This window comes from Candidatus Thiodiazotropha sp. CDECU1, assembly GCF_963455295.1.
Classification (GTDB): Bacteria; Pseudomonadota; Gammaproteobacteria; order Chromatiales; family Chromatiaceae; genus Thiodiazotropha.
This window is the reverse complement of sequence record NZ_OY734020.1, coordinates 2,190,008-2,305,350: the sequence shown is the minus strand read 5'-3', so window position 1 is coordinate 2,305,350 and position 115,343 is coordinate 2,190,008. Positions and strand designations below refer to the sequence as shown.

The following is a 115,343-nucleotide window of genomic DNA, read 5'->3' as shown; positions in this document are numbered from 1 at the left end:
CGACCTTGCGCAAATCCCTGGCCTTGTAGACCACCCCCATGCCACCCCGTCCCAGCATCTGTTCAAGGACAAAGCGGTTTTTCAGTACTGAGCCGATGCCTACTACGCTGGAGGTTGAATTTGCCAGCTCTTCAGAGACGGCGGTCAATGCTTCAGTGACACTCTTTCCTGGATCGGTAATAGGTGTTGTTGGGCCGGTATGATTTTGGTTGCCCGTGCTGCCGGTCGTGGCGATGCGTGTCGCTTCATCGTCAGGTGCGGGATGATCGTCATCATGTGTAGCCACTAACCTTGAATCCTCTCTAGAAATCACATAAAGGGCTATTAGTCGCAAATGATAAGGCATTGGGCATGTCGATCATAGCCTTTGTAAGATTTGGGAATACAAAGTGATTGGATTACAAGTTATATATCGGCTGTATCTTCATTTTGAACAATATGAAAGAATTCCTGAAAATGTACAATGATTCATCGTGTATCAGCATCCACGATCGGTAGGTATTATGCCATTACCCGACTATAACGGCGGCAGTATTGTCAATCTGATGGCTTCCTTGCAGAGGGCGATGGGTGGTGACCGCCACAGCTACCCACCGCTCGATCTCCTGGTATCCACGCCACTCGGGTCCTACCGTAAAATCCTACTCTGGGTGGTGGACGGTCTGGGAGCCAACTATCTTCGAGCTCATCCTGAAGCCGAGACGTTGAATGCGCATCTCAAGGGTGCGATAACCTCTGTTTTCCCCCCGACTACCGCTAGTGCCGTGACCACCTTTCTCACCGGCGACGCACCGCAGCAGCATGGCCTCACCGGCTGGCATATCTACTTCAGAGAGTTGGGCGCCATATTGGCTGTACTGCCTGGCTGGCCAAGATATGGTGGCGTCACCCTGGGACAGGCGGGCATCGACACCCAGGCCTTGCATGGGCACACCCCATTCAGCGATAAAATCGCTTATGACTCAGTCATGGTGTCTCCGGCCTATATCGCCGATTCGGACTTTAATCGGGCCCATCTCGGCAGGGCGCGCCTGGTCAAACACAAAAACCTGCCGGATCTCACCAGCCAGATTGCAGATCTGCTCCGCCATGGGGATGAACGCTATCTCTATGCCTACTGGTCAGAGCTGGACAGCATCGGTCACAAGTCGGGCATCTGGAGCGATGAGGCCAAGCGCCATCTGCTGGAGATCGATCAGGCTTTCAGTAGTCTATTGGCGCAATGTCGAGGCACAGACAGCCTGATCATCATCTGCGCAGACCATGGCCAGATCGATACCCAACCCAGTGACAGGATTTCACTCGACGACCACCCGCAATTACTGGAAATGCTCAGCCTGCCATTGTGTGGTGAACCGCGTGCAGCCTATTGTTACCTTCGACCTGGTTGCGAGAATGCCTTTGATGACTATGTAAAAAGCGAGTTGGACGGAAAAGCGATCGCTTATCGATCTAAAGAGTTGATAGAACAGAATTGGTTTGGTTTGGGGTCACCGAATCGCCAATTGTCATGGCGCATTGGTGACCGTCTGCTGTTGATGCAGGCGAATTACGTGATCAAGGATTGGCTAGCTCAGGAGAAGCGATACAAATTGGTTGGTGTACATGGAGGATGCAGCAGTAATGAACTTCATGTTCCATTAATCATTTCAGAAATGTGATTAGCATAGACCAGACTACACTCGAAGTGAGCTTCTGGATACAGATATTAATTAAACCTTCACTCATATCCTTATGGGTGAAGAATTAACTAAGTGAACTATTAAAATAGACAGACGTTATATGCCTTGCCATTAACAATTACGAAGCATGACCCTTTTGCTTCGATTATTGTGTGGACATTGACTATTGCTTTAACAGGTAAGGGTTCCTCTGGGAGGTTTAAAACTTTAGGTTCAACAGCTTTTCCATTCTTGTCTAGTACTTCAAGTTCGCCAGTCTTAGCGTTAAACTGAATAGAATACACAAACCTGTCTTTTGATGTTGAACAAGGGTCTTTGCAAGGTTTTGTGGGCATTTCGGCGCAGGCAGAAAATGTCGTTGCAATAAAAACAACCAGGGTATGAGTTATAATTTTACTCAAATGCTTCATTTCGATGCTCCTCTTAGGGGAAGTTACTAAGTACAAATTAACGGAAAGATATGGATATCTGCCCAAAAAAAGTACGCTCTGGGCTTAGTGATGAAGGTGACGCAGATGTTTCTACAGCCAGGCTGTCATAGCTGTTTCTATCTTCATAATCGAATTCTTCATCAAACATATTTTTGACACCTAACGAAATAAGTCCATATTTGTCAGGCAAACGATATGAAAGAAGCAGATCTGTTAACCAGAATTCGTCCTCTGCCTCTTGAGGAGGTTCCGCAAAGGTGCTTCCCTGGAAGTCCCCTTTCTGGTCGATGTAGGTTGTCGTTAGTCCGAAAATAAAACCTGATGGATGATAATAATTAATAGCGATCGGTAAACGATGAGTCTCTAACTCAAGCACGCCATCTGGCGATAGGCCGCTATATTCAACCGCACTGATATTTGTTGCGGAGTCCAATTTACTGAAATCATATTCGAAACTAAGGCTTACATATTTTTGAGGTGACCAATTGAGCCAGGCATTAGCACTGGATTCATCAAATTCAACATCGAACATGGAAGAATTGAATGTGCTTAAGTCAATTAAATCAAATGGAGTTTCACCTCTACGATGCAATCCTCGAATGCCAGCAGTTAGGGTCGGCATGAAATCGTGGGTCAAGCCCAATCCGTAATTCCAAGTGTCTGTCTGACGGAATTCATCATGAATCTGATTGAATCCTGCTATATGAGTCGGCTCCAGTGTTTGATAATACGATGCCGCTATAGAACTTGAACTTGATCTGAATATAGCAGCATGTAGTTTAGACTTTTCAGTGAGCGACCATTGAGCTCCCAATTTAGGAAGAATAATAGTTTCCTTTTCTGAAAATATCTCACTCGTGTTCCGTACAGCAGCAATAGCAGCAGTAACATGAATTATTTGAGAGGGCTGATAAAAATAATAACCGTAGAGTCGCGACTGTTTCTCTGTGATATTATTTTGCAATGTGCAATCTGGATAAGGTAGCAGACAAGGGAGCGGAGAGAAATCAAACGTGCTTGTGCTGCTTAGTTTGTCTTGATTAAAGTTTACACCACTAATGAATCGATGTGATCCGGCATTATGCAGGAATTGTAGATCATAGATATTTAGCTTCGCATCGCTATTTCGGCTAACGGTTTCAGTTGGTGAGGATGTTAGAACCGCACCTTCTATATCCGTTTTTTTACTTGAGAATAGAATTTGGGTGTTGCTAGAAAATGCATGACTTAAACCTATCCTGTAATTCGTAACATCAATTTCGGCGCGCAAGCTTTCATCATTTAACAAATCGGGCAGCAATCTCTGAGCCACATCACCTTTAATTACTTCGTCCTGGTTTATTTCAACCTGGATTGAGGTAGCATCAGATAGAGCATATTGGCCAAATAGATTGTAAATATCCTGTTCATAATCTGCATTCGGCCGGAAGCCATCAGTCTCTGTATGATATTGCCCTATGCTGAAAGCAAAGCGATCATGCAAGCCAGCAAGAATAGCATCGTTACCCCAAGTTCCTTCCTCAGCAACGGATCCATCAAATTGAAAAGCCAAGCCGTTTCGTGTAAAGAGCGGGTTGTATTCATTGTATGACAGTTCTCCGGGCCCATTTCCATCGAGCAAACCCAAGTTTGAGTTGCTCATCTGTGGCTGCAATGGGTCGAGATTGAGGGGCTGAGTCATTTTCGACTGCAGCAATTCACTCTGTCTGGCAGCATCAAGGTTGGTAAGGCCTGAGTAACTGTCCGCCAGCAATCGATGGGCGGAGTGGTTGCTTGGATCCTGTGCAAGTGCTTCGGTTGCCTGATAGCGTGCTTGTTGTTCGAAATCCAGATCATTATAAATTCTACCCAGCGCCACATTACGTGCGGCCTCATCTTTGTCCAATAGTTGCCTAGACCGGTAGACACCCCGATTATTATTCAGGTCAATTGCACGCTTTTGTGCCAGTAGTGCCCCGACCGGATCATTGTCAGATTGGAGCAGTATCGAGTCATAGAACCAAGCAGTCGGATCATTCGGGTCAAGTGACTTGGCCATGTCAAACTGTTCATAGGCTAGACAGTTACACTTTTCTTCAGAATAGGCTTTGCCTAAATAACTGCGCAGCAAGGCATTGCTTGGATTGAGAAGTACAGCCGTTTCAATCTCTTCACGACCCATACTAAGAGCGCCTTGGCGAATTTTTAATAAGCCCAATCCCAGTCGAGGTAGTGGTGATGCGGAATCAAGTGTTATAGCCTCATCAAAGGCTTTTCTGGCAACTGTCAAGTCGACATCCCGTAGTGAAGAAAAACCTAAAACCGTATGTGCAAGCGATAACTTGGGATCTGTTGCGACTGCCTTGGTGGCGACTTCACGAGCACTACTGGCATCATTTGTCATTAACAGAACTTCTGCAAGACGCGCCTGAGTCAATGCGCTCTGCGGCGCCAGTTCTGCAGCCTTCTTGCTATTGGCCAGTGCGGCGGGAATGTCGAACATGGCCTGATCGACATAGGATTGCGCCATATAGGCGGCAGCTGACTGACTATCCTCTTGAATAGCCTGTTTTGCCAGTTCTGCCGCCTCAGTCAGTCGGTTTTGCACTATCGCCTTGACCGCATCCCGGGCCAGGGTATCGGCTTTACCGGGGACTTCAGGAAGAGGAGGGTAGTAGAGCGCCCAGGCAACCGCATCGAAGGGTCTTGCGATTTCGATCCGAACCGGTTGTTGATCGGCTGCTGCACGGCCGGCCTGATTTGCGCTCAATTCGATTGAACCGGCCTCGTTCCTGGCCACCACCACGCCTTCCAGGACGATCACGTCGGTAGCTTCGTCCTCGATGCGGACGACAAATTCCGTACCCTCGATGGAGGCGTTTACATAGGGGGTTTTGACTTCGAGACTCTCTGGTGTGCGGCTGATGAAGTGTACCGCACCGCGCAGCAGGTCCAGCAATGAGTGCGATGTCTTCTCGATCTGAGAGAATGTCAACGAAGAGTCGGCATCGAGACGCAGCAGGGTATCGTTAGTCAAGCGAACCGCTGCTTTACCGTCGCGGTGTGTTCTAAGGGCATCCCCTTTGCAGAACTGATCGTCGAGTACCGCTTGTTGCCATTCGTTTTGACCGGCACTTTTCTTCTCAACACTCCCTTGCTGGGAGACCAATTGAGCGACATGCTCGCATTCCGCTGAAAAGGATTGGTGCGAAAAGGCCAAGCTGAAAACAAGAAAAGAGTATCTCGCAAGCATTGTAATGCGTTTGCAATGCTGCATATCGGTCCCCTGCTATGATTTTTATATATCCAGCAATTGGCTTGTATAGAGCTACCTATTCAGCCAATTAATTTTCTACATGATATGAGGTATATAGTAACGAAAATTTATAAATATGCGAATTTATTTCATATTTGCCAAACCTGTTGGCCCGGTTTTTTAAAGTAGATTATTTCTTAAGTGTATTAACTCTTTCTCCCGCCACAGGATTGATCCCCTAGAATCCATAAAAAAGCCAACAAACCAATATGTTATGAGGCTCATACCGTCGGAATATTTTACGCCTGCTGCTATTAATTACATTAAAATTTGACGGTAAATATTTAATATAACGATGTTAAGATAGTTCTGGCCTGAGTTATGCATTTATTTAATAAAAACATCCTGTTACGGCAAAAGGTGAAAGAAAAGCCGACATTGCTGCTTCATTGAGCTTGAGCAACAAGCCAGTTTTTCATTAACGATAACAATGCAAACCACGACCCTTCAGTCCGATCTGAATGACCGCTATCTACTCAAGGTACTGCTCTTACTGCTCAGTATTTCATGTGCGAGCCATATCATGGCTGGTGAGGACGTGAGTCAAAAATCACTGGAAGAGGATCTCCTGCACTGGCTCTCTCTGTATCGACCCGCCGAGACAGTTGAGATCTCAGAAGAGATTGCGTGTCTGGCACAAAATATCTATTTTGAAGCACGCAGTGAATCAGAGCAGGGACAACTTGCGGTAGGTCATGTTGTCATGAACAGGGTTGCCCACAAACGCTATCCGGATTCAGTCTGCGCTGTGGTCAAGCAGGGGGGAGAGAGAAGGCGCCATCGCTGCCAATTTTCCTGGTGGTGCGATGGACGTTCAGATCAGCCCATGAACCAAAAGGCCTGGCAGCAATCACTGCAACTGGCCAGAACAATCCTTGCGGGCGATACCAAGGACCCAACAGACGGCGCACTCTGGTACCATGCGGATTATGTCAATCCGGAGTGGAGCTCGATACTGGTGTTAGGCAAAAAAATCGGACAGCATCTTTTCTACTTGAGCAAGAAACAACCTGTGTTTGCCTTGAATACATCATCTGGATCGTAATTCGTCATTGCCCAATTGCAGATGCTGTCCGGTTTATCAGTCGGGCATCGGGACTTCTATCAGCTTTCCGGTATTACAGTTATAAATATATCCATAGATCGGTATCTCTTCGGGTACCAAAGGGTGATTGCGTATCCTGAGCACATCCTCGACCACGCTTTTTGCGTTATCCGATATTGTCAGCCAATTGATGAATTTGCCTTCGATTGAACCGCTGCCATCAGCGGAATCCTGCCAACCACTGGCGTCAATGGTGGCTGTCTTGAGGCTGCTTGCAAGCAAGTCACCCATAATTTCATTGGTGAATGTCAACATGCCGCAATCTGTGTGATGGATAACAAACCACTCTTTAGTGCCAAGTAATTTATACGATATGACAAGAGAGCGGATGGCATCGTCACTTGCCCTTCCTCCAGCATTGCGTATCACATGGGCGTCACCTTCAGAGAGGCCGGCAAACTTTGCCGGGTCAAGCCTTGCATCCATACAGGTCAGGACCGCAAAACGACGACCCGGTGGCATGGGAAGCTCGGATTTGTCACCAAAATCTTTTGCATAGGCTGCATTTGCAGTTAAGACTTCATTTCGTACTTTGCTCATCGTTCATCCCCCAAATGCGATTATAATTAATAACCATCATCAACGTTTGACAAACATATCGCACTACTTTTTATCTATATTTTATAGGGTAATTCGACAATAACAAGTTACCCCGCAAGAAGCGGAAATGGTGGATTGGTATTACCAACAGTAAACATCCTCACTATACTCCTGGATGTTTATTCCATCTGAAACAGTTGAGTATCCGGGTGAAAGGTATACCAGGCAAACCAGAACGCGGTTATTGTCGGTATCGTCGTGCCTTCAGAGTCCTGCGCAGTGGCTGTTTCATGATCGATATCGTATTCGATTTCAATTATTTGACCACCCACACTGTCATTTATCCTGCCTGATGTTTTGGCCAATTCGGCAAATGGATAGGCCTTGCTGACACCACCGATATTCACACCCAGTACCCGTTCCTTGGGATGGTAACCCTGTGCGGCGAACTCCACAGGGAAATAGATCGCGCGATTTTTCTCGTAGTCACCATATGGCGATCGTCGGTAGTTGCGCGAATATCCAGTATCTTCGGATAAAACCTGCGTACGTGGATAACGCTCTACCCAGTCTGACCAGCTGGTGTGGCGCAAGGCAATTGGCTGTAGCCGATTGCCTTTGAATTTACCGCTGATGGCCTGCATTTTGATCTGTGACCACAACGACTCTGTATCCCGGTCATATAACAACATATCGCTGTTATAGAGCAATCCCGAGACACCGAAGCTGAGTTGTTTATCGTTCTGTTCTGCCTTGAATGCTATACCCGTGCCACAGAGCGGGCAGAAGGTAATAGCGATGGACTGACTGCCAAAACGATCGTTGACAATCTCGTGCCAATTCATAATGGCGATGGGATAGGCTTTGATATGTCCATTGTAAGAGAGACCGAGCACACGATCCTCAGGCACCAGGAAATCGACCTTGTCGGCCGGTATGAATTTGGGTTTGTCAATGGAGGGTATTCCATCTTTGGGAGGGCCGCCAGGCAATATATTCTCGTTTGGCACCAAGGCATCGGTGACATCAAAACCGCCTTTATAACTCTTTGCAACGGCCTGCCCCAGGGACAGTCCGATGCTGAAGAAGAGTACGATAAAAACCCTGTAAAATTTCATGATTATTTATACTTGTGACATCATTCGCCTATCAGATCCATGTCTACCTTGGGTTGCAGGGTTTTTTAGGCCCGCATGTCAGGCATGTCTGTTCATTTGCGGCCTCACGATTGTGCTATCCAAGCCAACCCCATGAAATTGCTCACTGCTACCTGTGTGAGCAGATGATTCACAATAGGGTATACGCAGCCGGTCAGGATTTGGATTCATATAGAATGATTGCCGGACAAAGAGTCGTTTCATTCATCAGGCATTAAGCTACCATTCAGGGTTAGGCCGCTAAGGTGCATATTGTAAGGATACATCTGTGGGTTAATTGACACTTTCCACATTCTCACGTGTCAATATTTGGCTATATTATTAAGCAAGTAAGTTTTCTTTCAATCAGGAACTGAGAGGTTTGCATTTTGCTTGAGTCACAGTCTGCATATACAGTGCGAGTCAAAAACAATATATGCTACTGCGGTTGGCGGTCTTTTCTGATTGTTTTCCTGGTACTGGTTGTCAGTACACTGTTCACGGGTTGTGCCACAGTATCGAAGCCGGCAGCAAGCAAAGCTGAAAACACCAGCGTCCACAAGCAAAACATTTCAATCAAAACCGCTCACCCGGTCATCGAAATAGCAGAAAGGCTAAAAGGCAAACCCTACCGCTATGGAGGCGTTACGCCAAAAGGCTTTGATTGCAGTGGTCTTGTCCATTACGCCTATGGAAAAGCGGGACTGTCTATCCCAAGAACGACGCGGGACCAATATCGAGCATCTCAGCGACTGCCGATCGAGCATGCGAGACCCGGCGATCTACTTTTCTTCAAAATAAATTCACGTAAGTTGTCACATGTGGGTCTCTATACTGGAAACGGGCGATTCATCCATGCCTCGACAACAAAGAAACGTGTTGCTGAAGCCTCTCTTGACGACCCCTATTGGCGCAAACGATTGATAGGGGCAGGTCGGGTTCATTGATCATTGTCTTCCTTGAAATAACAAAACCCTATATTATTAGCGGATATTTATCTCAACAGGACATGTGCTCTAATCCTACGGAAGTTAACCATGCATAACCAATCGATAATCTACATATTGCTCTTTCTTGTCACCGGTTCATTTGCGTATGCCGGAGAAGCGGATGTGGTTGATGTGGAGGTGAGAAAACGTGGACCGAACCTGTATGACATTTCCGTCACGGTCCAGCATCAGGATGCCGGCTGGGATCACTATGCAAATCGATGGGAAGTATTGGATGAGAAGGGTGCAGTGATAGGCACAAGAACCTTGCATCATCCCCACGTAAACGAGCAACCATTTACCCGCGTCCTGCCTGGTCTTACAATTCCAGCAGATATAAAAACAGTCACTATTCGCTCACACGACTCTGTTCATGAATATGGCGGTAAGACCATCACAGTGGGATTGCCATTGCAATGATTTCAGTATTGGGAAAATGATAGTCGCATCAGGAATAAGCATGGCGGTTCAAGCTCGGTTGGACGGATAAATGAGAAAGTTAGTCAAGTTGTTGAACAAGCCTATTGGTGGCAAGCTCAAAGAGATTCTACACGCCTCTTCATGGTTTCATTCGATTATCAATCCTTCATGAACAACCTCAACGGTCTCTATGGCTATTTCACTTGAGTTGGCATTTAAGTCGCCAGTTGTGTAATTGGAAACCCAGGCATTACGCAGTTTCCAGGTAAATACCGTATCGTTGTCCTCATTCAGCAACTCTATGGTGATGTTACGCTGACCGCTACGGCCTGAGTTGGCACTCTGGGTGATCCATTCAAACAGGTCGAGGGAACCGATCAAGCCGCGTTTTAAGGTTACTGGTGCATATTTAGTCAATCCAGGAATCTTGACTGGGGTGTTGCTGCGGTTGTTACCGGCCCGGTACTCAATCACCTGAACCTCCATGGAGAGGCCGCTGACCTCACTGAATCCAGCCTGGACAGCATGAGGGTCACTGCCCTCAATTGAGACCAGGAAATTGAAGGCACCATAGGGTGTTTCAGATTGTATGGCCATGAAGTTCTCCTCTAAGTGAGATCGGATTTGTTTAACCAGCTTAAAGAGCGGTAGCAAAGGGTCATGGTTTCATAGGCTATATCTGGATTCATGGCATCGAAATCCGGACCCTGCCAGGTGTGTATCCAACAGTCGAAGAGGCGCCAACAATTGACTGTGGCATCGGTGTGTTGGTCGAACTGGATAATCGTCAATGTACGCAGATCCACTATGCGTTCCAGGTTGGCACTATGCCAGTCATAGAAAAAATGGTCATGATCAAGCGCCCGTCGCAGCTCAGCACGGTGGGTTTGGAATTTATGGGATAAAAGTCCGAACAGGCTCCTCATGGAAGAGGAGCAGACCCCGTTTTTCAAGGAAGAACCCATGCCTGCGATACGTACGAATGCAACGTCCCGTCGGGAACAATCGGGTCTGGGGCTGTCTATGTTTACCGTGAATCGGTTGTTCAGCAGCGGTAACATTTGATCGGACATTAGTTGTGCCAATACTCCCTATTGGTAGCCAAAGGTGGCGGAATTAAGTTCCTGTTCAAACAAGGCTAGCAGCTGTTCATGTGATGTCAATCGGTCGCGGTGTTCCTATATCTTTCCTGTTCATGGACCAGATAATCTTCTATCATGGAGTGTGCGAGGGAGCGCGCCTTATTCTAGATTCTCTTCAAATCACGAGCCATTCTCAGAGCTGTATGTCCACGCATGATACTCGATATCCCTACCATGTATTTCGTCAGTGTAATTACCAACGTGGCGATGACCATGGCGGTAATGATCGTTGCCCTGCGTCAATTCATTCCTGGTCTGTCACAGCTTGCCTGGGGCCTGGTCGCCAATAGCGGCTATTATCTGGTGGTGGGTGCGCGGGGCAAGATTCCGGATCTGCTGGCCATTGGCTTGGGCAACACCCTCGGTGCGTTGGCATTGGCCCTGATTCTACAGGCGGTGCTTAACTGGCGTCGCGCCCGCATGGCGCCCATTCTCTATTTCACGCCGGTTGTCCTGATGCTGGTAGTCAGCCTGATATTAGTTGAAGATCGTGAATCAAGGCTCATACTCGCTTCATTTATATTATGCTATCAAATTGCCTTGATTCTATGGGCGTTACACCGGCCTGGCAACAAGATTGTGGGACGAGGCCGCATGATCATGGCGATCACACTCATGGTGGGGATGGCTAGCATGGCCTATCGGGGCATGGCGCTATGGTTCGGCTGGCATGAGGTTACCCCCTTCCAGTCCAGGGATTCCTTGAATACCCTTTTCTACATGATTAACTACCTGGGCATGATCTTCCTGGCCTTTGGATTTGTCTTGGGCTCGGTAGAGCAGAGTGCGGAGGTTAATCGTCGTATCGCCAGGGAGGACCCTCTGACCGGACTGGCCAACCGTCGAGCTCTCTTCGAGGCCATGGACAGGTTATTTGCCATCGCCGGGGCTTCAGGGCAACCGTTAAGTTTAATGATCATCGATGTCGATCACTTCAAACAGGTCAACGACCGTTTCGGACACCAGGTGGGCGATGCCGTATTGCAACAAGTGGCAGAGACAATCAAGCAGCGCCTCCGTGGCAATGACATTGTAGGGCGGATTGGCGGCGAGGAGTTTCTGGCGGTGCTGCCTGATACACCACCCAATGGCGCGATGCGTGTAGCAGAGGAGTTGCGTCAAACCCTGGCGGCAAAGCCTGTGGTTAAGGAAGGACATGAGATCGAAGTGACCATAAGCATCGGCCTGTATTGCTCAGAGCGTTTGACGTCCACGGAGACGACGGATGCAATGATAGCTACAGCCGATGAAGCACTCTATAGGGCCAAGACCAAAGGCCGCAACAGGATTGAACTTGCTGAAGTATCGACGGGCGCATAGGCTTGAGGTCAGCCTGAACAGCAGATCATCGCTATTTTCTAAATATAAGCAGTATGAATCCACCTTTCTCAGTATAGTTATGTTCGGGATGGGTAAACTGTCGATCGTGACGGGCTGTGTGATAGAGCGATAAGTCGGCTGTGACCTTTTTCAGGAGAGGGAACGAAGCAGATAAAGTCCATTTCTCTTCTGCGCGTTTATTATTAAAAGGACCATACCCACCAACTATGGCTGCATATGTTGGATGGGCAATGGCTGCATTGGCTGTGTGGATGGACTTTGAATGCTCTAGCCGTGCAGTCCAAGCATTTCTCTTGATCCCTATGGCAATCGTAGTCGCGTCCTTGTTTTCGGTAAGCTGCTCTGTTGCGGGCAGGTAGGGGCGGCTGCCTTCACCCTCATGGCGCACAATGTAGAAATCGAGTTCAAAGCCCTTGGCTCGGCCCGCAAGTTGTAGCCCTTTCAATCCGGAATTTCCCGACAGAGGGTTGAAAGATCCCCGGTAGGAACCGTTGCCAATGATTGGCGCGAATAGAGTCAATCCATCTGCCTCAGGCATGAGGTTCATGCCAATGGCTAAATCGGTATAGCCATAACGGAACCTGTTTGTTGGAAAAAGCGGAGTTGTATAGACATTATCTTTATTGCCCCTGAGATGTTTGGCATGGATATACAGTTTTCCATATGTGCTTGATAAGTTGAATGTGTTTTTAGTCGCATCGATCAGGCTGTCATAGTTTCCGACAGAAGTCTGGTGCATGAGAGTGTAGTCATGGATCTCACGTTCCCACTCCAGTTTCGCATCGAAAACTTCACTCTCATAGTCAAGCAGCGCACCAGCGCCCTCAATACTTATATCTTTCCCACCCGGCTTGTCGTCTGTATTACCCTGATAGTCACGAAATCCGATTCCCGCCTTAAATGTGCCTTCAACAGCGTTCCACTTGGCACCATAACGACACTCTAGATCGTGTGCATAGAAGCTATTCCATTCCGCATTACGCACATCGGATATCCCAACAATGTTATTGAATGAGTCAATTCTCGTCTTTCCGGCAAGCGCGCCAGGGTCACAGCGGAAGAGCCCAGCCGGTGTTATCAGCGATACAGAGACAGCATATGTGTTTAGGTGATAGTCGATATCATGCCGTGACTTTAAGAGCACTCCAAGCGTCGAATCATCATTGGCTAGTGAGTGGTTTGTAGAGAGGAAAGAGAGAAGGAGGGCGATTAAAACAATATTATTTTTTATCATGACATGCATTACACATTGATCGTGTGATTCTTTATTGGTATCGACTGGGAGTGAATTTTATTGAATACAAGGGAGCTTAGGGATCTACAATTGTTTTACCCAGATGGTTCACCGCCAAATAGCTCTATTCCGGGGAGATCAAGTAACACGAAGAGAGATATAAATACTAATAATAACAACAATATATAAAGCTTTATTAATTAATAATCTATTTTAGATTGACTGGCTTTCAACCAATCCGGGTAAATAACTTCGACCCACTATGCAATCTTCAAAACATCAAATCTTGGACATGATTTAGAATAACAAGTGGCTATTCCTGGCATAGGATCGACATGGCTGTGTAGGCAGCTTAACCTGGGGATGTTGAACAAGTTAAAAAGGATGCTAATTGAGGTCTATGTAAACATTTTGCACTTTTTGCGGACAAGGATTTTCCGGTTCCAATCCGAATATCGATTCCAAGTGGGCGAGGGATCTTAGTAAATTCTCGTCCAGTACTTGAATCTCATTGCTTTTCGTATTGATTATATTTTTTGTTGCAAGATTCTGCAGGATTCTAGAAAAAGTTTCCGGTTTCATGGAGAGTCGCGCTGCAAGCACGCCCTTGGCTGCCGGCAGGGTGAAATGGTCCTGTCCTACATCGTCCATTCGCCGTAACAACATGGCGCACAATCTTGTCGTTGCGCTCTGCAGGGTCAGATCGTCAATCTCTTTGATAAGACTACGCAAGCGTTGACTCATCGTGCCCATTATTCTGAAACAAACGTCGATCGATTGACTCAGGATCTGCAAGAAGCGCTGATTGTCAAATGAGATGACCTTTGCGGGACCCAATGCTTCAGCACTCACGGGATAGATTGGATGCTCCATAAACATGAGCGCTTCAGCAAATGTATTGCCAGGCTGAATGATGTCGATGATCTTTTGATCACCATTGGATGAAACACGAAACAGCTTTATTTGTCCGCCAATCACCAGAAAAAACCGGTTCGCCTCATCACCAGTCTCAAAAAGCGACTCCCCATCCTTAAAGGTGCCTGTATGGCTGCTCTCCATCACCTGCCTGACATGATCGTCGTTCAGTGCGGAGAAAAGATGGGCCATGCGAATGTCAATGTTCATCACTAGAAATCCGTGTTGGAGGGTATTCGGCGGCCGTCCCTATTATGTTTGCCAGCAGATGAGGCAATGTCAATTACCTAAAAAGTGTTATATCCAACCGGCAATTACCTCATTTAATAGGTGTAATCATAGAGTATGACTGAAAATCGTTTTTGTTGTTTGACAAAGATCAAAGCAAAAAAAATATTACTTAGTGCGGCATATGCAAAACCCCATTTGACACATGTCAAGGTAGTAAAGGATGTCTGATTTCTAATAACCAAAACCAAATCAAGACAGGCTTGGGAGGCGAGTGATGGCACAGGCGTTCACAAAAGAGATGTCACGCAACATCTTTTACGGCGGTACGGCGTTTTTCTTTCTGTTGTTTCTGGCGTTGACCTTTGACACCCATCTGGCGTTGCCGGAGCGGGACAATCGCGCGGCACTGGACCCGACCACGGAGCGGGGCCGGTTGATTGCCATGGGCAAGCAGGTGTGGGAGGAGAACGACTGCATCGGCTGTCACACCCTGCTCGGCGAGGGGGCCTATTTCGCCCCGGAGCTGGGCAATGTCTATCAGCGTTACGGACAGAGCAAGGAGGCGCTCATGGCCTTCATCAAGGGACGGCCGAAGGATGGCATCCCGGGGCGTCGCAGCATGCCGCAGTTCAATCTGACCGATGAGGAGCTGAAGGCGATCGCGGAGTTTCTGCAATACAGCTCCGAGATCGACACGGCGGACTGGCCGCCGAACATTCAGGGTTAATGGCGCGGATAGAGTAACGACAAGCTGAGGAGAAGACGATGACGTTCAAATACCAATCCCAGGCAGTGGCGATGCCTTACTTTATTGCCGCCATTGGCCTGTTTGTGGCGCAGATCCTGTTTGGCCTGATCATTGGGCTGCAGTATGTCTGGGGCGATTTTCTGTTTCCCGAGATCCCCTTCAACGTAGCGCGCATGGTCCACACCAATACCCTGATCGTGTGGTTGCTGATGGGTTTCATGGGGGCCGCCTACTACCTGGTGCCGGAGGAGTCGGAGACCGAGCTGCACATGCCCTGGCTGGCGATCCTGACCTTCTGGGTGTTTTTGGTGGCCGCCGCCCTGACCGTGGCCGGTTACCTGCTGGTGCCCTATGCGACCCTGGCGGAGATCACCGGTAACGATCTGTTACCGACCATGGGGCGTGAGTTCCTGGAACAGCCGACGATCACCAAGCTGGGGATCGTGGTGGTGGCGCTGGCGTTTCTGTTCAACATCGGCATGACCATTCTCAAGGGGCGCAAGACGGTGGTGAGTCTGGTGCTGCTGATGGGCCTGGTGGGCCTGGCGGTGTTCTTTCTCTTTTCCTTCTTCAATCCGGTCAACCTGGTGCATGACAAGTTCTGGTGGTGGTGGACCGTGCATCTGTGGGTGGAGGGCGTATGGGAGCTGATCCTGGGCGCGATCCTCGCCTTCGTATTGATCAAGGTCACCGGTGTGGACCGTGAGATCATCGAGAAGTGGCTCTACATCATCATCGCCATGACCCTGATCACCGGCATCATCGGTACCGGGCATCACTACTACTGGATCGGCACCCCGGAGTATTGGCAGTGGTGGGGCTCGGTCTTCTCCGCCCTGGAGCCGATTCCCTTCTTCATGATGACGGTATTCGCCTTCAACATGGTGAACAAGCGCCGGCGCAACCACCCCAACAAGGCGGCCACTTTATGGGCCCTGGGCACCGCGGTGATGGCGTTTCTCGGCGCGGGCGTATGGGGCTTCCTGCACACCCTGGCGCCGGTCAACTACTACACCCACGGCACCCAGATCACCGCGGCCCACGGCCACATGGCCTTCTACGGCGCCTATGTGATGATCAACCTGGCGATCATCAGCTACGCGGTGCCGATCCTGCGGGGCAGGGAGGCCAACAGCGACAAGGCCCAGGTGGTGGAGATGTGGGCATTTTGGCTGATGACGGTCTCCATCGTCTTCATCACCCTGTTCCTCACCGGCGCGGGCATCCTGCAGGTCTACCTGCAGCGCTTCAGCGACACCCCGCTGTCGTTCCTGGTGGTGCAGGACAAGATCGCCCTGTTCTATTGGCTGCGCTTCTTTGCCGGTGTGATCTTCCTCGGCGGCCTGGTGGTCTACATCTGGAGCTTCTTCATTCCGGGTGAGAAGACCGCGGCGGAGATGCCGGCGATGGAGCCCCAGGGTGAACAGCGCGGTGCGGTGGAGGCTGCAGCCGGCTGACCGACTACGACCAACTGAAGCAACCCCCTGACCGGACGGTGAGATCACATCAAACCGTTCGGTTTTTTTGTGCGCCAAGAGAAAGCGGGGGGCTTTGGATGTTGTGATTGATTTTCAAAAAGCAATTAACTGACGCCCCAATATTAGAGATTTTCTGACAATTACCGGTCAACGTTTTTCTTGACGATTTGAGAGTTCTTGACTTGTATGAATAGCATGTGATCCACACTTTTCAGTGTTATTACCTGCTATCGACAATCAATGGCCTATTTCTTCAAAATTCTCTTGCTGGCTGTCTTGGTCGTCCCGGTAAGTATCTGGGCATGTTTGACTGCTCTCTTCAACTTGAAACGTGCTGCGGGTGTTTCCACCTGGTTTAACGCTTTTGCATTGCGCACACTTGGTGTGAAAATTGAAATTGAGGACGAGAACGGACCTGACTTCAAATACAAAAACTGCGTCTTAACCCTACTCAATCAAACCAGTCTTTTAGATGGCGCAGTTGGACTATTGTCTCTACCTCGTCCATTGATAGGCATCTCGAATATTGAGTTTGCTCTGCTGCCGTTTTATGGATGGATGATCATGATACATAGCTTTGTAATCATCCGTCAGTGGCCCAGCCAAGCCATTCGAACCGTGAAGCGAATGGAGTCATATCTATCCAAAGGCGGCAACGTTTATATTTCAATTGAAGGGAGACGTTCCGCCGATCGTCAGATTCTGCCTTACAAAAAGGGTCCGGTAGTGATGGCGTTGAATACTCAGGGCCATATCGTACCGGTTTTCTACGAAAAGGTCTGGGATGCGATGCCTTATGGCTCTCTTCGGGTTCGACCTACCCGAGTCAAGGTGCATCTTATGAAAGCAATCAACATGAAAGGCCGGAGATATGATGAACGAGACATGATCGTAACCGAATTGGAAACCCTTGCTCGAAAAATGAATGATCCGAAAATGTTATCGCCTATAGAATAAAGGGAGCAATTAACGGGCGTGCCTGTTTTTCCTTGCGCTAGAACTCAACCTCAACAGACCACTTCAACGTCGTGTCAGGCGTATTGTCATTCAAACCAACCAAAAACCCCACACCAATCGAGACGGACGAATCGTCATCGGACGCACCGCCTCCGAAGCCTCCGGTGTAATAGAACACAGGCCCCAGCCGATGCTGATTGTGATCCCCGAACAACTCTGCCTCCTCACCCGCATTACCGGTATCACCAATCCGGTCCACCGTCCCATAGGCCTCCAGGGCTAGCTGCCAATCCTGGTTCAGGACACGGCCGAATTGGGTCGCATAGGCGAAGTCGACCTTCTCGTCCCGTGGCCGGTCGCCACCCAGGTGTTTCACCAGATAGAGATTGATGATGCTCCACCATTTCTCCCTCTCGATCTGGAAGAGTGGCCCGAAAACCAATACGCTAGCCTCTTCATCCTCCAGCGGCTTTTCATATTCGGCCACCAGACCGAATCCCCAATCGTTCTCTTCGATGGGGTCAAGCACCCAGATGATCTCCGCCCCGATTTCAGACAATTCCATGTCATTGAATTCATCCGCCTGGCCCGGGTTCTCCGGGTCATCCAAACGTTCTTTCTCGTATTCGATGCCGATACGGGATTTAAACCGGTGGGTAATGCCGAATTCCAGTTCGAGGGCGTGGCGCTGCTTCGCTACACTGTTGTCGTCGTACTCGATCTCCCCATCCACATTTCTCAGATCGCGTTTCGGGTTGCCGGACATATGCGCATTCTGGGATTGGAATTCAATCTCTCCGGGTGTGGCATTAAGATTCTTGACTTCGAACTGGCCAATCGCGGGCCCGGAAACAGCGGCTGACCCGGTAAACAGCACACCTGTAACAACAGAGACAACCCAGACCAGGCCTTCCCAATCAAATTTCCACCGCGTTGAGCAAGCGTGATATGAGTTTCCTAGCATCTGTTTACCCCAGAATGGTGGCGCAGCCGCGCGCTGTGTATAGGAAGAATACGTAAAAACCGGGTCAGAGAACAATTCTTCCTGATATTAGAGTTAATTGTTCTATGGCCCACTTTATTACTACCGTCACCCCGGTTATTACTACCATCATCCCGGTTATTACTACCGTCATCCCGGTTATTACTACCGTCACCCCGGTTATTACTACCGTCACCCCGGTTATTACTACCGTCATCCCGGTTATTACTACCATCATCCCGGTTATTACTACCGTCACCTCGGTTATTACTACCGTCATCCCGGCGCAGGCCGGGATCCAGAATGTTTGATGGTGACGGTATTCCTGGATTCCGGCCTGCGCCGGAATGACGAAAATCATGTTAAGTAAGCATCATTCCACTCTGACCCACTTCAATCAGATTTAAGATTCCACACGAGCCAAAACATCCGCCAGCATTTTACGCTGGTCCTCGTCGGTCATCGGATAAGTCTCCAGCCACCTGTTTCCCTCGAACCCTGGCTCGATGATTCGAATCTCTTCGATCTCCCAATCCGCCGTGTCGGTATCCTGCTGTGCCACCGCTGTTGCCAGCAGGTAGATATGCGTTTCAAGATTGGTCGGATTGCGTGCCAGGGATTCGTTCAGGTTGATCAGTGCCTGCTCGTATTTGCCCATGAAGTAGTAGGCCCGTCCTAGAATCAGATAGTAGAGGTATCCGGCATTCTGGTTGAGACGAAGGGCGCTACGCAGCTGGCCGATAGTGAAATCGGGTCTGCCAAGGTAGGTGTTTATGCCACCCATGAGGGCATAGGCATCGGCATAGGAATGATCGACCTCCAACGCCCGCTGCAAATGCGCCAGCGCCTCTTCGTGCTGTTTGAATTGCGCCGTGACATAGCCAAGGACCCAATAGACCTCGGCGATCTCCGGATCGATCTGCGCACCGGTCTGCGCCATCTCCTGGGCCTGCCGCAACGCCTTCTCTCCGTCATCGGTCCAATGATTGCGGAAATCGGCCGCATAGCTCAAGGCCAGACCGGCAAAGGCGCGGGCAAAGTTCGGATCATGTTGGATGGCCTGGCGGTACCAGTGGCGCGCCGTGGTGTTCGCCTCGCGTTCACGCAGCAACAAGTCAGCCTGGCCGCGCAAGAAATTCTCGTAAGCCAGCAGGTTCGGTGTATAACGACTGGCCAGGCGCTCCAGGTTCGCGGCAGGGACTTCGAGAGTGAGTTGATCCACCACATCGCGGCTGATCGAATGCTGAACCTGGAAGATATCATCCAGTGCGCGTTCATAGCGCCGCGACCACAACTGCCGTTGAGACGCCGTTTCCACCAAACGTATATGTACGCTGATAAGCTCACCGACCTGCTGCACGTTGCCGTAGACCTGGTAGCGGGCCGCAACCGGCACCGCCTTGCTGATTGACGGGTTGATGACTGTCAGTTCAGGCAGGCCGGAGAGGTCCGTGATCAGATCGGCGCGCATCCCCCTGGCGAAGCGCCGCTCGCGCTCGTTCTCGGAAATTGCCTCGAACGGCATGATCGTCAGGGTCGCGCCTTCGGCGACGGTGACCTCGACCGGGCCTCTGTAGGCCGGTGACGGGTCGTCGATAAACAGGTATCCGAGCATGGATGCAGCCAGAACGATAGCCAATATCGCCATCCCCGGCACCAGGTAGCGGTTTGTCCCCGGCAGACCCTGCCTGGGTTGCTCGTTCAGGGTGTCAGCGGAACCGGTCCCTGTCTGCACATCCGCCAGCAGACAGTAGCCCCGTTTGGGTATCGTCTTGATGTAACGCGGATCGCGGGAACTGTCGCCCAAGGCCTTGCGCAACTTGATGATCACCTGGGTGAGTGCGTCATCGCTCACTACCACGTCTTTCCACACAGAGTCGAGCAGTTCCTGGCGAGTCACCGGTACGCCGGCGCGCTCAACCAGGAGCATCAACGCCAATGCCGCCTTGGGTTCCAGGTGGATGACCGAATTGCCGTCCCGAAGACGATTGAGCTCCGGATGAAACCACCATGAGCCGATGCGTATGGGTGCCTTCGGGCCACCGTTCAGTTCTGGCATTGGGCCGATCCCGATCCGAATTCAAGCCGACTCACGATGGTTTTGGTTGGCATAAGCCTATATTTTCGCTCGTGTTTTATTTTCTTAGGAAAAACTTAGTGCTTTCTGCAGGTTTTTTGTCGTCCGTGCTACGACGATTACAGCACAGGCCGGCGGGCTTCACCAATGGCCATTCAACATCAATCTTAATGAGGATTCAGATATGCCTAAATTCATGATTGAACGCGAGATCCCCGGTGTTGGCGATATGAGCCACGAAGAGCGTCAAGGCGGCGCCCGCATGTCCAACGAGGTCATCGACAAGCTGGGCGAACAGATTCAATGGGTTCACAGCTATCTTACACAAAATAAGTTCTATTGCGTCTATATCGCGCCAAATGCCGACATCATACTGCAACATGCAGAACTGAGCGGTTTTCCGGCGGATCGGGTGGAAGAGGTCAAAGGACTGCTGGATGCCACGACGGCGCAATAGTGCGTCTCAATCCATTGTTGGAGCGTTTCCATGAAAAAAGTAGCTGTCGTGCAAAAATCACCCGTCGTATTGAATCGCGATGCCACCATTGCCCTTGCTGTCGAACTGCTAGACCAGGCAGCTTCGCAGGGTGCCGAGATGATCGTCTTCACCGAGGCTTTTATTCCCGGATACCCTGCCTGGATCTGGCGACTGCGCCCCGGCAGCGACTGGGGCACCAACGAAGCGCTGCATAAGCGCCTGCTCGAGAATGCCGTCGATCTGGAAAGCGATCAGCTCGATCCTCTCTATCAAGCGGCGCGGAAACATCATGTGACTGTGGTGTGCGGCATGCACGAACGTGACCACCGTTCCAGTCGCGCAACCCTCTACAACACCGTGGTGGTGATCGGCCCGGACGGCAGTCTGATGAACCGGCACCGCAAGCTCATGCCCACTAATCCGGAGCGCATGGTCTGGGGTGCGGGTGATGCCTCGGGTCTACGCGTAATCAATACACCGGTCGGTCGTATCGGCACCCTGATCTGCTGGGAAAACTACATGCCGCTGAGCCGATACGCATTGTATGCCCAGGGCATAGATATCTACATCGCTCCAACCTACGACAGCGGTGACGACTGGCTCAGCAGCATGCGGCACATTGCCCGTGAAGCCGGCTGCTGGGTTATCAACAGCGGCAATTTATTGCATGCCACTGACATGCCGGACGACCTCGATGATGGTACCACCCTCTATCCCGATGCCGATGAGTGGGTCAACAGCGGCGACTCGGCGATCATTGCGCCCGGCGGAGAACTGGTCGCCGGTCCACTTCGCAACGAGGAGGGTATTCTATATGCAGAAATCGACACCGAACGTGCGGCCATGGCGCGTAGAACGCTGGACATTGTCGGTCACTATTCACGTCCGGATATCTTCACATTGCAGGTCGATACAAACGCCTATGCCCCGATCAGTTTCACGGAGCCGGAGCACCCGGAAACAAGCGCGGAAGCACCACAATGATGACCTGGTACTGTCGACTGCTGCTGGGCATGACGCTGTGCAGTAGCGTACTGGCGCACCCACCCACATCGCTACCGGAAAACGGGGAGCTTGTGGCTAGAAAAATCTCTGAGCACATCTACGTTGTACATGGCCCTCAGGCATTTCCGAATCCCCAAACCGCCGGCTTTATGAATAACCCCGGTTTCATCCTGACCCGCGACGGTGTGGTGGTGGTTGACCCGGGCAGCAGCGTGCAGATCGGACGCAGGCTGCTGCAAAGCATTCGCAAGATAACCGGTAAACCGGTTGTCGCCGTGTTCAACACCCATGTGCACGGGGATCACTGGCTCGGCAATCAGGCGATACGCGAATCCTATCCGCAGGCGCGCATCTATGCGCATCAACGCATGCTTGAACAGGTCGAAGCAGGGACCGGCGAGGAGTGGATAGCCTTGTTCAGCCGGTTAACTGCAGGCGCTACCGACGGGACCAGGGTTATCGGACCCGACATTGGCCTGCAGGGCGGGGAAGTGATCCCTATCGGTGAACTCTCATTCCGTATCCACCACACCGGCAAGGCACACAGCGATAATGACATCATGATTGAGCTACCGGCTGACAGCGCATTGTTCACTGGCGACATCGTGACCAACAAACGCATTCAATCGGCGAGGCCCGGAGACAGCGATATCTTCGGTCAGATCCATGCCGTCGAGTTTGCCCTCAAGACGAACAGCCGCTGGTACCTTCCGGGACACGGGCAGAGTGGCGGGCGTGAAATCGCCGAGCGGCAACTGCAGTTTCTGCAAAGCCTGCTGAATGCGGTGCAGCGCTACTACGATCAGGGCATGAGCGATTACGAAATGGTCGAGCCGATCAAAAAAGAGCTGAGCGCTTACAGCGACTGGTACAACTTCGATGAACTGGGGCGGGTTATCGCCCATGTCTTCCTGAGGGTAGAGGAAAAGTCGTTCGAATAATGCCGGCGAGGGTTACAACTCTACGACTCATCACTGGCATGGGTGTTACATCCGGCGGTCAGTGGCCATGCATGCCTGGAACAATTCGTATTCCCAACAGTCCCACTTCTACGCAACCAGACATGAATGAATCACATGATAAGACTACGCGCCCTGGGTTTTCTATTTATCCTGATGACAGGGCAAGTGTATGCGGTGGAGGGGCAGGCGGCCCCGGAGTGGCGTATATCCGAGTGGCTCAATGGTGATGGCACCACAGTGGAGGCACTGCGGGGTAAGGTTGTGGTGGTGGACTTCTTCCAGCTCTGGTGTCCGGGGTGCAACAGCTTTTCTGTGCCCCTGATGGCCGACTGGGAGAAAAAATATACCGATCAGGTCGCAGCCGGGAATATCGTTTTCCTGAGCATCCACACTGTCTTCGAAGGGCATGATTACCAGAATCCCGAGCGTTTGCGCGACTATGTGAAGAAAAAGGGCATCACCCATCCCGTGGGGATCGATCTTCACCTTCCCGGTGAAGAGATTCCGCAGACCATGCGCCGCTACCGCACACGGGGTACACCAGAGATGGCCATCATCGACCGCAACGGTATTGTGCGGTTCCAGAGATTTGGTGGCTTTGATCCAGAGATCGGCGAACGTCTAATCGACAGATTGCTGAGAGAATCCACAAAATAGACTGCTTTCGGCCAGTAGCGGACATAGTCATCGATGAGGTAACTACGACGGTAATAAGAAAAGCTGACATAGTCATTTCACAAGCGACATGCGCAGTGCACTTTAAATAACGAGGACGAATGGTAGACCTCAAGAACTCTGCCTGGCAGGCATCAACATTGAGAATCGATCCAATGGTGGTCATGTGCTTGCAGGTGACTTCCGCTAGAGAATCCGTATAGCATCTATCCAGTTCAGAATCGCAGAGCCCACGTGACGATTTTGGCAGCCTATCATTTCCAAGTGTCGTTCGACTTCAGATCCAGATAACCGCTTGATTTCCTGTTTGTTCTAGGCCTTAATTAGGGCATGGATAATCTTTACTCTGCACATATGCGTCTACTTAAGTATCTAGTATCTATAGACATTTCTATTAGTTATAGAACAATCATGAAATGAGGTCAGGGACGATGGTGGGAAAACCGTTCATATTTACTCTCCTTATCAAAGCCTCGTGCAGCCTGCCCAGATTAACCAGAATGTTTCTCATGCTAGGCCGATTCGTTCAATCACATGATAGGCCACAACTGCACTATTAGTAATAGTGAAGAAGCGGTCTAAGGTAATGTTAGATTTATGAAGAACAATATCGGTATCGCATTACTACTTCTGTTTGCCTTATCTGGCTGCGGTTCCGATCATTCACTTAAGTTAGGGTATGAGGGTACAAGTTATGACGATCCAAAAATTAATGAGGCAGTAAAAAATAAACTAAAAAGAAGATCAATTGAATACTATACATATGTTGATGATGGGCGAGAGATTATTGCTTACCGAACAGAAGATAAAGATAAAGTGAAATCCATTATGAATGAGGTCACAGGCGGCCCTCCAAATGGGCACACAGGGCTTTGTTTTGAAACTCAGACAATAGCAATAAAACAGCAGCAACTGCTTAAAAAAAATCAAATCTCAAGCATAATCCGTGAAAGTTACGCAATGTATTGTGTTTATTGGGCAAAAGAAGACAGTGATAAGGTGGCGGAGATTGATCAACGCTTCAAAGAAATACGTGCCCACCAAAAAGAGATGGGCAATGAAATCTAACCAGGCCTTCCAGCGGACTGGAGTTGATCCCCTTTAGTGGACACACATCTCCCCCATAAACGGGGAGCGTCCAATGAGAAGAAGGCAAATACTGTGATTCGCCTATTTAGGATTAAAAAAACTTTTAATGTTGAGGATACCGAATCAAGTTTAGTACTAGTTCCAGCTCTTCCGTTGCCAGATAAGGTTAACAAACCAATTCGAGGAACAATTATTATTAAAACGAAGGGCGGAGTTCAAAAGGAGGTGGTTGCTGATATTTCACTGAGTTATTTTGAGAATGAGAACGGAGACTTGTATCCAAACTATGTGGTTACAATCCCTCATGGTAAAAGCAGTGAAGTACCAATTGGCAGTGAGGTGTGGATTGGTGAACAGTTTGATAACCGTCTTAAATCAAATGTCTAAATGAATAACGAGACAAGGGGTCTCGTTAATAAAGCTGTTAGGTTTCAATAAAACATGCAGAGAAGCGAACTTCGGCTTATAAAACATGCCTTGGAGTACATTCCAAAGGATGAGTTCTTGTCAATCCCTCTCGGTTTGCGCGGCATATATGTTTTGTACCAAAAAGTAGGCAAAAAGAACGCTGAATCACATCACTATAATTTTGTATACATAGGTATGGCATCCAATAACATAAGAGGTCGCATTAGAAAACACAGGGAGCACAAAGGAGATCTTTGGTCACATTTTTCAATATTTGAAGTATGGGACAACATAAGCGATGAAGAGATAGCAGAATTAGAAGGTTTATTTCGGCATCTATACAAATTCGACAGTAAAGCTAATGCCCTTAATCAACAAAAAGGCTATGCAAAGTTAGCAAGGGTTAAAAAGCAAACGGAAAAAGAATGGTATCAATAAAAAACCTAACCAGGCATTCAAATCCGTTAACTATCGTTCACTTGGACGCGACTAGTCAGCACGCAACTTAAACCACATTATGTTCAGGAAGAAAGAAGTGCATATCACCATACTAAGACACGGCAAACCAGATTTTGAGTGGCAAAGAACTGTAAAAGGGTCTGAATTCAGAAGTCTTGAGCATGCGTATGATACTGCTGGCATTGTTGGAAATCCTCCTGAAGAATCACTTGATTTAGTTAATCAACACAAGTGTATAGTGTGCAGCGATTTGCCGCGCTCTCTTCAATCCGCCAAAGCTCTGGGCGCCGATTCAATACACTTTTCGTCCGCAGCATTCAGAGAGATGAATCTGCCATATTTTGACAACGTACAAATCAAATTACCGCTCAACTATTGGGTACTCCTGCTCCGCAGCTTATGGTTTTTGGGGTTTTCCAAAAATACCGAGTCAATTTCAATAGCTAAAACCCGCGCTAAAAAGGCTTCTGAAAAGCTCATCGAATTAGCAAACGAACATCATAGCGTTCTTTTTGTTGGTCACGGTTTTCTGAATCATTTTGTGGCCAAAGAGCTACGAGGAAACAACTGGTTAGGCCCGCGAAGTCCTGGTAAAAAATATTGGGATTACGGAACTTATGAGTATATTTGAACATATTAGGCATAGCGAGACGGGGGCTCGTTAAATCATATGCGATATCTATTTCTCCTGTTACTGGCGACTGCTTTTTCCTCTCAGACCCATGCGTCCGACATACTGCAACAGAATGATCTTTCCCAACTGGCAGCCCGGGCAAAACAGGAAAGGCTGCCCATTCTACTTATTGTCTCTCAACACCATTGTCCTTTCTGTGTGCGCTTGAAGAAGGAGATTATCCACCCCATGCGGATCAGTGGCGATTACGAAGACAAGGTTGTCATCACGGAGATCCTCCTTGACTCAGCTGAAAATATCCGCGACTTTAAAGGCGCTTCGGTGTCGCCTGGTGCATTTGCGGACTCTTATAGGGTCTGGGTGACGCCAACGCTGCTATTTCTGGATCATACGGGCAGGGAGATTCACAAACGGATGCTGGGTGTGAACACCATTGAGATGTACAGCTATTACCTGGATGCGTCTTTGGCGGCTTCACTAAGAGCCGTGCACACGGGTGATCGAGGCTATGTCCTTACGAATGATGATATCTCAGGCGATGCGCCAGGTTATGATCAACTATACTGAAAAATAGGCCCGCATACTGTTCCGCAACATCCGATTGGCATCTTTAAGTTCCATATCGATCGATTGCTGAAAGAACCCACAAATAATGGCCGTTGATCAGGAATTTGAGAAATATTAGGCTGGAAATGGATAAAGAGACAGGGGCGCTCGTTAATAACAATGAATACGGCGCATTGGAGTCAGGAAAATGATTGAAGAATTATTTGGGGCGATAGATAAAAAAAATGCTAACGCATTTGCAGAGCATTTGACGGATGACTGCATTTTTCGATTCGGAAACCAAAAGCCAGTTGTTGGGAAGGCCAAAGTGGAAGAATATGTAGCGGTATTCTTCGAATCGATTCTTGGAGTTGAACATAAAATCGAAGACGTATGGAGTGCTGATGGGGCGATTGTTTGTCATGGCCTTGTTACATATACGCGTCGGAGTGGAAGCGAGTTAAGTGTTCCCTTTGCCAATGTGTTCAAGATGGCGGGGCGAAGTATCCATGAATACCTGATATTTGCCGACACTTCAGATCTGTATGAGGAATGAATGCAGGATGTCGTGCACTTAAGATGAGCGTTAACAACCTTCATCGATCGTAACTGATTCATACAATTGCTGGACGTAGCATGTGTATATTCGCGGAGTCACTATGAAAGTACGTACGATAGTATTGCTGATTGCAACACACGGTCTTGTTGGCTTAGCAGGGTTCGGTGCTGGAATCTACGCACTGCCCATTCTTACTGCTCCACCTGCCCCCAGTACATCCGAGATAAAGGCAATGTCCACCAATGCCAGCTATACAGCGGAATTCAAGAGAGATCTTGAAGGCAGCGACGTACTGCATTGGGGAGAAGGTACGGTCTCAGTGGGCCCCAAATCCATCACGCTGATGGGAAAGCTTGCGCCTGGCCCGGATTACAAGCTGTATCTTTCACCGGAATTCGTTGAGACCGAATCAGACTTCAATCGCCTGAAGGCCAATATGGTTCGTGTGGGAGACGTCAAGACATTCGAGAATTTCATTGTAAACCTTCCACCAACTATCGACCCGGAGAACTTCAATAGCGTTATCGTCTGGTGCGAGTCATTCGGCCAATTCATAACATCCGCAAAGTACCGATAATGGATACAGCCTTTGCATGCAATCAGTCCAAGCCGACCCCTGCTTTGTAAGCTTCTATACTCAATTTATTGGATGACCGATGGAGGACGCAATGGGTAAAAAACAGGTTTTTCTCTATCCGGGTAACCAAATCGATGTTGAATGGGACCAAAGACTCTGCATTCACATCGGTGAATGCGGATATTCGGAAGGGGAGCTTTTTGTCGCAGGAAGAGATCCCTGGTGTCAACCCGACCTTTCATCCCCCAAAGAAACTATGGAAATCGTGGAGCGGTGCCCAAGTGGCGCACTGGTTTACAAAAACAAAGATGGCCGGATAACCGAAACCGCAGCGTCAGACAACACCGTAACCGTTGTTTATCAGGGCCCCTATTTTTTGAAGGGTGATCTGGCAATAGAGCAATCACCAAGCGATATGCCTGGCACTGAATTCCGGGCTGCATTATGCCGCTGTGGTTTGTCAAAAAACAAGCCGTTTTGTGACAATAGTCATGATGGTCAATTTAAAGACTATGGTGCGGTAGGGGAGACCGGCGAGCCCTTGAAGGAAACCGGTGGAAAATTAAAAGTTACCCCATTAAAAGATGGTCCGCTAATGTTGTCGGGCAATGTCACAATCAAAGCCGGCAGCGGCCGTGCAGCCTGGCAGGGTGATAAAGTGGCCCTGTGTCGTTGTGGTGCTTCTAAAAACAAGCCGTTTTGTGATGGCACGCATAACAGTGTGGATTTTAAAGCTGATTAGGGAAGGTCTGATTAATCCGTCATTCCTGCGAATGCCGGAATCTATGCGCTTGATTTTCCTGGATCCCGGCATGCGCCGGGATGACGGAAAGAGGAATCATCAGAAGTTTCTTAGTTAAAAGGCGTTATGTGTCTTTATTCTTCTGCGAATGAAACGACTCAATTAAACAAAATTTCAATAAATAATCACTAATATGAAGGAGATATACTATGCTTAAAGCACTTGTATTTCATACAGTTGATGATGTAGACCATTGGTTAAATTCACCTAAACGAGAGGAGATATTTAAGGGCGTTTTAGAAGACATTGAGACATTTGTATGTGTCGAAGATCCCAATAAGGTAGGTTTAACCGCTAATATTCTCGACATGGAAAAATTTAATGAACTTATGGCAAGCGAAGAAGGTGCTGCAGCCATGAAGCATGATGGTGTGCATGCAGACACCGTGCAGCTCTTTCTTAAATCTTAGCTGTACATAACTAATGATAACGAGACAGATGGTCTTGTTAAAAAACTGTTAAATTTCTGTGAGTCTCAGCTGATAAAGAGATATTTGATCGAGAATCGGTGGAATATTTCGTTTGCGGCTATCCTCAATCAGTACGACTATTGCAATGTGGTAAGCCGGGCAATAAGTTCCGGAAAGAGATAGACCACCACAATCATCCCCGGAATAACATAAAAATAGACCCGCATACTGTTCCGCAGCAACCGATTGGCATCTTTAAGTTCCATAAAGTGATCGACAATCATGCGCCCCTTGTAGGCCACGGTGAAGGTGATCACCAGGATCAACACCAACCCCTGATCAGGTGACTCGGCAATCGCAGCGCTGAGCAGGGTCAATCCCATCAACACCAGCCAAATGAAATCAACGGATTTAGGGTTGAACACCTTTCGTCTCCAATCAACGTAGAACATAGAGCAGGGGGAATATGACAATCCACGCCAGATCGATCATATGCCAGTAGACGGCAACGGCCTCCAGGCCGCTGTGGTTATGCTGGGTGATACCACCCATCCTGATTCCCATAATAGCCCATAATATTGCGCCGCTCCCCCAACCGACATGGAGCAGATGGTTGAAGGTGGTGTAGTAGTAGACGGTAAAGAAGATATCCGTATCGGTCGCCAGCCCCCGTTCACTGTTCCAATGATACTCGTAGAACTTGATGATCAGGTAGAGCACTCCCATGGCGACGGCCGACCAGAGCCAGCGCTGGCACATATCGACCTGGCCGATCCTGATCGATTTGATCGCCTTGATGACGAAATAGCTGCTGGAGAGCAGCACCAGGGTATTCAAGACGCCTGCGGTGGTATTCAGCTGCAGGGGTCCTGCGGCGAAAAACTCGGGATTGTGGACCTTGGCCAGGAAATAGACGATGAACATCAATGCGAACTCGGTCATTTCCGAGAGAATCCCTACCCAGATAGCCATATTGCCGGGTATATGGTGTTTTACCGGTATGACTGCCTGTGCTGTGGGAGCTATGGGATCAGGCATGAGAGGATTGATATCGGAAACGGAATCCGCTTGGACCTTTGGATAGTGTGATGGCTCATTGTCCGTCCGTCCGGCGATAGCGCTTTGACAAGGATCAAATGACTGTTTCTCTACTGAATTAAAGCCCAGCCAAACCCCATACACAGCTTGATATTCATCAAGGTGAAGAATCGCTCCTGTTTTAGCATGGGACAGGTGAATTTTTTATAGGAGCACTGAGGCAGGTGCAGGCCCAGGCAACAATCGAATCGAATCGGTATCCCCCGGGAGATTTGGCGATCTGGGTCTTCATACTGGCTGAACTGGCTGCATTTGCCGCGTTTTTCGCGGCCTATGCTTTTACCCGTATGCAAAATGTGGAAATGTTCAACCACTACCAGGGCACCCTGGACAGCGATGCGGCTCTGATCAACACATTCGCCTTGATCACCAGCAGCTATTTCGTTGTCAGGGCGGTGGCTTCCATTCGTGAAGATGACAGTAGCGGGTGTGTACGTTGGCTGTTGGCGGCATTGGTCATGGGGGTACTCTTCCTGATGGTGAAGGGGCATGAGTATGTCCACCATATCGATGCGGGTATCAGGCTGAGTACAAACACTTTCTATATGTTCTATCTGTCACTGACCTTTTTTCATTTCATGCATGTCATCATGGGCATGGTGATCCTTGCCGCTGTGGCGGTGAAGGCCAACAGGGGAGGGTACAGCGACAGGGAACATACAGGGGTTGAAACAGGCGCTTCTTATTGGCACATGGTCGACCTGGTCTGGCTGATCCTGTTTCCCCTGGTCTACATCATGAGATGAACGGCAATGATTAGACGCACAGTTTTTGGTATCCGTGCCTGTACCTGGGTGTGGCTGATCATGATGTGTATGACACTGGCAACCTACCTGATTGGTCGATATGGCCTGGGTGGGCTGGGTGTTTCGCTGACAGTATTGGCTTTTGCCCTGATAAAGGGGCAGATGGTGGGTGACTACTTTATGGGTCTGAAACAGATCAAGGGCTTCTGGCGCTGGCCGATCAGTCTTTGGTTGTTTCTGCCCGGTGGTTTGATCGGTGTCGCCTTTACTCTTGTCGGATGAGGAAATATCGATGGAAAAACCTGTAGTAGTGACCACTCGGAATATTGACCCGTCACTCCCGTTCTATAAGCCCCAGGCACAGGAGATCGAACTCTTCGAGTATGCCTATAAACATCAGTTGCCATTGCTGATCAAGGGCCCGACCGGTTGTGGCAAAACCCGCTTTATCAACTATATGGCTGCCAAACTCAACCGGCCTGTCTACACGGTGGCCTGTCACGATGATCTGAGTGCGGCGGACCTGGTTGGGCGGCATCTGATCGGGGAGGGCGGCACCTACTGGTCGGATGGCCCGCTGACCCGGGCTGTCAGGGAGGGCGCCATCTGCTACCTGGATGAGGTGGTCGAGGCGAGAAAGGACACCACCGTGGTGCTCCATCCGCTGACCGACGACCGGCGTATCCTGCCCCTGGAACGGACCGGGGAGATCCTCAAGGCGCCGCCGGATTTCATGCTGGTTGTCTCCTATAACCCCGGCTATCAGAACCTGCTGAAAGGCATGAAGCCGAGCACCAAGCAGCGTTTCGTGGCACTCCGGTTCGAGTTTCCGTCACCGGAGCTGGAACATGAAATCCTAATCGGCGAGACCGGCATCGAGAGTGACATGGCCCGGCAACTGGTACGTTTGGCAAATGCCATGCGGGCCCTCAAGGATCACGACCTGGAGGAGGCGGCCTCTACCAGACTGCTGGTATACGCGGCCACGTTGATACTGGGCGGGTACGAGCCTGTCGAGGCCTGCCGTGCCGCCCTGGTGGAACCGTTGACTGATGACCTGGAAACCGCGGCAGCCTTGATGGAGGTCGTCTATGCCACAATCGGGCAGTGACAATTTTCCCCAGGATCCACCGGGCACAGGCATGGCTGTCACCGCGGAATCTCTCTATCTGGCAAATTTGCTGCTGATACCGGGTATCGCGTTTGTCATACTGATGGTCATCTATTTCAAGCAGTCAAAATCCTTACCACCACTCGCACGATCACACCTTGAACAAACCGTCTCAGCCTCTCTCTGGGCGGGGGTGCTGTTGGTGATTGTCAATCTGGTTATTCTACTGCTTGGCGGTTATGACGGCGCCTATACCTGGATGGTGGTCATCATCTACTTCACGGTCTGCCACTCCAGCCTGATTCTCATCGGCATGCTGGGCCTCGCCAAGGCGATGGCGGGTAAATGTTTCCGTTACCCACTTATCGGCCGGGTATTGCCCGAGGCGTGCCGGGGTATGGCCTGATGATCATCAACCCGATCGAGTCACCCGGAGGCTAGGCGATGGAAGAGAGGATCGGCGAACTCTGGCACCGACTGATCACCCGCCTGGCTCAGGACCGTTATCCGCAGGCTGCGGCGCGTCTGACCGATCTCAACCATACCCTGGGTATTCTGTTTCGCGCCTTTGGCGGTGACGGCGGACTGCGGGTCGAAGCTGCCGGGGCCACCGAACACCATGCCAGACGGGGCATGTTGCAGCGTGTGGCGGGCAGTGCAACACGGATAGAGCTGGCCTGGCGTGACGAACATGCCTTGCGCTTGCCGGAAGTCATCGATCTCTTTCCCCAGCACTCGTTGAACCGGGATCTCTATTTCTGGCTGGCGGCATTGGCCGCCTGTGATCAGGGTGAAAGAGGCCCCTGGTTGCTGAAGAACCAGCAGTTGACGAAGCGGGCGCTGGAAAGATATCCGGGCATGGTGGCGCGATATGAACGCTTGCAGGCCGCGCACCTGACTCAACGTCCGGATCCGGAAAAAATGCGGGAGGATGAAGCGGCACAGGAGCAGGCCATCAGGGGCGCACTCATCAACCCTGGCAGCATGCCGCATCTGCCGCCAGCCGGCCGCGCGCCCTGGCCGGTACCATTGTGGTTGCATCCGTCTCCCCCCGGATGGGTTCAGGGGGGTGATGCCGGTGATCAGGAGAATGGGTCTGCCGGTGAATCGAAGGCACTGGACGATGGGCGCAGTCGTCGTGGAGAGCGCAGGGAGATGCCCGAAGCGGATGGGGGATTGATCACCATCCGTATGGAGAACATTCTTAGCTGGGGAGAGTTTGCCAAGGTCGACAGAGGGGCCGAGGAGAATGATGATCTGGACGAGGCCATGCAAGCGGCGGAGCAGATGGAACAATTCAGCGTAACCCGGGATGGGAAGTCTGTCGCATCGAAGTTGAGGTTCGATCTCGATCTACCGTCCGAGGCCTGTGACGATGAGATCGTAGCACAAGGCATGCTGCTGCCGGAGTGGGACTGGAAACGCCAGGTCATGCAGGAGGATCACTGCCGTATCATGACCCTGCAGGCTCAGGATGCCCCGCCCAGCGAACTGCCGCCACACCTGAAAAAGACCGCCAAGCAGTTACGCGCCCAATTCCAACAGTTGATGCCTGCGCGCAGCTGGCAGCATGGCCAGGCGGATGGCAGCGAAATCGACCTGGAGGCCTATCTGCGCTTCTCCGCGGAACGGCAAAGTGGCCACCTCGCCGCCGCCGACAATCTCTATCGGGACCTCAGGACAGGCGCCAGGGATCTGAGTTGTCTGCTGCTGGCCGATCTCTCCCTGTCCACCGACAGTTGGATAGACAATCACCATCGTGTAATCGATGTCATTCGTGACAGCCTGTATCTGTTTGCCGAATCCCTTTCGGCCACGGGGGACAGCTTTGGCTTGTATGGGTTTTCATCGAGAAAGCGGGATCCTGTCCGGGTCCATCAGATCAAGGCCTTTAATGAACCCTATTCAGCCAAATCCCGCGGAAAGATCGACGCCATCAAGCCCGGTTACTACACCCGCATGGGTGCGGCAATCAGGTACGCTCATCAACTGCTCGACCAGCAACCGGCCCAACGGCGACTGCTGTTACTGCTCAGCGACGGAAAACCCAACGATCTGGACAAGTATGAAGGGCGTTATGGCGTGGAAGACACCAGGCAGGCCGTCAGAGAAGCGCGCAGATCCGGTATCCAGCCCTTTTGCGTCACTATCGATGAAAAAGGCAACGACTATCTGCCTTACCTGTTCGGTAGCGGTGGCTATGTGGTCATTCACAAGCCTCAGGAGCTGCCCCACAAGTTACCGATGCTTTATGCCCGCCTGACTCGCGAGTGAACCGCCACGGCTGCTGAACACTAGCTGATCTCAATGCCCAGGGAAAATAACCGACAATTCTAATATTCTGATTTATCTGTATTGATGCATGTCAAGGAGGGTGTCACCCACACGCAGAGAATAGATGGCAGTAGCGAGGTATAAACACCATGAAAACGATCAATGATTCTATGGTACTGGATCACCGTCGCTGTGATGAACTTTTTATAGAGATGGAACAGGCCATTCTGCAACATAAATGGCCGGAAGCAAATCGTCTCTGTCAGGAATTCACTGCATCAATGGAACACCATTTCAAGATAGAGGAGGAGCTGCTCTTTCCGGCCCTTGAGGCGGCAAGCCCCCAGGCGAGTGGCCCCGTCAATATGATGATGCTGGAACATGATCAAATGCGGCATCTGATGTCACAGCTGACGTCATCCCTCGACAATATGACAAATACATTGTCCGCGGGCTATATCGACACCTTGCTCGTCACCATGCAACAGCACAACATGAAGGAAGAGAATATCCTCTACCCCCTGGCGGATAGTGCGGTCCCGGATATCGCCAAGAATATTGCGAAGGCGTTTGCGGAGTCTTCCTAGTGGAGTTGCGGCTTGATGTTCGAGAGTTGGAACCGCCCGTACCCCTGGAACGCATACTGGAAGCCCTGGAAGAGCTGCCAGCGGATGACTGGCTTAGAGTGGTGCACAGCCGCGAACCCTATCCGCTCTACAGTATGCTACGGGAAATGGATTTCACATGGCGCACAAAATGGCAGAGCAACATCTGCGTTATTTTGATCTGGCATGTCGGCAGTCCGCCTCCCGATAGCATCGGAAAGGAGTTGTGAAGACCAGCGGGCTGTCTCTCGATCAGGCCCCGCCTATTATCATACCTTTCAAATATTTCCTCACGGCTTCACTATTCACCATTGCCGCAGGGTTGGTCCTGGCCATACAGGCCGAGGCAGTGTTCGTTTCCCGCTGGAGTCCTCTGGCTTTAGGTATAACCCATTTAATGACGGTTGGTTTTCTTGCCCAGGTCATGACCGGCGCCATGATTCAACTGTTGCCCGTATTGGCAGGCTCTCCCATACCGGCGGTTGTGACAGTAAGCAGAATCATCCATCTGTCACTCCTTGCTGGCGCCACCTTGATGGCGCTGGGTTTCCTGCTGTCCCATGGCTATATACTTGGCACAGGCGCGGGGCTTGCGTTGTTCGCTATCTCTTTTTTCCTGCTAACTTTGTTTTTTTCATTGACCAGATCTGGAAAAAGGCAGGCCAGTTCAATCCCCATCGGCCTCGGTTGGGCGGCAATCCTTCCCACGGTGGCAATAGGCATCTACATGGTGCTGGGATTGTCGGGAATGGTTGAGATTGACCATATGCCTCAGCTCACTACCATTCATCTCTCCTGGGGCCTTTTGGGTTGGGTGGGTATAGTATTATTTGCAACGGTCTTCCAGCTTCTTCCCATCTTCTATATAACCAAAGAGTTACCGGGCAAATTCAGGGATTACTCCTTCGCGGCCATTGTTATTCTCTTGTCCCTGTTTACCCTGTCACACTACATCGACAATCAACTGCTTGAATTCAGTCTGCCGATGATCCTGGGGTTGTTTCTCCTGCTGAGCCTCACACTGTTTCAGACCATTCGCACACGCAGGCGAAAAATTGTCGATATGACCTTGGTTTTTCTCTATACAGGATTGGTCTGTTTAGGGCTTACGGTCATCGTTTGGATGTTTGGCGGCAATGATCTATTGATCGGGGTACTGCTACTTGGCGGCGTTTGCATGACCATCCCGATCGGGATCATCTACAAAGTGATACCATTTTTATGTTGGTTTCACCTGCAGAGCTTGCTGGTGAAGCAGGGAAAGCTGTCGTCCCGACTGCCATCGATGAAACACTATATCGATGACGAAGATACTAAACGCCATTACATCTTGCATCTGGCGGCAATCTCTCTGCTGGTCGCGGCCACCCTGATGCCCGCCACCCTTGCAAGACCTTCAGGCATTGCCTTAAGCCTCTCGTCCCTCTATTTTTTTAAGAACCTGCTGGCCGCGCTGTTGAGATTCAACAAACAGCAACAGGCGATACTGGAAGAATGATGGTATATGGCTTTACAATAAAACGGATGGTGAGTGGCGTGCGCATACAACTGTTGATGGTCATCGTGCTCTTTCCAATCCTGGCATATGGCCAGGAGCCTAAGCCCCTGGCGGAGGGTGACTGCATGCGACCTGGACCCTATCGTGACTATCGTCATTGCGATTTCAATGGCAGGAATCTTTCATCAGTCAACCTTGAGGGCAGCCTGTTGAGCGGTGTCAATTTTCAGAATGCCAAGTTGCTGGATTGCAATCTCAAGCATGCGATCCTGATCGATGCCGATCTCAAATGGGCCATGCTCTCCGGTTGCAGGGCGTCCTCAGCGGATTTTACCAATGCCGACCTATTCCATACCAACCTGGACGACACCAGGATCGACAATACCAATTTTACCAAGGCCTATCTTTTTGGCGCCAGTATGAACGGGGTCACGGGGGACAGGGCCAGCTTCTCAGATGCGAATCTCAAGGATATCTCGATGGAGGAGAGCCGACTGACAAACTCCAATTTTGATCACGCGTTCATGATGCGGGCGGTACTCATAGACAGCGACCTGAGTGGCTCGAGTTTCCGCCAAGTGGTATTGACCGGGGCCGCCCTGGAATACGCCAACTTCACCCAAGCAGACCTGTCAGGGGCTCTACTGAACGGCACCACGTTGACCGAGACCAAGTTTCGGGGCGCCAGACTCACCGGATCCCGCTTTGTCAATGCGCGTATGCAATCACCCGATTTCACCGATGTCATCGATCCGCCAAAGGATCTGGTTCCTGAATAAGTCTGTCGAAACGGACTCTCTCCAACACACTCGCGGCCGGGCTTGATCTTCATCAATCTGTAATAGCTCAGGATAAGTTTTAATGGTCACAGACACCAAGCGGGCTCAGCTTCACAAAAGATGACCCGGTGACTGCTTCCCGAATCAACCAGGTTCTGGATACAAGATCGGTTGCTTGACATAAAGGCATGAATATTAAAGTTAATAAATACATATTGTTGCTTTCGGCCGGCCTTTCCCTGATGCTCTTCAAGGCCACGGACGCGGCGGCACAGAGCAGTGAACAGCTTGCCGCCATCACTGCGCTGGGTTCGCTCAATGGCATAGCGCTGCATTGTAACGCGCTGGGAGAAACCCAGCGGATCAAGCGTGAGTTGGTGGCGACGCTTCCGAAACGACGTCAGCTGGGCGAGCTGTTCGATTATGAAACCAACAGATCATTCATGGCGTTTATCGAGAAAAACGACACCTGTCCCTCACCGCAATTATTGGCACAACAAGTTGACGAGGCCCTCGGCAGATTGCAATCCCTCTATCCTGCAAGATGAAACATCGTCGCTCAAAGCAACTGTTTTATTTCGCATTTCTGGTCATCGGTCTATTCGCCGTACCGGCATCCCATGGCAAGGACTCGTTGCGTGTCATGGTCAGCGTAAAACCGCTGCATTCTATCCTGGCCGGACTTATGCAAGGTGCGGAAACACCGGAACTCATAATCGATGATCAGCTCCCATACTCATTCACGCCCAGCAAGGGCCAACAGGCGTCGATGGGTAACGCAGACATCATCTTTTGGGTAGGCGCCGAACTCGAGCCGCTGCTTGCCGATACTATTAAAGGCCTGCCACCCCAGGTGAAGGTTATCGAATTGCTATCCCATCAGGGCATGAAGATACTTCCGGCAAGGGGGTATCCAAACAATCGTGATCCTTTTTTCTGGCTGGACAATCGCAATCTTCTCATCATTATCAACGATATTGCGCATCTTCTTCAGGAATCCGATCCACTGCGCACCCATCTCTATGAACGAAACAGACGCGCTATGCTTTCACGCCTGTCGCGTATTGATCGAGAATATGAGTATGGCTACCGTGGAATGAAGGCCGGTTTAGGCGTTCAGTACTTCGATACGCTGCAATATTTCGAACAGGCCTATGCCTTGAAGATCATCGACCATGTGGCCGGTGCGCCGGATAAAGAGATCGCTACAGTTGAGCTACTCAAGGTCCGGGAAAAGATTGCCAATGGCGAGGTGAGCTGCCTGTTGTCGGAAAAGGGCTTTCCCGCAAAACACAAAGAGCTGCTGACCGTCGAGAGCAGGGTCAATCATGGCCAACTGAACAGCCTGGGATTTGGCATGGAGCCGGGCCCCCAGCTCTATTTTGATCTCATGGATCACAATACCAAGGTGATTAAAAACTGTCTTACTACTGCTGCCCAGGCTGCAGTCCCCCCTGCGGCGCAGACCAGGCCGTCAAGCGCTCCAGTCCCTCAGGGTATTGGCAGAGGACAGTTTCTTCTGACCGATCATCTGGGCCGGCTGGTTACCAATGAGAGCATGAAGGGGAAGTATCAGATTCTCTATTTTGGCTATACCTACTGCCCCGATATCTGCCCGACCTCGCTGCAGATCATGTTTCAAGCCCTGGATCTCCTGGGCGAAAGGTCGCAGCTCTTTCAACCCTATTTCATCACCATAGATCCACATCGGGACAGTGTGGCCGTGATGCGGAACTATGTCGAATATTACGATAAGCGTCTGATCGGTCTTACCGGATCGCCCAAGATGATCGAACGCATGGCCGAACTGTTCAAGGCGCGCTATGAAAAGGTTGTGGAAGAGGGTGCGGATCCCTCCATGTATCTGATGGACCACACCGCCAGCCTCTATATCCTTGATCCGGAAGGTAAGTTTCTCACTAAACTGGCGCACGGTATCGAACCGGCGGACGTTGCCAGAGAGTTACTCAATCTCACTTCTCAATAAAAAGAATTCAACACAGTTTTTTTATTACCGAATGCGCCTATATCGTCTACCCATAAGTGAGTAGTCCACGCATCTATAAGCCATAAATAAGGCTATGAAATGTACAATTTGACCTAAATCAATGTGTCAAATGACACAATTATCAATGATTCCCCAGTACATCATCGCTGCATCAAACAACTATCTTACTTACATAACGGGGACGGGGAACGATGAACATAAGTTTGAAACGTATAACCGCACTGACCCTAGGATTGGGTATCGGCCTGGGTGTTGGCTCCAATGCATGGTCTCAGTCATCACTTGAGGAGGTCATGAAGGAGCGTGGTTTAACCCAAAAGGATCTGTTGGCTGCCGCCAAAACCTATACGCCGACAGGTGGCCGCGATGAGTATCTTGCCTTCAGCTCGGGTGGCCAGAGCGGGCAGGTGATAGTCTACGGTATTCCCTCCATGAGGATCCTGAAGTACATCGGCGTCTTCACCCCGGAACCCTGGCAGGGCTACGGTTTCGACGATGAGTCGAAAGCCGTGCTGGCCCAAGGCCGTATCAACGGCAAAGACATCACCTTCGGCGATACCCATCATCCGGCCTTTTCAGAGACAAAGGGTGAGTACAACGGCCGCTATCTCTTCATCAACGACAAGGCCAACCCGCGTCTGGCGGTGATCGACCTGCACGACTTCGAGACCAAGCAGATCGTGGTCAATCCCTTCATGAAATCGGAGCATGGCGGCGCCTTCGTTACCCCCAATACGGAATATGTCATGGAAGCGTCTCAGTACGCGGCCCCCTTCGCGGATGAATTCGTGCCCCTCGAGGAGTTCAACGAAAAGTATCGCGGAGCGGTGACCTACTGGAAGTTCGACGACAAGATAGGCCGTCTCGATCCGGAAAAATCCTTTACCTTCGAACTGCCTCCCTATAGTCAGGACCTTTCCGATGCCGGTAAGGGACCCTCCATGGGTTGGGGTTTCACCAACTCTTTCTGTTCCGAGCGTTATGTGGGTGGTATCGAGCGCGGACGCCCCCCCTTCGAGGCGGGCTGTTCCCAGAAAGATACCGACTTCCTGCATGTCACCAACTGGAAGAAGGCCGCCGAGCTGGTTGCCGCGGGGAAGGTCAAGAAGTCCAAGGGCGCGTATATGATTCCCATGGAGCAGGCGGTCAAAGAGGGACTGCTCTACCTGATTCCTGAACCGAAGAGCCCGCACGGTGTCGACGTAAGCCCCGACGGCACCCATATCATCGTTTCGGGTAAATTGGACAGCCATGCCTGGGTCTACAGTTGGGAGAAGATCCAGCAGGCCATCAAGAACAAGAAATTCGAAGGCAAGGACCCCTACGGTATCCCGATCATCGCCATGAAGGATGCGTTGCATACCCAGGTGCAGGTGGGTTTGGGTCCGCTGCATACCCAGTATGACGCAAAGAAGTGCGTGGTCTACACCTCCATCTATGTGGACTCCATGGTGACCAAGTGGGACTATTGTGAAGGCAAGGTGCTGGATCAACTGCACATTCACTACAACATCGGTCATCTGGTGGCGATGGAGGGTGACTCCGTATCACCCGACGGCAAGTATCTTGTCTCTCTGAACAAGTTGGCCATCGACCGCTTCAATCCCGTGGGCCCACTGCATCCGCAGAACCATCAGCTGATCGATATCAGCGGCGACAAGATGCAACTGCTGTACGACATGCCCCTGCCTCTGGGCGAACCTCACTATGTGGTGGCGATCAAGGCCGACAAGCTGAAACCCGTGGTGCGCTACAAGTCGGGCTGGGACAGCCGCTCCGACAAGAGGTCGCCCTACAAGACCCGGGCAGGACGCGAGAAGGTGGTTAAGGATGAGAATGGTGTGGTGCACGTCTATGGCACCGTGATCCGTTCCCATATCACGCCCGAGATCATCGAGGTGGAAGAGGGTGACACAGTCTCGATCCATCTGACCAACCTGGAACGTGCAGAAGACGAAACCCATGGTTTTGCCCTCTACAACGAGAACGTGAACCTCTCCATCGAACCCGGCAAGACCGTATCAGCCACCTTCACGGCGGACAAGGCCGGTGTCTTTCCCTACTACTGCACCGAGTTCTGCTCGGCACTCCATCTGGAGATGCAGGGCTACCTGCTGGTCAAGCCGAAGGGTTATGTGGCAAAGAAGACAACCATGGACGAAGGTACCAAGTACACCCAGGCCGATTACGAAAAGCAGGTCAAGACCAACGTGGACACCCAGGCGGTTATCGACTCTGTGGTCGGTTTCATCACCAGCCACAACTACAAGGACTTTCCTGAAGTCGTAGCACTGGTTGAAGATGCCACTGACCAGCTGGGTTTCGCGGAAGAGGCGAAGAAAAAGTCTGAGACGTTCGCCGGCAAGGGCGACTATCAGAACGCAACCCTCTGGGCTGGCCAATGGTGGCAGTATCAGGTCAAAACGGCTGATCTGGGACTTCGCGCCAAGACCTTCCTGGAAGAACATGGAGCGAAAAAGGTCAAATAGTCTATAGGCTTCGTTTGGTAGGAATAGAAAGGGGCCTCAAGGCCCCTTTCTCTATTAAGCTGGGCAAATCACGTGAATTTACCAAGGTTTTTCCAGCGCGTAATTTAACCTGGCTCAAACCATCCAAACGTTGAATGAGATAGAGTCAGACCATCGGTTAATGATGGTCAATTGTGAATCAAGGTGATCGATATGCTGAAAAAAGTGAACATTGCGTTGTCATCGGTTGTGCTGCTGGTTGCGACCGGTATCGGTACTCAGGCGCAGGCTGCTGATGGCGCCGAACTCTACAAGACCAAGACCTGTTGGTCCTGCCATGGCAAAGATGCCAAGACACCGATCATGCCCATCTATCCGAAGCTGGCCGGACAAAATGCGGACTACGCATTCAACCAGATGAAAGACATTAAATCCGGCGCCCGGAGTAATGGCCAGACCGCTGCCATGAAAGGTGTCATGGGACTGGTTAACGAAGAAGAGATGCGCGCCATCGCCGACTGGCTGAGCACCCAGGAATAGAGATGAAGGGTGAAATGTTGCAGTTGATGTACATCAAAGTGCACGGATTTCGCCTATGAAAGACTGCAGTATCACTCCTGTGCAAGCATTGGCTTCAAGGGGGATTCTAATGGAACACCTGACGCGGTGGCGAAACCCAATTAGCCCTAATGCAAGATGACGGGGCTGGAGAAATGATGATGAAAGTAAAACCGATGCTAAAAACCCTGAGCGTAGCTATAAGTGCTGTTATGTGCGGCACTGTTCTGGCGGGTTGGAATGAAGCCGGCGGCGAACAGGATGAAGCAATGTTGCTCGCGCCTGACAGAGAACGGGGCATTGCCGTCTATGAAGTCTGTTCCGCCTGTCATCTGTTGGAAGGCTGGGGGCTTGATGATGGAACCTTTCCTCAGTTGGCCGGACAACATCGCAATGTACTGATCAAGCAGCTGTCTGATATTCGCGCGCAAAACCGGGACAACCCGACCATGTATCCGTTTGCCCTCGATGACCAGATCCTGGCCGCATCGGGATATAAGGAGGGTGAGATCAAACCGGCACAACTGGTTGCGGACGTGACTGCCTATATCGCCGAACTGCCAATGAACCCGGACAACGGCAAGGGTACCTGGAATGCACTTTTTCCGGAATTCGAACAAGGTAAGAAGCTATACGCCGACAACTGTGTACAGTGCCATGGTGAAAACGGCGAGGGTGATGGCGAAAAGTTTTATCCCAAGATTCATGGCCAGCACTATGCCTATATGTTGCGGCAGTTTGAGTGGATCCGCGACGGTAAACGGCGCAATGCGAACCCGGACATGGTGGAGCAGATCAAAAACTTCTCTGACAAGGATATGCAGATGGTAATCAACTATGTATCCCGGCTCCCCGTGCCCAAGGATAAACTCGCACCATCCAAGGACTGGCAGAACCCGGACTACGATTGATCCTTTGCTATAGACCGTGACCTGCTGAACCGTCACCCATAATAGTCCCACCCATTGGATGCTGAGTCGCTGTTGGAGAAAACGCTATGCAGTCTAAGCAAACGCTTCAAATAACCGCACTCACCCTGATCGGGTTGGGGCTACTCGTGGTGATTTTCTATACGCCCATCTGGTGGGTTTCGTTGACAGCGCCCAACTACCCGCCTGAGTCGTTTCCGGATGGCGTACGCATCCACTTCCACATGAACGGGGTTTTCAACGGCTGCAAAAAGCAGGAGAAAGCGGAGATCGCCGAGGAGGAGGCCCTCGATTGCGTACATGAGATGGATACCATCAACCACTATGTGGGAATGTATCCCATCGCCGCCGGCGGTCCGGTGGAGCGGGGATTCGGCCAGTTCCTGATGGCTTTTCTGGCTGTCATGCTGCTCGGCTTTCTGTTCATCTCCCCGAAACAACGCATGATCGTTTTAAGTGTTGGTTTCGTGGGCATCGCCGCCTGGATGACTTTGACCCTCTATGGTGAGAATGGCTTCAAGCTGCAAAACACTGGCTATGTCAGCGCACTCGTTACCTCATTGGATCAGGAGGCGTCCGGCGAAACGAGCGAACCCGAAATCGTCATTGGTGGCGTGGCCGGCATTCTCAAGGATTCCCTGGAGGAGTCGGGCGTCGAGGTAATCCTGCCTTCACAGGTGGAGGCGGCCAAGCGGGCCGCGCAGGGTTCAACGAGCACAGAAAAATCCCACCTGATTGAGCAACTCAAACTGACCTATGATATCGACCAGGTGAAATCGGATAGCTTGCAACCCTGGGATGGAAGCGCCTTCCAGGTCATGTCCTGGCACTATGCGAAAAGTCTGGGTCGCTATTTCAATAATCCGCAAGAGATCGTGCCGATGGTGAAGAACCTGGAGCTGGCGATTCATGTTGTATTTTACGCCATCCTCGGAGCCATGGCGTTAGTGGTTTTCGGTTCGCGCAAAAACGGCGGGGTGCTCTACTGGCTGTTGATACTGGTCCCTGTCGCTCTACCACTGTTCTTCATCATAGACTATTCGGCTTGGCTCTGGTGGTACGGCCACACCCTGAACGATATGGGTGCGTTTTCGGTCAAACCCTTCATGCCGACGGTATTCGGCGACGGTAAGGTGGCGCAGTTCACCACCCACTCCTATCCCTATATCGGCTTTGGCCTGATGGTTTTGACCTCTTTTATCCTGGCGCTGGCTGCGCTGTTTCGATTCAAACAACTGAATAAATGAATTTTGATTGTTGAATTATGAATTTTGAATCAATGTGTTCACTGCGTTCACATCTATCGAATAGATTGTGTGCGCACGCACACTCAACAATTCAGAATTCAAAATCAATAATTCAAAATTCCTGTCTGTTAATGCTGTCACTAATCTCGTTGCAGGGATTCGCAGAGACGCCGGCCCATCCCTCGTTTCAGGCCCTGGTGGATGCAACCGAGTCCGATGGCACCTTGGTCCCACCCCCGGGGACCTATGCGGGTCCGGTCACCATCACTACCCCGATCACTATTGACGGGCAGGGAAGTGTCACAATCGACGCGGGAGGTACGGGCTCGGTAATCACCCTGAAGACCAACGGCGCCACGTTGAAAAATCTTCGCTTGACCAACTCGGGCGAATCCCATAACACCATCGATTCCGGTGTGCAGGTGCGGGGGGATTTCAATGTCATCAAAGACAATGTCATCGATGACGCCCTGTTCGGCGTAGACCTGCAACAGTCGAAAAACAATATCGTCAGAGGTAATCGTATCTCTTCAAAGCCACTGGAACTGGGCGTGCGCGGGGACGCCATTCGGCTTTGGTACAGCTTCAACAACAAGATCACCGACAATATCATCCGCAACTCGAGGGATACGGTGGTCTGGTATTCCCGTGACAACCTGATCGCGCGCAACGATGCGCGTGGCGGGCGATACTCGCTCCATTTCATGTATGCCCAATACAACGAGGTGGTGGATAACCACTACGAAAATAACTCTGTCGGCATATTCATTATGTACAGCGACGGGGTGCATCTTAAAAACAACTACATTGCCCATGCCACAGGCGCCACCGGTATGGGCATAGGTTTCAAGGAGACCTCTGATGTGGTGGTGAGCGGGAACCGGATACTCTACTGCGCGACCGGTCTCTATCTCGATGTCTCTCCCTTTCAACCGGACACCATCAACCGAATCGAGAACAATCTGATCGCCTATAGCGGCATTGGGGTGCTGTTTCTCAACGACTGGACCGGCAATCATCTGACCGGTAACAGCTTCAAAGGCAATATCACCCAGGTGGCTGTATCGGGTGGTGGCAAGACCGCCAATCGCAACCTGTGGCAGGCGAACTATTGGGATGACTACGAAGGCTTTGACATCGACCGGGATCAGGTGGGTGACAAACCCTATGAGTTGTTCAGTTATGCCGACCGGATCTGGATGGATGTGCCGTCGGCGCAATTTTTCAAAGGGTCCCCGGTACTGGAAGTAATGGATTTTCTCGAACGCCTCGCACCCTTCACCCAACCCAACATGCTGGTGCGGGACGAGCAACCCCGTATGAGTACCGCCGCCTCCACCCTGACAATGGAAACCCTGGTCCCGATGGCGGCGGGGGATGCCGATTCAATCGATGAATCCGAATCGCCATCTGAACAGGCTGAGCAGGCCTTCGATGCCTATAAAGCACTGCGCGAATCTCTGGGACGCTAAGAGGTCGTCATAAAGATGAGCAAAAGAAAAGCGGTGACGAAAAAAACCAAACGGCCTCTGACGCCCAAGCGTCGGGAACAGAGCCGCCGTGAGTTTTTGCGCGCCACGGTCTTGACCGCCGGGGTGGTCGGTGTCTCCCTATTGGGATTCGTACCGGTTATCCAGGGAAAGGCGATGCGCCTGCGTCCCCCGGGGGCCTTGAAGACCCCGCAGGACGAGCAGGAGTTCTTCGCCGCCTGTATCAAGTGCGGCCAGTGTGTTCAGGTATGTCCGGTGGAGGCAATCAAACTGGCTGATCTGCCCGACGGTTTCGGCATCGGGCTGCCTTACATCGACGCCAGGGCTCAGGCCTGCGACTTCTCCTGTGACGGCCTGCAGTGTGTCCTGGCCTGTCCCACCGGCGCCCTGACCCACGACCTGGACTATCCGGCGGATACCCGCATGGGATTCGCCAGGCTGGCGCGCCCCAAGGCTTGCCTGGCCATGCTGGGAAAGGGCTTCAAGGGCCAGGCGAGGGGACCCGATTATGCAGGACTCCTGCGTTACGAGGAGGTCGACCGTTGGAATCCCATCCTTGTGGCAGAGTATCCCTACGATCTGGAGATCTGCGATCTCTGCGTGCGGCAATGTCCCATCGAAATCCGTATCACCCAGTGCGAGACCGCCGCGGCGGACAAGTCGCAGCAAGTGGCGAGGGTGGCGCAAAAGGTGGGCAACGAGTGTCCGCCCAAACACGCCATTGCCCTGGAACCCGTGGATCAGGGGGACGGTATCAAACGCATGCGGCCGACGGTTTTGGAGGGGTGTGTCGGCTGCGGGGTTTGCGAAATGATCTGTCCGGTGGAGAGTGCCGCCATCGTGGTCGACCTGGACAAAAACGCCGATACGCTGACGGAGGGTTGAGATGGACTATATCAAAGACTCCCTGTTACAGGTTTTCGGTTACAAGCGTCCCAGGCCCGGCAAGGATCAGCAAAGTCCGGAGGTGAGGGCGATCTACGAAAGTAAGCGGGGGGCGCTCTCGAAGGCGGACCTGGAGGCGCTGCGGGATGAGCACAAGGGCCCCTTTTTCTCCAAGTGGAAGAAGCGCCGCTGGATCACCCTGATTCTGGTCAACCTGCTTTTTGTCGCGTCGTTCTACTTCGACGTTCAACTGGTGGAGGGATCGCTCACCGGCGCACGGGTCATCGGCTTCCATTTCGCCGACCTCAATGCCGCGCTGCAGGTCGCCCTGGCCTACAAACATATCGTGCTCAATCTGGTGATCGGCATGGTCACTGTACTGGTTATGTGGATAGTGTTGGGCGGACGTACCTTCTGCGCCTGGGTCTGTCCCTACCATCTGTTGTCCGAGTGGGCCGAATATCTTCATCTTTGGCTTGCCGATAAGAAGATCATCAAGGATCACAGCTTCAGCCGCAAGGTGCGCACTGTTTTCTATGTCATTTTCGCTCTGTTGGCGCTGCTCACCGGCTACACGGTTTTCGAAACCATCTCGCCCACCGGCATCCTCAGCCGGGCGTTGATCTACGGGCCGGGCATCGCACTGATCTGGGTGGGGGTGTTGCTTCTGTTCGAGGTCTTCTACTCCCGTCGTGCCTGGTGCCGCTATGTCTGTCCCATCGGTGTGACCTATGGCATGGTGGGGGTGTTCTCGCCGATCAGGGTCAAGTACAACGCCGAGGCCTGTCACCATGAGGGCGATTGCCGCAAGATCTGTATGGTGCCCCATGTCCTGGACCTGACAATCCGTGGTGGCGCGGCCGATGTGAACCAGGATGTGACATCCGATTGCACCCGCTGTGGCATGTGCGTGGATATCTGTCCCACGGATTCATTGACCTTCGAGGTCAAAGGGCTGAGTAATATGCTCAAATAGATGCCGACAAGATTCAGATACAAGCTATGATCCAATTTGAAAACATCGTCAAAAGATTCCGGCGGCAGCGGGTACTCAAGGGCATCGATCTCACTATCGAGCGCGGTCACCGGGTTGCCCTGGTCGGTTCCAACGGCGCGGGAAAGACCACGCTGATACGCTGCCTGCTAGGTGAATACATCTGCGAGGGCAGGGTGTTGGTGGATGGCATGAATCCCCGCCAGTACCGACGCGAAGTGTTGTCAAAGGTAGGCTTCGTACCGCAACTGCCGCCACCACTGCATATGCCGGTGGGGCAGCTGATCCGCTTCTCCGCCACCCTTTGCGATAGCGATCCTTCGCGCATGATCAGCGTCGCGGGACAACTTGGCTTCGACGCGGAACGTTTTCACAATCACGCCTTCGTAAAACTCTCCGGCGGCCAGAAACAGAAGCTGCTGATCGCCATCGCCCTCGGCAGAGAGAGCGAGCTGCTGGTGATGGATGAGCCCGCCGCCAACCTCGATCCGGAAGCGAGACATATCTTCTTCGAACTCCTAGCCGAGAAGAAGCAGCGGGCGGCAATGCTGATATCGAGTCATCGTCTGGATGAGGTGGCGACGCTGGTGAATCGGGTGATCGAGATGGACCAGGGAGAGATCGTTTTGGATGACCGGGTGGCCGATCTTGTGGAACTCTCATCACGACTCTACTGCAGAATCCAGTTGCTGCAAGCCGAAGCGGCATTTGCCAAGGCCATCACCGAATGGGGCTTCAGGGACCTGGAGGCGGGGCTGCTGTGGGAAGGCACCATAGCCGGACCCGATCGCCTGCGTTTTCTCAGCCTGCTCTCCCGTTATGCCGCGCTGTTCTCGAATATAGAGATCTCCGAAGCGGAAGGGCAAGCAAGCACTACAAGGCGAGGACGCACCATCAATGTGGTCTGACTCCATCTATCGCTATTTGGTGCCGGTCGGTATGTTGCTGCTGTCAGGCTGCTCGGGTGACGGGGGTACCGGTCCTCTCAGCATCAAATGGGACAGGGATAGCTGTGAGCGCTGTCGTATGGTGTTGAGCGATCGTTACCATGCGGCACAAATCCGCTACTTTCCCCCTGACAAACAACGCTCGGTGGTGGCGCGTTTCGATGACATCGGCTGCGCCGTTTTGTGGTTGGCGGACAAGCCCTGGCAACAGGACCCCAGGACCCGGATATGGGTCACCGATCACGATACCGGGGTGTGGATCGACGCTACCCGCGCGACCTATGTGAGGGGGCATCACACACCCATGGATTATGGTTTGGGGGCACAGGAGGAGACGACACCCGGTGGTCTCAACTTCACTCAGGCGCAGAAGTATATCCGTCTGGTGGATCAGCGCCACCAGGCACATACCGCCCATCTGCTGGAGCGTCTCAAAGAACAGCAACAACGCAGAGAGGTTGACAACGTGCAGGATGCCAACACAGGAGTCAAGCAACCATGAAATATCTCTGGCTCGCGGCCTACACCGATATCATCGAATCCCTGCGCGCCCGCTGGTTCGCGGTTTATGCCATGGTATTCGGCGGACTGGTGGTGATCCTGTTCGCCTTTGGCCTGGCCGAGTCGCGCATCATGGGTTTTACCGGGCTTTCACGCTTGTTGATCACCTATATACAACTCTCCATGGCCATGCTGCCCATCTTCGTCCTGATCACCACCGTGAGATCGGTGGCCGGCGACCGGGAGGCGGGTGTCTTCGAGTATCTGCTTTCATTGCCGATCACGCTTGGCGCCTGGTTCTGGGGGCGGGTGTTCGGACGCTTTTTCGTCGTCTTTCTGCCGGTCTTTCTCGCCATGGTCGGCGCCACCGCCTGGGGAATGGTCAAGGGAGTCGAGGTGCCCTGGCATCTGCTGATCTACTACAGCGGCCTGTTGATGGCCCTGGCCTGGTGCTTTCTAGGGATCGGCATGCTGATCTCAACCCTGACACGCAGTACCGATGTGGCCCAGGGCGCAGCCTTTGTGGTCTGGCTGACCCTGTTGCTGTTCCTCGATCTGATCCTGCTGGGGATATTGATCCAGGAGCATCTGCCACCGGAGACAGCGGTAGCGATCGCACTCACCAACCCGATGCAGGTTTTTCGTACCGCCACCATGATGCTGTTCGATCCCCAGCTGGTGCTCCTGGGGCCGACCGCCTACGTGATACTCGATAATTTCGGTCAGGGCGGTTACATCACCTATGCGATACTCTATCCGATTGCACTGGGTACGGCCTGCGCCGGTCTGGGATTTGCGATGTTTAAACGCAGCGATCTGCCATAGGCCTCACCCATGCAAACAACAGATAAAACCCTCAAGATATTATGGGCGTCATTGGGATCGTTGCTGCTGCTTGTGTCTGCTGTGGCACTGTTCAAGGCTTGGCCGATACTCTTTCCCGATGTAGTGGTCAAGCTGCCAGCCGACCCGATGTGTGATCTCCGTGCCGGGCCTTGTGTCACCCGACTCGAAGGTGGCGGTGAAGTCAGTCTATCGATCGAGCCCAGAGAACTGCCGATGATGAAGCCGTTAAAGTTGCAGGTCATGGTGCAAGGTCTGCAAGCCAACAACATTGAGGTCGACTTCAGTGGCAAGGATATGCATATGGGATTCAACCGTTACAAATTGGAGCGCGAATCTGCCGCCATGTTCAGCGGGGAGGGGATGCTGCCGGTCTGCGTCTGGGAAGCCATGGAGTGGGAGGCCCAGGTGTTCATCGACAGCGAGATGGGGAAGATCTCCGTACCCTATCAATTCATCACGGTACGCCCCGGTGTGCCGCTGCTCGGCGCCGGTTCTTAAGCGCGTCCCAGGTTCAGTCGTCAACGATGGAGAGATAGGCGAATATATCGGTCAGCTCCCCATCGGTGAAATCCGATAACAGCTCATCCTCAGGCGCATCCTCGTCATGTATGCGGATCTTTTCCCGATACTTCTTCACTTGTCGCCACAGATAGTTGGTATACTGCCCGGCGAGCATCGGCACCGCCTTTTCATTGTCCCCCAGCCCTTCACGGCCGTGACAGGAGGCGCACTCTTTCCGGTAGATTTTCCGGCCATTTTCTATATCGCCAGGGGCGCGCGGGATTTGCATCAGACGCTTGGATGCCAGCAGGCGTTCATAGGCGTTGAAGCCCGGTGAGTTCTCATCCGCCGGCGGCAGTTTGGTCTTCAATACGATCTGCTCAAGAAATTTCGAGATGTCTTCAATGTCCTGATCGGGCATCTGCCGGTGATCCACATACTCCACCATCGCCAGGTTGGGACGCAGACGGTCACGGAAGAGATGGAGCTGCTTCGCAAGAAAGGCGCTTGGCATACCCGCCAGCCGGGGATATTCACCCTCCTTGCCGCCCTGGCCGTACTCCCCATGACAGCCAGCACATACCTCATTGATCTCTTCACCATTTTCAAAATCGAACGCAGGACAAAGGGCCGGCAGCAGTGAAAGGTAGATGAGAATGATAGGCCTTGGCATTGGATTGGGATCAGAGCATTACGTAAGTACTTCTGGTGAAAGTTCAGTTTGCATCAGGTAATTTCACCACAGTGGGTAGAGAAGCGTTTGATGTTGATCAAAACGTTTAATCACTAATGTTGAGCTACCTAAGTTTAGTTCCTGAGATTGGCGGTATTCCCTATTTTTAGTGTCTAAATTGAAATCGCACGTTCGTCACTGGAGGAGAATGGGATATTACAGATAAATCTTGCGATCGGGGGGCATACAAAGATAATCTCACGTTTTTTACCAAACCAATTGGAGATACTCCTATGAGCGAGAGAATTGTCATGCGCACTGGTGAAGCATTGGTGGCAGGAGGACCGCCATTCACCGCAGCCGAGCCGGAAGTAGTCATTGGCGAATTGGATGGTCCCTTCGGCACCGCATTCGCAAACCTCATGGGGGATCAGGTTCAAGGCCACTCACGTGTGCTGGCGCTGATGAATACAGACATGCAGGTTCGTCCCGCGACATTGATGGTAAGTAAGGTGACAGTCAAAAAGACCGCTTACACCAATATTCTGATGGGTACTGTACAGGGAGCGATTGCGAATGGTGTTTTGGATGCTGTTCGAAACGGCACGATACCAAAAGAGAAGGCCAATGATCTCGGTATTATCGTTTCTGTCTGGTTGAATCCAGGCATTATCACAGTTGACGATCTGGACCACGAAGCCTTGTTCGACATTCATCGGGAGGCGACTCGCCGCGCACTTGAGAAAGCCATGAACAACGAACCGAGCATCGATTACCTGCTTGAAAACCAGGACAAGTTGGTGCACAAGTACTATCAAAAAGAGCTGGATGCGAAAAAATAGAGACGGCAGCGATCATGCGGCTATCCAGGCCGGAGTATCGCCGATCCTCTCCAACAAATAATCGATGAAGATCCTGACTTTCGCAGTCAGCACATTCGATTTCGGATAAGAGCACGCAGCGATTCTCGCCAAGCTGGCCGAGATTGTGGATCTGGGCGCACTCAAGCCACTGCTCGATGAAACGCGGTTTGGTCTCGAAGATGTCGGTAAGGCTCACGACCGTCTGACCAGCGGACAAGCCGTTGGCAAGGTGGTCGTGGAATTCTAACGAAGATCAAAGACGGCAAACATGACGATGAAGGAGGGAGTGCCATGAGAGCTAAATTCGCAGCGATATGGCTAACAACATTAGCCGCTGTCAACTCGGTTTATGCCATAGGAAGTCAGAACCATGCTTCTGTAGAGGTTGTCCTGACGCCTGAAGTCGAGTGGGAGCAACTTAACCCTGCCCGTGGCGACAAAAGCCCCCAGGCCGGGACGCTCTGGGGTGATCGCAAGGGTAGTGTGCCAACGGGCTTTCTCGCCAAGTTTGTGGATGGCTTCTCGTCACCACCGCATATCCACAATGTTACCTACCGCGCAGTGGTCATCAGTGGCCGCATTCACAACGATGACCCTCAGGCCGCCGATATGTGGATGTCGGCGGGTTCCTTCTGGACGCAACCGAAAGGCGAAGTGCATATTACCGCCGCCAAGGGTGATACCAATCTGGTGCTTGTCGAAATTGACAAGGGGCCGTATCTCGTCCTGCCTGTAGAGGAGGCGTTCGATAGTGGAGAAAGGCCGGTCAACGTGGATACATCGAACATCGTCTGGGTCGATCCGCCCGGCATGCAGGCCTCTGCCAACGGACCGAAGATCGCCTATCTTTGGGGTAAGCTGCGGGATGGTCAGTCAAATGGGACCTTCATCAAGCTGCCGGCTGGATTCACGGGGAGGATACATAGCCACGGCTCGACCTTTCGCGCTGTGGTAATCAAAGGTCGACCACAGTACCTGGATGCCGAGGTCAAGTCTTTAGATCCAGGGAGCTATTTCGGCTCGATGGGAGAGACGGTGCATCAGGTCGCGTCCAAAGCGGGTGAAGAGAGCATCATCTATGTGCGTACGGATGGCAAGTATGAAGTGATTCCGGCAAACCAACAGCGCCCGACACACTCGCTGAACAGGAATTAGAAATGAACAGACATGCCAACAATCAGGCACAACAGACCATCGTTCCTACCTGAAATCCCTTGAACAGATCGGCGTCAATCATGTGGCCCTGAACCTGCGCTTTAATCAGGCCGATATGGAGACCACCCTACAACGTGTTGCCCACGAGCTATTGCCGGACTTCCCGGGGTAAGGAGTACCGGTTCCACCGACGGCATCGGACTTGAAACGGCCAAGCAACTCTATTCAAAGGGACACCAGATCCTGTTACACGGCCGCAATCCATCAAAGTTGGAAGCGGCTGAAAAAGCAATCTTGGCGCTGCAGGGCAATTCGCCTCACCGCACCACGACGCGCTTGATACAAGGAAATCCGCACAGGTGGTACGTGCTATCGAGACGATCTTAGCCGATAGCGGACATTGACAGAATCAAAAAATCTTATGATTCCACCCCGCTTCACCCTTCAGGTTGAACAGCAGCCCGCCAGAATTGACTGGGTTGATAGCCGCATCGGTCTGAAAAAACCATCCTTAAGCAGGAGCAGTTTCAAGGCTGATTTCGTATTTATAACAGTCAATCCACTAAAGTGGGTGGATTGACCGGGGGTAGGGCATCAAGTTGGGTTCGATAAAGAGTCGAGTAATTTATAGAGAAAGTTTATATATTTTTTGTCGTCCTCCACTCCGTCAAAAACATTAATACTCAACTGATCTATTTTTTCTTTGGAAATGATCCTGTCACCAGAGCATATCTCATCGATCAACATTTTTGCATTTTTGTATAGCTGCTGGTGCCCCTTTTGATGTTCAATGAAGTCAGGGTAGTAGTGCTCTGACATGAACTTCTCTTCAAAATCAAAGTGCATCTCAATATCAGTAAGGATACTACCCAAACTCTCTTTTATCTCCTTTTGGCTCTTTATATTGGCTAAATTCTTGATCTTTGTTCCAAGCTGAATATGTTGCCGATTGACCTCTCTGATGTGAGCATCCAGACTTTTACTGATACAGTTACAAACCTCCTGGATAAATCGACGTGGGTCATACGGCTTTAAGATGGCGGAACAGACATTTGTTTTGTCAGACTGTTGAAAAATGCTGGTGCTGCTGTCTGAGGTGAGCACCAACCTGGGAATTTCTTTCCAACCGGGCCGGCTCGACATAAGCTCCATCAGTTGACTTGCACCGATTCTGACATTTCCGTTTAGGGGGAGATCTGTGTCGATAAGAACCAAATCCGGTGGATCGCTGTCAAGGATAAGATTCCAGGCAACGGGGCCACATTCCACTGACTTTACGCGGAATTTTTCAGGTGCAAGCATGAGGTTAATCAGTTGCGAATCAAGGCCTGGCGGCTCAATCAATAGTGTCGTGAAGTGCATGGTTTAGGTCGCTTGATTTCCCGGAAAAATATTGTAATTAATTATTTTTTTTATTCTTACCTCTATAGCGGCAGTTCATATAGAATATTTAATCAATCCCGATAAACCATACTAGGGCCTGTTAACACTAATCCAATACTGCTGCCAGCTATGACCGCCCCCGATGAAAGTGACCGGCTTGAGAGGCTTGCCGAACAAAACGAACATCACTCCTGGGCCGATTTTGGTTCAGTCAGCCCTGAACATCCCCTGTTAAGTCGCTATATCGCCAGTTACACCTACTCCATAGGGTGCTTGAGAGAACAGCAGGCCAAACTGATCACCCGCGCCTATCCCACGGTTATGACGCAGATCTATTTTGAGTTTTATGGCGGTCTCAGCGAAATACGGGGAGAGGCCCATGGCTTTGGAAAGCCCGCCAAATCAAAAAGAGAGGCGGATACCTCTGGGAATCAGGTCACCCAGGGGGCTGTGATCGAGAAGCGCACCTATATCAAGCAGGGCCTGGGCAGCTGGTTCGATATCTATCAACTTGCCTGCAATGCCCAAAGCAGACCGATCAAGAATCTCAAGGTGGACCTCTATCCGATGGCCTTGTATGAACTGTTCGGATACGCACCCAAGGAGCTTGCCGGTGAGGATCTGCAACTGGCCGACCTGTTGGGCCATACCACCACCAGTCTGATGCTGGAGGAGATGGAAGCGGCCAACAGCGGACAGGCGCTGGTACGGGTTGCCGAGCGCTACTTTCTTCAGCAGCTTTGGCAACAGATCAACCGGCAGCGACTGGAGATCGATGATCGTCATGCTTCAACCAAGAGCAAAGGTCATACCATTACCCCGAAAGGCTTCACCCCACCGCTTCCCGAGACAGAGGAAACCCTGCCTCAACAGGCGGAGCGTTACAACAAAAGCAAACGCTGGCTGCAAAAACGCTATGACGAGGTCTATGGTATGTCCTTCAAGCAGATTCAGAATAACCTCAGGTTTCACACTGCCCATCAGGTGCTATGGCAGACCCTGGCCAGGGGCCAGCCGATCAACCTGACCGAACTTGCCTATCGCAGTGGCTATTTCGATCAGGCTCACTTCATCAAAGACTTCAAACGCTATACCGGTATGACGCCGGGACAGTACCTGAAAACCAACTTCGATCAGCAGAGCCAATATCTCTGGTATTGGTAACAGGCTATCCCTGACGCCGAAACAGGGACCACTGATTGATGATGATCACCAACGCAAAGCCAATCAAAACGAAGGTCTGAATACTTTTTGTCTGCTGGGTCATGCTCAACATCTCCTGGGAGAGGTTGATGACAAAGTGAAACAGAATCGCCACCAGGATACTGCGTTGATTGATATGACACACCCAGCTGACAATCACCCCCAGCACCGCCGTTCCGAGAAAAAAGTTCACCGCATACCAAGGGCTTTGTTGAAAGATCTCATACTGATAGGAGTGATTCACCCAGAGCAGGGGCAGATGCCACAGAGACCATAGCACCCCAAAGATGAGTGAGGTTGCCAGAAAACTCCGCCCTTTCTCCAGACTTTCAAAGCCATACCCCCGCCATCCCAGTTCTTCAAATACCGCCGCCAAGAAAAGCAGGGCTAACACAGGCATGAATCCTGTACTGAATGAGAAGGCCTCGGAAACCTGAAACTGCTCAATCGAACCGCCAAACGCCAGCGAAACAAGGATTGAAAGTACAACAGATAGAGGCATTAGCGCCAGTGAAAGCAGAAATATCCCTGGCCGAATCAGACGAACACTCAACAGACGACGGGTAAAATCCCGTTTCATAGCCGATTCCGGCTGTCGCCAGATAAACACAATTGCCACAATCGCCGGCATCATCAACCCCAGCAGCATGGGCATCATGTAATAGTCCGCCCAATCAGGGCTGAAACTCATGAAGCCGCCTACACCCCAAAATAGAAAAGTACCGGCAAATACCGCGAGAAAATATTTTTTACCTTGATAGTTAAACCCGTTAATCATTGTCTTTACCCTGAGAAAATATATTTGGACGAATTCAAAACTCGTAGAAAACACCGATGTAGGCTGACCACTGGTCCTGTCTGGTGGTCAAAGGACTGTCATCGACTGCATCATCCGCCCTGAGATACTCGGCAGAGGCAAGCAGTGAGATATTGTCATCGATGCGTTTGACAAGGTTGCTACCGAGATAGAACCTGTAGCTCTCATCCGCGGTGTAATCATGCCGTGTAGCAGCCGTTGCCTCTTCAGGTGACACACCAAAGTAATAATCGGTTTTCTTGCCGTTCCAGTATTCCGAGCCGGCATACCAGGAAAGCATATGGGTATCGTTCGTCCAGAACGGTCGCTCATATTCAACCCGTACCGATAAGCCTTTATGTGTGTCAGAGATATCCTGCATCAATTTGGCTTTCGCCTGCCCACCGGCGATACCGACTTCATAGGCCAAGCCAGCCTCCCAGGCCGCATCACGATCAGCCATACCCTCCAAGGCATCACTATCATCGCTGCTGTAACCATCGAAGGTACGACGGATTTCCAACGCCAGACTCTGGCCTCCGTCATCCTGATAGAACCGGTAGCCGCCACTGATACCCTGCAGGTAAAACCGGTCATATTCAGCGATCACCAGGGGTAAAAAGTAGTACTCATTACCCGCATCCTCATAAAAGCTGCTATTGGCCGAAGTCACCAATCCTGCTTGTACGCTGCGTTCCGCCAGTGAGGGTGTGTGAATGGCCACACCAATCAAACCAATAAGGCCCGTGTAGAATTTCAATCTTTGTACCATCAGTAGTCATCCTTTGTTGTTTACATGATGGGTTCAGCTTAAGGAGGTATGAGGGGGAAAAATTGTAAAAATGTGCACAGATGTTGAAGCGAGATAGGGGGGGAGGGTGGTGGTCCACCCTTAATTTTCCAGAACCATCAAGTCTGGCAATCTCTACGTTCACACTCGATATCAAGGAGCGTTATCCATGCCACCCCTTATTACCATTGTGTCTCCTGCTGTGTACGCCGCGCCTTTCTCTGTGGTGTGGATTCACATACCGGCAAGAGCCACGAACAACGACGCCAGTGGTTCGTCGATTGAACGCAGATTCATATGTGGAACAGCAGGAGATCTTCACAGGAGACAGGTGCGGACAATTTGGTCAGCGTTGGTGCTGGATCACCGTCTGCAATACATCAATCCTCCGCCATCATACTTTTCCCAGGCGTAAAGGGTACGCAGCCCTTCGGAGGTATTACGACGTTCGCACGGTACCTGTATCGATTTGACCTTGTTGCTGGCAGTCTGTCTTTAATACATCGAGATCCATCCGGTGTTGTTCCTGATCGAGGGACACGCTTTTCCAGGTTATTGGCGCAGCCCAGAACAGGCGGATTACTTTGTGCAAGGCGACTACCCCGATGGGCAGACGGAAGGTGACGAGTTGACCGAGGATAATGATTATTTTTTTGTATGTATCAGTGACTTTAAAAGCAGTTTGAATTCCAGGTTGAGCTTACTATCATTGTGTATTGCTGCGCTGATTTGCTTTGAGTATTTTAAAAATGAGCCAGAATCCAAGAGATCTTCACCAAATTCCCACGCTAAAACAGAGTCGATAAAGAGTTGCACTGCTTTATCGCTTTCCCGCTCTTCTTGTGGGAGCCGGTTAATGCGCTCACTGATACGCCGGCTTAATTGATCAAGACCAGGTTTTTCCGGGATATATCTGGCGTTTTTCTTTTGGGCTAAAGATCGCTTGGTGCCAATAGATGCTGTTGCCTTATTTGCGCGATTGCTTCCAGTTTGCTGTAGTCGCAAGGCCTCGAGAAGTCTTGTGAGCTTACTTACTGGATCCATTTTGGACTACACGCCGTAAGGAACAGAATGATCGCGATTTTCAATGTTCTGTATCATCATCCCGCTGATAGGCAGCCAGGAGGATATGGTGACCACCATCGCTTCCAGACTCCTCTTTGTCCAGTTCGGATGATGGCGAAGCGGGTTTAATGACTTGCTCCGCTTTGCTGATGACTTTGCGCATATCGTTATTGAGTGCTTCATTTTGACTATTGAGAGCAATGCCCTGGTTTAAATCTTTGATGCAGTCATCGAATTCATCATTGACCAGGTGCAGCATCCCTCGTTTGAATAGAAACAAAGGATCGGTGTCACCAAGTTCGTCAAGGGAGCGCCAGGCGTTCTCTGCTTCAGTTACGCGGCCCGAGGTAATGTGAAGCAAGCCCAGTTGAAAGTGCGCGGTTGGCAGGTCAGGTTCCAGTTCAACAGCCCTGGTCATCTCTTCAGTCGCACGTTCATACATGCCTATTTCCGCATGGATGGCTCCCAGAAGATAATACGCTTTGCCATTGTCGTCTGACATTTCCAGCACGCGTTTTAGATAGCTAATAGCTTGCTCATGGTTTTCGGCATGCATCGCCAGATGCATCAGTTCTTCGCTGTCAAGCTTTTCACTTTCGTTTCTCATATGCCTTCTACCATCAAATAGAACTCAGAAGTCCCAGTAAATTTTGCTGACATCCATAACACTCAGATCGGGGTTATCGTTTCCAATTCTGCTTAACGCGGATTTCACGTTTTTCTTCAAGGTTTTTCCAGGTCGCCGAGTCGGTTGTTGTATTCGCCACCACCAGGACATCCTCCTCCTCAATGAAGCTGCCAATCAGACTGGCGGCCTCGGTGGCATTTTTTGGCGAGTTGACATACCAGCATGTATCATGAAGCTGGGTTGAGTTACCCAAAGACTCGATTGCTTGATCGAGCTTTGTCCGGTCTTGTTCATCGCTCTTGAGTTCGTAAGAGATAAAAAGATTGTTCCACATCGTTGCTTCTTTCTCCATTATCTTTAAAGTTCGCAGATTAGTTCATCCACCTGATTTTCTCATTCGTGCCAAACGAAGATGTTTGTTGATCACAGTTTTACCGGCTGTAGATGCCTCGAATTTTACTTTTATATCTCTCATACTCCAACCAAAAGGGGATAACCTTCTGTTTGTTAACAGTTCGTGGATCGTTGAATCAGTCACCTGATCTCCATTTCTTGCAGCGCCGATACTCTCTTGTATAAGGAGGGCGGTAACATTCTCTGGATCGACTTGCAGTGCCTTTTGTACCTGTTGTTTCGCTTCTTCCGGCGATTCATTTGACAGTGCCAGCGATGCCATACCAACATAACCATCAGCTTCGTTGGGTTCGTTGGTGACTGCCTGTTTAAAGGCCTCTTCCGCTAATGCGTATTCCTTAGATAATAATGCCGTCCATCCTAAGCCAACATAGGCGTATGAAGACGTTGTTTCTAAATCTGCGGCTCTTTCGAATGCCTCTCGAGCCTGCTTGACGCGTTGCAATATTAACAGGGTTTGCCCTTTCAACAGGTATGTTCGAGACAGATTCGGTTCGATAGATTCGGCGTTACGCAGTCTGGTTAGGGCCAGATCGGGATTGAAGTCCAATAGGGCAATCTCTGCCTGAAGGTGCAGTGTATCAATGTCGTTTGGATGACGCGCTAGAATGCGTTCCGTACGTTCTTGAGCTTTATTTAGCTTTCCTGATTGAAAGTCATTCAGAGCGTGAAAATACTGGCCACCTAAATGGTTCTCATCAAGCACGAGGACCTTATCAAGGCATCTTATCGAAGCTTCGGCGTTACCTAACTCATCATGGGTAAGCGCGAGATAGTAAAGATAGCGCGGCTCATTCGGGTGCTGGTCTGTTAGATTTTCGAATATATCCCTCGCAGACTCGGTTTGTTCGAGCGCAAAATGTGCGTACCCGAGATTAAACAGAAGATTGGATTCGTCAGGCGCTAAAGCTATTGCCCTTCGTAATGCAGCGATAGCTTCCTCTCCGCGGTCAAGTGAGAGATAAAGGGCGCCGAGACGGTTGAGTAAATCCGGATCATCTCCTGTCAGGTTCCTGAGCCTCTCGAAGTACTCGATTGACTTGGCGCATTCCCCGGCAGCCTGATAAGTGGTTGCTATATCGTTCAACAGGTGGGTATTTGCTGGATCCTGAGCGAGGAAATTCTCCAGTTTACGCGCCCGTTCAAGTTCGACGGACATACCGGCGGCTCCTTGATTTTTCTAACCAATAACTGTCCATTTGGGCAGCGAATATATCACAACTAACTGAAGCTGGGCAGAGCTTTCAAAGAGTCAGGGACCGTAAGAATATAATTCCTATCCCGCCCTAAACATATTTGTACATATCTGGATAGATATAGTTGAGCACCTCTATTTGGATTCTTGAGCGATAACTTCAAGAAGCTATTGATATTTTGGAAAAAACAACTCATTAGGAACGGAAATGGTCGGAATCATCGGTGGTGAGAACCTGGGAATCTACAACGGTTCACTGGGACGTTTTGGATCGATTGGTAGCGATGGATGGATTGGACGTAACGGCCAGAGTGACCGGATATATGTCAACGCCACGACAGGGAATCTGGTTGTTCAGCGTCGAGATGAATTTCTCACAAGCCAGGGTTTGGACTTGGGGCTGGTGCGGACATACAACAGCCTTGGACGCTTCGACGATGCTAATGGAGACAACTGGCGGCTAAACGTATATCAGCGGCTCTACGACCTGACAGGCACCGTCAATACGGTAGGTTCGAGCATTATCAAGGTCTACGATGACGGTGCTGAAATTACATTCACGTATGACGCAACCCAGGGACTCTACGTCAGCACGGCAGGCGAAGGGGCTCACGACACCCTGAGTTACGATGCTTCCGCGGGAATTTGGCGCTGGACTGATGGAACACCCGGGGTGGAGGAGCGTTTTAATGCTAATGGGCAGATCATCGAACAGCGTGACGCCGATGGCAATCTCTTAACCTATACCTACACCGGTGCTCTGATTACAGAGATAACGGATGCATCGGGTCAAACCACCTATTTCGACTACAGCGGCACGAACCTGACCCAGATACGCACAGTATCCGATGGGCAGGAACAGAGTCGGGTGCGCTATCGCTATGATGCACTGAATCGCCTGAGCGAAGTAGAAGTCGATCTGAGTCCTGAGGATAACTCTGTAGCGGACGGCTATATTGCAATAACTCAATATACATACGATGGGGACAGCACACGAGTTGCGTCTATCACCCATGCCGATAGCGTTGCTGTATCGTTCACCTATGATGCAGCTGGGCGCCTGGAAACCATTGCTCAGAACGGTGGGATTACCACCTTTACTTACACCGGCCAGGGTGGTGGCACACAAACATTGACTGCCACAGCCAATCCGGATGTGCTCACCATAGTGGATCCGTATGAGCCGATTCCTCTCTATGTCGTGCAGGCGGGCGATACTTGGGAGAGCATTGCATTAACGGTTTATGGAGATGCCAGGGCAGGAGGGACACTTGAATCCTATTTTACCGGGTGGGGAACTTTAGCAGCAGGGCAAGAGCTGCCGGTACCTGACACGCTCAGTTATGAAGTGACTTCCGAGACTGCTGTCAATGGACAAACAGATGTAGAAGACCCTCTTGGACATATCACCAGCTACATCTTTGAGGCTAATTTAATTTCCGAGGTACGTTCTCCATCAGTGGAGGGAGAGCGAATATCCAGTTTCTATAGTTATGACGAGTCGGGAAATCTCACATCGACCACCGATGGAAACGGCCATGTTACTGTCTATGCCTATGATGAGAATGGGCGTGTGCTTTCACAGCGCGATGCAAAAGGCAATACGATTGAGTATCGATACAGCGCAGAGGGCCTGCTGCTCAACGAAATAGCCTACCTGACGCCGGATCCGGATGGTGACGGAACGGAGACCGCTGGGGATCCGCTGGTTACACGTTATGTCTACGACATCGAAAACCACCTGCGATTCATCGTTAGTGCTGAAGGCCGGGTTGAAGAGCACCGCTACAACAGTGTGGGCCTGCGGACCGCTTCATTCCAGTTTCTCGAAGGACGTTATGCTGTTGGTGCATTGACACCCAGTGACACCCTGAGCGAAGCAGATCTGCTGAGCTGGCGGGGGGGACAGAATTTCGGTCAGATCCAACGCACGGATTATACCTACGATGTTCGGGGTAATCTGAGCCTGGTTACAGACTTTGCAGCGGTGGACAACAATGGAGCCGGTGTTGCCGGAACAGCATCCACGACACGCTATGTTTATGATCAGGCCGGCCAGCTGCTCACGCGTATTGATCCGCGCGGTGAGGCCTCTTCGGAACCAAACGACTATACCACCCACTACCTCTATGATGGGTTGGGGCGTTTGTATAGCACCACCGATGCGCTCGGGCAGGCAACGCTATCCCAGTACGATGATGCCGGCAGTCGGGTGATCACCCATATCGCCAATGGCCTGTCCACAACCCAGGTTTTCGACACCCGGGGACTGCTGATCAGTGAACAGCAGAGTTCTTCGGATGCCACCCCCCTGGGCACCACAACCTACCAGTACGATGCCGCAGGGCAGTTGAGAGTCACCACTGATCCTACCGGCCGCAAAACCCACATGTTGTATGACGAGGCAGGCCGCCAGATCGCCGCCATCGATACCAGCGGAGCGCTGACTGAGTACCTCTATGACGATAACGACCAGGTGATCAGTACCATCGGTTATGCCACCCTGCTGACCGACACGGAGATCGCTGGATTATTGAACCCGGACGGCTCTCCGGCCGACATCACATTAGGTGCCATCCGTCCCCAGTCCAGTCCGAATGATCGTATCACCGCCAATGTCTACGATGCAGCGGGGCGCATAGTTCAATCCATAGATGCGGAAGGGAACGTTACCCTCAATCAGTATGATGGTCTGTCCCGTCTCACCGGGACAGAGGTTGTTGATGCTAATGCCACGGGGACATTGGAATTAGATATCACCATCACAAACGAGAGCCGTAATGTATCTCAAGGCAACCTTCGCCAGGATGGGACAGAGGTTGCCGATACCCTTACAGGCGTTGTCGGTAATGACACAATTTATGGACGAGGAGGGGATGATCTTATCAGAGGAGAGGCTGGAGGAGATTATCTCTACGGCGACGCTGGACTTGATCAGCTGTTTGGCGGTGTTGGTGATGATTATATAAGTGGTGGATATGATGATGACAGCCTTCATGGGGGGGCTGGCGACGATAGGTTGTATGGATATTATGGCGATGATTATCTGGAAGGTGGGTCTGGTTCAGATAATTTATATGGTGGCAGTGGAGACGATACCTACCACTTCGAACGGGGTTTCGGTCAGGATACCATAGACAACAACTCCCAGAATTATGACAGCAACAGCAATCGTACGGATGTAATCCAATTCGGTGCCGATATCACTGCCGACCAGGTGTCTCTCTACCGTTCATCAGACAATCTTATCCTTTTCCTGAATGACAGCGATGACACGATTACTATCCGCTACTATTTTCGTTCTAACGCCACCAGCAGATACGTAATCGATGAGATTCGCTTTCAGGACGGTACGGTCTGGGATATCGACACCATCAAGCTTCTGGCGCAACAGCCAAGTGAAATCGACGATACGATCTACGCTTACAACCAGGCCAGCACCTTAAGTGGTCTGGGAGGAGATGACACTTTATATGGCAGTTCGTCGGATGACCAGCTTTCTGGCAATGATGGCGCAGACCATCTCTACGGTTATGCCGGAAACGACACGCTCATCGGTGGCGCGGGTAATGATTTCCTTTATGGAGACACGGGTGATGACCATCTCGAGGGTGGCAGTGGAACGGATACGCTCTATGGTGGAAGAGGTGATGATACCTATTATTTTGGCCGAGGATTTGGTCAGGATACCATCGACAACAACTATCAAAACTACGATTCCAACAGTAGTCGTACCGATGTGGTCGAATTTTCAGCCGACATAGCTACAACTGATGTCTTTCTGCAACAGTTGAGCAATGATGATCTACAGGTCGACTTACTTGGCTCAGATGACCGCTTGATCATACGTGACTATTTTCGCAGCAGCGGTACCAGTCGGTATGTATTAGATGAGCTTCGCTTTGCCGATGGTACTGCATGGAGCTATGCCGATGTTACAGCTCTACTGCCAAGCATGGTACCACCGACAGGACAGACCATCGATGGCGACGCCACTGCAAACATACTCATGGGGGGCGAGGGTGACGACACTCTGCACGGCCATGATGAAAATGATCAGCTATCTGGTAACGGTGGCGTGGACAACCTATGGGGTGAGAACGGAGACGATACTATCCAAGGTGGCGCCGGGAGTGACCACCTTTATGGCGGTGCAGGATCGGATTTCCTGGAGGGAGGGAGCGGGAACGACTGGCTCCAGGGTGATGCTGGTAACGATACCTATCATTTTGAAAGAGGATTTGGTCAGGATACTGTCCAGAATAATGACACAAGTCCAGGCCGTATCGATGTCATAGAATTTGGCTCAGATATCGCTGCAAGTGAAATACGGGCCACTCGTAATTCAAACAATTTGATTTTGCAACTGATTGGCACGGACGACCATGTTACTGTCAGCTCCTATTTTTACCAGGAAACCGCTGGCGGATATGTAATTGACGAGATCCGTTTTGCGGATTCCACTGTTTGGGATGTCGAAACAGTTAAGCTTCTTGTCCAGCAGGCCTCACCGAGTCACGATAATCTGTATGCTTATGCCTCAGGCGATACTCTGGATGGTGCGGAGGGTAACGATACACTAACTGGCGCTGCAGGAAATGATCATCTGCTCGGAGGGGCTGGTGTCGATGATCTTCTTGGCAACGAAGGCAATGATCAATTGGACGGTGGTACGGGGAGCGATGACCTCTATGGCCATGCGGGTAACGATCAACTGATCGGCGGTGTGGGTAACGATAGACTCTATGGAGGAGATGATGACGACATCCTGACCGGTGGTAGCGGTGACGATACCCTTTATGGAGAGGCGGGTAGCGATGTCTATCGTTTCGATTTGGGATTTGGCCGGGACACCATCTACAACAACGACGGCAGTTCGGGTGGTATCGATGTCATCGAGTTCGGTGCGGATATTGTTGTCGGGGATATCAGGGTCTATCGCCCGTCAAGCGGTTACAATAGCCTGGTATTAGAGCTTATTGGTACAGACAATGCCATCACCGTTTATAACTTTTTCACAGATGACGCCATAGTCAATTCCGCCAACACTCATTCATACGTCATAGAAGAGATCCGCTTTAACGATGGGACTCGCTGGAGTGTCGACGATATCAAATCGATGGTGTTGGAATCCACTGAATTCGATGATCAGTTACGTGGCTATGTTGGCGAGGACAACCTAATCCGGGGTGAAGGTGGTAATGACACACTCTATGGCCAGGAAGGTAACGATGCCCTCTATGGTGGTGATGATACAGATACCCTTTATGGGCAGGCGGGGGACGACCTGCTCAGCGGTGAGCGGGGCAATGACACCCTGCACGGCGAAGCCGGCAATGATGAACTCTTTGGTGGCGTTGGTGGTGACACCCTATATGGGGGGAATGATGATGACACGCTCCATGGTGGTAGGAGCAACGACACTCTTCGTGGCGATGCAGGTAACGACACCCTGATTGGCGATGAAGGCAATGACACCCTGTATGGTGGGAATGGCAGCGATATTTACTATTTCGAACGGGGATTCGGACAGGATACCATTAATAATGGCACGTATAGTTATGATGCAGTCTCAAGCAGAACCGATGCGATAGAGTTTGGAGCAGGCATTGTTTCGTCGGACATCCTGACGATTAGGGATGGCGATGATCTCTATCTCTACCTTAATGGCACTGAGGACAATATAAAAGTAAGCAGTTATTTCAGAAGTGACGCTACTGAAAAATATGCGGTGGACGAAATCCGTTTTGCCGATGGCACTGTATGGAATATCGATACTGTTAAAACACGAGTGCAAGATCCCACGGGACACGATGACGTTCTCTATGCTTACGTAACCGGCGGTATTCTGCATGGAGCAGATGGGGACGATACTCTCTACGGTGAAAGTGGTAGTGACCAGCTATGGGGTGATAAAGGAGCTGACACACTTAGGGGGGACTATGGCGATGATACCCTGTATGGTGGAGTGGGCAACGACACCCTCTATGGCGAATATAACAACGACACTCTGATTGGTAATGCAGGTGACGATACCCTATATGGTGGCAGTGGTAGCGATACATACTATTTCGAGCGGGGTTTTGGTAGGGATACCATTAACAATGGTTCCTATAGTTATGATTCCATCTCAAGTCGTACCGACGTTATTGAGTTCGGTGTGGATATCAATACCTCGGATATTCTGGCGCGGCGTGGAACCGGCTACCCCGACAACGACACATATGACCTTTATCTATTCCTTACAGGCACAAATGACTGGATAAAGGTCGATTCTTATTTCAGTAACGATGCCACTGATAAATATGCAGTGGATGAGATTCGCTTTGCTGACGGTACTGTATGGGATATCGCAATGGTTAAGACCATGGTGCAAGATCCTACAGGACACGGGGATGTACTCTACACCTACAGTGACGGTGGAACTCTGCATGGTGCGGGAGGAAGAGATACGCTTAATGGTGCTTCCGGCATCGATGATTTACGGGGTGATGAAGGAAACGACAGGCTCTATGGTGATGCTGGAGACGACACGCTGTACGGTGGTGTTGGGGATGACTACCTCTATGGCGAATCGGATAACGACACCCTGATTGGTGACGTTGGTGATGATACACTCTACGGTGGATACGGCAGCGATACATATTACTTCGAACGGGGTTTTGGGCGGGATAAAATAGTAAACGGTAATGACACTAATGTTGATGCCATCCAGTTCGGGGCGGATATAGACGTAGCAGACATCTGGGTGCGCAGAGGCTTTGGGAGCGTTTCCGCTAGTCAAAATCTCTACATCTATCTGGGTGGCACCAACGACAGGATAGAGGTTGAGGACTATTTCTTAAGCGAGGCTACCACAGACCGCGCCATAGAGGAGATCCGCTTTGCCGATGGTACAGTATGGGATATTGCTACTGTTAAAACACTGGTGCAGCAACCGACGGGGCAAAATGACACCCTGTATGCCTATACACCTGGTGATCTGCTAGAAGGAGGAGGTGGGGACGATACGCTGCTTGGCGCTAATGGTGATGACGTATTACAGGGTGGTTCCGGTTCAGACCGTCTTGAGGGTAATGATGGGGCGGATCAGTTACAGGGGGGAGTAGGTAACGATACCCTCATTGGTTACAGCGGCAATGATTTTCTGAACGGTGGGGCTGGTAACGATGGTTATTATGGCGGCAGTGGTAGTGATACCTACCACTTCGATCGTGGATTCGGTCGTGATTTTATCAATAATTACAGCTATGGTGGTGCAAACGACTCAGTAAGTGCCCGTACAGACGCCATCCAGTTTGGCGAGGGCATAGATCCTTCCGAAGTTTGGGTTAGCGAGGGTTCTTCTGACGATCTGATCGTCTCTCTCATCGGCACCAACGACCGAATCACTGTCACAAACTATTTTTCCAGCAACGGCACCAGCCGCTATGTACTAAACCAGATTCGATTTAATGATGGCACAGCCTGGAACTACAGCGATGTCGTTGCAAGACTTTCAACACAAACGCTCCCAGAGGGAGTCACTCTAGACGGTACAGATGGGGCCGACCTTCTCACTGGTAACGAGGGGAATGATTACCTTTATGGCTATGCTGCGGACGATCAACTTGTCGGCCTTGGTGGTCGCGATGCCCTATACGGTGGTGATGGAAACGATCTTCTACAAGGTGGAAATGCTATCGATACCCTTCGAGGTGAAGGGGGTGATGATACATTAGAAGGTGGCGCGGACAACGACTCCCTCTATGGCGGTGCAGGAGCGGACATTCTGACGGGAGGTTTAGGTGACGATACCCTCAGAGGTGAGGCGGGTAACGACATCTACTACTTCGCTCCTGGTTTCGGCCAGGACACCATCAATCATCAATCTATTGCAGATCCGGGAGAGGCGGATATCGTCCAGTTCGCCGCCGGTATCAGCGAGGAGTCAGTCCGGGTCTATCGTAGTTCCAGCGATCACTTGACTTTGGAGCTGATTGACACCAATGACAGCCTTACCATCTATGCCTATTTCCGCAATGACGGCGTGCGTGACGGCAGCAGTTACGAGAACACAGTGACCGAAATCCGTTTCGCTAGCGGCACGGTTTGGACCCTGGATGATGTCAAGGCCCGCGCCCAATTACCCACCGAGGCCAACGATACCCTCTACAACTACGGCACAGGCGGGGCCCTGCATGGCGGTAGTGGCGACGATACCCTCTATGGCAGTTTCGGCGCCGATCATCTCTTTGGCGATAGCCATAGCGATAGACTCAATGGCGGCGGGGGCAATGATCAGTTGGAGGGGGGCACGGGCAATGACACCCTCCATGGCGATGTGGGTGATGACATCCTGATCGGTGGTGTTGGCAACGATGCTCTCTACGGTGATGGCGGCAACGACATCTACCATTTCGAACGGGGATTCGGTCACGACACCATCTACCGTGACAGAGACGATCCAAACGGCATCGGAGTCGATATCATCCGTTTCGGTAATGGAATTTCTCCCGGGGGTATCCGGGCCTATCGGGAATCAAGCACCAACCTGGTGCTTGAGTTGATAGGCAGCAACGATAGCGTGACTGTTTGGAACTATTTTTACAACGATGCCATCGAGGATCCCACCGACCGTAGTTACCATGGCGTAAATGAGATTCAATTCGCCGACGGTACTGTGTGGACAGTCGATGATGTCAAGGCATTGGTGCAACAACCCTCTGAGGCCGACGATAGGCTCTATAGTTACCAGGTTGGCGGTCCTCTGCATGGGGGACACGATGACGATACCATGTATGGGAACACAGGTATCGATCATGTGTTTGGTGAAGAGGGCAACGATACCCTCTACGGCCATGAAGGAGACGATCGACTGGAGGGTGGCACCGGTAATGACTATCTGCGTGGTGAAGAAGGGGATGACACACTAATCGGTGGTGTTGGTGATGACAGATTATATGGCGGAACCGGCAATGACACCTACTACTTTGAGCGAGGTTTTGGTCGTGACACTATTAGTTCCGAATACAATAGGAACGTGGATGAGGCGGATATCATTCAATTTGCCCCAGACATTACCGAGCAGGATATACATGTTTCCAGCAATAATTATGCTCTATATCTGCACCTTATCGGCACAGATGACAGAATAACGGTCAACGGTTTTTTCGATAACGATGCCATCCCAGACGCTACTGATAACTCACAAAATTCAATCAGTGAAATCCGCTTTGGTGATGGTGCAATTTGGAATGCCGATGACATTAAATTAAGGGTACAGCAGTCCACCGAATCAAATGACACCCTCTACAGCTATGATGTTGGTAATGAACTCCATGGTGGCGGTGGTCGAGATCACCTAGAAGGAGGAAGCGGTATTGACCATCTGCTGGGTGATGAACAAAACGACACACTATATGGTCGTGGTGGGGACGATCACCTGGAAGGAGGTCTAGGTGATGACGTGCTTAATGGAAATGAGGGTGATGACGTACTGGAAGGTGGCGTTGGTAACGATTCCCTTAGTGGCAACGATGGCCACGATAACCTCATTGGTGGCAGTGGGGATGACTATCTCGATGGTTATTATGGCGATGACATTCTGCAAGGTGGGGCAGGTAATGACAGTCTATATGGAGGCTCGGGTAACGATACTTATCGTTTCGAACGGGGATTCGGTCATGACACCTTGGATAATAACAGGTACAACTACGATACCAATGCCAATCGTGTGGATGTCATTGAGTTCGCTGCAGGTATCACTCCATCAGAACTCAATGTAGGACGATACAATAACGATCTATTCCTAGAGCTCGTTGATAGCGATGACCGTCTGAAAGTAACAAACTATTTTCAAAATGAGGGAACCAGTAAATATTTCATTGACGAGATCCGGTTTGCTAACGGTACCGTATGGCATCTCTCAGACGTTTATGCCCGTGTTGGTGAAGTAGCTCAGCTGCAACGGACCACACTAAGCTGGCCTGCGGAAACGAACCAGCAGGATCTGCAAGTCTATATCAGTATCGATAGTGGCGCTTTTTCCCCGTTGTTTGCCGATAACAGCCAGTATCAATTAGTGCTGGATGATCTGGCCCAGGGTGAGCACAGCTATCGTATCGAGTACCGGGATGCCGAGGACAATGTAATCCGTCAAGGCAGTGGTAGCTTTCAGGTCCATGAGAGCGGCGTTGAGAACCAAGTGGCTGTTCTGGACAACCTGGTCTCCCAGGAGGATTTTCGCGCCACCCGTTACTACTACGATGATGACGGCCGCTTGAGTGCCGAACTTGATGCGGACAGCTACCTGACCGAATATCGTTACGATGGCGCTGGACGCCAGGTAGAACAGATCCGCCGGGCGGAACCCCTGGATGTGGGTCGTCTCTACCGCAGTGATACGGTAATGGATGATAACCCACTGGGTTATTGGAAATTTGACGATACCGAGGACTTGGTTGCCACAGACGTGAGCGGCAACGGCCTTGACGGCTACTACAATACTGCCGTGGGCCTGAACGAACTCGGTGCGGTTAGCGGTGGTGGTAGTGCAACCAGCTTTGATGGAGGCACGAATACCCTGGTAGATCTCGGTAACACTCCCTCTTTGCAGCTCGATCGCGGCACTGTGGAGGCTTGGATCAATACCAGTTATACCTACAGTGGTGACGGTGCAATCGTAGCGAAGAATGGTGCTTACGGCCTCTATCTCTATAACAATGAACTGGTCGCCTACAACGGTACAAGCGGTACTCGCATTAATTCGGGAGTCAACCTGGTCGATGGCCAATGGCACCATATCTCGATGACCTTCGACTCCGGAGTGGTGGACGGCACCCAACTCTATATCGACGGTGTGGAAGTGGCTGTTGGCACCATGACGGTATCGGATCAGAATAACAGCCTGAAGGTTGGTGGCGAAGGTACGACCAGTAACCGGTTTACCGGTCTTATCGACGAAGTGGCGGTCTTCGACCGAGTGCTGAGCGCAGGCCAGATCCTTCGTCATGCTGATCCCTCGGGTCGTGTCAGCGCTGACAATCTCGGCCAGGCGTTAACCAGCATCACCCCGACGGCGAGCGACTCGGACCAGAGCGACTACCACTTCTACAACGCCCGGGGCCAGCGCATTGGTAGCCTGGACGTCCAGGGATTTCTCACCGGTTATACCTATGATGCTGCGGGCAACCTGATCCAGAGCACCCGCTATAGCGGCGTGATCAGCGATTACGATCCTGCGGCGGACACATTTGCCACCCTGCAGGCCCGTGCCAGCGGGACACAGGATCGCACCGCGGCTGCCGAGTATGATGCCCTGAACCGGGTTACCGCCGAGACGGACATCGTCAGCGGCAATCGCAGCGAGTATAGCTATGATGCTGTCGATAATCGGGTGAACGAAACTCACGGCCTCGCGGCCGGTGGGGATACCACCGAGGTCCGCAGCCGGCGCTATCGCTACGACCTGCAGGGACGCCTGATCGGCGAACTCAACGGCGAGGGCAGCCGTCTCTATCACGATGGACTCAGCGATGCCGAGGTAACCACACTCTATCAGCAGTACGGGCTGAGCTACACCTACGACGAGGCGGGACGGCGCCTGAGCGCCACCGACGCCAATGGTCACACATCCACCTATCTGTATAACGATGCCGGACGTTTGACCCACACGGTCAATGCCATGGGCGAGGTATTGGAGGCCCGCTACAATCCATTCGGTGAAATCGAGGAGAGCATACTCTACGCCCAGCGCATCGACACCACCGGTCTGCAAGGGGGATTGGCGTCACCGGCGCTACTGGCCCAGATCGCAGCCTTGGCAGATGCCAACCGGGATCGCCAAATCACATACGCCTATGACCGCCTGGGTCAGCAACGGGAACGCTTAGACGGGGAGGGCTATGTTACCCGCTGGGCCTATAACGCCTATGGTGAACTGAGCTCCCAGAGCCGTACTGTGGAGCAGGCCACGGCCGAAAACGGACTCACCGAGGACCGCGTGGTCACCGACCGCTACGAATACAACAAGCGGGGACAACTCACGGACAGCCTCCGCGACGCCTATGGCGTACAAGCAACCGAACGTGTCCGCTACGATGCCTTCGGCCGTGTGGTGGAACAGATAGACGGCGAGGGCAACCAAACCACCACCCGCTACGAAGGGGCCGGCCGCGTGATTGTGGTCACCGACCCCATCGGTCGGGAGCAACGCACCGAACTCGATGCCTTTGGACGCACCCTGGTGCAAAGAAACGGATTGGGAGAGGAGATCCACTACCTGTATGACGACGCCCAACGCAGCCTGAGTGTAACGTCACCGGAAGGGATCACCACCACCACCCAATTCAATCGCCATGGCGAAACCGTGAGCATCACCGACGGCAACGGCGAGGTCACTACGTATGAATACGACCTGGACGGGCAGTTGCGTTTTGTGCGCCAGCTGCTGGCCGATGGCAGGGAAGTGGTCAACGAGAGCAGATATGATCAGACCGGACTGTTGATCGATACCCTGGATGGCAACGGCAATCGTACCCGCTACAGCTATGACGCCGCCAACCGCACGTTGTCGCGCACCGTGGATGCTGACGGCCTGCAGCTGATTACCAGCTATGTCTACGATGCCCAGGGCAACCAGGTCGATGTGATCGACGCCAATAGCGTGGTCACCCGCACTCAATACGATCGCAATGGCCGCCAGGTCAGCGTGACGGTGGATCCCAATGGCCTGAACCTTGTGACCCATTACGCTACGGACGGGGACGGCAGCGTGGTGCGGATGCGTCAGGGTGACGCCCTGGATCCATCCCGTTACCAGACCCTCTATCGTTTCGATGGCCTGGGTCGCCGCACACAAACCATAGTGGATCCCGAGGGCCTGGCGCTGACCGACAGCCATGTCTATGACGCTGACGGCAGGGTGGTGGCGAGTCTCGACGCCAACGGCAATGCGACCCGCTTCGTCTATGACGGCGCGGGACAGGAGCGTTATCGAATCGACGCCACCGGCGGCGTGACCGAAATGCGCTACGATGCGGCGGGACGTTTGATCGAAACCATCCAATATGTTCATGAGATCGAACTTCCCGAGGGAGATTACCAGATCGGCGAGGAGCAGCTGCTCTCCGTGCTGCATAGTGACGTGGCCCTCGACCGCCATGACTATCGGATCCATGACGGTGACGGCCGCCTGATCTATTCCCTCAATACCCTGGGCGAAGTCACGGAAAACCGCTATGACGGCAACGGCCGGGTGATTGAACAGATCCGCTACGATCAATCCATCAGCGTGAATCCCGGGATGAGCGTGGCGGATGTGGCGTCAGCGCTCACCACCCTGGGCTACAGCGACACCGAATGGTTCAGCGCCCAGCGCAGCCACAGCGTCTACGACGCCCTGGGCCGGGTCCGCTTCAGCATCGATGGCCAGGGCCATGTCCGGGAGCATCAATATGATCTCAGCAGCAACCGGGTGCGCACCGTTGAGTATGACCAGGCCATCGCCTATACCCCGGGAACCGGGGAGAACGATGTCGCCGCCCTGCTGGATGCCGGCGATCCCAACAACAGAGTGGCCCAGTATGTCTATGACGGGGCAAACCGGCTGGGCTACGAAATCGACGATCTGGGTCATGTGGTGGAACACCGCTATGACGCGGTGGGCAATCGCACTGACAGCATCGGCTATGCTCAGGCCGTCACGCCCGGGGCCGCGCCCACCATCGCTGACATAGCGGCCCTGCTGCCGGCAACCATCGGCGCACAAGACCGCCATACGCACTATGCCTATGACCAGGCCAACCGCTTGACCGGCGTCACTGACGCCGAAGGTGCCGAAGAGCGTTACGAATTGGATGCGGCGGGCAACCGCACCAGCCATACGGACCGTCTTGGTCACCATACCCGATATATCTATGACAATGCCGGCCGTCAGCGCTATACCGTCGATGCGGAAGGTGGCGTTGGCGAACGGCGCTATGACGCCGCGGGCCAGCTGATCGAGACGATCCGATATGAACAAGCGGTCGATACCGGCGCTTGGGCACTCACAGTGTCTGAAGATACCCTGGCCGCCGCCCTGCAAACCGATCCGGTTCTGGATAGCCACCATTGGTACGCCTATGACGCCGCCGGTGAACTGGTTTACGAAGTCGACGCATTGGGATACGTCGCGGAACTGCGTCGTCGGGGGCAACTGGATGCGGACGGCGGTCCCACGGCTGCGGTAATCGATCATACTGTTTACGACACCCTTGCTTATGAACGGCCCATCGCCCGCGACGCTGTTATGGACCTGGCAGGCATCCTTGCCGCACTGGAGGCCGAAGGCTACGGCTCACACACTTGGTTTGAGTACGCCACTGAGGGATTGAGCCGTCAACGTAGCTTCCTCGACGCCCTGGATAGGGTGCACCTGGAGATCGACGGCGAAGGGATAGTCACTGAAACAGAGTACAACGTCCTGGGTGAGATCGTCCGGACCCGCATCTATGAACAAACGGTGGAACTCTCTCAAGCCACCTCTGAATCCGCACTTCGTGATCTACTACAAACCAATACGGTCTTCCGTGAGACCGAATACCGCTACAACACCCTGGGACAACTCACCCAGACGATCGTAGACCCCAACGGTCTGGCCATCACAGAAGAACAGCGTTACAACGCTTTCGGTGAAGTCATTCGCAGCATCGATGCCAACGGTCACAGCACCCGCTACATCTATGACGACCTGGGACAGTTGCGTTATACCGTCAACGCCTATGGCGATGTCACCGAACAGCGTTACGATGCAGCGGGGCGGGTTATCGAAACGATCAGCTACGCGGAGAATAGCCGTATCGATACAACCGGCTTGGGTGATCAGGTCAGAGAAGATCAGCTAATCTTGGCACGCACCGTCGTGGCAGAGGATCGCCATACCTGGTCGGTCCATGACCGGGTTGGCCGAGAGCGCTACCTTATCGATGATGCCGGTGGAGTGGTGGAATACCGTTTCGACGCCCAGGGCAACCCCATCGAAGAGATCGCTTACGATCGGCGCATCGACCCATCTACGGCCAAGACCGAAACGGCCCTGGCTGCCGCCTTGCAGAACCTAGGCTATAACGGCGCCAGCTGGTTCAATACCCAGCGCAGCCGGACCTTCTATGACGCTGCGGGCCGAGAACGCTATCGTTCGAACAGCGAAGGTGTTGTTGAGGAATACACCTACGACGGCCGGGGCAACCGGATACAACAGATCGAATACAACGCCACGGTCGACTACGATTTGACGACCACCCAAGGTGCGCTTAGCGCCGCGCTGAACTCGGCCGACCCGGCCAACCGGGTGAGCTGGCGCCTGTACGACGCCAACAACCGGGCACGGTTCCTGATCGATGCGGAGGGGCGAGTCACCCGGCAGACGTTCGACAACCGGGGCAATTTGTTAAGTGCTACACTGCTGGCCGATATGGATGTGCGGGCGTTAGCGTTGACGCCGGAACAGTTCACTGTCACTGGCCTGCAGCAGGAGATCAACTCCTATGTGGATTACGACAACCCGATGGCCATGTGGGGCCTGGACGAGAAAACCGGCGCCGTCCTGAGCGACCTGAGCGGTAATGGTCACGACGGGTCTTATTCTATGGATGTCTCGGGCAGTCCCAGCGGCCAGAGCGAGGTACTGACCGGTTACACAGCAGCGGCCTTGACCTATGGCGACGGGGCCATGCACTTCCGCGAAGGTCTCTCCGCTCGGGTCTCGGGCGCCGGGTTGCAGAGTAACCGGCTGACCCTGGAGAGCTGGGTGCGGTTGCCCGAGGCACCGGTCAACGGCGTCTGGACCTCCTTGATCAGCATGGAGAACGCCGGCGGCTGGTCCCTCGGATTCGACACCGTGGGGGAACTCCAATTCCGGGTGCACACCAGCCAGGGGCTGCAGACCCTCAATGCCACCACACTCGAAGTGGACAGGACCTACCATGTAGCCGCCTCCTTCGACGGCAGTGAGCTGAAGCTCTACCTCGACGGCGAGCTGGCCGCCAGTCAGACCCTGGCCTCCGCCGCCAACATCATCTATGCCGGCGGCAGCGCTGGCGCCGATCTTCTGTTCGGCGCCGAAGTCAACAGCGCCAACCAGGGCACCCGCTACCAAGCCGCCGTGCTCGACGATGTGGCGCTCTATGACCGCGCCCTGGACGCCTCGGCGATTGCCCGCCACTACGATTTTGGCGCCAACGCCCGGATCAGTCACAACGCCTACGATGCCAACAACCGGCTGGTGCGCTCCATCGACAGTGAAGGCCGGGTGGTTGAGCAGACATACGATCAGGCGGGCAATCTGACCGACTCCCAGGCCTACGCCACCCCGGTGAACTGGGATCCGGCGCTCACTACTGCTGAGCAGGCCGTCAGCGCATCGGCCGATGACCGCACGACCCAATACGTCTACGATACTGCCGACCGCCGGGTCAGGACGACCGACGCTGAAGGCTATGCCGTCGACTTTGCCTACGATGCGGTGGGCAACCGGATCAGCGAGACCCGTTATCTCGAGCGTGACAACTTCACCGATCCTGCCCTGCAGCAGGTTACCCAATACGATTTTGACCAGTTCAACCGCATGACTCGCGAAACCGATCCCCTCGGTATCGCGACCCGCTACGACTATAACGCTTTTGGCGAGGTCAGAAGCAAAGTCGAGGCCGAGGGGACTCCGGTGGTGCGTACCTGGACATACCACTACAACCCGCTTGGCCTGTTGTGGCGGGAGATCACCCCGGAAGGTGTTGAAAACCGCAACACCTACGACGCCCTGGGCCGCCTCACCTCTACGCACCAGGGATACGGCCGTGACGGCAGTGACGGCCGGGGGGCGATGCGCGAGCTTCGCTTCAGCTACGACACTATCGGTCGCCTGACGAGTGAACGCCATGCTGATCGCTCGATCACCCGCTATAGCCTCGATGCCTTCGGTCAGGTGCGCCAAACCACCGAGGCCGCCGGTAGCAGTGATGAACGTATCATCACCAGCGATTACGATCATGTAGGCAGACTCACCGACCAAACCATCGCCGCCGGCACACCCGAGGCGGTTTCCCGCCACATCGACTACGATGCCTTCGGCAACATGATCAGCGAAACCGAGGGCTACGGCAGCGCCGACGCCCGCACCACCCACTACCGTTACGACCGGCGCAATCAATTGATCGCCGAGATCGATGCCAACGGCATCACCGTCGACTATGCCTACGATGCCTTCGGCAACATCCTGACCCGCAGCGTCACCAATCGGGCCGACCAGCTGGTGCAGCAGACTGGCATGACTTACGATGCCCGCGACCGCATGCTCAGCGAGAGCAACGGCGAGGGAGAGCGCGTGGAGCGGGTCTACAACGGCGCGGACAACCTGCGCTTCGAGACCCGTGCCGCCGGCACGGCCGACGCCGTGGTCACCGAATACCGCTACGATCTGGGCAACCGCATGACCGACCGGATCGTCGATCCAGGCGGCCTGGCCGTGACCACGCACTACGCTTATGACAATTTCGATAACCTGATCAGTGAGACCGATCCCCTGGGCCAAGTCATCACATCCGACTACGATGTCATGGACCGGGTGACCCGGGTCACCGACACGGAGGGCTTCAACACCGACTTCACCTATGATGTCTTCGGCAACCAGCTCTCCATTACCACAGGGCAATATCTCGGCGCCGATCCCGACAAGGCGGCGGTCGCCATGCCGGCAACCACCCGCTTCGCCTATGACCAGCTCGACAGGCAGACCTATCAGGTGGACGCCCTGGGCGTCGTCACCCGCTATGAGTACGACCTGCGGGGCAACCGGGTGCGCCAGAGCGACGCCTATGCCGAGCTTGCGGCCGGTCTGGCTATCGACGAAGCCAACATGACCCCAATCGCCGGCACCCCGGCGCGGGTCAGTGAATATGTCTACAACCTGGCCGACCAACTGGTGGACGAAATCCAACCGGCGGGTACGGTGGTGCACTACGCCTATTCCGGTGCGGGAGACCAGGAGAGCAAGACTGTCGACTACGGTGTGGGCGATGGATTTATCAACGCCACTACCCGCTATGTCTATGATGCGGGCGGGCGGCTGCAATATGAAATCGATCCCGTCGACCGGGTCACCCGCTATGACTATGACGACTTCGGCAATGTCATCCAGGTAACTCGTGGATTGGCCCTCGATGCCCAGGGGCAACCCAGCGACGAGGTCACGGCAGACAGCCGTGTGACCCGCTTCGAGTACGACCTGGCCAACCGCCTCACCGCGGAGGTGGTCGATCCCGACGATCTGGCCCTGCGCACCGCGTTCGAATACGACGAGCGGGGCAATCAGGTCGCCATCACCGATGCCAACGGCAACCGGGGCGAGCTGGTCTACGACCGTGCCGAGCGCCTGATCTGGGAGCGCGACGGGGAGGGAAATATCGTCCGGCGCCAGTACGACGCCAACGGCAATCTCCAGACCGAGACCCGTTATGCCAACAGCGGCGCCGCGCTCAACCTCGGACAGCTGCCTGCTGTCCACAGCGCGGACCAGGCCACCATCTACACATACGACGCCAACAATCGGCTGCTCAGCCGCACCGATCCGCGGGGCGTGGTCAACCAACGGGTCTATGACGCCCTGGGCAATGTGCTCGAGGATATCCAGAACGCCACCGAGCTCTTCGATGCCCCGGCCAGGATAACCCGTTACAGCTACAACCTGGCCAATCTGAAAGAGCAGGAGACCGCGCCCAACGGCATGGTCACCCGCTACTTCTACGATGGGGTCTACAACCTGACCCGCCAGGAGGTGGACAACAGCTGGGAAGACAGCTTGAATCCGGACGCCCAGGGCGCGCCGACCCCGGTCAGCGAAACCCAGGTCACCGAATACAGCTACGATCTCAACAACCGGCTCGTGGGCCAGATCGTGGATCCGGCAGGGCTCAGCCTCGAGACCCGTTACCAGGTCGACGCCCTGGGCAACATCATCGCCGAGACCGGCCCCAACGCCTTTGCCGCCCTGACCTCGGACGAGGCCTGGGCGCAGAATCTGCGCCGGGAACTTGGCCTGGTGGAAACCAACGGTACTGTAGTGGCCGCTGCGGCGCTCACACCGGCACAGCAGCAGGCCGTCCTGGACGGGCTGACCACACGCACCTACTACGACGCGGCCGGGCAGGCGGTGATGGCGGTGGATCCCCTGGGCCATGTCCAGGAGCAGCGCTACGATGGCGTGGGCAACCGTATCGAGACCATTCAATACGCCAATGGCGTAAGCACCACCGGTCTCGACGCCCTGATACCTCCCACTGTAACAGTCGATGCCGGCAATGACCGCACTGTCACCTATCTCTACGACCGGGCCAACCGGGAGGTGGGCGTACGCTACGACGAGGTGACCTTGGCCAACGGCACCACGGCGCAACCGGAGCAGACCCGGGCCTACGACGGCGTCGGCAACGTCGTGCAGGAGATCGATGCCAACGGCAACGCCGGCTACAACTACTACGACAGCCGGGGGCAGATGATCGCCAGGATAGACGCCGAAGGCTTCATGGCAGTCTACCAATACGATCCCTTCGGCAATATGACCGAGGAGACCAACTACATCGACCGGCAGCCCCTCAGCGACGCCGAAAAGGCAATGCTGGATCTGGCCGCTTACACCCCGGCCGGGCCGAGCCGGGTGATCGAGCATCGCTATGACGACGGCAACAACCGGGTCCTGACCCGCTATCCTGTCACTGATCTCTACCGCGACGGGGTGGAGAGCCAGAACGTGCGCCTGATTGTCGATCGCAGCTTCGATGCCTTTGGCAACCTGCTGCACGAGACACTGATGCATCCGGAGGGCGAAAGCCAGGCGGCGGGCATCCACTACAGCTACGACATCAGCGGCCGCCTCACCCAACAGATCGATGCCCGGGCCGATGAGCTGTTGACCCAGGACGACGCCTACACCCGGGAACTGCGCCGCGACCTCGGCTATGAGGATGCCGGCGGAGCGGGCAAGCTGGTGGCCGAACTCAGCGCCGAAGAGAGCGCCGAGATCCGCCAGGCCTACACCACGGACAATCGCTACGACGCCGTAGGCAACCTGCATGAGCAGGTGGTCGGGGATCGCACCACCACCTATGAGTACGATCTCGCCAACCGCAACACCCGGGTCCACTTTCCGGCCTATGCCCAGGTCAACGTGCAGGCCGACGGCACCGTCGATGCTGCCCAGACCCGGCGGCCGGTGGGTGAGATGGACTACGACGCCTTCGGCAACCTGATTCGCGAGGTGAAGGTCGACGGCGAGACCATCCACTACCGCTACGACCAGGCCAATCGCCAGATCGCCGCCATCGACGGCATGGGTATCTATACCGAGTACGGTTACAACTTTGCCGGTGACCGTGTCCTTACCCATCGTTACTTCCAAGAGGTAAGCGATCCGTCGAGCAGTGCCGCTCCCGATGCCCAGGTTGAGGACCAGGTGATCGAATTTCAATACGACCGCCTGGGCCGGATGCTCAGCGAAAGCCGATTGGGCGATCCCAACGACGCCACCGACGATCGCGTCAGCAGTTTCGGCTACGACGCCAACGGCAACACCGTAACGGTGATCGATCCCCGGGGCTTTACATCGTCCGTGGATTACGACGGGCTCAACCGCATGACCCGCACCGTCTCGCCCTCCGGGGCCGTCACCACCACCAGTTACGACGGCCTGGGCAACGTGACCAACCGCGAGGTCGGCGGCTTTGATATGCCGAGTTTCAACAGCAATAGCTTCCGGGCGACCCCCACCTCCTCGGGCGCCCTGTTGCGATGGAGCACCAACCGCGCAAGCAGCGGCACTGCCTATATGCGCCGCCAGGGCACCACTCAGTGGCAGCCCTTCACCGATCCGACCCAGCTCACCACCGCTCACAGCCTCGAGATCGACGGGCTCGAGCCGAGTACCGCCTACGAATACTACATCGTCGCCCAGGATACCTTCGGCTACAGCATGACCACCGAGATCCAGCAGTTCACCACTGCCGACCGTGTGGACAATGTCATGGTGGAGAACCTGACTGAATCCGTTGCCGGCAACAGCGCCGACATCCGCTTCAGCCTGCCGGCGACGGTCACGGGCCTGCAACTGCTGGTCGGCGTCGAAGGCAACTATCCGGGTGAGCTGGCCTTTGTCCAGTACCACACCCCGGTCAGCCAGGGCGGCGACGACTATCAAGTCTCGGTCAACTTCTCGAGCGCCCCCGCCGACACCCTTTTCCAACTGCAGTGGGTAGACAGTGCGGGGAACTTTGTCGAAACCCGTCCGGTGACTATCCAGCAAGAGCAGGATCTGCTGATCTTCGACGGTCAGATCACCACCGAGGAGGGGGACACCGCCGGGGCCTACGACATGACGGTGGAGTGGAATCTGCCGCCGGAACGGGTGCAGAGCTATCAGTCCGCCACCGGCACCCGCCACCAGGTCTATGTGGACCTGATCGACAGCAACGGCGACGGCGGCGACCGCCTGCAGCAGGAGGCCACCCTGGACGCATCGGGGCGCTTCACCATCACCCTGGAGAATCTCACCAACGGCCCACGTACCCTGCAGCTCTTCTACATCACTCCCGACGGTGAGATGGTCTACACCGATCCGCTCAGCTTCGCCACCCTGCACAATCTGGATGTGCGTTACCAGCGCCTGGCCCTGAGCTTCCCCGATCTCGATACCGAGGGGGCCAGCCTTGATTTTCGCTATCGCCTGGTGGGCGATACTGCCTGGCAGATCATCCCGAATTCAGCCATCAACGGCTTGAGCGTCGATATGCTGGGGGTCAGCGAGGGGGATTACGAGTTCGAGGCCGACCTGACCATCGAGGGCGAGCTGGCGCGCACCAGCAGCGGCACCTTCTCCCTGCGGGAGCCCGGGCAGCTGCAGAACCTGCTCGATCTGCCTCTGGTCAGCAACGCGGCCGACAGTGAAAACACCGGCCTCAACATCAATTTCAGCGTCGACGGCACCATTGTCAGTCTCAGCAGTCCGGGGCTGCTACCCCTGAGCGCGGGCGAGAGCCTCAGCGTCACCGCCACCAACGGCAGCGGCCAGTCAACCAACCTGGCCTTCACCGACCAGCAGATCGATACCTCCGTGCTGGCACCAGGCAACTACACCCTGCGCATCCACAAGCAACACTACGATAGCGCCACCGCCACCACCACGGTGCTCAACGACATCAGCGCCAACCTGACGGTCCAGGGTCCGCTCAACTACACTCAGGACGAGAACCTGCTGAGCTTTACCGAGCTGCTGCCCCTGGGGGCCAACGACAGCTTCAGCCTGTCGGTCACCAACAGCAGCAACCAGACCACCAGCTATCCCTTCGACGATGCCACCTTCGACGTCACCCAGCTTGCCCCAGGCGACTACACCCTGAGCATCCAGAAAACCACCGTCGTCGGTGCGGACACCCTGGTGCTGCACGACATCATCGCCGATCTGATCGTCAGCCCGATCACCCTGACCCAGGCCGAGCAGGTCAGCCTGACAGGCAACCGCATCCTCACCAGCCTCAACCGGGATGCCATCGTGGCCGACAACAGCACGGTCACCACCAACGGCAGCTACGTACCCAGCGAATACCTCCACAGCCACTACGACGAGATGGGCCGCAAGCTCTTCTCCAATGAGAACGGCGGCATCTGGACCCGCTACTTCTACGACGCCCAGGGCAACGTCACCCGGGAGGTGCAGTTCAAGTACCGCGACCCGGCCACCGGCGAGTTCATCGACGCCATCCAGAACCTGGTCAATCCCACCCTGGCCCAGCTGGAGACCAACTACCAGGCCGCGGTGGCGGCCCACGACAGCGCCAACGGGGTGGATACCATCCGCGAGATCACCCGCCGCTACGACGCCGCGGGCAACCTGCTGCAGGAGAACCAGCACTCCGACAGCTACGGCGTGCTCACCAGCGAGTGGCAATACGATGCCCACGGCAACCAAGTGCAGGAGATCACATCCAAGGGGGTCAGCGGTGAGGAGCAGCGCACCCGCTACGTCTATGACGCCATGAACCAGCTCACCCTGGTCAACTTCGGGCCCTATACCTTCTACGACAGTGACGGCGTTGACCATACCCGGGTGGTCACCCAGCGATTCACCTACGACGGCGGTGGCAACCGCACCACCCAGACCAACCAGCGCGGCCACACGGAACGCTACTACTACGATACCCACAACCGCCTCATAAGCCAGTGGGATCTGGCCGGAACCCTGCGTACCGACTATACCTACGACAGCTTCTACCGTGTCGAACATAAAACCCAGGTTGAACTCGACAGCAACGGAAACGATGGCCGTACACGTCTTGTCTCTCTCTACTACAACCACTACGACGAACTGATCCGCATCACCGATCCGCTTCTCAAGGAGACCCATATAGCCTACGACGCCTCGGGCAATCGCATCTCAGAGACCGACGCCAGGGGCAACACCGAGCACTTCAGCTACGACGGCGAGAACCGGGTCATCGGCCGCATCGACCGCGCAGGCCAGCGCTGGACCACCGCCTACAACGCCCTGGGCTACAAGCTGCTGGAGGTCGACGGCGCCGGCCGCACCACCCGTTATGACCTGGGCCGCTTCGGCCAGGTCCACGGCATGACTGTTAGTGGCGGCGACACCGCCCATCGCCAGGGCAACAGCGTCCACGACGAGGAATACACCCTCAACTGGCAGGGCAGTCAGGTGGCGGTCACCGACAACTACGACAAGGAGATCTACTTCACCTACGACGACGCCGACCGTCTGCGGCGCATCCAGGATGTCACCACAGGCAAGATCAGCGACTACAGCTACAACGCCAGCGGCCAGCGCATCCACGAGGTACTCAACATCAATGGCACCGAGGTGCGCAACCAGAGTTTCGGCTACAACCAGCGGGGCTGGCTCAGCAGTGTAAACACCCAGATCAACTACACCGACGCCGGCGTCAATCTGAACCAGGCCTTCCATGCCTTCTATCACTACGATGAGCTGGGCAACCGGGTGCAGAGCAACGACCATCTCTACAGCTACGACGCCAACAACCGCATGACCAATGCCTACGACGGGCGCAACGAGGTGGTGATCAACGCCATCGAGTACGACGGCTTCGGCAACCGCACCCGCATCAGCAGTGCCGCGGGTAGCGTCACCTATACCTATGATCTCAACAGCCGGGTCACAAACACCAGCGAAGGCGAGAGTTGGGTCTACGACGACGTCGGCAACACAACCCAACACAACAAGGTCGGGGGCGAGTACACCACCAGCGAATACGACGGCGAGAACCGCGTCATCGAAAGCTTCAGCCACAGTCGCGACGATGATGGCGACTGGTCCGATTCCACCACCTACATGGAATACGACGGTGCGGGTAATCTGGTCAACACCCAGGTGCGCGCCGACGACTACGGCTTCGACGAGATGGCCTATTACGACGTACGCTACAACGTGCAGCGCAAGCACATCACCAACTCCTACGTGGAAGGGGCCAAGTACCTCTACGGCGACGCCTACTTCACCTATGACGAGAATGGCCAGCTGACCTATGTGGACCGGGGGCGTAAGAAGGGGGCTACACGCAACAGTGCCGCAAGCTTTGTCTATGACAACCAGGGCCACATCATCTCCCGCACAGAGCTGCCCACCGATGCCTACAACACCGAGTTCCTGCGCGGCTACTACACCGATCCGGATCAGGCTTACGAAGAAGACGCGAGCGGGTTCTACCACACCACTCTCGCCGAACAGACCCGCAATGCAGTCTTCGGTTGGGGTAAAGAGTCCGGAGAGCTTGGGCTGACAGGCTATGTCTACGCCAACGGCAACCAGGTGGGCGAGGCCTCGGCCACCGAGACCGTCGAGCTGAAACGCCTGACCCTGCAGGTGGCGAGCAATCAGACCACCGACCAGGCGACAGGCGAAATCCTCGGCAACTGGGTGGATGTCCTGCCGGCGGATATCGTCACCACTGCCGGTGGTGCCATCGACACCGCGCAGACCGCGCGCAACCTGGCAAGCCGGGTCTACGCCGGCTTCAGCACCCTCGGCACCAACGCCCAGGCAAATGTCGTTGCCTATGTACAGGGCCAGATCGAGACGGTCCTCGGCAGTCCGCTCAACACCGACCTGACTCTGGTATCGCTCCACAACTACATCGACACCACCGACGTGGTCTCCGGCGATCAACAACTGATCACCGATTACGCCTACCAGGTGGTCGGCGGCGACGAGGGCCTGCCCAGCGGAGTGGTGAGCCAACATGTGGTGCGGGCGGGCGAGTCGCTGCAGAGCATCTCGGCGGCCTACTATGGCAGTTCCGCCTTCTGGTATCTGATTGCCGAGGCCAATGGGTTGGACGGGACCGAGGAGCTGCAGGCGGGGACCACGCTGAGTATTCCGAATGTTGTGGCCAACAGTGCCAATGAGAAGGATAGTTTCAAGGTTTATAGCGAGTCGGAGATTATCGGCTCGAGCAGTCCCGAGGTTCGGGTTAAGCAGAAGAAACGGAGCTTTTTTCAGCGGTTGGTGCAGATCGTCATTGCGGCGATCATTATCTATGTCGCAGTAGTCCTTGCACCGCAAGTCGCCGGTAAAGTCGCTGGTTATGTGGTTGAAGCTGTAGGTTCCACACTACTTGCCGGCGCTGCAGCGACAGCTGCCGTTTATGGCGTCGGCGTAGCGACTTCCGCCGTGACCCAGGGTTTAGCCATTGCAGCGGACTTGCAGGAGGAGTTTGACTGGAAAGCCGCCCGCGAGATGGGGAAGAACTTTGCGATTGGCAATGAAATCGCCGGCTTGAGCGCAGTAGCCGGTGCTGGAAATACGGTTGGAGCCGTCCTGTCGCGTGGTGCCATTGAGGTGGGCCGGCAGTACATCCAGAACGACGGTAAGATCACCAACTGGAGCGGCGTGGCGCTGGCGATGGTGGGAACCAAGGTGGACCCAGGGAGCCAGTGGGCAAGTACCCTGAGCGACATCAACAAAAACCGCAGGGTGCTCGGCGCCGGACTGAGCGTGGTGGAGAAGTTCGCGCGAGGCAAGGATGTCAACACCCTGGATTGGACCAATGTGGCGGCAACGGCGATAGCTGGGCAAGGTGGCGTCGGGCACTATGCCGATCAGACGGGCGCCCTCCAATGGTCGACGATCGCCCGGGATGCTCTGATCTCGGGTGGGTTATCACTGGCTGTGGGTCAGCGATTCGGGTCTGATCAGGCGGCGGAGTTCTTCGGCAGTCAGTTGGGTTCGATTGCTGCCGGTGTGGCGGGTGAGTTGAATACGCTGGACAGCTATCGTTCCCAGCTGGGGCAAGCGGCGATTAATGCTGTATTCAATAGCCATGATAGTCCTTATCAGCGGCAGCAGGCGTTGAGTCAGAGGGCTAGGGAAAGGCATCAATTACTGCAGGGTAAAACGCAGACTGTGGCTGAGGTACAACAGGGAGATGATGTTTGGCAGGTGGATCTGCCGGATGAGTTGGACTGGCGTGATGGGCATACTACAGCGGATGTGTTTGATCCGAATTTGCAAGTGGACACCGGCTGGGGTAGTGTTCTTGGTGGACCGGATGGGATGACCTTTTCGGATGAGATGCGCCAGGAGTTGGGGGCTGCGTTCCAAACAACGCCGGCGGATTTTGCAGCCCTTGAAGTTGATGACCCAACAATACTACCAGCGGGTTTTCCGGTGGGTGAGGCGTCGGATGCTGAGTTACAGGATGTGTTGTTTGGACCTGTCACGCCTGGAGCTGATGGCAGTAATACAGGCGGTGTAACTTCTCTTGAGGGTATTGTAGTAACCCCCAGCAATACTGGTTCTGGTTTACAGGTGGATTACGGCTTTCTACCTCAGCAGGGAATTGACATGGGGGAACCCATGACAAATGTTGCGGGAGCTGTTTCAGTTGATGACGATCCTTTAGGAGTAAGTGCTGCTGGGGTCGAGATAGGGCCGCGCATTGGCGTAGGCGACTACGCATTGACGATCGGTGGCGTTGGATGGGGCTTGGTTAAGGCTACCGCTACCGGGCTTTGGAATGCGGGCGCTGCCATATTTGGTCCCTCGGAAAGACTTCAAAATCTGGATAATGTGGAATATGCGGGTGGCATTGATGATTATGAAGCGTACCCGATTGAGCCAGGTTTAAGTTGGGAGGCGATGGGTGATTCGCTAAAGGCACAGATCGCACAGTCAAGTGAAAATGCTCGGATTGCCAGGGCCAACAGAGATTATTTTTCGCTTGGGATGGCCTATTCTGAAAATCCTTTGATGCAGATGAGTGGCCTGGGCGACATGGCCGTTTTTGGTACGCTCAACAAGTTTAGTAAGCTTGCTCCAAACAACAGTGCACTGAGCTCAATGAATAGCTCAAACCTTGGGATGAGCATCGAGAAGGCATCTCCGGAGCTAATTGAGAACGTTAGTCGTCGTAGAGATGTTGTATTTGCAAAACCTGGTTCTGAAGAAGCGGCTTATCTTGAATGGATTGGTGCTGAAGCGAATGTAGGTGGTGAAGCATATACTCATATTTTACTTCGTGAAAACCCAGGTAAGGCAGCGGTTCTAGAAGAATTCTTGCATGGTACTCAAGCTAAGTTAGGAATAATAGATCGGCTTGGTCCTAGAGGAATGGGAAGCGCTGAAACACATGTAAAAGATTTTATGATTCGACACCAAAAAATGCTTGGATTAGGTAATGAAGATATTAAAATCCTTAAACAGCTACGCGATGCAGGCTTGTAAGGTGAAATTAAATGCAATTTGAAATGCAAATCTTAAACATATTTAACTTTGCTGATGGCCGTACAATTTTGGGTGGCCGAATAGATGGCGAGCAAAATCTGATCAAGCAGTGTAAATGTGAGATACGGAGGGGTGGCAATATTCGCCAAGTTATTAAAGTAGAGCGGGAGGAAATTGTAAAAAAAACCGATCCTACGAATGATTTGAGAGCGTTAGAGACACTTGATGAAGTGGATTTAAGTAAAGAGGATGCTCAATCGGGTGATTGGAAGTTAATATCTGTTCCTAACTAAACCTGCGTTGCGGTGAACTCGCGAAGCGCAACGATCGATCTTTAGGGCTTGATGCCTAATCTGTATTCCAACGCGGTAAAGCGCAATAGCGTAATGTATTGCGCCGAATGGCAATGGTAGGACATATAGGCGATTAAACCAGCGATTAAACCAGGACAGGCATCATTTGAAAAGAGCATTAAACCAGGACAGGCTGTAGTGGCATAGTTATTTTGGCCACCTGATTATGGGTGATATTATCACTCCAGACGATAAACAGGTGAACAAATGGCAAAAACACGCAGGAGATACAGTCCGGAATTCAAACTGGAAGCGGCACAACTGGTTGTTGACCAGCAATACTCAATCAGGGTGGGCTGTGAAGCGATGGGCGTCAGCAAATCCTCGATGGAGAACTGGGTACGACAATTACGCCTGGAGAGACAAGGGAAAACTCCCAAAGCATCGGCAATGACACCCGATCAACGCCGCATCCAAGAGCTTGAAAAGCGCTTGCGACAGGTGGAAACGGAGAAAGAAATCCTAAAAAAGGCTACAGCTCTCATGATGTCGGACTCGTTGAACAATTCGCGCTAATTAAGCGTTTACATCAAGAGAGCTATCCAGTGAATCAGCTGTGTTTCGCGTTCGGTGTGCACCGTAGCAGCTACCGGGCATGGCGGGACCGCCCGAAACGGCTGTCAGAAGCAGAGCGACGGTTACGCGAGCAGGTGAAGACCGCCCACGAACTGAGCAATGGCTCAGCCGGAGCCAGGTCAATAGCGAGAATGGTGACAGCACAGGGTAACCCACTGAGCCGTTATCGTGCGACACGCCGTATGCAAGCGCTGGGACTGGTGAGCAGCCAGCAACCTAAGCATCGCTACAAGAAAGCCGAGCAGCCGCATATCAACATACCAAACCGGCTAGATCGGCAGTTCGACGTAGATGCACCAAATAAAGTCTGGGCAGGTGATATTACCTATATTTGGACTGGTCGACGTTGGGCTTATCTAGCCATCGTGCTTGATCTGTTCGCGCGACAACCGGTGGGCTGGGCATTATCGCTGAACCCTGACAGTTCGCTAACAAAGAAGGCGTTAACGATAGCCTTTGAGTCTCGCGGTGAACCCAAAGGGGTGATGTTTCATTCCGACCAGGGCTGCCAATACACCAGCCTACATTTCCGCCAACAGCTGTGGTGCTATCAAATGGTACAAAGCCTGAGTCGACGTGGAAACTGCTGGGACAATAGCCCAGTTGAACGTTTTTTCAGAAGCTTGAAAACCGAATGGGTGCCTGAGGTCGGCTATCGCTCACTTGTGGAAGCGAAGTACCACATCACAGAGTATATTATTGGATACTATAGCCATTTCAGGCCACATACTCACAATGATGGATTGGCACCCAAAGTAGTTGAACGACAGTACTGGAAAGCACAGAAAACCGTGGCCAAAATAACTTGACCACTACAGGCATCATTTGACAGAGATACAGGGACATATATGGACACCCGGTAGTTGTCAAGCCAAATTCGCCCGTGGGGCTACTCAACGCAGCCCTTAGTAACGCCCTGGTTATCATAGTTGTTGGTTTAATTTGATAGCGGTAGTTGTGCTGACATATATCCGGCCTAATTTAATGGAAGATTATCTGTTTCTTCCTGGCCCTGATGAAGATCCGCACTTGACTGTCTAAAACAGTCACTCGGCTTTAAAAAACCATGTCCTAGCCAGACTAGGGTCAAGGCGGATGACCGCTTTCTCATCACTTTAAAACGCAACAACTATGACACAACTCACTGGTGTGGATGGTCCTGATAAGATTCCTAAAGGTACAGGTCAGTCACCATTTGAAAAGAGCATTCAGGTGCGTTAAAGTCAGGCGGTACAAGGAATGTACTCAAAGCCACGGAGCCGGCCATGACGATATCGCGCAAGCAACAGATCTGTCTTGAAGAAACCCCCTATTACCACTGTGTATCGCGCTGCGTGCGCCGCGCCTTCCTGTGCGGAGAGGATGAATTAACCGGTCGTAGCTACGAACATCGTAGAGACTGGATAGTGGAAAAGCTCAAGCAGCTGGATGGGGTATTCTCAAGAATAAACCAGGACAGGCACTATTTGAAAAGAACACTCAGGTGACCTGTATTCAAATGGTGCCTGATGAGATGGACGCCCTACCAATCCGGCGTCGATGCGCCAAACTAGTTCAGTGAACATAGGTTACATGGAGGGCGTCCATCATGAAAAAGCATAGCCTCATAGCCATCGATTTGGCAAAAAATAGTTTTCAGGTTTGTGTACTTGATTCGCATAACCACATAACACTCAATAAACGGATAAAACGAAGTCAACTCACCCAGCTCATTGCCCAACAAAAAACGGGACTATTAGCAATGGAAGCCTGCTATTCCAGTCACTATTGGGCCAGGCTATTCGCTGAAATGGGGCATGATGTTAAGTTGATACCGGCACAGCATGTAAAACCCTTTGTGCGTGGCAATAAGAATGATCACAATGATGCTCTGGCTATTGCCGAAGCGGCACAGCGACCTAATATCAAATTCGTTCCCATTAAGACAACTGAGCAGCAGGATCTTCAGGCCCTACATCGCATTCGCCAACGGATTGTTCGCCAAAGAACGGGGATGGTAAACCAGACCCGGGGCATTCTAAGTGAATACGGCATCATAGCCCCTAAAGGAATAATACACTTCAGTACGCTACTGAGCGCATTATCTCAGCCTGAAGCTTCGGAATTTAGCGGACTGATGAAAGAACAACTGCAATTAATAGCCCAAGAATATCACACACTGACAGATCGCCTGAATCAGTTAAATCAGCAGCTAAAAGAGATAGCAGAGAGAAACCCACACTGCCAACTACTCATGACATTGCCAGGTATTGGTTATATCATCGCAACAGCTCTCATTAGTGCTGTGGGAAACGGTAGTCAATTTTCCCATGCCAGAGAGATGGCTGTGTGGTTGGGAGTCACTCCGAAATTACATGCGAGCGGTGATACCGGCTACCTGTCGGGTATCAGTAAACGAGGAAACCGCTATCTGCGTAGTATGATGGTCCATGGCGCCAGGGCTGCGCTATATCGATGTAAGAATCCGCAAGATAGGATGATTCAATGGGCAAGAGCAATTGCTAAACGCAGAAATGCGAACAAAGCAGCAGTGGCATTGGCCAACCGGTTAACTGAAAGATACAGGGACAGTCACCATTTGAAAAGACCATCCAGCTGAGTTAAAGTCAGACGGTACAAGGAATGTAACCATGCCAAGGAGCCGGCCATGACGATATCGCGCAAGCAACAGATCTGTCTTGAAGAAACCCCCTATTACCACTGTGTATCGCGCTGCGTGCGCCGCGCTTTCCTGTGCGGAGAGGATCAGTTAACCGGATGTAGTTACGAACACCGTAGAGACTGGATAGTGGAAAAGCTCAAGCAGTTGGATGGGGTGTTCTCAATCGCCATCTGCGCATATGCCGTGATGCACAATCACACTCACACCATATTGAAGGTTGATCGGGAAGCCGCTTTAAAATGGCGTGATGATGAAGTCATTGCCCGATGGACCAAGCTCTACAAGCCAAGCCCCATTGTTGGTCGCTATCTGAGTGGCATAAAGCTAACAAAGGCCGAATTGGATGTGGTTGCCGAGGATATCGAAAAGTGGCGCCACAGACTCTACGATATCAGCTGGTTCATGCGCAATCTCAATGAAAGTATCGCAAGGCAGGCCAATGAAGAGGACAACTGCACAGGTAAATTCTGGGAAGGCCGGTTCAAAAGCCAGGCCCTGCTTGACGATGCCGCCCTATTGACCTGCATGAGTTACGTTGATCTCAACCCGATCCGGGCAAAGATAGCCGATCGACCGGAAGCATCAGACTTCACCTCCATTCAGGATCGCATCAGACATTATCAAAAAACACTTGAGCAAAGAGGGAATCATGCAGAAACCGCAACCACAGCACCAGCGCATTTAGCGCCGTTTGTGGGTGGCGAGCATCAAGACAAACCCACAGGCTTGAACTTTAGCCTGCCAGACTACCTGGCACTGACCGACTGGGCAGGACGAGCCATCAGAGAAGATAAATCAGGTGCCATTCCTTCAGAACTGGCGCCAATCCTGGAGCGCTTGAATATCGACCCGGAAGCCTGGCTGGATAGCGTCAAAAACTATGGTAAAAACTACAACACAGTCATAGGAACAAGGGAAGGGATCAAGCAGTTCACGCAAGCCATAGGTAGCGGTAGAAAGTGGTTCTGCGCGAGTGGGTATTCGTTGCAGATCTATCAGACATCGCCTGCCTGATATCATTCAGGCCCAGTCTGGGTCATGTATGCCAATCAAAGCGTACTGGCAGGAAGCTACTTGTGCCTTGTTCGAAAATCCACATCTAGGCCACTCAATTAGAAGATGATCATCGGTTAAACCTCCTGGGTTTGTCGATGGTGGCCATAATTTAATTCCAAAAGAACAAATGGAAACTGGGGAGTCTATTTTCTTCCTTCAAATGGTGCCTGTCCTGATTACTTAGTCCATCGGAAAGACTTCAAAATCTGGATAACGTGGAATATGCGGGTGGTATTAATAATTATGGTGCATACCCGACTGAGCCAGGTTTGAGCTGGGAGGCGATGGGTGATTCGCTAAAGGCACAGATCGCGCGATCAAGTGAAAATGCTCGTATCGCTAGGGACAACAGGGATTATTTTTCACTCGGGATGGCCTATTCTGAGAACCCGCTGATGCAGATGAGCGGTCTGGGTGATCTGGCTGTTTTTGGTACACTCGGGAAGTTTGGTAAGCTTGCTCCAAACAGTACTGGTCAGTACCTAGGCAGTAGGGTTTTTGTCGGTCAAGAGGTGGATAATTTATTTGGCCAAGGCGGAGCGGTAATCAATGGCAAGGTTATCCGTACGGTTCCTGCCGATGTTAGTGCGCGATTTCAGGGTATGGGTTATTTGGACCCAATTAGTAACACCTTTAAGTCAGCGCCACTAAATAAAACCATGGCGGTTGATCACATTTATCCGGTGAAGGAAATAATGAATCTTCCCAGGTTCAATAAGTTAACGACGGAACAACAAATGTCAATCATTCACGACCGAATGGAAATTGGGAACTTTCAACCTTTGCCAAAAACATTCAACTCATCGAAAGGGTCGAAATTAGACTGGGCAACCTACCGGAAGAGTAACCTAAACCCAGTGTATGAGCAGAGTTTAATTGATACTCAAATTGATATTGAACGTGCAATTCAGCGTCAAATTAATGAGTTCTATAAGTCTAACAAGGGTAAAAAGTAGATATGAATTTATCGTATCCTTATATCTGTGCCAATCAGGCCGAGGTGCCTAAAGAAGCGGTGGCTCATATAGACAAAGAAATATTAGAGGGCGTTGGTGGCGCTTTTACTGATATTTTTCCTACGTTCGGTCGAGTCTTTGAACATGCTGGCCGGACTATTGATACTGTTTGGAGTACACCTAAATTGGTCATAAAAAAGGGTGTGCGAGAGTGGGTGTCATATATTGTTGTTCAGTGCGGTGAAAAGAATTTATTTTTTTTACTACAGCCTGAATTTACAGAAAAGGAAGGGGATTTATTCGATGAAGATTATCAAATGCTTCCGGCAAGTTGGAAAGAGATTTATCGATGGTTTAATTCATTCTGTGTGACTGAGGAGGGTTATTGTCCGATGGATTGGTGGAACACACCATTTCGTTATTCAGCTAGGCTGGATCTTGACGATTATGAGCAAGGCAGTGGCGCGTCAAGTGAGGTAACTGACAGATTTGTCAAGTCCATTGGTTGCCAAAGAGAAAAGCTTCGTTGCTGGTTGTTGACTGAAAATGCAGATGCGCTATTTGTGAATGAAGAAGCTTGCGATGGAAAAGTGTTTCATGTTAACGGCAGAAATATGGATGTGATTACTGAATTACATGATCCGAGAGCGATAATGGATGAGTACTTGGCTCATTACCTGTCGGGGGGCAAGCCAGCAGAATTCAGCTTTATTGACTGTGGTTAAGGGGGCACCTCAAAGTCAGTAGAGCCAAACAACACCGGTAACCGATAACGGGGTTGTTCAGACCTATGCGGCCACTCCCTATCCTTCGACAGAAAATTGGGAGCTTCTGCCAGCTTGGGGTACGAGCGATCTTCCTTACGAAAAAGATACAGGGACAGTCACCATTTGAAAAGACCATCCAGCTGAGTTAAAGTCAGCCGGTACAAGGAATGTAACCATGCCACGGAGCCGGCCATGACGATATCGCGCAAGCAACAGATCTGTCTTGAAGAAACCCCCTATTACCATTGTGTATCGCGCTGTGTGCGCCGCGCCTTCCTGTGCGGAGAGGATGAATTAACCGGTCGTAGCTACGAACACCGTAGAGACTGGATAGTGGAAAAGCTCAAGCAGCTGGATGGGGTATTCTCAATCTCGATCTGCGCTTATGCCGTGATGCACAATCACACCCATACGGTGCTGAAGATCGACCGGGAAGCTGCTTTAAACTGGCATGATGAAGAAGTAATAGCCCGATGGACCAGGCTCTACAAACCAAGCCCTATCGTAAGCCGCTATCTGAGTGGCATAAAGCTAACAAAGGCCGAACTGGATGTGGTTGCCGAAGATATCGAAAAGTGGCGGCACAGACTCTACGATGTCAGCTGGTTCATGCGCAATCTCAATGAAAGTATCGCAAGACAGGCCAATGAGGAGGACAATTGTACCGGGAAGTTTTGGGAAGGCCGATTCAAAAGTCAGGCCCTGCTTGACGATGCAGCCCTATTGACCTGCATGAGTTACGTTGACCTCAACCCGATCCGGGCAAAGATAGCCGATCGACCGGAAGCATCAGACTTTACCTCCATCCAGGATCGCATCAGACATTATCAAAAAACACTTGAGCAAACAGGGAGTGGTGCAGAAGCCACAGCACCAGCGCATTTAGTGCCATTTGTGGGTGGCGAGCACCAAGACAAACCCACAGGCTTGAACTTTAGCCTGCCAGACTACCTGGCACTGACCGACTGGGCAGGACGAGCCATCAGAGAAGATAAACCCGGTGCCATTCCTTCAGAACTGGCGCCAATCCTGGAGCGCTTGAATATCGATCCGGAAGCCTGGCTGGATAGCGTCAAAAACTATGGCAAAAACTACAACACAGTCATAGGAACAAGGGAAGGGATCAAACAGTTCACGCAAGCCATAGGTAGCGGTAGAAAGTGGTTCTGCGCGAGTGGGTATTCGTTGCAGATCTATCAGACATCGCCTGCCTGATATCTTTCAAACCCAGCCAGTGTCATTTATGCCAATCAAAGCGTAAGCGCGGCTATATAACTGACAACCAACCACCCATACTTGAGCGGTTACAGATCGATACCAAGCATTGGCTCTACATGACCCAGCATTTCGAGAGCCGCTTCAAAGGGCTGGTCGGCATGAGTCACAGGCTCATGGCCACCTACCGGAAATTGGAGTATCGGCACACGCCGAATCTCGGGGCTGTGCGTCTATTGCTTACTTAAATAATACTCACCGATCCACAACCAACTGCATCAGCGCAAGTTGAGGTATCACTGCGGCCGACTCTGCGTGTTTTCTATATTTAGTCCCATATCACTAACACCCATCAAGTGATTTTCTCAGAAAAGACGCAAGACTTTAGTACGGGTAACTAGATGGCACAAGTATCTCGTTCTTCTCGTTCTGTTGTCTGTTATATTTACTTACTTGGACCCACTCTACGCCTATCCTACACCAGGGCGCGGGCACGCTCTGGTGTAGGCTGATTCAGTCTACTTTGACAACGTGCAAGAAGTGCAATTACTAGCGTGAGTGTCTGAAATAATTGTCAACTGTGACTAATACAACTAACCTTAGAATCGGTTGATATATGCGATGCTTACAGAGTCAACTGTAAAATCACCATCATCTTCTATGTCTAAGGCACGCAAATACTCTAAGCTAATTGCGTTTCTTTCATTACCAAATAATTCTATACCAAGACCATAGCCTATATCGGTTTCAGTATCACTGTCAGAAAAGCCCGCGGCTCTCGCAGTGAATTTAGCCTGAGTGAAGCCAAGCAGTGCATATGCTCTCACTCTAGGGGTCCCCCCGATTGGGAGATTTCCTCGAAAATACATACCTATCAGGTAATCAATTTCAAAATTAACATCTATTAAACCTGCAAAGTCTTCGATTTTATCTTCGCCTAGACCAAACGCAACACGGCCCTCCATGGCAAAAAAATCATTCATATTATGACCGACTTTGAGTGTCAGCGCAGTATTGTGGGTTGTCACTGACACTATATCATCATCATACTTTATGATTGAGGCTCCTATACCAAAATAATTATCAGCTTCGAGACCAGCAGCAATAGTGCTTGAACTAGTAGCAAGTAAAACGGAAACGGCCAAAAGAAGATAAGACCACCTTAATTTCATTTATAAACTCCTTAATTTTTTCTTGTAGAGCTAATTAACATTACTAAGATAAATTAGCATTAAACTAATACCATTGTTATTACAATGATGTAGCTGTTGTTCTTGTTGGTAATGATTTGACTTGTTTGCTTATCAGACTTAGTGAAAGTTGAGCTGGCACAACCAGTCATTACAAGTGCAGAGACAATCCCAACGGTGATAGACCTATGCTTGTTATTCGTGTATTCCTTTCTCCCTTTTAACTGCAAAAAAATATAAACCAGTTTGATTAATGCCCATTGCATGTAACAGCTAAATCCCTTTTTCGACCCTTTAGTTCCAGCTTTGGATCATTTTCATTATTATTTTTTTTTAAACCACAACGCCAACTCGACATCAGACAAATAATCAGACCAGAGACTTTCAATCTATACAGTTACACATGCAGAGTGAGATTAAGACTTAAACTAAATGCCTATTTAATAGGTCACTCCAGTCAAACTGATTCTAAATTCCAAATAAAATATAACGAACAACTGTCTTGTGGATACTGCTATTCATCCGCTGGCTTATTAGGAATTAACTTCGCATAATAGCCTGTTGTCATTAGTCAGATTGAAATTTATTCCATTTCCGATCCAGATCTTTAGCTTTATACAGAGTGTCATTGTTAATGGTAATACTCGCTAGTTCAGCCTTTTTAATTAAGGATTTACTATTCATAACTTAAGAATCACTTGACAAAATAAAGCAATTCTTAAGACTTCTTATTAGCAGTTCCCCGGCAATTTTCAGAGATTGCCTTTTATTGATCTCACGGGCTTGCTTTGTTTGATCGCATTGTGATAAAAATCAACCCCACTTTTACCATGCCATTTAAAACATATCCTGATATGGCGGAAAAAGTTTAGCCCATAGGGAATACTCGGATTTGGGCACATAGGGATTTGGTTGCTTGGACGGTAAAGCGCCGGATTCAACATTTAGTACATGAATGGTATGAGCATTCTCCCACTTTGAGTGGCTGATGCTCAGTCGAGGAACTGACGAAGTTGAGTAGCGATCTAGCGCTTGCGCTGACCAATGATATGCTGTGGACAGCTATCCTGATTGCCGCACCTGTTCTGGGTTTGAGCATGTTGACCGGGCTCATCATCAGTATCTTTCAGGTTGTCACGCAGATTCAGGAGATGTCCCTGACATTTGTGCCGAAGATATTGGTGGTTGCGTTGACACTCATTGTGTTCGGTTCATGGATGATGCAGACACTCTTACGCTTCTCCTCAACAACCATCGCCAACATCCCAAACTATTTTTAAAGCCATGCTGTTTGATACAGATACCGCGGTTATTACAACAGCGCTGCTTGTCGCCACGCGTTTCTCTCCTCTGTTTCTGCTCACCCCCCTGTTTGCCATCACGAGGGTTCCGGCGCGGGTGAGGGTGCTGCTTGTACTTGCGTTGTCTGCCCTGTTGGTGACTGCTGTTGGCGTAGAGCCGATCGATCCGCCGGCCACATTGAGCGGTTTGATGTATGCCATGATGAATGAGCTGATCCTAGGCATGCTCCTGGCTTTCGGGCTCTTCACGGCTTTCGGCGCCTTTCTGTTCGGTGGCAGAATTATCGATTTCCAGATGGGCTTTGGTGTCGCGAACCTGATCGATCCCGCAACCCAGTCCCAGGCGCCGATGCTCGGTACTGTGCTCAACCTGATGGCGGTGATGACATTCTTTCTACTCGACGGCCACCATCTGTTGATCCGGGGTTTAGTCTACTCGCTACAGAAGATACCCCCTGGGAGTACATTGCAGGAAATCGATGTGCAGGCGATCATCGCCCAATTCGGTGTGATGTTCGTGTATGGCCTGGCCGTAGTTGCCCCGGTGGTGGCAGTCTTGCTGATGCTGGATGTGGGGATGGCGGTAGCCGCGAGAACCATGCCCCAGGTGAACATGTTCATTGTCGGGTTTCCCTTGAAGATTTTCATGGGGCTGTTGGTGCTGGCCCTGTCGCTTAATTACATGGGGCCCTTGCTGGAGAAGATCTACGCCTCGATCTTTCACTTTTGGCAACAGGTGTACGGGTAGGCAAGTGGCAGAGCAACAAACAGAACAGGACCGCACCGAACCGGCGACACCGACCAAACTGCGCGATGCCAAACGTCGCGGCCAGGTAAGCAAGAGTCTGGAGTTGAACTCGCTGTTCATCCTTTCGATGGGGGTTGCCATCTTCTATCTGCTCGGCGAAGGGATGGTCTCACGCCAGTTGGCGCTGAGTCATGAATTGCTCTCCAATGCCCACCGCATCCAACTCGATGCGGCGCAGACCCTATCACTTTTTGAGTACACGGTGGATTGGATACTGTCCATATTCTGGCCGGCCATGGCGGCCCTGGTCGTGGTGTCAATATTGATGAACATGGCGCAGACAGGCCCGGTTTTCTCCTTTTTTCCGCTCAAACCCGATATGAGCCGCATCAATCCTGTTAACGGATTCAAACGTCTCTTCTCGGTGAGGTTGTTGTTCGAATCGGTAAAGACAGTGATCAAGCTTCTGCTCTTTGCCGTTGTGCTCTATTTCGCTATCTCTGCGCTTTTGCCCTCGTTGGTCAGCATGCTCGATCGAGATCCGGACAGCTATCCGCTCTATCTGGCGGACAAGGCCAACTCGATTGCCCTGAAGTTACTGGCGGTACTACTGTTTATCGCACTCCTCGATCTGCTCTATACCCGCTGGGACTATGCCAAACGGATGCGCATGAGCCGCCGCGAGATCAAGGACGAAGTAAAACGACGCGAGGGCGATCCGCAGATCAGGGCGAAGATCCGTGAACTGCAGCGGGAGGCAGCCAAGCGGGCCGGTTCTTTGCGTAAAGTGCCCGACGCAGATGTTTTAATCACGAACCCGACCCATCTCTCTGTCGCTTTGGTCTATCAACGCGGTGTCATGGCCGCGCCGCAAGTGACAGCCAAGGGCGCGGGTGAGCTGGCATGTAGGATGCGGGAGGTCGCGCGCAATCACCGTGTACCGATCGTTGAGAACAGGGCATTGGCCAGGCGCTTGTTCCAATCGGTTGAGATCGATCAGCCGATTAGTGAAGAACTCTATCCCCTGGTGGCGAAGATTCTGGTGCGTATCTTCGCCAGCCGGAATGGCAATGCGGGAGGAACAGTAGCCGGTTGACGGCAATAGGCGTATGGAAACGATAAAGGGACTTCTCCGTAAACAGAGCGATCTGATTCTGGTGTTCGGCATGATCGGTATCCTGATCGTGCTGTTTTCACCGATTCCATCGACCCTGCTCGATTTGCTGCTGATATTAAATCTCAGCTTTGCCATGCTGATTTTGCTGTTGACTTTCTACGTGGACAAACCGTTGCAGTTTTCCACCTTTCCCTCCATTTTGCTCATCGCCACGCTGTTCCGGCTCTCCCTCAATATCGCCGCCACCCGGCTGGTGCTTGGCGACGCCTATGCCGGTGAGGTGATCGACGCCGTCGGTAACCATGTGGTTGCCGGCAACTTTGTCATGGGCATGATCGTCTTCCTGGTGCTGGTGGTGGTGCAATATGTGGTCGTGACCAACGGTGCGCAGCGGGTCGCGGAAGTGGCGGCGCGCTTCACCCTCGACGCCATGCCCGGCAAGCAGATGAGTATCGATGCCGATCTCAATATGGGTCTGATCAATGAACAGCAGGCCCAGGAGCGGCGCAAGGATATCGAGAAGGAGGCCAACTTCTACGGTGCCATGGATGGCGCCAGTAAATTCGTCAAGGGTGACGCCATTGCCGGCATTATCATCATACTCATCGATATCATCGGCGGCCTGATCATCGGTGTGGCGCAGATGGGAATGGAGTGGTCAGAGGCCTTGCGCCGGTTTACCTTGCTCACCATCGGTGACGGCATCGTGACCCAGATCCCCGCGTTGGTCATCGCCACGGGCACCGGTATCATTGTCACCCGGGCCGCTTCCGACGAGGCGCTGAGTCAGGCGGTCTCAAGCCAAGTCACCAAATATCCGAAGATTCTGATCCTCATCGGCCTGACCCTGGCGGCGTTAATGCTGCTACCCGGGATACCCGCCTTTCCCGTGTTTCTGGTATTGCTGATGGTCGCGCTGGTGGCGTTCTACTCCTTTCGCAAACGCCGGCTTCAACCTGAGGAGAGCGAGCTGCTCGAGCCGGTGTCCGAGGAGCAGGATCTCTACGGCATGCTGGCTGTAGATCCTGTCGAGATTGAGGTCGGTCAGCGACTGGTGCCATTGTTCGGCGGCGACGACAGCCTGTTCATGGAGCGGATTGCGGTATTTCGCAAACAGTACGCCTTGGAGCAGGGATGCGTGATCCCCAAGGTGAGGGTCAAGGACAACAAGAAGCTGCCACCCCAGGGTTATGAGATTCGTCTCTATGGCGCCAAGATCGGCAGCGGCGAGGTGCTCGACGATCGGCTGTTGGCGATCAATCCGGGCCAGGCGGCGAAGATGCTGGAGGGGATTCAGACCAAGGATCCCACCTATGGACTGCCTGCCATCTGGGTGGTTGAGGAGCAGGCCCCGGCGGCACGCGAGGCGGGTTATACCCTGGTGGAACCGGCGATGGTGTTGATGACCCACCTCAGCGAGATCATCCGCCAGCAGTCATCCAACCTGTTGACCCGGGCGGAGACAGAACGTTTGACCGAAAGGGTCAAGGAGCAGGATCCGGGGTTGGTTGAGGAATTGATTCCCGGTGTCATGAGTTATACCGATGTGCAAAAGGTACTGCAGAACCTGCTGCGCGAGAAGGTTTCGATACGCAACATGGCGCTGATTCTCGAAGCCCTGGTCGACTATGGCAAGCAGACCAAGGATTTCGATCAGCTTACCGAACTGGTGCGGCAGAAGCTCGGGCCGCTGATCTGTCAGTCCCTGGCCAGCAAGGAGGGTGATCTACATGTACTGGTGCTCGATCCCTCCATCGAACGCACCCTCTCGGCAAGTGTTAAAAACGAAAAAGAGCAGTCGAGACTCACCATCGATCCCAATATGTCACAACAGATCCTCACCAAGATCGCCGGCAGTGTGGAGCATATGATGCAATCCAACCTGATGCCGGTACTGCTCTGTGCACCAGAACTGAGGCGTCATCTGCGCCACTATACCGAGCGGGTCATGCCCCACCTTTCGGTGCTCTCCATGTCGGAGGTTCCCCACGCGATCAACGTCAAATCATTCGGCATGGTGAGTCTATGAGCGTGACCCAGATAACCCACCTCGTACAGGGTGGCCTGGCCAAGGCCGGGGGCTGGTATGTGGAAGGGGATGCCTCGTTTACCCGCACCCTGACCATCGGCCAGATACTCAAGGCAAGGATTTTGCGCCACTACGAGGGAGGGCGCTACCTGGCGGAGATCAATGGTCAACAGAAAGTGGTGGACAGTACGATTCCGCTGCGGGTCGGGGAGCTGGTTCATGGCCGCGTTGCGGCGTTGGACGATCGGGTTCATTTGCAGCGTGTTGCCAGTGGCGACGGGACTCAAGAAGCGGAAAAGGCGATAAAGCAACCAGGCATTGCCGGCAGTGGAGAATGGCTCGATCAGCTGTTTGCCCGTTACCAGGCAAGCCTCAATCCCGGGGATCGGGCGGCGCTGATGCGTCGGGTCTCGGCCGTCTCCCAACCCCAGCTCATGGCCCTTGCCGGACTGGTGTTGAGCAAGCTGGGTACGCCTATCACCGCAGAATTCCTCAATGGACTCTACCGTGTACTCAATACCTCCAAGCTGCGGGAGCTGGTGGAGAACCTCCACAGTCCCAACCGCCTGACAACAGCGGAAACCGTTCACGCGCAGGCAGGATCGGACGAGGCGGTAGAACAGCTGGCCGGATTGATCGAGAGCGCTCGCCTCGATGCCTGGCGTCGCAGTGGAGAGCTCCCGCTGCAGGAAAAAGGATCAGACCCGGCCGCATACCCGGGAGATTTCGCTGCCGCATCGATGCTGTCTGATGACAGTAGGGAAGAGGGCGGCAGACAACGGCGGAATGATGCCTATCAGGAGTGGTCGCTGGGACAGCATCTGCTCAATACCCAGAGCGAGGGATCGGTGAGTCATCGCCTGAGCCATTTTCCACTCTGGTTCGGCGATCGTCTGCTGGAGATCAGCGTCGCCCTCTTCTCGCAGCAGGAGCAATCCCTCGACCTGAATGGCATCCGGCACCGCCGTCTGGTGTTGTCACTGGAGACGGCCAGTCTTGGCCAGCTGGAGATCACAGTCAATCTGGCCGATCGCCATTTGCGACTGCATATGGTTACAGGGGATGAGGTGGCAACCGAGCGTTTGGCTCGCCATGTCGGTGAACTCAAGACACAACTCGAGGGATATGGTTGGGAGATCGACGAGATCGACTATGTCACCGAGACGGAAATAGAAGACGGGGCAGCGGTGAGGGCGGTGGTCGAGCATCATATCACCCAGGACAGTTTGTCGCGGTTGATGTGACAGATGGCCGATGATGGACCGCACAAGGTTGTCGGCCTGAAATACGAACCGGATCAGGGATTGCCCCGGGTAATCCTCAAGGGCGGAGGAAAACTGGCGGAAGAGATTATTGCGGCGGGCAAACGAATGGATGGGCCGCCGTTAGTCAAGGACGAACGATTACTGGAAGCGCTCTATCGCCTCCCTGTGGATGGGGAGATCGGACAGGAACTGTTCGAATTGGTGGCGGCGCTACTGGTACATGTTTTTGCTATCGATGAACTGGCGAAGGAATAGATAACATGGGCAGTGCCTTGACGATAACTGAAGCAAGCCTGATCAACGGGATGAGGCATCTCGATATCATCGGCCACAATCTGGCTAACGCCGATACCGTGGGCTACAAGCGGGAAATGGCGGTATCGCGACCGTTCAGCAGCTACTTTCTGCAAGCGGGGGCGATCTCCTCCCGTGGCGACCACCCCGGAATCACCAAAGCCACGGATTTCACCATCGGGACTTCCCGTCATACCGGCAATCCGCTGGACCTGGCCATCGAGGGCGATGGCTATTTCGTCATCGATTCGCCCCAGGGAAAACTCTACACACGACAGGGTAACTTCATGCTGGATGCCGCTGGTTATCTGGTCATGGCAGATGGACATCGAATTGCCGGCGAAGGGGGGGCGTTACGCCTGATTTCAGACCAGCCGCGCATCGACAAGGAAGGCGTGGTCTGGGAGGCGGGAGAGAGGGTCGGCCGTCTCGACATAGCACGCTTTTCAGACTCCCGACAGCTGGAGAAATTGGGCAGTGGCCTGTTTCGGGCCGGTACTGCTGTTGCTTTGCCCGAGACATCGATGGGCCCCGGCCTGCGCCAAGGCTTTATCGAAACCTCCAATGTCAACGGTATGGATGAGATGGTGGATCTGATCGCCACAATGCGCCAGCTGGAAGGCGCGCAGAAGGTCGTACGAGGTTATAACGAGATGCTTGATCTGGCGATCCAGACCATCGCCGACATTTGATGTGCAGAAGCTGAGGAGCAATAGATGATCGAATCATTGAGTATTGGCGCAAGCGGTATGCAGGCGCAACAGACACAGATTGATGTAATCGCCAACAATCTGGCCAACATCAATACCATGGGCTTCAAGAAGAGCCGGGTCGATTTCGAGGATCTGATGTACCGGGAGATGGCGCGTAGCCGAAGCAGCCTGCTGCCGACCCTCGGTCTTGCGCAGCCTGTCGGTGTCGGCGTCGGTGTCTCTTCCACCGGCAAGGTCTTCACCGCAGGGGAGGTGAAGCAGACAGATCGTTCCCTGGATCTGGCGATCCAGGGCGAGGGTTTTTTCGAAGTGGTGCTGCCTGATAACAGCTACGCCTATACCCGAAACGGTGCAATGCGCATCGACCGGGACGGCTATCTCGCCACCGCGGACGGCTACCGACTCAGCGGATCGATCCAGGTGCCCGGCGATGCAGAAGAGATCGCCATCCAGAATGACGGCAGCGTAATGGCCCAGGTGGCCGATCAGAATGAACTGGTGGAGATCGGTTCGCTGGACCTGATCCGCTTCGTCAATGCAGGGGGGCTCAACCCGGTGGGAGACAATCTCTATCTGCCATCGGAGAATTCCGGTGATGGTTACTACGGGGTTCCCGGCGAGGAGGGCTTTGGCCAAGTTCAGCAGGGCTACCTGGAGGCATCCAATGTCAATCTGGTCGAGGAGATGACCCAGCTGGTATTGGCCCAACGGGCGTATGAAATCAACTCGAAGGTGGTTCAGGCCGCGGACGAGCTGCTCGGCATCGTGAACAGTCTGAGGCGATAAAGTGTTTAGAACGTCAGCGATATTCGCAGTTGGATTGTTGCTTGTCGCCGCCAGTGCAGGCGCCGGGCCCGCACAGACCGGGGCAATTGAGATCGACTTGCGTGATCAGGTACGCCTGGAGGGTCGCACCTTCACATTAGGCGATATCGCGCGGTTGGATGGCACGGATTCCAGGCTTGTGTCGAGGTTGAAGCGTATTCTCCTGGGGCGCACCCCGCGAGCAGGCGTCTCATCGCAAATCGACCGTGTGGATGTCGCATCGCGTATAGATCGTCTTTTGCCGGGAGTTTCCAAACGCGTGACCTGGAAGGGAGCCATCGAGACCAACGTACAATCCCGGTATCGCCGCTTTGAGCGGCAGGCATATCTTGATGCCGCCCAACAGCAAATCGATGCATGGCTGGGTATGCGCTACCAGGAGTTTTTCGCCGAACCCGTTGGCAATTATGACGATCTGCAGCTTCCTGAGGGCAAGGTATCGATTCGGGCCGAGGTGGCCCGCCGTGACCGGGCAAGCAAGCGTATGAGTGTCTGGATCGACCTCATGATCGATGATGCCCACTACACCACACTGCCGGTTTGGTTCGGTGTCACTGCCAATGCAGAGGCCTACGAACTGCAGCGAGACCTCCCTGCCGGTACATCGCTCAAACCGGAGATGTTGAAAAAGACCAAGCGAGACCTCGCCGCGGTCAACGGTGAGCCTGTTGTGGCGTTGAGCGCTGTCGAGGGTCAGCGTTTGATGCGGGATCTGCCCGGTGGGACAGTCTTGACCAAAGGCCTGTTGCAACCTGTTCCGGATGTGGTGAAGGGTCAGAAGCTGCAGGTCAAGGCGAGTGTGGGAAGCGTCACCCTGATCGCAATGGCACGGGCATTGGAGGATGGTAACCGGGGTGATCCGATCAGGGTCGAGAGACTCGACGGCAGTGACAACTACATGGCGCGGATACTCGATGTGGGCTTGGCTATAGTCGAGGAGGATTACCGATGATAAGAGTGTTACTGCCATTAGCCCTGGTGATGGGCCTGTCCATCCTCCCGGCGGGCGCCGAGAGCCTCTTCAACGAGGTCACCTACCAACCGCTTACCCGGGATCATCGGGCGCGTAATGTCGGTCAACTGCTGACGGTTTTGATTTACGAATCCGCATCGTCGACCACCAGCGCCGACAGCGATACCAACAAATCCCTGGATGTCTCGATCAACACCGGTTATGACGACACGCGGCATGATGCCACCTTGGGATTTGGAAACGATTCGAGGGGCGGTGGAACCATCAATCGTACCGGTCGATTGATGGCCAGCGTCTCTGTGACCATCGAAGAGATCCTGGCCAATGGCGAGATGGTCGTTAAGGGCGAGCAATCGATCGAGTTCAACAACGAAAATCAGTTCATCCATGTGCAGGGCAGGGTACGGCCCGAGGATGTCAGTGCGGACAATACCGTGCTCTCGACGCGTCTCGCCGACGCCAAGATCCGCTATGTTGGAGAAGGGCTGTTGGGGCGTAGTCAGGAACCCGGTCTTATCAGTAAATTTTTCAACTGGATATTTTGATCATGAAGTCACTGCTTACCCTGCTATTGCTGAGCGCTCTGCATCTACAGGCATATGCCGCAGTGGAGGAGGGAGTGCGCATCAAGGACCTGTGCCGTATCAGCAGTGCTGTCGAAAACAATCTGGTGGGGTACGGCCTGGTGTCGGGTCTGGCAGGCACCGGCGATTCGAGTCGTAGCGGTACAACGGTACGCTCACTGCGCAATGCGCTATTGCGCTTCGGTATTAATGTCGACACCAAGGAAGTGCGCAGCCGTAATGTAGCGGCGGTCTCCCTGACTACGGTCTTACCACCCTACGCACAGCCCGGCGACAAGCTCGATGTCAACGTAACCTCAATGGGTGATGCCCATAGCCTGGTAGGCGGAACCCTGTTGATGGCCTCGCTGACGGGTCCCGACGGCAAAGTCTATGCATTGGCCCAGGGACCGGTTTCGGTGGGTGGTTTCCAATACGATTTGTATGGCAATCTGGTGCAGAAAAACCACCCCACGGCGGGAATTGTGCCTGGCGGCGCCATGATCGAGAAGGGCGTGGAGACACAGATGGTCGATAGTGATGGCCGCCTTAACTACTCCCTCTACGATCCGGACCTGACCACCGTCAGCCGCATTGTTGACAGCATCAACTTGCAATTCGGGCCGGGCACGGCACATGCCGTCAACGCAGGCCGGGTTGAGGTTACACTGCCGTTGGAGGCGCGAAGCAATCCAGTTCGTTTCCTCACTGCAATCGAGGGTCTGAAGGTCTTGCCGGACCGGCGCGCCAAGATCGTGGTCAACGAGCGTACCGGCACTGTGGTCTCTGGGGGCAATGTCACCGTTGCGCCTGTGAGCATTACTCACGGCGATCTAACCGTGATCATTACCACCGACTATCTGGTCTCACAACCCGGTTTTGTCAGCCGCACCGGAGCCGGTGTTCGCACCCAGGTGGTGCCCGATACGACTATCGAAGTCAACGAGGCAGAGCCCCTGTCCATTTCTCTGAGCGCCAATACAAGCGTTGCGGAACTGGTCGGTGCGCTCAACAAGGTCAAGGCCACCAGCCGTGATGTGATCAGCATCCTGCAGGCGATTCGACGAGCCGGCGCATTGCATGCCGAATTGATCATTCAGTGACGGGATAGATTGCATGAATATTTACTCGATACAAGCAAGCGTGAATAAGTTTACGCTAAGGAAGAGAGATGATTGATGATATCGGAGGCGTAACCTCCCGTTTGGTTAGTCTGGCGCTTGACGTCTCATCGCAGCGTCAGCAGGTAATTGCCCATAACATCGCCAATGCCGACACCCCAGGCTTTTCACCCCAGAAGGTCAGTTTTGAGCAGCTGCTCGAAAAGGCCAACCTGCTCACGTCCGATCAGCCCGCCAGTCGTGAGCTGGTGAGTGAGATCGATCGGCTGCAGCAGCGATTGCATCGCGGAGAACTGATCGAGGCCAGCGAAGATGAGACGGTCTCCCTGGATATGGAGATGGTGAAGCTCACGGAAAACGTGTTGCATTACCGGGCCATGTTAGAGGGATTGGCAAAACGCGGCAGCTTGATAAAGCTGGCTATCACTGAAGGGAAATAGACACTATGGATTACTACGCTGCATTTGAAATCAGTGCCTCCGGTATGTCCTTGGAGCGGATTCGACTGGACACCCTGGCACTCAATCTGGCCAATGCAAACACAACCCGCGCCGAGGATGGCGGCCCTTATCGTCCATTGCGCGTAATTGCCAGGGCGCGGGATGCTGCCGAGTTCGATGGACGCATCGACGCGCTGTTGAACAGTCGCCATCCAGGGGGTGTCGAGGTGACAGAGATAGTTGCCCAGACGGTGGCGCCCAGGATGGTTCATGATCCGGGGCATCCCGATGCGGACGATCGTGGTTATGTCGCCTATCCCAACATCAACCCGGTTTCGGAAATGGTGACTTTAATCGAGGCGGTGCGCGGTTACGAGGCCAATGTACGTGCCTTGAATGCCGCCAAGGCGATGGCCTTGAGCGCATTGGAGATCGGGAGGTCGTCATGAGCGTGGAAACAGTAACATTCATAAAACCGCTGGAAGCGATTGAATTCGGTAGCGGGATTTCAGCGACCGGGACAAAAGAGACGGGGAATTTTGCTACCTGGTTTGATAGCCAGCTAAACGAGTTGAACGAGCAGATCAAAACATCGGAGGTAGAACTGAGAAGACTAGCAACCGGTGAGACCAATAACATCCATCATGTAATGCTATCCCTGGAAAAGGCCAAGACGTCATTTCAGTTGATGATGCAGGTACGCAACAAGGCGATGGAAGCCTATCAGGACATGATGAGGATGCAGTTGTGATGCTCAGTTCCAACCTAAACAAAAGATTGATTCCATGACATGGTAGACGAAATGTTGAAAGAGACCTGGAATAACTCGGGAGTTGCCTCCCGCAGCGGACTGATTGGCGGTGTTGTGGCAATCCTCGTAATCTCCATACTCGCGGCCTGGTGGTTGCTGCACTCCCGCAACGGCGTGCTATTCACAGATCTAGAGCCAGGCGATGCTGCAGCTGTGGTCAGTGAACTGGAACGCATGAAGGTGAGCTATACACTCGCTGCAGACGGTACACGCATCCTGGTGCCCCAGGACGAGGTCCATGAGATCCGTTTAAAACTTGTGGGCAGTGGCGTGCCATTGAGTGGCAGCGTCGGATTCGAACTGTTCGACAAGGCCGAATTCGGTATGACCGAGTTTGCCCAACGCATAAATTTCCAGCGTGCCATGCAAGGCGAGCTGACACGGACGATCACCTCCCTCAAAGAGGTGAAATTTGCCAGGGTTCATTTGGTAATGCCGGAAGCAAGCCTGTTCCAGAAGAACAAGACATCTCCAAGTGCATCGGTCACGTTGTTTGTAAAGTCCGGTGCCCAACTCGATCAGCAGCAGACCAAAGGAATACAGCGTCTGGTGTCGGCTTCCGTGCCCGGCCTGGAGGCGTCCGCAGTGACCATCGTGGATCAGAACGGCAAGACCATGAGCGCCTTGGTTGAGGATGAGAACGGCCCGGCCACAGTCACAACCCGTTTGCAGAAGAAAAAAGAGGTTGAGGCCTACCTGATCGAAAAGACAGCCCGTGTATTGGAACGAGCCTTCGGGCCAGGAAAGGCGATTGTCAGCATCGATGCCACCCTGAACTTCGATCAATCCAAGACAACCCGAGAAGAGGTGATTCCCGGTAGTGATGAGAACCGCGGCATGGTGCGCAAGCGTGAATCACGTACCCAAACGGGTTCGGGTAAAAAGAGACAGAAGGGTGGTGGCGAGGTCAATACAGAGATTGAGTATCGCCTGGGACGCTCGGTTGAGCAGATCGTCTCCACACCGGGCGATATCGAACGACTGAGTGTCGGTGTTTTGGTGCCGGCTAGCTCCAGCGAGGCGCAACTGAAGCAGATCGAGGATCTGGTCGCGATGGCAGTGGGGCTTGATCGGATGCGGGGCGATGCCATCGCAGTCCATTCAGCTGCCGGTGAACTATTGCCGCATCAGCAGGCCGAGATGGCGGCTGAGTCTCAATTCACCAACGAACCGATGCCAGCGGATATTTCCGGACATCAATCCTCCATTGCCTCAACGGATGATGTATGGGATCAAGCGGGTCTTGAGCAAGGGCAAATGTCGGCATCAGCTAACCCAACCGGTGGAGCTGCTGCCTGGATCTACGCTATCTGGGCCAAACACACAGAGGCAGTCCTGGCGATCGGTCTGGCTCTGGTGTTGTTGGTGCTTTTGACAATCGTCTTGATCTCAAAGGCAGGCCGGAAACGTGCTAACCAGAGACGTTTGCTTGTTGATGAACGGGAACGCATTCTTAACCAGCTAAAGACATGGATCAATGCAGATGAGCTGGCACCTCAAAGTGAGGGAAAGAGCTCATGAATGGGTTACGCAAGGCTGCCCTCTATCTGCATGGACTGGAGGAGACCGATCGACGATGGTTGCTCAATGCTCTTTCGGATGCAGAGCGCGAACGCTTGCAAACAACACTTGCCGAGCTCGATGAGATGGGTGTGCCAAGCGGAAACGCCTGGCTGCCGGAGTTGGCGGAAGCGCAGATCATGGAGGTTCCCGAGGAAGAAAGTAATCCCCTGAGTTCCGAGATCGAGACAATCAAGAAGGCGGGCCTGTCACGACTCATGCAAATTATTGAGCACGAGCCGGTGAAAATTGTAGCCCAATTGTTAAGGCATCGTGTCTGGCCGTGGCATCAGGATTATATAGACAAACAAGATCCGCTAAAGCGCAAACAACTGCTGCGAGCTCTTGAGTCATCAACTTCACCACTGCTACCAAAGGTGGAAACAGCCTTGTTATCTGCACTGGCGGCACGACTGGACCAAACCGAGTCAGTATCGGGTGGCGGTTTCGAAGCCGCACTTGTTGTCGCGCAACGTGATCAAGAGAGCGCCACACAAGAACCAGGTTGGAGGCGGTTATGGCGTCGCTGATACGTTCGGCACAGATCGTTTCAAAGCGCCGCTTGCTTGAGGGGGGGGAATCGCCGGCCAAGAAGTCCGAGCGGCAATCGGCGCCTGCGGAACAACAAACAGGTACTGATGATTCCACAATGAGAAGGGAAGCAGACCTGCGCGCACTCTCCCAGGCACGCACTGAACTTGAGGAGGCATTGCGGATTTCCCAGGCACGCACCACACAAACCGAGGCTGAATTGTTGCGTCTGCGTGGCGACATCGATGAATTGCGGCAGGATGCCGTGGAATCGGGCCGGGAATCGGGATATCAGGCTGGACGCGAAGAGGGGCGCGCTGAACTCACTCGGCAGGCAGCGCAGTTGAGTGAACTGATTGAGCAAGTAACCAAAGAGCATGAAGCGAAACTGACATCGGCTGAAGAGGAGATCGTCGAGGTGGTTTTCACCTCGGTCGCAAAGATTCTGGGCGACACCCTGGTGAGTGCGGATGCCGTAATCGCAGTCGTCAGGCAATCGATTAAACAGCTTGTTACTCGCGATCGGCTGGCGATTCATCTTTCGCCTGAAGATAAAAAATTACTGGACAAGGTGGCAGCGGAAGGAGACGAGACGCTATTTGGGTATGGCATAGAAATTGTTGCTGACGAACGAATTGAACTCGGTGGATGCATATTGCAATCGATGACAGGGGGTTTGGATGCGCGGCTGGAAGTTCAAATGCGGCAATTAAGTGAATGCCTGCTGAGTGTGGCCAACCGAAGAAAGGGTGAAAGCCAGTGACCCTCTCGCTGCAACCTTATCTGCAAGCCATCAAAACCATGGAGTTGGTTCGCCGCACAGGCCGTATTGCCCACTTTTACGGTTTGGTGCTGGAGTCCAACGGACCCGAAGCCTTTCATGGTGAACGTTGTGAAATCTATCCTACACCTCATGGTAAACCTATACCGGCTGAAGTGATCGGTATCAAGGATGGCAAGGTATTGTTAATGACCTATGGAGAGAGTCGAGGCATAGGTGTTGGTAGTGATGTGATCGCTACCGGTAAGGCGGTAGACGTAGCGGTAGGCGAAGCACTCCTGGGCCGCGTCATCGATGCCTTTGGCCAGCCGCTGGACGGCAAGCAGGCGCCCATCTTAAGAGAAAGCTACCCTCTCTATGCCGAACCGCTGAATCCGCTGTTACGACCACGTATTGACAGCATCCTCGAAACCGGGGTCCGTGCTATCGACACCGCACTCACCGTGGGCCGGGGTCAGAGGGTGGGGATCTTTGCCGGTAGCGGTGTCGGTAAAAGCACCTTGCTTGGGATGATAGCAAGACAGATGGATGCCGATGTGAATGTCATTGCATTGATCGGAGAACGTGGACGCGAAGTACTCGATTTTATCGAGTTGAACCTAGGGGAGTCCGGCTTGACGCGAAGCGTGGTCGTGGTGGCGACCTCGGATCAACCGGCCCTGGTGCGGGCCCACGCCGCTTTCGCTGCGACCGCCATCGCGGAATATTTCCGGGACCAAGGGCTCGATGTGGTGCTGACCATGGATTCGATCACCCGCTTTGCCATGGCGCAGCGGGAAATCGGCCTCGCGGCGGGAGAACCTCCAACCGCACGGGGTTATACCCCATCGGTTTTCGCACTTCTGCCCCGACTTCTGGAGCGGGGCGGGACCTCGAAGGAGGGTGGTAGCATCACTGCTTTCTATACGGTGCTGGTTGAGGGGGACGACATCAATGATCCGATTTCAGACAGCCTGCGTGCGATCCTCGATGGTACGGTCATACTCTCGAGAGAACTTGCCAATCGGGGTCAATATCCCTCCATCGATCTCCTGCATAGCAACAGCCGGTTGTTCATGCATCTGGCAGACAAGAGTGAACGGGAGGATGCTCAGGCACTGATCGAACTATTGAGCAGTTATGACAGCTCCAGGGACATGGTGGAGATCGGCGCCTATCGAGAGGGCAGTAATCCCCTATTGGATCGCGCCATTGGACGCATGGACCAGATCAATGCATTTCTTCGTCAGGCTGTAGACGAAGTGGGTGACAGGGCGGAGGCCTATCGGCGGCTGCACAAAATAGTTGCCACGGAGATGGGATAAATGGAGAAGCGGATAAAGCAGCGTATCGGTGCACTAAAAACCCTGAATGGAAGAATGAACAGCGAGATGGCCGGTCTGCGGCAGACCCGGCGTCAGGCAGATGACCGGCTTCATGTTATCAAGGAGAAGCTGTCGGTTATCGATGAAGAGATCGGCGAAGCGGAGCGTTGTCTACGTTCGGCCCTCGATCCAGGATCTGACCTGGCCCTGGACGAGTACCAGATGTTAATTGACTATCTCGACTATCAACAGCGCATACGGTTCAACAACGAACGGCAACAGGGATTTGCCCAGGTACGGCTTGAAAAGATAGAGGAAGAGATGATCCAACAGGGTTTGAAGATCCGCGGCATGGAGAATCTGCTTGAGCGAAGGGCAAGGGAACTGGCGCTCGCTAAAGAGCATAAGCAGCTATCGCTGCTCGATGAGATGTGGCTGCAAAAACAGAAGGATGAATCATGAGTAAGATCGATTTCGATGCAAGTGCATACCAGGCTGAGCGAGCTGCCGGTACTTCAATGGACCTTGCAAGGCGTCTCGAATGGCGCCAACAGTGGGAAAAAGCCCAAATAGAAAATTGGCAGGCAGGTCATCATGTCAGAGGACGACGGGCGGTTGGTGCCGGATCTTCAACAGAAGCGGGTGTGGCAGGTCTGAAGGAAACAGATGAGACGAAGACTCAAACTCATCCAGCTTTGGAAAAATCGTCAATGGACACAGAACCAAGACGCTCCAATTACGCGGGCAGGGGCCAGTCACGGATGATGTACGATTCATCCGGCCCGAAAGAAGTCAAATCTGCAACGACCTATGCACCTGCTTCACCTATGGTTGGTGGGGGGAAAGGTCACGGTCTGTCTGTCTCCGCAAAATCCCTGCCTACCGTCCGCACGCCACCCCCACCACTTGTGCAGCAGCCGCATTCCACTGGGATCCATATCTATCAGGCTGATGGCAAGGTGGAAGTCGCACTACGCAATACCGGTATAAATGGAAGAGACGGCGTGATGCTGATGACTGGATTGAAAAAAGACCTCGCTTCACTTGGTCTGAGACTGACACGTTTGATTCTCAACGGTGAACTGTTGTGGCAGTCGGAAGCGGCAACACCTAGGGGCTCCGTATCCGCCGACACGGATGCGGATGAAACACCCATCGACAAGATCTACTGAGCAGGAGTATCGACATGGTTGAAAGTATCGGCGCATCTCTCGGCAACGAGAGTCAGCAGATTCAACAGGCTGGGCTCGGTCAGGAGGATTTTCTGAAAATTCTTTTGACCCAATTGACCTATCAGGACCCCTTGAAACCCTTGGATAATCAGGAATTCATCGCCCAATTTGCCCAGTTCGCAAGCCTTGACCAGACCCGTCAGTCCAATGAGAACCTAGACACTATGCTGCTCATGCAGATGGCTGATCAGGGGATCGGATTACTGGGTAAGACCGTAGAAGTGAGGACGGAGACAGGCAGTG

The 115,343-nt window shown here is 52.7% G+C and carries 102 protein-coding genes (2 of these 102 running past the window's edge); 80 read left to right on the top strand and 22 right to left on the bottom strand.

Annotated features, from left to right (window positions below):
* Positions 1–286: the beginning of a serine/threonine-protein kinase gene (locus R2K28_RS10460; protein WP_316364260.1), read on the bottom strand. It extends 1,193 nt beyond the left edge of the window; 286 of the gene's 1,479 nt are visible here — the first part of the coding sequence; its start codon is at positions 284–286; the stop codon falls past the left edge of the window.
* A gap of 217 nt (positions 287–503) precedes the next feature.
* On the opposite strand from R2K28_RS10460, the gene R2K28_RS10455 reads away from it, so the two are divergent.
* Positions 504–1,661, top strand: coding sequence for an alkaline phosphatase family protein (locus tag R2K28_RS10455; protein ID WP_316364259.1), 1,158 nt, complete (start codon positions 504–506; stop codon positions 1,659–1,661).
* Between the two features lie 101 nt (positions 1,662–1,762).
* Here the strand turns inward: R2K28_RS10455 and R2K28_RS10450 are convergent, their stop codons facing one another.
* Positions 1,763–2,092, bottom strand: a complete 330-nt coding sequence (locus tag R2K28_RS10450; protein ID WP_316364257.1) for a hypothetical protein — start codon at positions 2,090–2,092, stop codon at positions 1,763–1,765.
* Positions 2,093–2,129: 37 nt separating this feature from the next.
* Positions 2,130–5,369: a FecR domain-containing protein gene (locus R2K28_RS10445; protein WP_316364256.1), complete on the bottom strand. Its 3,240-nt coding sequence runs from the start codon at positions 5,367–5,369 to the stop codon at positions 2,130–2,132.
* 469 nt (positions 5,370–5,838) lie between these two features.
* Here R2K28_RS10445 and R2K28_RS10440 point away from each other — a divergent pair, with 469 nt between their 5' ends.
* Entirely contained in the window at positions 5,839–6,453 is a 615-nt protein-coding gene (locus tag R2K28_RS10440) for a cell wall hydrolase (protein ID WP_316364255.1), read from the top strand.
* 36 nt (positions 6,454–6,489) lie between these two features.
* Here the strand turns inward: R2K28_RS10440 and R2K28_RS10435 are convergent, their stop codons facing one another.
* Together R2K28_RS10435 and R2K28_RS10430 are read right to left on the bottom strand one after the other, a co-directional pair.
* Positions 6,490–7,053 (bottom strand): beta-class carbonic anhydrase, encoded by a 564-nt coding sequence (locus R2K28_RS10435; protein ID WP_316364254.1) that lies wholly within the window; start codon positions 7,051–7,053, stop codon positions 6,490–6,492.
* 179 nt (positions 7,054–7,232) lie between these two features.
* Entirely contained in the window at positions 7,233–8,171 is a 939-nt protein-coding gene (locus R2K28_RS10430) for a DUF3179 domain-containing protein (protein ID WP_316364253.1), read from the bottom strand.
* Positions 8,172–8,578: 407 nt separating this feature from the next.
* Here R2K28_RS10430 and R2K28_RS10425 point away from each other — a divergent pair, with 407 nt between their 5' ends.
* Both R2K28_RS10425 and R2K28_RS10420 read left to right on the top strand, forming a co-directional pair.
* The gene (locus R2K28_RS10425; RefSeq protein ID WP_316364252.1) at positions 8,579–9,136 is read left to right on the top strand and encodes a C40 family peptidase; all 558 of its coding nucleotides are present in this window, start codon (positions 8,579–8,581) and stop codon (positions 9,134–9,136) included.
* Positions 9,137–9,226: 90 nt separating this feature from the next.
* On the top strand, positions 9,227–9,598 hold the full coding sequence (locus tag R2K28_RS10420; protein WP_316364251.1) for a hypothetical protein: 372 nt from the start codon (positions 9,227–9,229) through the stop codon (positions 9,596–9,598).
* A 147-nt stretch (positions 9,599–9,745) separates the two neighbouring features.
* Here R2K28_RS10420 and R2K28_RS10415 read toward each other — a convergent pair whose 3' ends face one another.
* Both R2K28_RS10415 and R2K28_RS10410 read right to left on the bottom strand, forming a co-directional pair.
* Positions 9,746–10,195, bottom strand: coding sequence for a phage tail protein (locus R2K28_RS10415; protein WP_316364250.1), 450 nt, complete (start codon positions 10,193–10,195; stop codon positions 9,746–9,748).
* Between the two features lie 11 nt (positions 10,196–10,206).
* Complete coding sequence (locus tag R2K28_RS10410) at positions 10,207–10,671, bottom strand: phage tail protein (protein ID WP_316364249.1); 465 nt, start codon at positions 10,669–10,671, stop codon at positions 10,207–10,209.
* 222 nt (positions 10,672–10,893) lie between these two features.
* Between R2K28_RS10410 and R2K28_RS10405 the strand changes: the two genes are divergently transcribed.
* Complete coding sequence (locus R2K28_RS10405; RefSeq protein WP_316364248.1) at positions 10,894–12,060, top strand: GGDEF domain-containing protein; 1,167 nt, start codon at positions 10,894–10,896, stop codon at positions 12,058–12,060.
* Between the two features lie 31 nt (positions 12,061–12,091).
* Here the strand turns inward: R2K28_RS10405 and R2K28_RS10400 are convergent, their stop codons facing one another.
* Together R2K28_RS10400 and R2K28_RS10395 are read right to left on the bottom strand one after the other, a co-directional pair.
* Positions 12,092–13,315 carry a hypothetical protein gene (locus R2K28_RS10400; protein WP_316364247.1) on the bottom strand — a complete coding sequence of 408 codons (1,224 nt, stop codon included), beginning with the start codon at positions 13,313–13,315 and terminating at the stop codon, positions 12,092–12,094.
* A 387-nt stretch (positions 13,316–13,702) separates the two neighbouring features.
* Complete coding sequence (locus R2K28_RS10395; protein ID WP_316364246.1) at positions 13,703–14,440, bottom strand: Crp/Fnr family transcriptional regulator; 738 nt, start codon at positions 14,438–14,440, stop codon at positions 13,703–13,705.
* A 295-nt stretch (positions 14,441–14,735) separates the two neighbouring features.
* Here R2K28_RS10395 and R2K28_RS10390 point away from each other — a divergent pair, with 295 nt between their 5' ends.
* The 3 genes from R2K28_RS10390 (at position 14,736) to R2K28_RS10380 (ending at position 17,644) form a co-directional block, all read left to right on the top strand.
* Positions 14,736–15,188, top strand: a complete 453-nt coding sequence (locus tag R2K28_RS10390; protein WP_316364245.1) for a c-type cytochrome — start codon at positions 14,736–14,738, stop codon at positions 15,186–15,188.
* Between the two features lie 38 nt (positions 15,189–15,226).
* A complete protein-coding gene (locus R2K28_RS10385; RefSeq protein ID WP_316364244.1) occupies positions 15,227–16,666 on the top strand; it encodes a cbb3-type cytochrome c oxidase subunit I in 1,440 nt (479 codons plus the stop codon).
* A gap of 261 nt (positions 16,667–16,927) precedes the next feature.
* On the top strand, positions 16,928–17,644 hold the full coding sequence (locus R2K28_RS10380; protein ID WP_316364243.1) for a lysophospholipid acyltransferase family protein: 717 nt from the start codon (positions 16,928–16,930) through the stop codon (positions 17,642–17,644).
* A 37-nt stretch (positions 17,645–17,681) separates the two neighbouring features.
* Here the strand turns inward: R2K28_RS10380 and R2K28_RS10375 are convergent, their stop codons facing one another.
* Complete coding sequence (locus R2K28_RS10375) at positions 17,682–18,608, bottom strand: hypothetical protein (protein WP_316364242.1); 927 nt, start codon at positions 18,606–18,608, stop codon at positions 17,682–17,684.
* Between the two features lie 97 nt (positions 18,609–18,705).
* Here R2K28_RS10375 and R2K28_RS10370 point away from each other — a divergent pair, with 97 nt between their 5' ends.
* Positions 18,706–18,996, top strand: coding sequence for a hypothetical protein (locus tag R2K28_RS10370; protein ID WP_316364241.1), 291 nt, complete (start codon positions 18,706–18,708; stop codon positions 18,994–18,996).
* 33 nt (positions 18,997–19,029) lie between these two features.
* On the opposite strand, the gene R2K28_RS10365 is transcribed toward R2K28_RS10370, so the two are convergent.
* Positions 19,030–20,685 (bottom strand): winged helix-turn-helix domain-containing tetratricopeptide repeat protein, encoded by a 1,656-nt coding sequence (locus tag R2K28_RS10365; protein WP_316364240.1) that lies wholly within the window; start codon positions 20,683–20,685, stop codon positions 19,030–19,032.
* A gap of 202 nt (positions 20,686–20,887) precedes the next feature.
* Here R2K28_RS10365 and R2K28_RS10360 point away from each other — a divergent pair, with 202 nt between their 5' ends.
* The 13 genes from R2K28_RS10360 (at position 20,888) to R2K28_RS10300 (ending at position 29,307) form a co-directional block, all read left to right on the top strand.
* On the top strand, positions 20,888–21,160 hold the full coding sequence (locus R2K28_RS10360) for a DUF4242 domain-containing protein (RefSeq protein ID WP_116447256.1): 273 nt from the start codon (positions 20,888–20,890) through the stop codon (positions 21,158–21,160).
* Between the two features lie 30 nt (positions 21,161–21,190).
* Entirely contained in the window at positions 21,191–22,165 is a 975-nt protein-coding gene (locus R2K28_RS10355) for a carbon-nitrogen hydrolase family protein (RefSeq protein ID WP_316364239.1), read from the top strand.
* Positions 22,162–23,127, top strand: a complete 966-nt coding sequence (locus R2K28_RS10350) for an MBL fold metallo-hydrolase (RefSeq protein WP_316364238.1) — start codon at positions 22,162–22,164, stop codon at positions 23,125–23,127. Before R2K28_RS10355 ends, R2K28_RS10350 begins: the two co-directional genes overlap by 4 nt.
* A gap of 135 nt (positions 23,128–23,262) precedes the next feature.
* Complete coding sequence (locus R2K28_RS10345) at positions 23,263–23,805, top strand: TlpA family protein disulfide reductase (protein WP_316364237.1); 543 nt, start codon at positions 23,263–23,265, stop codon at positions 23,803–23,805.
* Between the two features lie 615 nt (positions 23,806–24,420).
* Positions 24,421–24,891 (top strand): hypothetical protein, encoded by a 471-nt coding sequence (locus R2K28_RS10340; RefSeq protein WP_316364236.1) that lies wholly within the window; start codon positions 24,421–24,423, stop codon positions 24,889–24,891.
* Positions 24,892–24,927: 36 nt separating this feature from the next.
* Entirely contained in the window at positions 24,928–25,299 is a 372-nt protein-coding gene (locus R2K28_RS10335; RefSeq protein ID WP_316364235.1) for a hypothetical protein, read from the top strand.
* 54 nt (positions 25,300–25,353) lie between these two features.
* Positions 25,354–25,758, top strand: coding sequence for a GIY-YIG nuclease family protein (locus R2K28_RS10330; protein WP_316364234.1), 405 nt, complete (start codon positions 25,354–25,356; stop codon positions 25,756–25,758).
* A gap of 97 nt (positions 25,759–25,855) precedes the next feature.
* Positions 25,856–26,410: a histidine phosphatase family protein gene (locus R2K28_RS10325; protein WP_316364233.1), complete on the top strand. Its 555-nt coding sequence runs from the start codon at positions 25,856–25,858 to the stop codon at positions 26,408–26,410.
* Between the two features lie 39 nt (positions 26,411–26,449).
* Entirely contained in the window at positions 26,450–26,980 is a 531-nt protein-coding gene (locus R2K28_RS10320) for a thioredoxin family protein (protein ID WP_316364232.1), read from the top strand.
* A 187-nt stretch (positions 26,981–27,167) separates the two neighbouring features.
* On the top strand, positions 27,168–27,515 hold the full coding sequence (locus R2K28_RS10315) for a nuclear transport factor 2 family protein (protein WP_316364230.1): 348 nt from the start codon (positions 27,168–27,170) through the stop codon (positions 27,513–27,515).
* Between the two features lie 103 nt (positions 27,516–27,618).
* Entirely contained in the window at positions 27,619–28,095 is a 477-nt protein-coding gene (locus R2K28_RS10310; RefSeq protein ID WP_316364229.1) for a DM13 domain-containing protein, read from the top strand.
* Between the two features lie 91 nt (positions 28,096–28,186).
* The gene (locus R2K28_RS10305) at positions 28,187–28,837 is read left to right on the top strand and encodes a CDGSH iron-sulfur domain-containing protein (protein ID WP_316364227.1); all 651 of its coding nucleotides are present in this window, start codon (positions 28,187–28,189) and stop codon (positions 28,835–28,837) included.
* Between the two features lie 209 nt (positions 28,838–29,046).
* Positions 29,047–29,307: a hypothetical protein gene (locus R2K28_RS10300; RefSeq protein ID WP_316364225.1), complete on the top strand. Its 261-nt coding sequence runs from the start codon at positions 29,047–29,049 to the stop codon at positions 29,305–29,307.
* Between the two features lie 137 nt (positions 29,308–29,444).
* Here R2K28_RS10300 and R2K28_RS10295 read toward each other — a convergent pair whose 3' ends face one another.
* The gene (locus tag R2K28_RS10295; protein ID WP_316364224.1) at positions 29,445–29,732 is read right to left on the bottom strand and encodes a cytochrome C oxidase subunit IV family protein; all 288 of its coding nucleotides are present in this window, start codon (positions 29,730–29,732) and stop codon (positions 29,445–29,447) included.
* Positions 29,733–29,745: 13 nt separating this feature from the next.
* Positions 29,746–30,345, bottom strand: coding sequence for a cytochrome c oxidase subunit 3 family protein (locus R2K28_RS10290; protein ID WP_316364223.1), 600 nt, complete (start codon positions 30,343–30,345; stop codon positions 29,746–29,748).
* Positions 30,346–30,569: 224 nt separating this feature from the next.
* On the opposite strand from R2K28_RS10290, the gene R2K28_RS10285 reads away from it, so the two are divergent.
* The 22 genes from R2K28_RS10285 to R2K28_RS10180 all read left to right on the top strand — a co-directional run bounded on the left by R2K28_RS10285 (position 30,570) and on the right by R2K28_RS10180 (position 50,789).
* Positions 30,570–31,151, top strand: coding sequence for a cytochrome c oxidase subunit 3 family protein (locus R2K28_RS10285; RefSeq protein WP_316364221.1), 582 nt, complete (start codon positions 30,570–30,572; stop codon positions 31,149–31,151).
* A 6-nt stretch (positions 31,152–31,157) separates the two neighbouring features.
* Positions 31,158–31,433 carry a cytochrome C oxidase subunit IV family protein gene (locus R2K28_RS10280; RefSeq protein ID WP_116446668.1) on the top strand — a complete coding sequence of 92 codons (276 nt, stop codon included), beginning with the start codon at positions 31,158–31,160 and terminating at the stop codon, positions 31,431–31,433.
* 10 nt (positions 31,434–31,443) lie between these two features.
* Positions 31,444–32,262 (top strand): CbbQ/NirQ/NorQ/GpvN family protein, encoded by an 819-nt coding sequence (locus R2K28_RS10275; RefSeq protein WP_316364220.1) that lies wholly within the window; start codon positions 31,444–31,446, stop codon positions 32,260–32,262.
* The gene (locus tag R2K28_RS10270) at positions 32,243–32,668 is read left to right on the top strand and encodes a hypothetical protein (protein ID WP_316364219.1); all 426 of its coding nucleotides are present in this window, start codon (positions 32,243–32,245) and stop codon (positions 32,666–32,668) included. Before R2K28_RS10275 ends, R2K28_RS10270 begins: the two co-directional genes overlap by 20 nt.
* A gap of 38 nt (positions 32,669–32,706) precedes the next feature.
* Positions 32,707–34,536 (top strand): nitric oxide reductase activation protein NorD, encoded by a 1,830-nt coding sequence (locus R2K28_RS10265; protein WP_316364218.1) that lies wholly within the window; start codon positions 32,707–32,709, stop codon positions 34,534–34,536.
* A gap of 149 nt (positions 34,537–34,685) precedes the next feature.
* Positions 34,686–35,123, top strand: a complete 438-nt coding sequence (locus tag R2K28_RS10260) for a hemerythrin domain-containing protein (protein WP_316364216.1) — start codon at positions 34,686–34,688, stop codon at positions 35,121–35,123.
* On the top strand, positions 35,123–35,371 hold the full coding sequence (locus tag R2K28_RS10255) for a DUF2249 domain-containing protein (RefSeq protein ID WP_316364215.1): 249 nt from the start codon (positions 35,123–35,125) through the stop codon (positions 35,369–35,371). Before R2K28_RS10260 ends, R2K28_RS10255 begins: the two co-directional genes overlap by 1 nt.
* Positions 35,368–36,639 carry a hypothetical protein gene (locus R2K28_RS10250; protein WP_316364213.1) on the top strand — a complete coding sequence of 424 codons (1,272 nt, stop codon included), beginning with the start codon at positions 35,368–35,370 and terminating at the stop codon, positions 36,637–36,639. The genes R2K28_RS10255 and R2K28_RS10250 overlap by 4 nt, the downstream gene beginning before the upstream one ends.
* A gap of 38 nt (positions 36,640–36,677) precedes the next feature.
* Positions 36,678–37,418 carry a pentapeptide repeat-containing protein gene (locus R2K28_RS10245; protein ID WP_316364212.1) on the top strand — a complete coding sequence of 247 codons (741 nt, stop codon included), beginning with the start codon at positions 36,678–36,680 and terminating at the stop codon, positions 37,416–37,418.
* Positions 37,419–37,606: 188 nt separating this feature from the next.
* Positions 37,607–37,966: a hypothetical protein gene (locus tag R2K28_RS10240; RefSeq protein ID WP_316364211.1), complete on the top strand. Its 360-nt coding sequence runs from the start codon at positions 37,607–37,609 to the stop codon at positions 37,964–37,966.
* Positions 37,963–39,405 carry a metal ABC transporter solute-binding protein, Zn/Mn family gene (locus R2K28_RS10235; protein ID WP_316364210.1) on the top strand — a complete coding sequence of 481 codons (1,443 nt, stop codon included), beginning with the start codon at positions 37,963–37,965 and terminating at the stop codon, positions 39,403–39,405. Before R2K28_RS10240 ends, R2K28_RS10235 begins: the two co-directional genes overlap by 4 nt.
* Positions 39,406–39,617: 212 nt before the next feature.
* Entirely contained in the window at positions 39,618–41,915 is a 2,298-nt protein-coding gene (gene nosZ / locus R2K28_RS10230) for a Sec-dependent nitrous-oxide reductase (RefSeq protein WP_316364209.1), read from the top strand.
* Between the two features lie 192 nt (positions 41,916–42,107).
* A complete protein-coding gene (locus R2K28_RS10225; protein ID WP_116446657.1) occupies positions 42,108–42,434 on the top strand; it encodes a c-type cytochrome in 327 nt (108 codons plus the stop codon).
* A 173-nt stretch (positions 42,435–42,607) separates the two neighbouring features.
* A complete protein-coding gene (locus tag R2K28_RS10220) occupies positions 42,608–43,363 on the top strand; it encodes a c-type cytochrome (protein ID WP_316364208.1) in 756 nt (251 codons plus the stop codon).
* Positions 43,364–43,449: 86 nt separating this feature from the next.
* Complete coding sequence (locus R2K28_RS10215; protein WP_316364207.1) at positions 43,450–44,628, top strand: hypothetical protein; 1,179 nt, start codon at positions 43,450–43,452, stop codon at positions 44,626–44,628.
* A gap of 131 nt (positions 44,629–44,759) precedes the next feature.
* Positions 44,760–46,100 (top strand): nitrous oxide reductase family maturation protein NosD, encoded by a 1,341-nt coding sequence (nosD, locus tag R2K28_RS10210; RefSeq protein WP_316364206.1) that lies wholly within the window; start codon positions 44,760–44,762, stop codon positions 46,098–46,100.
* A 15-nt stretch (positions 46,101–46,115) separates the two neighbouring features.
* Positions 46,116–47,003 carry a 4Fe-4S dicluster domain-containing protein gene (locus R2K28_RS10205; RefSeq protein WP_316364204.1) on the top strand — a complete coding sequence of 296 codons (888 nt, stop codon included), beginning with the start codon at positions 46,116–46,118 and terminating at the stop codon, positions 47,001–47,003.
* A gap of 1 nt (position 47,004) precedes the next feature.
* Complete coding sequence (locus tag R2K28_RS10200) at positions 47,005–47,979, top strand: NapH/MauN family ferredoxin-type protein (protein WP_316364203.1); 975 nt, start codon at positions 47,005–47,007, stop codon at positions 47,977–47,979.
* A gap of 26 nt (positions 47,980–48,005) precedes the next feature.
* Complete coding sequence (locus R2K28_RS10195) at positions 48,006–48,905, top strand: ABC transporter ATP-binding protein (protein WP_316364202.1); 900 nt, start codon at positions 48,006–48,008, stop codon at positions 48,903–48,905.
* The gene (locus R2K28_RS10190) at positions 48,895–49,446 is read left to right on the top strand and encodes a nitrous oxide reductase accessory protein NosL (RefSeq protein ID WP_316364201.1); all 552 of its coding nucleotides are present in this window, start codon (positions 48,895–48,897) and stop codon (positions 49,444–49,446) included. The genes R2K28_RS10195 and R2K28_RS10190 overlap by 11 nt, the downstream gene beginning before the upstream one ends.
* Positions 49,443–50,270 carry an ABC transporter permease gene (locus R2K28_RS10185; protein ID WP_316364200.1) on the top strand — a complete coding sequence of 276 codons (828 nt, stop codon included), beginning with the start codon at positions 49,443–49,445 and terminating at the stop codon, positions 50,268–50,270. Before R2K28_RS10190 ends, R2K28_RS10185 begins: the two co-directional genes overlap by 4 nt.
* Positions 50,271–50,279: 9 nt before the next feature.
* Complete coding sequence (locus tag R2K28_RS10180; RefSeq protein WP_316364199.1) at positions 50,280–50,789, top strand: hypothetical protein; 510 nt, start codon at positions 50,280–50,282, stop codon at positions 50,787–50,789.
* Between the two features lie 13 nt (positions 50,790–50,802).
* Here R2K28_RS10180 and R2K28_RS10175 read toward each other — a convergent pair whose 3' ends face one another.
* Entirely contained in the window at positions 50,803–51,465 is a 663-nt protein-coding gene (locus R2K28_RS10175; RefSeq protein ID WP_316364198.1) for a c-type cytochrome, read from the bottom strand.
* Positions 51,466–51,758: 293 nt separating this feature from the next.
* On the opposite strand from R2K28_RS10175, the gene fae reads away from it, so the two are divergent.
* The 4 genes from fae to R2K28_RS10155 all read left to right on the top strand — a co-directional run bounded on the left by fae (position 51,759) and on the right by R2K28_RS10155 (position 53,870).
* Positions 51,759–52,307 carry a formaldehyde-activating enzyme gene (fae, locus tag R2K28_RS10170; RefSeq protein ID WP_316364197.1) on the top strand — a complete coding sequence of 183 codons (549 nt, stop codon included), beginning with the start codon at positions 51,759–51,761 and terminating at the stop codon, positions 52,305–52,307.
* A 145-nt stretch (positions 52,308–52,452) separates the two neighbouring features.
* Positions 52,453–52,575: a zinc-binding dehydrogenase gene (locus R2K28_RS10165; protein WP_316364196.1), complete on the top strand. Its 123-nt coding sequence runs from the start codon at positions 52,453–52,455 to the stop codon at positions 52,573–52,575.
* Between the two features lie 44 nt (positions 52,576–52,619).
* Positions 52,620–53,483 carry a DUF4437 domain-containing protein gene (locus tag R2K28_RS10160; RefSeq protein ID WP_316364195.1) on the top strand — a complete coding sequence of 288 codons (864 nt, stop codon included), beginning with the start codon at positions 52,620–52,622 and terminating at the stop codon, positions 53,481–53,483.
* Between the two features lie 150 nt (positions 53,484–53,633).
* Complete coding sequence (locus tag R2K28_RS10155) at positions 53,634–53,870, top strand: SDR family NAD(P)-dependent oxidoreductase (protein WP_316369715.1); 237 nt, start codon at positions 53,634–53,636, stop codon at positions 53,868–53,870.
* A gap of 207 nt (positions 53,871–54,077) precedes the next feature.
* On the opposite strand, the gene R2K28_RS10150 is transcribed toward R2K28_RS10155, so the two are convergent.
* The gene (locus tag R2K28_RS10150) at positions 54,078–54,845 is read right to left on the bottom strand and encodes a hypothetical protein (protein ID WP_316364194.1); all 768 of its coding nucleotides are present in this window, start codon (positions 54,843–54,845) and stop codon (positions 54,078–54,080) included.
* Between the two features lie 150 nt (positions 54,846–54,995).
* Here R2K28_RS10150 and R2K28_RS10145 point away from each other — a divergent pair, with 150 nt between their 5' ends.
* Positions 54,996–56,030, top strand: a complete 1,035-nt coding sequence (locus R2K28_RS10145; RefSeq protein ID WP_316364193.1) for a helix-turn-helix transcriptional regulator — start codon at positions 54,996–54,998, stop codon at positions 56,028–56,030.
* Between the two features lie 4 nt (positions 56,031–56,034).
* Here R2K28_RS10145 and R2K28_RS10140 read toward each other — a convergent pair whose 3' ends face one another.
* The 6 genes from R2K28_RS10140 to R2K28_RS10110 all read right to left on the bottom strand — a co-directional run bounded on the left by R2K28_RS10140 (position 56,035) and on the right by R2K28_RS10110 (position 60,921).
* Entirely contained in the window at positions 56,035–56,847 is an 813-nt protein-coding gene (locus R2K28_RS10140) for a type II CAAX endopeptidase family protein (RefSeq protein ID WP_316364192.1), read from the bottom strand.
* A 34-nt stretch (positions 56,848–56,881) separates the two neighbouring features.
* Entirely contained in the window at positions 56,882–57,637 is a 756-nt protein-coding gene (locus R2K28_RS10135; RefSeq protein ID WP_316364191.1) for a MipA/OmpV family protein, read from the bottom strand.
* Between the two features lie 663 nt (positions 57,638–58,300).
* Entirely contained in the window at positions 58,301–58,699 is a 399-nt protein-coding gene (locus tag R2K28_RS10125) for a hypothetical protein (protein WP_316364190.1), read from the bottom strand.
* 40 nt (positions 58,700–58,739) lie between these two features.
* A complete protein-coding gene (locus R2K28_RS10120) occupies positions 58,740–59,327 on the bottom strand; it encodes a tetratricopeptide repeat protein (RefSeq protein ID WP_316364189.1) in 588 nt (195 codons plus the stop codon).
* Between the two features lie 73 nt (positions 59,328–59,400).
* Positions 59,401–59,682, bottom strand: a complete 282-nt coding sequence (locus R2K28_RS10115) for a hypothetical protein (RefSeq protein WP_316364188.1) — start codon at positions 59,680–59,682, stop codon at positions 59,401–59,403.
* 42 nt (positions 59,683–59,724) lie between these two features.
* Entirely contained in the window at positions 59,725–60,921 is a 1,197-nt protein-coding gene (locus R2K28_RS10110; protein ID WP_316364187.1) for a tetratricopeptide repeat protein, read from the bottom strand.
* A 244-nt stretch (positions 60,922–61,165) separates the two neighbouring features.
* On the opposite strand from R2K28_RS10110, the gene R2K28_RS10105 reads away from it, so the two are divergent.
* The 10 genes from R2K28_RS10105 (at position 61,166) to R2K28_RS10060 (ending at position 96,550) form a co-directional block, all read left to right on the top strand.
* Positions 61,166–88,717: a calcium-binding protein gene (locus R2K28_RS10105; RefSeq protein WP_316369665.1), complete on the top strand. Its 27,552-nt coding sequence runs from the start codon at positions 61,166–61,168 to the stop codon at positions 88,715–88,717.
* A gap of 11 nt (positions 88,718–88,728) precedes the next feature.
* A complete protein-coding gene (locus tag R2K28_RS10100) occupies positions 88,729–89,010 on the top strand; it encodes a hypothetical protein (protein WP_316369663.1) in 282 nt (93 codons plus the stop codon).
* Positions 89,011–89,277: 267 nt separating this feature from the next.
* Positions 89,278–90,455, top strand: a protein-coding gene (locus tag R2K28_RS10095) for an IS3 family transposase (RefSeq protein WP_316369661.1) whose coding sequence is annotated in 2 segments (ribosomal slippage) — positions 89,278–89,533 and positions 89,533–90,455 — 1,179 coding nt in all. Because the reading frame shifts where the segments join, the coding sequence is not laid out codon by codon here.
* Positions 90,456–90,911: 456 nt separating this feature from the next.
* Positions 90,912–91,133: a transposase gene (locus R2K28_RS10090; protein ID WP_316369659.1), complete on the top strand. Its 222-nt coding sequence runs from the start codon at positions 90,912–90,914 to the stop codon at positions 91,131–91,133.
* A 101-nt stretch (positions 91,134–91,234) separates the two neighbouring features.
* On the top strand, positions 91,235–92,245 hold the full coding sequence (locus R2K28_RS10085) for an IS110 family transposase (RefSeq protein ID WP_316369658.1): 1,011 nt from the start codon (positions 91,235–91,237) through the stop codon (positions 92,243–92,245).
* Between the two features lie 48 nt (positions 92,246–92,293).
* Positions 92,294–93,322 carry a transposase gene (locus R2K28_RS10080; protein WP_316369657.1) on the top strand — a complete coding sequence of 343 codons (1,029 nt, stop codon included), beginning with the start codon at positions 92,294–92,296 and terminating at the stop codon, positions 93,320–93,322.
* Positions 93,323–93,579: 257 nt separating this feature from the next.
* Complete coding sequence (locus R2K28_RS10075; protein WP_316369655.1) at positions 93,580–94,320, top strand: hypothetical protein; 741 nt, start codon at positions 93,580–93,582, stop codon at positions 94,318–94,320.
* A 2-nt stretch (positions 94,321–94,322) separates the two neighbouring features.
* Positions 94,323–95,045, top strand: a complete 723-nt coding sequence (locus tag R2K28_RS10070) for a hypothetical protein (protein WP_316369653.1) — start codon at positions 94,323–94,325, stop codon at positions 95,043–95,045.
* Between the two features lie 234 nt (positions 95,046–95,279).
* Positions 95,280–96,302 (top strand): transposase, encoded by a 1,023-nt coding sequence (locus R2K28_RS10065; RefSeq protein WP_316369651.1) that lies wholly within the window; start codon positions 95,280–95,282, stop codon positions 96,300–96,302.
* The gene (locus tag R2K28_RS10060; protein WP_316369815.1) at positions 96,248–96,550 is read left to right on the top strand and encodes a hypothetical protein; all 303 of its coding nucleotides are present in this window, start codon (positions 96,248–96,250) and stop codon (positions 96,548–96,550) included. The genes R2K28_RS10065 and R2K28_RS10060 overlap by 55 nt, the downstream gene beginning before the upstream one ends.
* A 351-nt stretch (positions 96,551–96,901) precedes the next feature.
* Here R2K28_RS10060 and R2K28_RS10055 read toward each other — a convergent pair whose 3' ends face one another.
* Positions 96,902–97,474 (bottom strand): porin family protein, encoded by a 573-nt coding sequence (locus R2K28_RS10055; RefSeq protein WP_316369649.1) that lies wholly within the window; start codon positions 97,472–97,474, stop codon positions 96,902–96,904.
* 1,031 nt (positions 97,475–98,505) lie between these two features.
* Between R2K28_RS10055 and fliQ the strand changes: the two genes are divergently transcribed.
* The 21 genes from fliQ to R2K28_RS09950 form a co-directional block, all read left to right on the top strand.
* Positions 98,506–98,772 carry a flagellar biosynthesis protein FliQ gene (fliQ, locus tag R2K28_RS10050; protein WP_316369647.1) on the top strand — a complete coding sequence of 89 codons (267 nt, stop codon included), beginning with the start codon at positions 98,506–98,508 and terminating at the stop codon, positions 98,770–98,772.
* A 4-nt stretch (positions 98,773–98,776) separates the two neighbouring features.
* Positions 98,777–99,541, top strand: a complete 765-nt coding sequence (gene fliR, locus R2K28_RS10045) for a flagellar biosynthetic protein FliR (protein WP_316369645.1) — start codon at positions 98,777–98,779, stop codon at positions 99,539–99,541.
* Positions 99,542–99,545: 4 nt separating this feature from the next.
* Entirely contained in the window at positions 99,546–100,637 is a 1,092-nt protein-coding gene (gene flhB / locus R2K28_RS10040; RefSeq protein WP_316369644.1) for a flagellar biosynthesis protein FlhB, read from the top strand.
* 13 nt (positions 100,638–100,650) lie between these two features.
* Positions 100,651–102,687: a flagellar biosynthesis protein FlhA gene (flhA, locus tag R2K28_RS10035; protein ID WP_316369642.1), complete on the top strand. Its 2,037-nt coding sequence runs from the start codon at positions 100,651–100,653 to the stop codon at positions 102,685–102,687.
* Entirely contained in the window at positions 102,684–103,931 is a 1,248-nt protein-coding gene (gene fliK, locus R2K28_RS10030) for a flagellar hook-length control protein FliK (RefSeq protein ID WP_316369640.1), read from the top strand. The genes flhA and fliK overlap by 4 nt, the downstream gene beginning before the upstream one ends.
* 3 nt (positions 103,932–103,934) lie before the next feature.
* Positions 103,935–104,207, top strand: a complete 273-nt coding sequence (locus tag R2K28_RS10025; protein WP_316369638.1) for an EscU/YscU/HrcU family type III secretion system export apparatus switch protein — start codon at positions 103,935–103,937, stop codon at positions 104,205–104,207.
* Positions 104,208–104,212: 5 nt separating this feature from the next.
* Positions 104,213–104,938 (top strand): flagellar hook-basal body protein, encoded by a 726-nt coding sequence (locus R2K28_RS10020; RefSeq protein WP_316369637.1) that lies wholly within the window; start codon positions 104,213–104,215, stop codon positions 104,936–104,938.
* 24 nt (positions 104,939–104,962) lie between these two features.
* On the top strand, positions 104,963–105,745 hold the full coding sequence (flgG, locus tag R2K28_RS10015) for a flagellar basal-body rod protein FlgG (RefSeq protein WP_316369636.1): 783 nt from the start codon (positions 104,963–104,965) through the stop codon (positions 105,743–105,745).
* A 1-nt stretch (position 105,746) separates the two neighbouring features.
* Positions 105,747–106,736 carry a flagellar basal body P-ring formation chaperone FlgA gene (gene flgA / locus R2K28_RS10010; RefSeq protein WP_316369635.1) on the top strand — a complete coding sequence of 330 codons (990 nt, stop codon included), beginning with the start codon at positions 105,747–105,749 and terminating at the stop codon, positions 106,734–106,736.
* The gene (locus tag R2K28_RS10005) at positions 106,733–107,302 is read left to right on the top strand and encodes a flagellar basal body L-ring protein FlgH (RefSeq protein ID WP_316369633.1); all 570 of its coding nucleotides are present in this window, start codon (positions 106,733–106,735) and stop codon (positions 107,300–107,302) included. The genes flgA and R2K28_RS10005 overlap by 4 nt, the downstream gene beginning before the upstream one ends.
* Positions 107,303–107,304: 2 nt before the next feature.
* Positions 107,305–108,423, top strand: coding sequence for a flagellar basal body P-ring protein FlgI (locus R2K28_RS10000; protein ID WP_316369632.1), 1,119 nt, complete (start codon positions 107,305–107,307; stop codon positions 108,421–108,423).
* A gap of 68 nt (positions 108,424–108,491) precedes the next feature.
* The gene (gene flgB, locus R2K28_RS09995; RefSeq protein WP_316369631.1) at positions 108,492–108,881 is read left to right on the top strand and encodes a flagellar basal body rod protein FlgB; all 390 of its coding nucleotides are present in this window, start codon (positions 108,492–108,494) and stop codon (positions 108,879–108,881) included.
* 5 nt (positions 108,882–108,886) lie between these two features.
* The gene (gene flgC, locus R2K28_RS09990) at positions 108,887–109,330 is read left to right on the top strand and encodes a flagellar basal body rod protein FlgC (protein WP_316369630.1); all 444 of its coding nucleotides are present in this window, start codon (positions 108,887–108,889) and stop codon (positions 109,328–109,330) included.
* Positions 109,327–109,632 (top strand): flagellar hook-basal body complex protein FliE, encoded by a 306-nt coding sequence (fliE, locus tag R2K28_RS09985; protein WP_316369629.1) that lies wholly within the window; start codon positions 109,327–109,329, stop codon positions 109,630–109,632. The genes flgC and fliE overlap by 4 nt, the downstream gene beginning before the upstream one ends.
* A 39-nt stretch (positions 109,633–109,671) precedes the next feature.
* Positions 109,672–111,213 (top strand): flagellar basal-body MS-ring/collar protein FliF, encoded by a 1,542-nt coding sequence (gene fliF / locus R2K28_RS09980; RefSeq protein WP_316369627.1) that lies wholly within the window; start codon positions 109,672–109,674, stop codon positions 111,211–111,213.
* Positions 111,210–111,782 carry a hypothetical protein gene (locus tag R2K28_RS09975; protein ID WP_316369626.1) on the top strand — a complete coding sequence of 191 codons (573 nt, stop codon included), beginning with the start codon at positions 111,210–111,212 and terminating at the stop codon, positions 111,780–111,782. The genes fliF and R2K28_RS09975 overlap by 4 nt, the downstream gene beginning before the upstream one ends.
* Positions 111,770–112,546, top strand: coding sequence for a FliH/SctL family protein (locus tag R2K28_RS09970; protein WP_316369624.1), 777 nt, complete (start codon positions 111,770–111,772; stop codon positions 112,544–112,546). The genes R2K28_RS09975 and R2K28_RS09970 overlap by 13 nt, the downstream gene beginning before the upstream one ends.
* The gene (locus tag R2K28_RS09965; protein ID WP_316369622.1) at positions 112,543–113,868 is read left to right on the top strand and encodes a FliI/YscN family ATPase; all 1,326 of its coding nucleotides are present in this window, start codon (positions 112,543–112,545) and stop codon (positions 113,866–113,868) included. The genes R2K28_RS09970 and R2K28_RS09965 overlap by 4 nt, the downstream gene beginning before the upstream one ends.
* Entirely contained in the window at positions 113,869–114,330 is a 462-nt protein-coding gene (locus R2K28_RS09960) for a hypothetical protein (protein ID WP_316369621.1), read from the top strand. It begins immediately after the preceding gene.
* Positions 114,327–115,040, top strand: coding sequence for a hypothetical protein (locus tag R2K28_RS09955; RefSeq protein ID WP_316369619.1), 714 nt, complete (start codon positions 114,327–114,329; stop codon positions 115,038–115,040). The genes R2K28_RS09960 and R2K28_RS09955 overlap by 4 nt, the downstream gene beginning before the upstream one ends.
* Before the next feature lie 14 nt (positions 115,041–115,054).
* Positions 115,055–115,343, top strand: partial view of a flagellar hook assembly protein FlgD gene (locus R2K28_RS09950; RefSeq protein WP_316369617.1) — the 5' portion only. The gene runs 119 nt beyond the window's last position; 289 of the gene's 408 nt are visible here — the first part of the coding sequence; the start codon lies at positions 115,055–115,057; its stop codon lies beyond the right edge, outside the window.

Coding starts and splice junctions, on each gene's coding strand:
- R2K28_RS10385 (WP_316364244.1), top strand. CDS start 15,227: ATGACGTTCAAATACCAATCCCAGGCAGTGGCGATGCCTTACTTTATT.
- R2K28_RS10145 (WP_316364193.1), top strand. CDS start 54,996: ATGACCGCCCCCGATGAAAGTGACCGGCTTGAGAGGCTTGCCGAACAA.
- R2K28_RS10065 (WP_316369651.1), top strand. CDS start 95,280: ATGACGATATCGCGCAAGCAACAGATCTGTCTTGAAGAAACCCCCTAT.
- R2K28_RS10025 (WP_316369638.1), top strand. CDS start 103,935: ATGGCCGATGATGGACCGCACAAGGTTGTCGGCCTGAAATACGAACCG.
- R2K28_RS10445 (WP_316364256.1), bottom strand. CDS start 5,369: ATGCAGCATTGCAAACGCATTACAATGCTTGCGAGATACTCTTTTCTT.
- nosD (WP_316364206.1), top strand. CDS start 44,760: ATGCTGTCACTAATCTCGTTGCAGGGATTCGCAGAGACGCCGGCCCAT.
- R2K28_RS10000 (WP_316369632.1), top strand. CDS start 107,305: ATGAAGTCACTGCTTACCCTGCTATTGCTGAGCGCTCTGCATCTACAG.
- R2K28_RS10330 (WP_316364234.1), top strand. CDS start 25,354: ATGCAGAGAAGCGAACTTCGGCTTATAAAACATGCCTTGGAGTACATT.
- R2K28_RS10160 (WP_316364195.1), top strand. CDS start 52,620: ATGAGAGCTAAATTCGCAGCGATATGGCTAACAACATTAGCCGCTGTC.
- R2K28_RS10365 (WP_316364240.1), bottom strand. CDS start 20,685: ATGCCAGAACTGAACGGTGGCCCGAAGGCACCCATACGCATCGGCTCA.
- R2K28_RS10430 (WP_316364253.1), bottom strand. CDS start 8,171: ATGAAATTTTACAGGGTTTTTATCGTACTCTTCTTCAGCATCGGACTG.
- R2K28_RS10375 (WP_316364242.1), bottom strand. CDS start 18,608: ATGCTAGGAAACTCATATCACGCTTGCTCAACGCGGTGGAAATTTGAT.
- R2K28_RS10200 (WP_316364203.1), top strand. CDS start 47,005: ATGGACTATATCAAAGACTCCCTGTTACAGGTTTTCGGTTACAAGCGT.
- fliE (WP_316369629.1), top strand. CDS start 109,327: ATGAGCGTGGAAACAGTAACATTCATAAAACCGCTGGAAGCGATTGAA.
- R2K28_RS10410 (WP_316364249.1), bottom strand. CDS start 10,671: ATGTCCGATCAAATGTTACCGCTGCTGAACAACCGATTCACGGTAAAC.
- R2K28_RS10090 (WP_316369659.1), top strand. CDS start 90,912: ATGACGATATCGCGCAAGCAACAGATCTGTCTTGAAGAAACCCCCTAT.
- R2K28_RS09960 (WP_316369621.1), top strand. CDS start 113,869: ATGGAGAAGCGGATAAAGCAGCGTATCGGTGCACTAAAAACCCTGAAT.
- R2K28_RS10135 (WP_316364191.1), bottom strand. CDS start 57,637: ATGGTACAAAGATTGAAATTCTACACGGGCCTTATTGGTTTGATTGGT.
- R2K28_RS10240 (WP_316364211.1), top strand. CDS start 37,607: ATGAATATTAAAGTTAATAAATACATATTGTTGCTTTCGGCCGGCCTT.
- fliR (WP_316369645.1), top strand. CDS start 98,777: ATGCTGTTTGATACAGATACCGCGGTTATTACAACAGCGCTGCTTGTC.
- fliF (WP_316369627.1), top strand. CDS start 109,672: ATGGTAGACGAAATGTTGAAAGAGACCTGGAATAACTCGGGAGTTGCC.
- R2K28_RS10260 (WP_316364216.1), top strand. CDS start 34,686: ATGAAAACGATCAATGATTCTATGGTACTGGATCACCGTCGCTGTGAT.
- R2K28_RS10085 (WP_316369658.1), top strand. CDS start 91,235: ATGAAAAAGCATAGCCTCATAGCCATCGATTTGGCAAAAAATAGTTTT.
- R2K28_RS10315 (WP_316364230.1), top strand. CDS start 27,168: ATGATTGAAGAATTATTTGGGGCGATAGATAAAAAAAATGCTAACGCA.
- R2K28_RS10440 (WP_316364255.1), top strand. CDS start 5,839: ATGCAAACCACGACCCTTCAGTCCGATCTGAATGACCGCTATCTACTC.
- R2K28_RS10420 (WP_316364251.1), top strand. CDS start 9,227: ATGCATAACCAATCGATAATCTACATATTGCTCTTTCTTGTCACCGGT.
- flhA (WP_316369642.1), top strand. CDS start 100,651: ATGGAAACGATAAAGGGACTTCTCCGTAAACAGAGCGATCTGATTCTG.
- R2K28_RS10150 (WP_316364194.1), bottom strand. CDS start 54,845: ATGCACTTCACGACACTATTGATTGAGCCGCCAGGCCTTGATTCGCAA.
- R2K28_RS10225 (WP_116446657.1), top strand. CDS start 42,108: ATGCTGAAAAAAGTGAACATTGCGTTGTCATCGGTTGTGCTGCTGGTT.
- R2K28_RS10400 (WP_316364247.1), bottom strand. CDS start 13,315: ATGATAAAAAATAATATTGTTTTAATCGCCCTCCTTCTCTCTTTCCTC.
- R2K28_RS10125 (WP_316364190.1), bottom strand. CDS start 58,699: ATGGATCCAGTAAGTAAGCTCACAAGACTTCTCGAGGCCTTGCGACTA.
- R2K28_RS09955 (WP_316369619.1), top strand. CDS start 114,327: ATGAGTAAGATCGATTTCGATGCAAGTGCATACCAGGCTGAGCGAGCT.
- flgG (WP_316369636.1), top strand. CDS start 104,963: ATGATCGAATCATTGAGTATTGGCGCAAGCGGTATGCAGGCGCAACAG.
- R2K28_RS10115 (WP_316364188.1), bottom strand. CDS start 59,682: ATGTGGAACAATCTTTTTATCTCTTACGAACTCAAGAGCGATGAACAA.
- R2K28_RS10455 (WP_316364259.1), top strand. CDS start 504: ATGCCATTACCCGACTATAACGGCGGCAGTATTGTCAATCTGATGGCT.
- R2K28_RS10320 (WP_316364232.1), top strand. CDS start 26,450: ATGCGATATCTATTTCTCCTGTTACTGGCGACTGCTTTTTCCTCTCAG.
- R2K28_RS10020 (WP_316369637.1), top strand. CDS start 104,213: ATGGGCAGTGCCTTGACGATAACTGAAGCAAGCCTGATCAACGGGATG.
- flgC (WP_316369630.1), top strand. CDS start 108,887: ATGGATTACTACGCTGCATTTGAAATCAGTGCCTCCGGTATGTCCTTG.
- R2K28_RS10185 (WP_316364200.1), top strand. CDS start 49,443: ATGAAATATCTCTGGCTCGCGGCCTACACCGATATCATCGAATCCCTG.
- R2K28_RS10195 (WP_316364202.1), top strand. CDS start 48,006: ATGATCCAATTTGAAAACATCGTCAAAAGATTCCGGCGGCAGCGGGTA.
- R2K28_RS10275 (WP_316364220.1), top strand. CDS start 31,444: ATGGAAAAACCTGTAGTAGTGACCACTCGGAATATTGACCCGTCACTC.
- R2K28_RS09970 (WP_316369624.1), top strand. CDS start 111,770: ATGGCGTCGCTGATACGTTCGGCACAGATCGTTTCAAAGCGCCGCTTG.
- fliK (WP_316369640.1), top strand. CDS start 102,684: ATGAGCGTGACCCAGATAACCCACCTCGTACAGGGTGGCCTGGCCAAG.
- R2K28_RS10190 (WP_316364201.1), top strand. CDS start 48,895: ATGTGGTCTGACTCCATCTATCGCTATTTGGTGCCGGTCGGTATGTTG.
- R2K28_RS10345 (WP_316364237.1), top strand. CDS start 23,263: ATGATAAGACTACGCGCCCTGGGTTTTCTATTTATCCTGATGACAGGG.
- R2K28_RS09975 (WP_316369626.1), top strand. CDS start 111,210: ATGAATGGGTTACGCAAGGCTGCCCTCTATCTGCATGGACTGGAGGAG.
- R2K28_RS10355 (WP_316364239.1), top strand. CDS start 21,191: ATGAAAAAAGTAGCTGTCGTGCAAAAATCACCCGTCGTATTGAATCGC.
- R2K28_RS10270 (WP_316364219.1), top strand. CDS start 32,243: ATGCCACAATCGGGCAGTGACAATTTTCCCCAGGATCCACCGGGCACA.
- nosZ (WP_316364209.1), top strand. CDS start 39,618: ATGAACATAAGTTTGAAACGTATAACCGCACTGACCCTAGGATTGGGT.
- flgB (WP_316369631.1), top strand. CDS start 108,492: ATGATTGATGATATCGGAGGCGTAACCTCCCGTTTGGTTAGTCTGGCG.
- R2K28_RS10220 (WP_316364208.1), top strand. CDS start 42,608: ATGATGATGAAAGTAAAACCGATGCTAAAAACCCTGAGCGTAGCTATA.
- R2K28_RS10435 (WP_316364254.1), bottom strand. CDS start 7,053: ATGAGCAAAGTACGAAATGAAGTCTTAACTGCAAATGCAGCCTATGCA.
- R2K28_RS10450 (WP_316364257.1), bottom strand. CDS start 2,092: ATGAAGCATTTGAGTAAAATTATAACTCATACCCTGGTTGTTTTTATT.
- R2K28_RS10350 (WP_316364238.1), top strand. CDS start 22,162: ATGATGACCTGGTACTGTCGACTGCTGCTGGGCATGACGCTGTGCAGT.
- R2K28_RS10070 (WP_316369653.1), top strand. CDS start 94,323: ATGAATTTATCGTATCCTTATATCTGTGCCAATCAGGCCGAGGTGCCT.
- R2K28_RS10360 (WP_116447256.1), top strand. CDS start 20,888: ATGCCTAAATTCATGATTGAACGCGAGATCCCCGGTGTTGGCGATATG.
- R2K28_RS10105 (WP_316369665.1), top strand. CDS start 61,166: ATGGTCGGAATCATCGGTGGTGAGAACCTGGGAATCTACAACGGTTCA.
- R2K28_RS10215 (WP_316364207.1), top strand. CDS start 43,450: ATGCAGTCTAAGCAAACGCTTCAAATAACCGCACTCACCCTGATCGGG.
- R2K28_RS10140 (WP_316364192.1), bottom strand. CDS start 56,847: ATGATTAACGGGTTTAACTATCAAGGTAAAAAATATTTTCTCGCGGTA.
- fae (WP_316364197.1), top strand. CDS start 51,759: ATGAGCGAGAGAATTGTCATGCGCACTGGTGAAGCATTGGTGGCAGGA.
- R2K28_RS10080 (WP_316369657.1), top strand. CDS start 92,294: ATGACGATATCGCGCAAGCAACAGATCTGTCTTGAAGAAACCCCCTAT.
- R2K28_RS10405 (WP_316364248.1), top strand. CDS start 10,894: ATGATACTCGATATCCCTACCATGTATTTCGTCAGTGTAATTACCAAC.
- R2K28_RS10380 (WP_316364243.1), top strand. CDS start 16,928: ATGGCCTATTTCTTCAAAATTCTCTTGCTGGCTGTCTTGGTCGTCCCG.
- R2K28_RS10280 (WP_116446668.1), top strand. CDS start 31,158: ATGATTAGACGCACAGTTTTTGGTATCCGTGCCTGTACCTGGGTGTGG.
- R2K28_RS10340 (WP_316364236.1), top strand. CDS start 24,421: ATGAAGAACAATATCGGTATCGCATTACTACTTCTGTTTGCCTTATCT.
- R2K28_RS10265 (WP_316364218.1), top strand. CDS start 32,707: ATGGAAGAGAGGATCGGCGAACTCTGGCACCGACTGATCACCCGCCTG.
- R2K28_RS10290 (WP_316364223.1), bottom strand. CDS start 30,345: ATGCCTGATCCCATAGCTCCCACAGCACAGGCAGTCATACCGGTAAAA.
- R2K28_RS10100 (WP_316369663.1), top strand. CDS start 88,729: ATGCAATTTGAAATGCAAATCTTAAACATATTTAACTTTGCTGATGGC.
- R2K28_RS10305 (WP_316364227.1), top strand. CDS start 28,187: ATGGGTAAAAAACAGGTTTTTCTCTATCCGGGTAACCAAATCGATGTT.
- R2K28_RS10300 (WP_316364225.1), top strand. CDS start 29,047: ATGCTTAAAGCACTTGTATTTCATACAGTTGATGATGTAGACCATTGG.
- R2K28_RS10110 (WP_316364187.1), bottom strand. CDS start 60,921: ATGTCCGTCGAACTTGAACGGGCGCGTAAACTGGAGAATTTCCTCGCT.
- R2K28_RS10005 (WP_316369633.1), top strand. CDS start 106,733: ATGATAAGAGTGTTACTGCCATTAGCCCTGGTGATGGGCCTGTCCATC.
- R2K28_RS10120 (WP_316364189.1), bottom strand. CDS start 59,327: ATGAGAAACGAAAGTGAAAAGCTTGACAGCGAAGAACTGATGCATCTG.
- R2K28_RS10055 (WP_316369649.1), bottom strand. CDS start 97,474: ATGAAATTAAGGTGGTCTTATCTTCTTTTGGCCGTTTCCGTTTTACTT.
- R2K28_RS10390 (WP_316364245.1), top strand. CDS start 14,736: ATGGCACAGGCGTTCACAAAAGAGATGTCACGCAACATCTTTTACGGC.
- R2K28_RS10415 (WP_316364250.1), bottom strand. CDS start 10,195: ATGGCCATACAATCTGAAACACCCTATGGTGCCTTCAATTTCCTGGTC.
- R2K28_RS10395 (WP_316364246.1), bottom strand. CDS start 14,440: ATGAACATTGACATTCGCATGGCCCATCTTTTCTCCGCACTGAACGAC.
- R2K28_RS10205 (WP_316364204.1), top strand. CDS start 46,116: ATGAGCAAAAGAAAAGCGGTGACGAAAAAAACCAAACGGCCTCTGACG.
- R2K28_RS10175 (WP_316364198.1), bottom strand. CDS start 51,465: ATGCCAAGGCCTATCATTCTCATCTACCTTTCACTGCTGCCGGCCCTT.
- R2K28_RS10180 (WP_316364199.1), top strand. CDS start 50,280: ATGCAAACAACAGATAAAACCCTCAAGATATTATGGGCGTCATTGGGA.
- R2K28_RS10235 (WP_316364210.1), top strand. CDS start 37,963: ATGAAACATCGTCGCTCAAAGCAACTGTTTTATTTCGCATTTCTGGTC.
- R2K28_RS10310 (WP_316364229.1), top strand. CDS start 27,619: ATGAAAGTACGTACGATAGTATTGCTGATTGCAACACACGGTCTTGTT.